General features: G+C 59.8%; 92 protein-coding genes and 1 tRNA gene (2 of these 93 only partly in view). 35 read left to right on the top strand and 58 right to left on the bottom strand.

Annotated elements, in window-relative coordinates:
• Positions 1-96: the 5' end (the start) of a homocitrate synthase gene (locus tag MWL89_RS02925; RefSeq protein ID WP_244411694.1), read on the bottom strand. 183 nt of this gene lie to the left of the window's left edge; the window shows 96 of its 279 coding nt (coding positions 1-96); the start codon lies at positions 94-96; the stop codon falls past the left edge of the window.
• 142 nt (positions 97-238) lie between these two features.
• On the opposite strand from MWL89_RS02925, the gene MWL89_RS02920 reads away from it, so the two are divergent.
• Together MWL89_RS02920 and MWL89_RS02915 are read left to right on the top strand one after the other, a co-directional pair.
• Complete coding sequence (locus MWL89_RS02920; RefSeq protein WP_244411693.1) at positions 239-1240, top strand: hypothetical protein; 1002 nt, start codon at positions 239-241, stop codon at positions 1238-1240.
• A 113-nt stretch (positions 1241-1353) separates the two neighbouring features.
• Positions 1354-2211, top strand: a complete 858-nt coding sequence (locus MWL89_RS02915; protein ID WP_244411692.1) for a ZIP family metal transporter — start codon at positions 1354-1356, stop codon at positions 2209-2211.
• 54 nt (positions 2212-2265) lie between these two features.
• Here MWL89_RS02915 and MWL89_RS02910 read toward each other — a convergent pair whose 3' ends face one another.
• The 7 genes from MWL89_RS02910 to MWL89_RS02880 form a co-directional block, all read right to left on the bottom strand.
• A complete protein-coding gene (locus tag MWL89_RS02910; RefSeq protein WP_244411691.1) occupies positions 2266-2991 on the bottom strand; it encodes a B3/B4 domain-containing protein in 726 nt (241 codons plus the stop codon).
• 271 nt (positions 2992-3262) lie between these two features.
• The gene (locus MWL89_RS02905) at positions 3263-3949 is read right to left on the bottom strand and encodes a 5'-methylthioadenosine/adenosylhomocysteine nucleosidase (protein WP_244411690.1); all 687 of its coding nucleotides are present in this window, start codon (positions 3947-3949) and stop codon (positions 3263-3265) included.
• A gap of 149 nt (positions 3950-4098) precedes the next feature.
• A complete protein-coding gene (locus tag MWL89_RS02900) occupies positions 4099-5379 on the bottom strand; it encodes an O-acetylhomoserine aminocarboxypropyltransferase/cysteine synthase family protein (protein WP_102379107.1) in 1281 nt (426 codons plus the stop codon).
• Between the two features lie 161 nt (positions 5380-5540).
• Positions 5541-6923, bottom strand: a complete 1383-nt coding sequence (locus MWL89_RS02895) for an FAD-dependent oxidoreductase (RefSeq protein WP_244411689.1) — start codon at positions 6921-6923, stop codon at positions 5541-5543.
• Between the two features lie 120 nt (positions 6924-7043).
• Complete coding sequence (locus tag MWL89_RS02890; RefSeq protein ID WP_244411688.1) at positions 7044-7457, bottom strand: RrF2 family transcriptional regulator; 414 nt, start codon at positions 7455-7457, stop codon at positions 7044-7046.
• A complete protein-coding gene (locus tag MWL89_RS02885) occupies positions 7450-7923 on the bottom strand; it encodes a rhodanese-like domain-containing protein (RefSeq protein ID WP_102379109.1) in 474 nt (157 codons plus the stop codon). Before MWL89_RS02885 ends, MWL89_RS02890 begins: the two co-directional genes overlap by 8 nt.
• A 142-nt stretch (positions 7924-8065) precedes the next feature.
• A complete protein-coding gene (locus MWL89_RS02880; protein ID WP_244411687.1) occupies positions 8066-9529 on the bottom strand; it encodes a helix-turn-helix transcriptional regulator in 1464 nt (487 codons plus the stop codon).
• 236 nt (positions 9530-9765) lie between these two features.
• Here MWL89_RS02880 and MWL89_RS02875 point away from each other — a divergent pair, with 236 nt between their 5' ends.
• On the top strand, positions 9766-11418 hold the full coding sequence (locus MWL89_RS02875) for an FAD-dependent oxidoreductase (RefSeq protein ID WP_244411686.1): 1653 nt from the start codon (positions 9766-9768) through the stop codon (positions 11416-11418).
• A gap of 108 nt (positions 11419-11526) precedes the next feature.
• On the opposite strand, the gene MWL89_RS02870 is transcribed toward MWL89_RS02875, so the two are convergent.
• On the bottom strand, positions 11527-13155 hold the full coding sequence (locus MWL89_RS02870; protein ID WP_244411685.1) for an FAD-dependent oxidoreductase: 1629 nt from the start codon (positions 13153-13155) through the stop codon (positions 11527-11529).
• Between the two features lie 186 nt (positions 13156-13341).
• Between MWL89_RS02870 and MWL89_RS02865 the strand changes: the two genes are divergently transcribed.
• From MWL89_RS02865 to MWL89_RS02855, 3 genes are all read left to right on the top strand, one after another.
• Positions 13342-14877 carry a helix-turn-helix transcriptional regulator gene (locus MWL89_RS02865; protein ID WP_244411684.1) on the top strand — a complete coding sequence of 512 codons (1536 nt, stop codon included), beginning with the start codon at positions 13342-13344 and terminating at the stop codon, positions 14875-14877.
• Between the two features lie 598 nt (positions 14878-15475).
• Positions 15476-16402 (top strand): homoserine O-acetyltransferase MetA, encoded by a 927-nt coding sequence (metA, locus tag MWL89_RS02860; RefSeq protein ID WP_244411683.1) that lies wholly within the window; start codon positions 15476-15478, stop codon positions 16400-16402.
• Between the two features lie 3 nt (positions 16403-16405).
• Positions 16406-16633, top strand: a complete 228-nt coding sequence (locus MWL89_RS02855) for a hypothetical protein (protein WP_244411682.1) — start codon at positions 16406-16408, stop codon at positions 16631-16633.
• An 85-nt stretch (positions 16634-16718) separates the two neighbouring features.
• On the opposite strand, the gene MWL89_RS02850 is transcribed toward MWL89_RS02855, so the two are convergent.
• Both MWL89_RS02850 and MWL89_RS02845 read right to left on the bottom strand, forming a co-directional pair.
• Positions 16719-17936 carry a hypothetical protein gene (locus tag MWL89_RS02850; protein ID WP_244411681.1) on the bottom strand — a complete coding sequence of 406 codons (1218 nt, stop codon included), beginning with the start codon at positions 17934-17936 and terminating at the stop codon, positions 16719-16721.
• Between the two features lie 182 nt (positions 17937-18118).
• Positions 18119-18772 (bottom strand): HAD family hydrolase, encoded by a 654-nt coding sequence (locus MWL89_RS02845; RefSeq protein WP_244411680.1) that lies wholly within the window; start codon positions 18770-18772, stop codon positions 18119-18121.
• A 233-nt stretch (positions 18773-19005) separates the two neighbouring features.
• Between MWL89_RS02845 and MWL89_RS02840 the strand changes: the two genes are divergently transcribed.
• Positions 19006-19818 carry a transglycosylase domain-containing protein gene (locus MWL89_RS02840; RefSeq protein WP_244411679.1) on the top strand — a complete coding sequence of 271 codons (813 nt, stop codon included), beginning with the start codon at positions 19006-19008 and terminating at the stop codon, positions 19816-19818.
• Positions 19819-19885: 67 nt separating this feature from the next.
• Here the strand turns inward: MWL89_RS02840 and MWL89_RS02835 are convergent, their stop codons facing one another.
• Positions 19886-20590: a helix-turn-helix domain-containing protein gene (locus MWL89_RS02835; protein WP_244411678.1), complete on the bottom strand. Its 705-nt coding sequence runs from the start codon at positions 20588-20590 to the stop codon at positions 19886-19888.
• A 12-nt stretch (positions 20591-20602) separates the two neighbouring features.
• Between MWL89_RS02835 and MWL89_RS02830 the strand changes: the two genes are divergently transcribed.
• Together MWL89_RS02830 and MWL89_RS02825 are read left to right on the top strand one after the other, a co-directional pair.
• Positions 20603-20962: a hypothetical protein gene (locus MWL89_RS02830; protein ID WP_244411677.1), complete on the top strand. Its 360-nt coding sequence runs from the start codon at positions 20603-20605 to the stop codon at positions 20960-20962.
• A gap of 663 nt (positions 20963-21625) precedes the next feature.
• The gene (locus tag MWL89_RS02825; protein ID WP_244411676.1) at positions 21626-23563 is read left to right on the top strand and encodes an FAD-binding protein; all 1938 of its coding nucleotides are present in this window, start codon (positions 21626-21628) and stop codon (positions 23561-23563) included.
• 96 nt (positions 23564-23659) lie between these two features.
• Here the strand turns inward: MWL89_RS02825 and MWL89_RS02820 are convergent, their stop codons facing one another.
• The 4 genes from MWL89_RS02820 to MWL89_RS02805 form a co-directional block, all read right to left on the bottom strand.
• The gene (locus MWL89_RS02820) at positions 23660-24943 is read right to left on the bottom strand and encodes a homoserine dehydrogenase (protein WP_102379114.1); all 1284 of its coding nucleotides are present in this window, start codon (positions 24941-24943) and stop codon (positions 23660-23662) included.
• Positions 24944-24956: 13 nt separating this feature from the next.
• Positions 24957-26315 (bottom strand): diaminopimelate decarboxylase, encoded by a 1359-nt coding sequence (gene lysA / locus MWL89_RS02815; RefSeq protein WP_244411675.1) that lies wholly within the window; start codon positions 26313-26315, stop codon positions 24957-24959.
• Between the two features lie 68 nt (positions 26316-26383).
• Positions 26384-28144: a hypothetical protein gene (locus tag MWL89_RS02810; protein ID WP_244411674.1), complete on the bottom strand. Its 1761-nt coding sequence runs from the start codon at positions 28142-28144 to the stop codon at positions 26384-26386.
• Positions 28141-30225 carry an efflux RND transporter permease subunit gene (locus MWL89_RS02805; protein ID WP_244411673.1) on the bottom strand — a complete coding sequence of 695 codons (2085 nt, stop codon included), beginning with the start codon at positions 30223-30225 and terminating at the stop codon, positions 28141-28143. Before MWL89_RS02805 ends, MWL89_RS02810 begins: the two co-directional genes overlap by 4 nt.
• Positions 30226-30469: 244 nt before the next feature.
• Here MWL89_RS02805 and MWL89_RS02800 point away from each other — a divergent pair, with 244 nt between their 5' ends.
• Positions 30470-31024: a TetR/AcrR family transcriptional regulator gene (locus MWL89_RS02800; RefSeq protein ID WP_180995131.1), complete on the top strand. Its 555-nt coding sequence runs from the start codon at positions 30470-30472 to the stop codon at positions 31022-31024.
• Between the two features lie 854 nt (positions 31025-31878).
• Positions 31879-32274, top strand: coding sequence for a molybdenum cofactor biosynthesis protein MoaE (locus MWL89_RS02795; RefSeq protein WP_102379118.1), 396 nt, complete (start codon positions 31879-31881; stop codon positions 32272-32274).
• Positions 32275-32459: 185 nt separating this feature from the next.
• Here the strand turns inward: MWL89_RS02795 and MWL89_RS02790 are convergent, their stop codons facing one another.
• A complete protein-coding gene (locus tag MWL89_RS02790; RefSeq protein WP_244411672.1) occupies positions 32460-33344 on the bottom strand; it encodes a LysR family transcriptional regulator in 885 nt (294 codons plus the stop codon).
• Between the two features lie 159 nt (positions 33345-33503).
• On the opposite strand from MWL89_RS02790, the gene MWL89_RS02785 reads away from it, so the two are divergent.
• From MWL89_RS02785 to MWL89_RS02770, 5 genes are all read left to right on the top strand, one after another.
• Complete coding sequence (locus MWL89_RS02785; protein WP_146040648.1) at positions 33504-34859, top strand: GntP family permease; 1356 nt, start codon at positions 33504-33506, stop codon at positions 34857-34859.
• Between the two features lie 328 nt (positions 34860-35187).
• Positions 35188-37458: a molybdopterin-dependent oxidoreductase gene (locus MWL89_RS02780; RefSeq protein ID WP_102379125.1), complete on the top strand. Its 2271-nt coding sequence runs from the start codon at positions 35188-35190 to the stop codon at positions 37456-37458.
• Between the two features lie 3 nt (positions 37459-37461).
• Positions 37462-37806 carry an oxidoreductase gene (locus MWL89_RS02775; RefSeq protein WP_102379126.1) on the top strand — a complete coding sequence of 115 codons (345 nt, stop codon included), beginning with the start codon at positions 37462-37464 and terminating at the stop codon, positions 37804-37806.
• Positions 37807-37872: 66 nt separating this feature from the next.
• The gene (locus MWL89_RS16440) at positions 37873-38121 is read left to right on the top strand and encodes a zinc-ribbon domain-containing protein (protein WP_482124268.1); all 249 of its coding nucleotides are present in this window, start codon (positions 37873-37875) and stop codon (positions 38119-38121) included.
• A 103-nt stretch (positions 38122-38224) separates the two neighbouring features.
• On the top strand, positions 38225-39637 hold the full coding sequence (locus MWL89_RS02770) for an SLC13 family permease (RefSeq protein ID WP_102379128.1): 1413 nt from the start codon (positions 38225-38227) through the stop codon (positions 39635-39637).
• A 68-nt stretch (positions 39638-39705) separates the two neighbouring features.
• Here MWL89_RS02770 and MWL89_RS02765 read toward each other — a convergent pair whose 3' ends face one another.
• A complete protein-coding gene (locus tag MWL89_RS02765) occupies positions 39706-41154 on the bottom strand; it encodes a helix-turn-helix transcriptional regulator (RefSeq protein WP_244411671.1) in 1449 nt (482 codons plus the stop codon).
• A gap of 350 nt (positions 41155-41504) precedes the next feature.
• Between MWL89_RS02765 and MWL89_RS02760 the strand changes: the two genes are divergently transcribed.
• The gene (locus MWL89_RS02760; protein WP_180995134.1) at positions 41505-42947 is read left to right on the top strand and encodes a LuxR C-terminal-related transcriptional regulator; all 1443 of its coding nucleotides are present in this window, start codon (positions 41505-41507) and stop codon (positions 42945-42947) included.
• Between the two features lie 160 nt (positions 42948-43107).
• Positions 43108-44763 (top strand): FAD-dependent oxidoreductase, encoded by a 1656-nt coding sequence (locus tag MWL89_RS02755; RefSeq protein ID WP_244411670.1) that lies wholly within the window; start codon positions 43108-43110, stop codon positions 44761-44763.
• A gap of 100 nt (positions 44764-44863) precedes the next feature.
• Here MWL89_RS02755 and MWL89_RS02750 read toward each other — a convergent pair whose 3' ends face one another.
• The 4 genes from MWL89_RS02750 to MWL89_RS02735 all read right to left on the bottom strand — a co-directional run bounded on the left by MWL89_RS02750 (position 44864) and on the right by MWL89_RS02735 (position 48398).
• Positions 44864-45394, bottom strand: coding sequence for a TetR family transcriptional regulator (locus tag MWL89_RS02750; protein WP_244452963.1), 531 nt, complete (start codon positions 45392-45394; stop codon positions 44864-44866).
• A 90-nt stretch (positions 45395-45484) separates the two neighbouring features.
• Positions 45485-46060 (bottom strand): TetR/AcrR family transcriptional regulator, encoded by a 576-nt coding sequence (locus tag MWL89_RS02745; RefSeq protein ID WP_244411668.1) that lies wholly within the window; start codon positions 46058-46060, stop codon positions 45485-45487.
• Positions 46061-46160: 100 nt separating this feature from the next.
• Positions 46161-47828 carry an FAD-dependent oxidoreductase gene (locus tag MWL89_RS02740; protein ID WP_244411667.1) on the bottom strand — a complete coding sequence of 556 codons (1668 nt, stop codon included), beginning with the start codon at positions 47826-47828 and terminating at the stop codon, positions 46161-46163.
• 33 nt (positions 47829-47861) lie between these two features.
• Complete coding sequence (locus MWL89_RS02735) at positions 47862-48398, bottom strand: PhzA/PhzB family protein (RefSeq protein WP_244411666.1); 537 nt, start codon at positions 48396-48398, stop codon at positions 47862-47864.
• Between the two features lie 781 nt (positions 48399-49179).
• Between MWL89_RS02735 and MWL89_RS02730 the strand changes: the two genes are divergently transcribed.
• A complete protein-coding gene (locus MWL89_RS02730; protein WP_244411665.1) occupies positions 49180-51183 on the top strand; it encodes an FAD-dependent oxidoreductase in 2004 nt (667 codons plus the stop codon).
• Positions 51184-51338: 155 nt separating this feature from the next.
• Complete coding sequence (locus MWL89_RS02725) at positions 51339-52274, top strand: LysR family transcriptional regulator (RefSeq protein ID WP_244411664.1); 936 nt, start codon at positions 51339-51341, stop codon at positions 52272-52274.
• Between the two features lie 88 nt (positions 52275-52362).
• On the opposite strand, the gene MWL89_RS02720 is transcribed toward MWL89_RS02725, so the two are convergent.
• The 3 genes from MWL89_RS02720 to MWL89_RS02710 form a co-directional block, all read right to left on the bottom strand.
• The gene (locus MWL89_RS02720) at positions 52363-54189 is read right to left on the bottom strand and encodes an FAD-dependent oxidoreductase (RefSeq protein ID WP_244411663.1); all 1827 of its coding nucleotides are present in this window, start codon (positions 54187-54189) and stop codon (positions 52363-52365) included.
• Between the two features lie 230 nt (positions 54190-54419).
• Positions 54420-54890 carry a 23S rRNA (pseudouridine(1915)-N(3))-methyltransferase RlmH gene (rlmH, locus tag MWL89_RS02715; protein ID WP_244412574.1) on the bottom strand — a complete coding sequence of 157 codons (471 nt, stop codon included), beginning with the start codon at positions 54888-54890 and terminating at the stop codon, positions 54420-54422.
• A complete protein-coding gene (locus tag MWL89_RS02710; protein WP_244411662.1) occupies positions 54890-56329 on the bottom strand; it encodes a helix-turn-helix transcriptional regulator in 1440 nt (479 codons plus the stop codon). Before MWL89_RS02710 ends, rlmH begins: the two co-directional genes overlap by 1 nt.
• Before the next feature lie 288 nt (positions 56330-56617).
• Here MWL89_RS02710 and MWL89_RS02705 point away from each other — a divergent pair, with 288 nt between their 5' ends.
• Positions 56618-58399 (top strand): FAD-dependent oxidoreductase, encoded by a 1782-nt coding sequence (locus MWL89_RS02705; protein WP_244411661.1) that lies wholly within the window; start codon positions 56618-56620, stop codon positions 58397-58399.
• A gap of 168 nt (positions 58400-58567) precedes the next feature.
• Here the strand turns inward: MWL89_RS02705 and MWL89_RS02700 are convergent, their stop codons facing one another.
• The 7 genes from MWL89_RS02700 to MWL89_RS02670 all read right to left on the bottom strand — a co-directional run bounded on the left by MWL89_RS02700 (position 58568) and on the right by MWL89_RS02670 (position 67541).
• On the bottom strand, positions 58568-59209 hold the full coding sequence (locus MWL89_RS02700) for a Type 1 glutamine amidotransferase-like domain-containing protein (protein WP_102379624.1): 642 nt from the start codon (positions 59207-59209) through the stop codon (positions 58568-58570).
• A gap of 208 nt (positions 59210-59417) precedes the next feature.
• Positions 59418-60767: an FtsX-like permease family protein gene (locus MWL89_RS02695; RefSeq protein WP_244411660.1), complete on the bottom strand. Its 1350-nt coding sequence runs from the start codon at positions 60765-60767 to the stop codon at positions 59418-59420.
• A complete protein-coding gene (locus MWL89_RS02690) occupies positions 60764-61498 on the bottom strand; it encodes an ABC transporter ATP-binding protein (RefSeq protein ID WP_102379141.1) in 735 nt (244 codons plus the stop codon). Before MWL89_RS02690 ends, MWL89_RS02695 begins: the two co-directional genes overlap by 4 nt.
• A gap of 258 nt (positions 61499-61756) precedes the next feature.
• Positions 61757-62725 carry a helix-turn-helix transcriptional regulator gene (locus tag MWL89_RS02685; RefSeq protein ID WP_244411659.1) on the bottom strand — a complete coding sequence of 323 codons (969 nt, stop codon included), beginning with the start codon at positions 62723-62725 and terminating at the stop codon, positions 61757-61759.
• A gap of 874 nt (positions 62726-63599) precedes the next feature.
• Positions 63600-64904, bottom strand: a complete 1305-nt coding sequence (locus tag MWL89_RS02680) for an LCP family protein (protein ID WP_244411658.1) — start codon at positions 64902-64904, stop codon at positions 63600-63602.
• 514 nt (positions 64905-65418) lie between these two features.
• Complete coding sequence (locus MWL89_RS02675) at positions 65419-66174, bottom strand: type 1 glutamine amidotransferase (protein ID WP_102379143.1); 756 nt, start codon at positions 66172-66174, stop codon at positions 65419-65421.
• 5 nt (positions 66175-66179) lie between these two features.
• A complete protein-coding gene (locus tag MWL89_RS02670) occupies positions 66180-67541 on the bottom strand; it encodes a MurT ligase domain-containing protein (RefSeq protein ID WP_244411657.1) in 1362 nt (453 codons plus the stop codon).
• 178 nt (positions 67542-67719) lie between these two features.
• Here MWL89_RS02670 and MWL89_RS02665 point away from each other — a divergent pair, with 178 nt between their 5' ends.
• Positions 67720-69243, top strand: coding sequence for a polysaccharide deacetylase family protein (locus MWL89_RS02665; RefSeq protein ID WP_244411656.1), 1524 nt, complete (start codon positions 67720-67722; stop codon positions 69241-69243).
• Positions 69244-69562: 319 nt separating this feature from the next.
• On the opposite strand, the gene MWL89_RS02660 is transcribed toward MWL89_RS02665, so the two are convergent.
• From MWL89_RS02660 to rarD, 9 genes are all read right to left on the bottom strand, one after another.
• Positions 69563-70264, bottom strand: coding sequence for a pirin family protein (locus MWL89_RS02660; RefSeq protein WP_244411655.1), 702 nt, complete (start codon positions 70262-70264; stop codon positions 69563-69565).
• Position 70265: 1 nt separating this feature from the next.
• Entirely contained in the window at positions 70266-70784 is a 519-nt protein-coding gene (locus MWL89_RS02655) for a MarR family winged helix-turn-helix transcriptional regulator (protein WP_244411654.1), read from the bottom strand.
• A gap of 176 nt (positions 70785-70960) precedes the next feature.
• Entirely contained in the window at positions 70961-71839 is an 879-nt protein-coding gene (locus tag MWL89_RS02650) for a DUF2797 domain-containing protein (RefSeq protein WP_180995142.1), read from the bottom strand.
• Positions 71840-72302: 463 nt separating this feature from the next.
• Complete coding sequence (gene larC / locus MWL89_RS02645; protein ID WP_102379149.1) at positions 72303-72854, bottom strand: nickel pincer cofactor biosynthesis protein LarC; 552 nt, start codon at positions 72852-72854, stop codon at positions 72303-72305.
• Positions 72855-73619 carry a nickel pincer cofactor biosynthesis protein LarB gene (gene larB, locus MWL89_RS02640; protein WP_244411653.1) on the bottom strand — a complete coding sequence of 255 codons (765 nt, stop codon included), beginning with the start codon at positions 73617-73619 and terminating at the stop codon, positions 72855-72857.
• 142 nt (positions 73620-73761) lie between these two features.
• Positions 73762-74577, bottom strand: a complete 816-nt coding sequence (larE, locus tag MWL89_RS02635) for an ATP-dependent sacrificial sulfur transferase LarE (protein ID WP_244411652.1) — start codon at positions 74575-74577, stop codon at positions 73762-73764.
• Between the two features lie 22 nt (positions 74578-74599).
• Positions 74600-75331, bottom strand: coding sequence for a carboxymuconolactone decarboxylase family protein (locus MWL89_RS02630; protein ID WP_244411651.1), 732 nt, complete (start codon positions 75329-75331; stop codon positions 74600-74602).
• Positions 75332-75362: 31 nt separating this feature from the next.
• Positions 75363-76550 carry an aldo/keto reductase gene (locus MWL89_RS02625; protein ID WP_244411650.1) on the bottom strand — a complete coding sequence of 396 codons (1188 nt, stop codon included), beginning with the start codon at positions 76548-76550 and terminating at the stop codon, positions 75363-75365.
• A gap of 83 nt (positions 76551-76633) precedes the next feature.
• A complete protein-coding gene (gene rarD, locus MWL89_RS02620; protein WP_244411649.1) occupies positions 76634-77575 on the bottom strand; it encodes an EamA family transporter RarD in 942 nt (313 codons plus the stop codon).
• Positions 77576-77857: 282 nt separating this feature from the next.
• Here rarD and MWL89_RS02615 point away from each other — a divergent pair, with 282 nt between their 5' ends.
• Positions 77858-78550: a putative ABC transporter permease gene (locus tag MWL89_RS02615; RefSeq protein WP_102379154.1), complete on the top strand. Its 693-nt coding sequence runs from the start codon at positions 77858-77860 to the stop codon at positions 78548-78550.
• A gap of 634 nt (positions 78551-79184) precedes the next feature.
• On the opposite strand, the gene MWL89_RS02610 is transcribed toward MWL89_RS02615, so the two are convergent.
• From MWL89_RS02610 to MWL89_RS02565, 10 genes are all read right to left on the bottom strand, one after another.
• The gene (locus MWL89_RS02610) at positions 79185-80243 is read right to left on the bottom strand and encodes a lactonase family protein (protein WP_244411648.1); all 1059 of its coding nucleotides are present in this window, start codon (positions 80241-80243) and stop codon (positions 79185-79187) included.
• 676 nt (positions 80244-80919) lie between these two features.
• The gene (locus tag MWL89_RS02605) at positions 80920-81777 is read right to left on the bottom strand and encodes a hypothetical protein (protein WP_244411647.1); all 858 of its coding nucleotides are present in this window, start codon (positions 81775-81777) and stop codon (positions 80920-80922) included.
• A 55-nt stretch (positions 81778-81832) separates the two neighbouring features.
• Positions 81833-83101, bottom strand: a complete 1269-nt coding sequence (locus MWL89_RS02600) for a 4Fe-4S binding protein (RefSeq protein ID WP_244411646.1) — start codon at positions 83099-83101, stop codon at positions 81833-81835.
• A gap of 4 nt (positions 83102-83105) precedes the next feature.
• Positions 83106-84284: a 4Fe-4S binding protein gene (locus MWL89_RS02595; protein WP_244411645.1), complete on the bottom strand. Its 1179-nt coding sequence runs from the start codon at positions 84282-84284 to the stop codon at positions 83106-83108.
• Positions 84277-84921, bottom strand: coding sequence for a 4Fe-4S dicluster domain-containing protein (locus MWL89_RS02590; protein WP_244411644.1), 645 nt, complete (start codon positions 84919-84921; stop codon positions 84277-84279). Before MWL89_RS02590 ends, MWL89_RS02595 begins: the two co-directional genes overlap by 8 nt.
• A complete protein-coding gene (locus MWL89_RS02585) occupies positions 84921-85808 on the bottom strand; it encodes a TorD/DmsD family molecular chaperone (protein ID WP_244411643.1) in 888 nt (295 codons plus the stop codon). Before MWL89_RS02585 ends, MWL89_RS02590 begins: the two co-directional genes overlap by 1 nt.
• 3 nt (positions 85809-85811) lie before the next feature.
• Positions 85812-86627, bottom strand: coding sequence for a hypothetical protein (locus MWL89_RS02580; RefSeq protein WP_244411642.1), 816 nt, complete (start codon positions 86625-86627; stop codon positions 85812-85814).
• A 14-nt stretch (positions 86628-86641) separates the two neighbouring features.
• Positions 86642-88495, bottom strand: a complete 1854-nt coding sequence (locus MWL89_RS02575; protein ID WP_244411641.1) for a DEAD/DEAH box helicase — start codon at positions 88493-88495, stop codon at positions 86642-86644.
• 114 nt (positions 88496-88609) lie between these two features.
• Positions 88610-89185, bottom strand: a complete 576-nt coding sequence (locus MWL89_RS02570; RefSeq protein ID WP_244411640.1) for a LysR family transcriptional regulator — start codon at positions 89183-89185, stop codon at positions 88610-88612.
• A 7-nt stretch (positions 89186-89192) separates the two neighbouring features.
• Positions 89193-90701: a helix-turn-helix transcriptional regulator gene (locus MWL89_RS02565; protein ID WP_244411639.1), complete on the bottom strand. Its 1509-nt coding sequence runs from the start codon at positions 90699-90701 to the stop codon at positions 89193-89195.
• A gap of 338 nt (positions 90702-91039) precedes the next feature.
• Here MWL89_RS02565 and MWL89_RS02560 point away from each other — a divergent pair, with 338 nt between their 5' ends.
• From MWL89_RS02560 to MWL89_RS02535, 6 genes are all read left to right on the top strand, one after another.
• Positions 91040-94093: a molybdopterin-containing oxidoreductase family protein gene (locus MWL89_RS02560; protein WP_244411638.1), complete on the top strand. Its 3054-nt coding sequence runs from the start codon at positions 91040-91042 to the stop codon at positions 94091-94093.
• A gap of 3 nt (positions 94094-94096) precedes the next feature.
• A complete protein-coding gene (locus MWL89_RS02555) occupies positions 94097-94732 on the top strand; it encodes a 4Fe-4S dicluster domain-containing protein (RefSeq protein WP_244411637.1) in 636 nt (211 codons plus the stop codon).
• The gene (locus MWL89_RS02550) at positions 94732-95601 is read left to right on the top strand and encodes a dimethyl sulfoxide reductase anchor subunit family protein (protein WP_244411636.1); all 870 of its coding nucleotides are present in this window, start codon (positions 94732-94734) and stop codon (positions 95599-95601) included. The genes MWL89_RS02555 and MWL89_RS02550 overlap by 1 nt, the downstream gene beginning before the upstream one ends.
• Positions 95602-95901: 300 nt before the next feature.
• Positions 95902-95977: transfer RNA gene (locus tag MWL89_RS02545), tRNA-Thr, on the top strand.
• A gap of 847 nt (positions 95978-96824) precedes the next feature.
• Positions 96825-98000 (top strand): helix-turn-helix domain-containing protein, encoded by a 1176-nt coding sequence (locus MWL89_RS02540; RefSeq protein ID WP_244411635.1) that lies wholly within the window; start codon positions 96825-96827, stop codon positions 97998-98000.
• 193 nt (positions 98001-98193) lie between these two features.
• Positions 98194-98379 carry a hypothetical protein gene (locus MWL89_RS02535; protein ID WP_244411634.1) on the top strand — a complete coding sequence of 62 codons (186 nt, stop codon included), beginning with the start codon at positions 98194-98196 and terminating at the stop codon, positions 98377-98379.
• Positions 98380-98580: 201 nt separating this feature from the next.
• Here MWL89_RS02535 and MWL89_RS02530 read toward each other — a convergent pair whose 3' ends face one another.
• Positions 98581-99342, bottom strand: coding sequence for a class I SAM-dependent methyltransferase (locus MWL89_RS02530; protein WP_244411633.1), 762 nt, complete (start codon positions 99340-99342; stop codon positions 98581-98583).
• Between the two features lie 167 nt (positions 99343-99509).
• Positions 99510-101231, bottom strand: coding sequence for an FAD-binding protein (locus MWL89_RS02525; protein WP_244411632.1), 1722 nt, complete (start codon positions 101229-101231; stop codon positions 99510-99512).
• 245 nt (positions 101232-101476) lie between these two features.
• On the opposite strand from MWL89_RS02525, the gene MWL89_RS02520 reads away from it, so the two are divergent.
• The gene (locus tag MWL89_RS02520; protein ID WP_244411631.1) at positions 101477-102388 is read left to right on the top strand and encodes a LysR family transcriptional regulator; all 912 of its coding nucleotides are present in this window, start codon (positions 101477-101479) and stop codon (positions 102386-102388) included.
• A 230-nt stretch (positions 102389-102618) separates the two neighbouring features.
• Positions 102619-103533, top strand: a complete 915-nt coding sequence (locus MWL89_RS02515; RefSeq protein WP_102379169.1) for a DNA/RNA non-specific endonuclease — start codon at positions 102619-102621, stop codon at positions 103531-103533.
• A gap of 243 nt (positions 103534-103776) precedes the next feature.
• On the opposite strand, the gene MWL89_RS02510 is transcribed toward MWL89_RS02515, so the two are convergent.
• Together MWL89_RS02510 and MWL89_RS02505 are read right to left on the bottom strand one after the other, a co-directional pair.
• The gene (locus MWL89_RS02510; RefSeq protein ID WP_244411630.1) at positions 103777-105228 is read right to left on the bottom strand and encodes an APC family permease; all 1452 of its coding nucleotides are present in this window, start codon (positions 105226-105228) and stop codon (positions 103777-103779) included.
• Between the two features lie 380 nt (positions 105229-105608).
• Positions 105609-106247, bottom strand: a complete 639-nt coding sequence (locus MWL89_RS02505; protein WP_244411629.1) for a DUF6652 family protein — start codon at positions 106245-106247, stop codon at positions 105609-105611.
• Positions 106248-106470: 223 nt separating this feature from the next.
• Between MWL89_RS02505 and MWL89_RS02500 the strand changes: the two genes are divergently transcribed.
• The 4 genes from MWL89_RS02500 to MWL89_RS02485 all read left to right on the top strand — a co-directional run bounded on the left by MWL89_RS02500 (position 106471) and on the right by MWL89_RS02485 (position 111745).
• On the top strand, positions 106471-107955 hold the full coding sequence (locus MWL89_RS02500; protein WP_244411628.1) for a helix-turn-helix transcriptional regulator: 1485 nt from the start codon (positions 106471-106473) through the stop codon (positions 107953-107955).
• 163 nt (positions 107956-108118) lie between these two features.
• A complete protein-coding gene (locus MWL89_RS02495; protein ID WP_244411627.1) occupies positions 108119-110674 on the top strand; it encodes a molybdopterin-dependent oxidoreductase in 2556 nt (851 codons plus the stop codon).
• A gap of 2 nt (positions 110675-110676) precedes the next feature.
• Positions 110677-111498 (top strand): 4Fe-4S dicluster domain-containing protein, encoded by an 822-nt coding sequence (locus tag MWL89_RS02490; RefSeq protein ID WP_244411626.1) that lies wholly within the window; start codon positions 110677-110679, stop codon positions 111496-111498.
• A gap of 46 nt (positions 111499-111544) precedes the next feature.
• A complete protein-coding gene (locus tag MWL89_RS02485) occupies positions 111545-111745 on the top strand; it encodes a hypothetical protein (protein WP_244411625.1) in 201 nt (66 codons plus the stop codon).
• A gap of 67 nt (positions 111746-111812) precedes the next feature.
• Here the strand turns inward: MWL89_RS02485 and MWL89_RS02480 are convergent, their stop codons facing one another.
• The 3 genes from MWL89_RS02480 to MWL89_RS02470 form a co-directional block, all read right to left on the bottom strand.
• Positions 111813-114389: an InlB B-repeat-containing protein gene (locus MWL89_RS02480; RefSeq protein ID WP_244411624.1), complete on the bottom strand. Its 2577-nt coding sequence runs from the start codon at positions 114387-114389 to the stop codon at positions 111813-111815.
• 181 nt (positions 114390-114570) lie between these two features.
• A complete protein-coding gene (locus tag MWL89_RS02475; protein WP_244411623.1) occupies positions 114571-114936 on the bottom strand; it encodes a VOC family protein in 366 nt (121 codons plus the stop codon).
• A 196-nt stretch (positions 114937-115132) separates the two neighbouring features.
• Positions 115133-115343 carry the 3' end of a cell wall-binding repeat-containing protein gene (locus MWL89_RS02470; RefSeq protein ID WP_244411622.1) on the bottom strand. 3440 nt of this gene lie beyond the right edge of the window, so only the last 211 of its 3651 coding nucleotides appear in the window; its start codon lies beyond the right edge, outside the window; its stop codon occupies positions 115133-115135.

Raw genomic sequence — 115343 nt, 5'->3', positions numbered from 1 at the left:
AATCGCCTCGGCGGGATCGACGCCGAACTGTTTCAGACTCTCGGGGTCTTTTGCGACCGATTCCAACACGGCTCCCACTATCTGCTGTACATCCACGGGTGTTCTCCTTCAACGATTAGTTGCATCATCAGGGGTTTCGATTACCCAACGCCATACGGAATTATAATTGCTTCGCCAAAGTTCACGAGATAAATCGCGGTGACACCACCGCTGGTTGAAGCTGAGAGCAAGGGGATCCATGACAACGAAGAAGCACGAAGACAAGCAGCCCGAAAAACAGCCCGAAGCCGCAGGGGACGCTGCCGCGCAAGAGACCGAGGCCGACGAGGCGAAACCTGCCGAGAAGAAGCCGAAAGAGCGCACGTTCGTCGACGCGAAAACCGGTAAGAAGATCGCGAAGCCGCACCAGGGAGGCTCGGGGACAGCGGCCACGCAAGCCGTCCGCGAGGAGATGCACGCCGAGCGCAAGGGCAACGCCTTGCCGTTTCGCATCGGAGCGGTCGTGCTGTGGGTGCTCGGCATCGCCTGCGAGGTCATGGCGATACTCGTTGCGAACGGGACGCTGTTTTTGCCCGCCTTCAGCCAGATGGCCTGGATCATCGTCTGGATCGTAGCCGATCTCGTGCTCGTAGTCGCAGGATCGCAGCTATGGAAGCACGCCAACCACCTTTTCCCCGCCTCAAAAGAAAACAAGCTCGCCTACTGGGTGCAGACCGATCTCGGCATCATCATCGCCGCCATCGCGTTCGCCCCCATCGTCATCGTCCTGCTTTCGAATAAGAACCTCGACAAGCAGACGAAGCAGATCGGATCGATCGTCGCCGTCGTCGCCCTCATCGCCGCACTTGCGAGCGGCGTCGACTATCATCCCACGACGCAGGAAGACCTCGACCAGGCCGAGGCAGGAGCCGCCGCGCTCGCCGACGACGGGCTCGCCTATTGGACGCCGTTCGGCGAGGTGTACCACTTCAACCCCGATTGCCAGTACATCAAGAATTCGGGCACCATATATTCGGGCACCGTGCAGGATGCGCTCGACGCGAACCGCGACCGCGGCTGCTCGGGCTGCACCGTCGATGACGGAACCGACGTGCTGTCGAAGGCCGATCCCGAGGCGGTCGCCGAAGCCGCCGCAAACGCCATCGCGGTAGGCGCCGCCGAGGCAAAAGGCAATGCCGACGCAGAAGGCAGCAACGAAGACGAGGGCGCCGAAGATGAGAATTTGCCCAAAGCCGCATAAACTCCCACTCGTTTAACCTCGGCTAACAAGAGTTTGCTATCATACGTAGCAGACGAGAAACTCGGCGCCCGGTATCCACGGGCGCCTTTTTGACGCGAGGAAACCAGGGGGCCATGGATCCGTTTCTGTTCATCACCATCGTGACGCTCATCGCCGGCATGGGCGGAACGGGGATCGGCGGCATCATCGGCGCGTTGTTTCGCACCGATTCGAGCCGCACCGTCAGCCTGCTCTTGAGCTTTGCGGGCGGCGTGATGCTTTCCATCGTATGCTTCGACCTCTTGAGCGAATCGATCGAATCGGCGCAAACTTTTTCCGAGCACGCGGTATTCATCGTGTGCGCAGCGGTGATCACAGGCATCGCGGTCGTTTATCTGCTCAACCTCGCTATCGACCGCAGAACGCGTCGCGAAGTCCCCCACGTATCGAGAGGGGACCATCCGAAAACGCATGACGATCTCGACGAGCTGATTCACGCCGACCACCTTGCCGAGCACCGCAAGCACAACGACCCGAAATCGTCGCTCTTCGTCGCAGGTATCGTCATGGCTTGTGCGATCGCGCTGCACAACGTACCCGAAGGCATGACCATCGGCGCGGGTTTCGCCACCCAAGCCGAGCTGGCCGCAGGTGCCGGCATCGTGCTTGCCGTGCTCATCGGCCTGCACAACATCCCCGAGGGCATGGCGGTAGCGGTACCGCTTATCAACGGCGGCATGGGGCGCGTCCGAGCAGTGCTGGTCACCGCCGCAAGCGGCGTCCCCACCGTGCTCGGCGCATGGCTCGGCTACTGGCTCGGCGACATCGGTCCGCTCGGCCTCACGCTCAGCCTCGGCTTTGCGAGCGGCGCCATGCTCTACGTGGTGTTCGGCGAGATCGTCCCGCAGGCCATTCTCATGTACCGCTCAAAGATGCCCGCGTTCTTCGTCATCATCGGCATGATGCTGGGGCTGCTGATCATCTTCGGGTAGCAACCGCAAGACAGGCAAGCGCACCAACACACCCAAGCGCAATAACCAGGCGCCCTACTCGACGATCGTAAACGCGGGGTTGTCGCGCGTCACGATCGTGCGGGAGACGATGGTTGCGCCGAGGTAGCGGCCCATGAGCTCGGCGAATTCGTCAAGCGCCTCGTTCAGCACCCCGATGCGCTCGGGGTCGACGCATTCGATGACGAGGATCGCGTTCTTCGAATCGTCGGAAAGAGCCGACCTTTGGCCGTCTCTCCAGTTCCAGCAGCGGCAGATCGCGCCGGTATCGTCGCGATAGCAGAGCTCGCCCGCAAGCGTGGGATCCTCTTCGTCTTCGCCGATCGGCAGAAACGCATCGCCGCCCTCGGTGACGCCCAGGCGGAAATCGCCTTCGACCGTATCGATATCCTCGCCGCCGACCGGCAGCGCGTATTTGAGTGAGATGGCGTTGTAGATATCGACCGACGGCGTGATCGAGCCGACGGGATTGCCCTTGAGAACGCGTTTGAGCAGGTTCTCGATCGAGCAGCGCGCACCTTTCTTCGTCTTGAACTTGCTATACGCTTCGCGCCACACCTTCACCATCTCGTTTTCCGAGATGACATTGCTCGTAAGGTATTGGTTCGCCTGCTCGTTCGCCTCGGACAAGAGCCTGCGGATGGATTCCGTATCCGATGGATCGACATCGGATGCGCCTTTCATGTCGTGCGCGACGATGATCCCGATGGCCGCATCGGGAAAAAGCTCCCAAAACGAATCTTCGGCGATGAATTTCTGCATGATTGCTCCTTCATGTGTGTGTTCCTGTTGTGCTCGGCGTCGCGCACGATGCTCCTATCGCGCGCGTACCTACGTTGTTCTCTGGTTATTATGCCACCTCGCGACGCATGGCGCGATTGCGAATCGGTTGCGCTACGGCATCGCAAGGCAACCGATTCACGCGCAGGACTATCGGTTAGAACGGCAGTTTTACGGGAAGCGGCGTCCGCAGGCGAGACGCCATGCCCTCTTCCTCGTGCGCGATCGGCGGCCGATTTCGCAAACGGACGCCTTACCGCTCAAGTTCGGCGAGCATTCCGATAACCACTTCGGCAGAAATGCGAGAAGCGGTTTCGCAGTTCTTGTCGTAGTTCTCCATTCCGTTATGCGTCGCCGTATCGGTTATGGTTCTCACCGCGATGAACGGAACCCGGTTCACATGGCACACATGCGCCACGCTGGCGGTTTCCATGTCGGCCGCCAGCGGAGCGAATTCGGCGTTTATATCGTTTCTCTTTTCGCCCTCGATGAACTGCTCGCCGGTCACGATCGAGCCGAACAGCACTGGGTATTTTGACGCACGGCCATAGCCTTTAGCGGCATCGAGCAGCCGCTCGTCAGCCTGAAAGTACACCGACGGCATCCATGGATGGAATTCCGTCAGCACGTCATCGGCAACGTCGTGGTAGGCGGTCCGTTCCGCAACGATCGTGTCGAACAGCCTCACGTCCTCGCGCATGCCGCCCGCCGTCCCCGCATTGACCACCGCATCTACCTGGAACACGTCAACGAGCAGCTGCGTTGCGATGGTGGCGTTTACCTTGCATACGCCGCTGTACACCGCAACCACCCTCGTCTTGCCGATCGCACCCTCGTGGAACTCCAGCATCGCCCTTTCCACGGTTTCGCCCTTTTCCATGCGCTCCAAAAAGGGAGCCAATTCTGTATCGCTCGCGCAGACGATACCCACTCTTTCCATCGATTGCATTCAAATCCGTTCGTCGAAGAAACCGTTTCGTTTTTACGGAAACGCGTGCTTTGCAGGCATGCAAGCCGTATCGCGGCCGACCTGCACCTTTAAAAAGGGCCTCGTCCGATCGGACGAGGCCCTGCATGAAAAAAGATAGCCTACACGCAGGCCAGCGCCTGTTCGACGTCGGCGATGAGATCCTCGGTGCCCTCGATGCCGCACGACAGGCGAATAAGGTCGGGCGAGATGCCCGCCGCAGCCAGCTCGGCATCGTTCATCTGACGGTGCGTCGCATTCGCCGGATGGAGTACGCACGTGCGCGCATCGGCAACATGCGTGGCAATCTGGGCAAGCTTGAGGTTCTTCATGAACGTTTCAGCCGCAGCACGCCCGCCGACCACGCCGAAGCTCACCACGCCGCACGATCCGTTGGGCAGATACTTCTTCGCCTGCTCGGAATACTCGTCGCCTTCGAGCGAGGGGTAGCGCACCCAGGCGATCTTGGGGTGCGCCTTGAGGTACTCGGCCATCGCGAGACCGTTCTTGCAGTGCTGCGCCATACGCAGATGCAGGCTCTCGAGGCCAAGGTTCAAATAAAACGCGTTCTGCGGCGCCTGTATCGCCCCGAAATCGCGCATGAGCTGGGCAGTTGCTTTTGTGATAAAAGCGCCCTCGAGTCCGAAGCGCTCGGTGTAGGTAACGCCGTGATAGCTGTCGTCGGGAGTGGTGAGGCCGGGGAACTTATCGGCATGCGCGCACCAGTCGAACGTGCCCGAATCGACGATGCAGCCGCCCACGCCAACGCCGTGCCCGTCCATGTACTTGGTCGTAGAATGCGTGACGATGTCGGCGCCCCACTCGAAGGGGCGGCAGTTGATCGGCGTGGGAAACGTGTTGTCCACGATGAGCGGCACGCCGTGCTCATGCGCGGCGCTCGCGAAGCGCTCGATATCGAGCACCGAGAGCGCGGGGTTGGCGATCGTTTCGCCGAACACCGCCTTGGTGTTGGGCTGGAACGCCGCCGCAAGCTCATCGTCCGTGCAATCAGGCGAAACGAACGTAAACTCGATGCCCATGCGCTTCATGGTTACGGCGAACAGATTGTACGTGCCGCCGTAGATCGACGAGGAGGACACCACGTGATCGCCGGCAGAAGCGATATTGAACACGGCGAAAAAGTTCGCTGCCTGGCCCGACGAGGTGAGCATTGCCGCCGTACCGCCCTCGAGCTCGCAGATCTTCGCAGCAACGTGATCGTTGGTGGGGTTCTGCAAGCGCGTGTAGAAGTAGCCCGACTCCTCCAGATCGAACAGCTTGCCCATATGCTCGCTCGTATCGTACTTGAACGTCGTAGACTGGATGATGGGGATCTGGCGCGGCTCTCCGTTGCCCGGCGTGTACCCACCCTGAACGCAGACGGTGCTGATCGATTCACTCACGTGTTGCTCCTTGCTGTTCGGTGCTCTTTTTGGTGGCTGCATTATATACCGCCGCGCATTGCAGATGGGTTTCGCGGTTGGCAAACCCCGAGATTCACAGGTTATGCCCGCATCGGCCGCATCGGCTCCACGAAAGAGCCGATGCGGCTGAAGGCAAACCGCTACCGCACCGCCGCAAACAGGTCGTTGAAGGCTTCGGTCATCGTCGGATGCGTGTAGACGGCATCGCGCAGCGTCGTATAGGAAACCCCGGCATCCATCGCAAGCTTAACGGTGTTGATCATCTCGTGCGACTCTTCGCAGAACAGATGAGCCCCCAGTATGCGCTCGGTCGCTGCGTCGACGATGACCTTGAGCAGCCCCGTCGGCTTGCGCAGCAGCTGCGCTTTCGGGATCGCGGCAGCGGGAAGCGTTCCCACCTTGACAGCATAGCCTCGCTCGCGCGCTTCCTGCTCGGTCATGCCAACGCGAGAAAACGGCGGATCCACGAACACGCTATAAGGCACCTCGCCGCGGTTTTCCGTCGTACGCGAACCGTCGCCGAGCACATCGGAAGCGACGATGCGGTAATCATCGAGCGAGATGTAGGTAAACTGCAAGCCGCCGACAACATCGCCCATCGCCCAGATATGCTGGGCGGTCGTACGCAGATGCCCGTCGGTGTCGATGGCGCCGCGCGCGGTCAGCCCGATCCCCGCCGCTTCAAGATTCAGGCCGTCGACGTTGGGCCTGCGCCCGGTTGCCACCAAAACAGCGGATGCCGCAAGCTCTTCTCGGTTTTCGCCGACCGAAACCGTCACCACGGTCGATTCCTCGGCATCGCACACCGATTCGACCACGGCCGACCGAATCACACGTATGCCGCGCGCCTCAAGGCTCGCAAGCACCGCCGCAGCTATTTCGGCGTCTTCGCGGGGGATGAACGCGCTGCCATCTTGCACGACGGTAACCTTCGATCCGAAATTTGCGTACAGGGAAGCGAACTCGAGGCCGATGTAACCCCCGCCGACGATCACGAGCGTTTCGGGAAGCTCTGCGAGGTCAAGCATGGTTTCGCTCACAAACACGCGCGAGCTCTCGGATAAGCCGGCGATATTCGGCACGAACGGTCGTGCACCGGTGTTGACGAACACGGAATCGGCCTCGATCACCTGGGATGCGCCGTCGCGCTCGATGCGAATGCGATGGGCATCGACAAACGACGCCTTGCCGTCGACCACCCGCACAGCTGGATTATCCGCGAGTTTGCGATAGTTCTTTTCGCGCAGCATCGATACAACCCGATCCTTTTCGGCGACCGCCTCGGCGTAGCGCTGCGCCCGTTCCTCGAACGAGCCGCCCAGCTCGGCCGAGAGCGCTGCGCTTTTGACGAGCGACTTGGTGGGAATGCACGCCACGTTGATGCACGTACCGCCGTACATACCGCTCGACTGCTCGACGAGCGCCACGGTTTTTCCCGCTGCGGCAAGCGCCCCCGCAAGCGTCTTTCCTCCTTTGCCAAAACCGATGATGGCCGCATCCACCTTATCCATAGCTGCATCCATGGCTGTAGCTCCTTTCGCCCGTAGGCTTGCATTGTTGAACCCTATCGATTTCGCACCGATCGTCTCAAGAAGCCGCCCGTACCTCGACCCCTTGGTTTCGCTCTATGCGCAAGCGCATCCTTACTCGGGGAAAATGATCCGATCGATATCCGCAACGGTCGTGCGGGCAAGACGCTCTTTGCATACCGCATCCAAATCGGCGCAGATGCCGTCCATGATGCCCGCCATGCCCGATGCGATCAGGCACTCCATATCGGCATCGCCGCTTTTCCATCCCACCTCGACGAACCGCGTGCCGAGGGCGTCCGCAACGTCTTGCAGCGTTATCGTTTCAGCCTCAGCCGCAAGCGCATACCCGCCCTTGGCACCCTCTTTCGCAACAAGCATACCCGCCCGCTTGAGCGGAGCCAGCGCCTTGCGTACGCGTGCGGAGTTCGTGCAGATGTTCTCCGCCAGCTCGTCGCTCGTAAGGGCCGTTTGCTTGTGGTTGAGGAAGACGAGCGCGTGAACCGCAATGGAAAAATCGCTATTCATTGCCGTCCCCGGAAACCGTATCGTAGGGCCAATCGACGATGCCGCCCATGTCGTAGACGCTCTGGTAGCCCAGCTCGACAAGCTTATCGGCAGCCTGCTTGCTGCGCACCCCCGTACGGCAGTACACGATCAGCGTCGCGTCGAGATCCTCGAGACCGTCAGGTTGTTGCGAGCCGATATCCTCGTTGGGAACGTTGACGGCTCCGGGGATGTGCCCCTCTGCATATTCCGACGGGGTACGCACATCGACAACGATCACGCCGCCCGCATCCATCATCCGCTTGCCCTCCTCGGCGTCTATCTTGTGATAGGCACCCTCTTGCAAAGAGTCGGCGGAAGGCGTTTTCGGCGAATCGCCACCCGCCGCTTTGGCGGATGAACCGTTGTCGGCCTGGCAAGACGCGAGAACGAGAACGGCAACCGCGCAAGCGGCGATCACCGCTACCACACCTTTTTTCGATACCATGCGAACCCCTATCTGTATATTTCAAATGTACAGTTATTAATTGCTACTGTACAGCTTATATATAAGGGTGTCAAGCAGCTCTCCCGTCCCACCTTTCGGTGCAGGCATTCCGCAGCGCAAGACAGCGCCGCGGTTTCAGCGATCAAACAGTAGTCACCGATCCTTCATTTCGATCCTCCGCTTCGATCTCCTGAAACTCCACCACCATGTCGAGAAGGTCGTCGCGCTTATGGATACCCAATTTCTTGTAGAGGTTGTTGATATGACTTTTCACCGTCGATTCCGCAATAAACAACTCCTGGGCAATCTTTTGCCGCGAATAGCCCGACAACAGATACAGAATCATATCTTCCTCGCGTGGAGTCAATCCGTACCGTGTTCTTATTTGAGCAAGGACACCATCATATTGACGTACGTTCGCCTGCGGAGAAACGGGTGTTTCAAGCGGCAGCCCCGAAACGTTAACCACCTTGCTGTGCCGATCCGCCTGAATCTTCATGAGCAGAACAAGCAAGGCGGCAAGCAGTACAAGCAAACCAGCAAAAGCAATACTCGTATATACACCGCTCTCCACAACATCAATGCCGAATCCTTTTATAATTGCGTTCGTCAGTACAGACCCCATGAACAACCCAACAAAAACGAGTGTCTGCCCCACGAAGGGAAGCCCCGCATCAACCACATCATGCTTGTTTCGGTTTCTGTAAATATTCAAGACCTCAAAATCGCCCCCAAGCTGAGTAGTGAGGATGAACAGAGGTTTCGGAGAAAAGGCCTTGGCGGTTCCAAGAGGCAAAATCATGCACACCGTCAGCAGTACCGGGATAACCGCAAGCATGCTGTCCGCCACCCTCTTTACATTAAGAGCGCCCACCAGAAGAACGAGTAGCATAGCCCCCGATATGAGCGAAGCAACTTGCTGCCACGGATCCAACGAAAAGGGGACATACATCTCAATGGTTCCAATACCGCCAGAAATAAACGTCGGGAAAACCTGAAGAGCACAAAACAGTACCGCGGCGCGCAATCCCATACCGCCGAAAAACGACTTCCTTGAATTACCGCATTCCTTCAGCTTTCCTTTCATTCCATACATAATTAATGCAGCGCCCGCCACGGAAACGGCAAGATAACTCACAAGGTGCATTTCACCTGAAGGAAGAGATGCCGTGAGCAAAACCGTGCAAGAAGCCAAGACCGCAACCGAAAGCGTCAACCGAGGTGCTCGATCGCTTGAAGCCAGGTAGAACGTCCAAATCTGCAACACAGGAGCCCGCGCTACCGCGAAAGAAATCGTCGCAGCATCAATAAAGACGGGTTCTCCCCCGCCAAGACCCCAATACGGAAGCAAAAGCATAAAACAACCGAACACGCTAAGAGCAATCCCGGCAGCCGCGAGGATGGGAATCGTCCTTCTGGCGCCGAAAAAACAGATTGCCACCGAACCTACGACAGCGGAGCCGACGATGCATGCCCATATTATTTCCTGAGGAATTGACGAAGTCGCACCACCATAAGGAATGATGCCCGATCGATCAAGGAGGGTTTGAGCCCATGCGCACGCGGCACCAAATACGAGAACGAGATCCTTGGTTGGCAGCTTCATCTCAGTAACTTCCTTCGTCTGCTTCCGAGCGCATATTATACAAAAAACCAGTCCTCACGTAGAGAACCCCGCACCGACCAGTCTCCACCCACCAAAAAGGTTGAGATGCTTCAATCTGGCCCTTTTCGATGGACGACTCAAAGACGGGAACGCCGATACTGGCTCGATGCCGAGAGGCGTTAGCCCAAGGGGACAGCCCAAGGCGCGAGATAGAACAAAACAACAAAGGAGGGTTCATGTTTAACGCAGAGAAAAATGGCATAAGCGTTTCGAGACGCAGCTTCATTGCAGCCGCAGGAATCGGTGCGCTGGGAATTGCAGGCTTAGGGGTACTCGGTTGCGCACCAAACGGAGCGAAAGCGGAAGCAGGCGGGACATCGGCAACCGAACCAGGTCCCGACGAAACAGTGAACGTTGAAGTGTGCGTGCTCGGTGCGGGGCCCGCTGGCGTTACCGCAGCAATCGAGGCTGCCGAAGCAGGAGCCGATGTACTCGTAATTGATCTTAACAGCTCCGTTACAGGCAACGGCCATTCGATGACGGCATGCGACACGGAATATCAACATGCCCTCGGAAACAACGAAACCGCTGAGGAGTTTGCCGAATACCTCATGCATTACGAAGACAACCCCAATACAGACAAAGACCTAACGCTCTTCTTGGCCCGGGAGTCGACGGGAATAGTCGACTGGCTTTCCGACCACGGCGTTGAGTGGGCGGGAGTCACAGCTGCCGATCCCGAGCCGTTTGAGATCCCCCGAGTTTTTGTTACGGTTCACGGAAGGGACGCGCAAAAGGCATTTGTCGAGCCTTTAGAGAAGGCTGCTCAAGATGCGGGCGTCCGATTCATGTTCGACACCGAAGCAACGGGGCTCATCCAAGATGAAGTGGGCGCCATCACAGGCGTCGAAGCAGCGGGAGCAGACGGCCACAAAGTGACCGTCAATGCGCGCTCCATAGTGTTGGCGACAGGCGGCTACGGAAGAGACGACGAACTGCTGAGGAGATACGCACCGAAGATTCCGAACTGCGGCGCGCTGGAAGGCGCAGGCGTGTGGTCCCGCGGCACGGGCTTTGCCATCCGTGAAGGCCTTAAGGCCGGAGCCGAGATTATCGGCGGAGGCGGTCATCTTATGTACAAAAACCTCGAAGGAGCAAATGCCGACCATTGCGGACAGGCTTTGCACGTCGGCGTCGACGGACGCCGGTTTTGCGACGAGAGCATGAACCGCCTCGACCGAGCGGCAAAAGCGGCAGATTTGGGTCTAACCGATGTATTTATCATCTACGACAACGAGCTTCCATCAACCCTCTACACAGGAACGTCCTCGAGCGGCGGGACGGCAACTACGTCTGGCGACGGATCGGTCGATGACGCCCTGCAAGCGGCAATCGATGCGGGGACGGTTTTCAAGGCAGACACCATTGAGGGTCTTGCGCGAAAGATCGGAATCAACGAGTCGGTGCTCGCAAACACAGTCGATTCCTATAATGCATGGTGCCAATCCGGCGTCGACGAAGAGTTCGGGAAACCTGCAGAGAAAGTTGCGCTCGTCCTCGATCCCGATCGCAAAGACCCCAACGGAACGGAGCAGATAGAAAGAACAGTACAACTCCTGAACGAGATCAAGACACCGCCGTTCTACGCCACAAAATGCTTCATCAACAGCTACCAGCTCCCTTCGACCTTTGGGGGGCTCAAGATCAACGACCGCGCCGAGGTGCTCGACACAGGAGGAAACCCAATCCCGAACCTCTACTCCGGAGGAGAGGCGTCGAACGGCGCAGCGCTCGGACGCGTCTACGTCACATCGGGAATGCAGATGATGAACGCTTTCTGCTTCGGCCGCGTCGCCGGGGAAAGCGCTGCATCGAACTCCGCAAGCTAGTGCCCTAGCTCTGAGTGGGTTTCACCACGGCCAGACGGCGAAACCCACTCAGAGCATCTACGACGGTCATTGAAAAAGCGTCTTACTCAATGCTGGCGATCAGTCGGTCTACTCAACCGCCGACACGATCTCTTTAGCAACGTACACGCCAGTACCGAGAGCAAGGCCCACCGAAGCACCCTCGTTGGTGTAATACGGCATGCTGTACACGCTACCCTGGTCAACGCCCGCAACATAGAGGCCGGCAATGGGATTGTTCTGCTTGTCCATGGCGCGCAGATGGCTATCGACCTTCACGCCGCCGTTCGTGCCCCATGCACTCGGTACGTACTCGAACGCGTAGAACGGAGCGGTCTTCACCGGTTTGAGGAATGCGGCACTCTTGCCGAAATCCGCATCGACGCCCGATTCGCAGTATGCGTTATACCTCTCAACTGCTTCCTCTAGCGCACCGAGCGAGAACTTCTCAGCCAACTCTGCAACCGAATCGGCTTTAAGGGCCCAGCCTTCGTCGATCGCCTGCTGCAAATGCGCATCGGCGTTCTCGGGCGTTGTCTTGTAGTAATCGGCCTCGGGGCCCGCAATCCAACTTTCGGGCTCACCAAGATACGCATAGATGCCGTCGCCCTTCACGGCCTCGTAATAGTCGGAATCCATGATCACGTACGCCTTTCCGGCACGAATGATCGCCTCGCCGCCTATGGCAAGCGGGTATTGAGCGATCTTCTCTTCGTTGATGAAGCGTTCGCCCGCCGTATCGGTGTAGAGGCCACCGAAAAGCCAGTAGCCGTAGTGTTCGTTCACGTTGGTCCAGTCGGGGTTGAAGGGGCTTCCCTCGGTCGCAGCCGAAACGGCACCGCATTCGTTTCCGAGCACCGAGAAATTACGATCCCATGCGCCACCGGCATCGAGCACCATGTTGATACCCGTACCATCGGAAAGCGTGTTGCCAAGCGGGAACACCTTCGTGTTGAATCGATCGAGCTGCATCTCCTCACCGCCGAGGAACCCACCCGTGCAGACAACAACGCTCGGAGCCATCACGTCGATGCCTTTGTCGGTCTGCACGCCTTTAACGACCCCGTCTTCCATGATGATCTTCTCGGCTGCCGTACTGAATACGAACTCGCCCCCCGCCGTCTGGATGGCTTCAACGAGCGGGGCCACACGCTCCTCGCCTTCCGGAAGAATATAGTGACGACCGCGGAACCCGACGCCGTAGGTATCCTCCATAAGCTCCATCTCGATACCGAGATCGAGCATGGTATTAACCGCTTCACCTGTGTTGGCAAGCGCATTGCGCAGCAGCGCGCCGTTTACACCCGAACGGGAGAAGTCGTACATGTAGCTGAACATAGTGTCGAGCGTAACAGTTGCATCTTCCTGCTCCTGCAGCTTGGTCTCGCATGCGGTAGGGCCTCCGCACATGGAAAAGTTCGACATCGCAGCAGAGGGGGCCTTCTCGATTACGACAACGCTCTTGCCCGCTTCGGATAGTTTAAGCGCCGCCAGCAATCCTGCAGCACCTGCGCCGACAATCGCAACGTCGCATTCCTTGGTCGACGTTCCCTCTTTTCGCGCAATACCCGCCCGAGCTGAAGCCTCCGATTCGGGTGCGCCGTTCGCAACCGCCGTGGTTTGCTGCTGCGGCGAGCAGCCCGCAAGCCCCGCGCCCACAGCAAGTGCTCCAACAGCCGTCAAACCGAGAAACGAGCGCCGATCCATGGTATTCTTCATTGTTGTCTCCTCCCAACGTGGATTGATGTCGCCATTGTAGGCAGACCAAAGCAGCCGCACATCACCGCAAAGGGAGGCGGCACGCTTGATCAGGAGATTCGCGGAAAAGATCACTGCAGCAAGGTGATGATTTCATAGGGTCGATTAGACCACCGCACCAGCAAGTCAAAGGAGAAAGGGATTGTCGTGGCTCAGAAAAAGGCGCAGCGAACCGACAGCAACCGCTCATCGCGGCGCTCAGAGACCGCGTTTCCATTCCGCATGCTCGGGTTTGGCCTCATATACGCCTGGAGCTATTGCGTTTGGGATGTGCCATCTCTCGACGTGGCCGCGCACGCCTCCGCCCTTCAGGGAAGCGACGTTTGGCTCGCTTCGGCCACAATCACACCGATCGCCTGCATCGCCGCCACCCTGTTCGGCAAGAAGGGGGAGCTTTCGGACATAAAGCCCGCCTACGCGCTCGGGCCAGCCCTCGCAGCCATCGGAACCATAGCAGCCGCCATACTTCCCTACCTTACCGGTTTCGGCTACTCGGCGGCGATGGCCATCGCCGCCCTCGCAACGGGAATCGGACCGGTTATTCTCATTGTACTGTGGGCCTGCCTGTTCGCACGCATCGACTCGGGCATAACGGAGATTATCGTGCCCGCCTCGTTTGTAGCTACGCTTGTATGTGCTTTCCTCATCCCAAACATCCACGGCATTGCAGCAACTGTTACCGTAACCGCCCTGCCCTTGCTATCGGGAACGCTCCTGATAGCTTCGAAACGGTCGATCGACGCGGGAGACATTGCCGAAAGCGACCTTCTCGACCGCAGCGTTCCGCAGACGAGAAACCGTAGCAGCGTCATTCGAGCATTCGTCATTATTCTCGCTGTATATGGACTGGGCTGTCTTATCCCCTATGTCACAACGGCCAAGCTCTCGATTGACATTGAAGCGCAAGCAACCATGGCGGGTATGCTGTTCGCCATCGCCCTCTCGGTTGCCATCGTGTTGTTTTCTCGGCATATCGACCTCAGCGCCCTGTTCAAATGGATAACCGCCCCATTCGTGTTCGCCGCCATCTGCGCCGCGTTCGACAGCACCGCGCTCGCTGCGCTTTCCAACGTACTCATGAACATCGTGTTCACCGGCATCGAAATCATCATGATCCTCTACTTCGTCAGACTCTCCCAAAAAACAGAGCAGACCACCACGCTCTATATCGGCATCGGTGAATGCGCTGCTTATTCGGGCGTTCTCGTCGGCTACGCATTCGGCCCGGCCATCCAATCGGCCGTAGAATCTGGAACGTTCGACGCGAAATCGGCGTGCCTGCTGATCATCGGAGCATTCGTCCTCTCGGCGCTCATCGTGCCGAACCGTGACGATTCATGGGCGTCGATGCCTTCCGTACACGAATCGCTGCCGTCTAACGGATCCTCCCCCGCACATACGATTTCGGTGGCTCCCGCAAAACCCGACACCGAAGCAGACTCGCTCGAATCCCGATCGCTCGCGCTTGCTGCACGGTTCGGGCTCTCAAAACGCGAGACCGAAATATTCCTGCTGCTCGCCCGGGGGCGAAGCCGACCCTATATCCGCGACGTTCTCGTACTGTCGAAAAACACCGTAGCAACCCACATACGGCACATCTACGGGAAAGCAGGCATTCATTCGCAGCAAGAGCTACTCGACTTGGTGGAATACGGCAGATCAGGATTTGACAAACGCCAGTAGATCGCGTGGTGAAAGAACCGCACAGGCGAGCGCAAAAGAAAAGCCTCGTCGCTCGTTACCAGGAAATCTGCTTTCGAGCGATTGGCGGTAGTCAACGCAAGACCGCCTTCAAAGTCAGCATGAGCGGGTTTACGCTTCGGTGTCAGCCGGAAACCCGATTGATCCGACTGATGCAACCGTAGCGATTTCCTCCATTGTCAAAAGGCAACCCCGGGAGCACCCGTTGATAGCGTTCGCAAGAGCAGATGAGGATCCGATCCCTGCGGCGCGCAGCCTTCCCTTCTCTCGCTCGCAGAGAATACAGTAGATATCCTTCGCCGAAGACGCAGCGTAAAGCGACATCGCATCATGCTTTGTTGCCCAGCCAACGAGCTCCGTCGCCTCTTTGCAAGTACCTCGGCAGGTATCGCGCTCGATGTCGCCCGAAAACGACAACCCCAATATGGCGAAACCTTGATTGCCTTAGCGCTTGGTTTCACTCGCTGGTATCATAGGGCGTGTTTGTTTCGCGGGGCGATACCTCCCCGATCCGGATGGGCGCAAGCCGCATACCCATCTGGACAAATGTTGATAATGCGGCAAGCAGAAAGGACGCGTTATGCCGATCAGGATTCCCGATTCGCTTCCAGCAACCGAGATTCTCGAAAGCGAAAACATCTTCGTAATGACCGAATACCGCGCCATGCATCAGGACATCCGTCCCCTGAAGCTGCTGCTTTTGAACCTCATGCCCACAAAAATCGTCACCGAAACGCAGATCATGCGAAAGCTCTCCAACACGCCGCTGCAGATCGATGTGGAGCTGCTGCAAACCATCAGCCACGAATCGAAGAACGTTTCCGAAGAGCACCTCGAAACGTTCTACACCTCGTTCGACGATATCAAGAACGAGCACTTCGACGGCATGATCATCACCGGCGCGCCCGTCGAGCGGCTCGACTTCGAAGACGTCGACTACTGGGACGAGCTTTCGAACATCATGGAATGGTCGCGCACCAACGTGCACAGCGTACTGCACATCTGCTGGGGCGCCCAAGCGGGCATCTACTACCACTACGGGGTGCCGAAGTACGAGCTGCCCGAAAAGCTGTTCGGCGTGTTCGAGCACAAGCTCGTGAAACCTTCTTCCCCGCTCGTGCGCGGATTCGACGATGTGTTCATGGCTCCGCATTCGCGCTACACCGAAGTGCATGCCGAAGACATCGAGGCGAACCCCGCACTCGAGCTGATAGCCGTGTCCGACGTTGCGGGCGTCTACATCGCCAAGAGCACGGACAGCCATCACTTCTTCGTATTCGGCCACCCCGAGTACGACACCGAAACGCTTGGCCGTGAATACGAGCGCGATCTGGGTAAAGAACCCGATGTTGCCCTGCCGGTGAACTACTATCCCGACAACGATCCCACGCGCGCCCCGCTCGCGACCTGGCGGGCGCAAGCGCAGCTGCTGTACACGAACTGGCTCAACTACTACGTCTATCAGACAACACCATACGATATCGGTTCGATCGGGGAAGAGGAGTAGGCCGTGTCGCAAGAGGAAGATCGCGCAGAAGCTGCGCATGTGCCCCTCGAAGCGAACGAGCGCGCCGAAGCCCAAAGACGCGCGGAAGCCGCCTTGCAGGAGAAGCAGAAGCGCGCGAACGTCAAACACGATCCGTTTCTGCGCGCCGCCAACGAAGATGACGACGGCTACGACCCGTATTCCGACCGCATCGTGCGCGAAAGCCCCTACGAAGAGGATCCCTGGCGCTAAAAATGATCCCGATTGCAAAGAAGCGACCCCAAGGGGTCGCTTCTTTCTGCTCTGCGCCCCACCGCCATGCGGATGGGGTCAAGCCTTAGTAATAGATGCCGAAGATGCTCTGGGCGAGCTCCTCGAGCGACTCATCGTCGACAACCCAGGTTCCGCCGACCTTCTTCACTTCGATAGAAGCGTAATTCACCGTGGTCGGAGTCTTGGCCATGGCATCCCTCAGCAACTCGCCGATCTTGGCGTTGGCGGCAGCATCGTCGGTGATGGTGGCCGCCTCATCGCTTGCAACGAACGTATCGATGTTGTCGGAGAAGATGTACATGAACTCGTAGTAGTCTTTCGTCGTCACATCGGCGTACACGGTGCCGGTACCATCGCTGTACACGAATGCATCGTCGATCTCGTAGGTCAGATCGGAGAGCAACCACTCAGCGAACTCGCGGGATTCGATGCCGAGATCGCTCAGGCTCTCAAGACCCGATTCCTGCGCGAAGCCCTCGTCGAGGCCCGATGCCAAAGCGCTGATGTCGGCATCGGTGGGGTTCTTCAGCTCGTCGAGGATGGCGCTTGCGGCATCGATGGCAGCCTGCTCGTCGGCGTCGGTCGGCAGCGTAGAGCTGGAATCGCTATCGCTCGACGAAGATCCGCTATCGTACGAATAGGAGTACGACGAACTGGGCGAGCTGCTGTACTCGTTGAACACGGCAGCAAGGAAGATGCCCGAGAAGATGTAGATGATCAGCATGAGGATCGAGAAGACGATGCCGATGACGCCGCACACCTTACCACCCGTCGCCTTGCCGTCTTTGCCGAACGATTTGACGTACTGCGAAGCGAGCACGATGGCGATGACGCCCAGAATAATGCTGATGATCACGGTTCCGGAGAACACGATGGCGCAGATGCCGCAGATGAGCGAACCGAGCGCTTTACCGCTTCCGGGGCCCGTCGGGGCCGCAGTCGGAGGCTGGGGCGCACCGTAGCCTCCCTGGTAACCGTACCCCATCGGAGGCTGCTGACCGGGCTGCGTCTGATAGCCGTTCGGCATGGCTTGGGTGGGCTGCTGCGGTGCGGCATAGCCGGGCGTCGGCGGCTCGGAGGTAGCGCCCGGTTGCTGGGCGGCCGAGTATTGGGCGGTTTCACCGGGAGCGGGAGGCTCGGGGGCCACATACGGCTCTGCCGCAAAAGGCTGCGTTTCCGATTGCTGCGATGCCGCAGGGGCTTGATCGGGAGCGGAAGCGCCGGATGCAGCTGGCTGCTGATCGGACACACCGTTCGGGTTAGCGTTGTTCTCTTCGGTCATCGTTCCTCCTCGGCAAGTATGCGACCGTTGGTCATGTATTTGCAGATCCATCGTCGTTAATAATATCCACCAGCTAGGATTTGTTCAGTATAGCAAACACAAAACTGAACAGGTTGAACATTATTAAACTATGTCGGAAAATTGAGGCAGCGCTCAAAGGGGGCGGTCTGCACCGTCGCAGGTTACTCGACGAACATTCGGGGATCCAGCTCGTCGAATGCCCTCACCGCCACGTCGGCGACCTCGGCAAGCTGATCGAACGTGCCGGCCAAATCGGAATCGTAGATCCCAACCGTTTTGTACCCCGCGCGCTTAAGCGTAAGAAGGGCGTACAGGGAGTCTTCGAATCCCCAGGTTTCGTCGATACGCGTACCCATGAGCTTGCATGCCTGGTTGAACACCGCCGGATCGCGCTTCGATGCGCCCACATCGTCAACCGATACGATGGCGTCGAGGTACGGGGTGAACCCAGCGCGAGCAAGCCCGGCTTGCAGATACGATTGAGGGCTCGACGACGCCACACTGCAGCTCACGCCGAGTTCGTTGAGGGCTTCGACGAACTCGAGCGCACCCGGGCGCGGCTTTGCGTGGTTTCGATAGTACTCGAGCATTCCCTCGTCGATCATGGAAACCACGTCGTCCGCATCGATGCCAACGCCGTATTTCGCATGAAGGTGGGCTCCCGCCTCGGGAATCGTCATGGGACCGAGCTCAACCGTCAACTCGTCGGTCGATACGATTCCCGCACGTTTCGCGAGATCGCTCTGCACGATATGCCATGCCTCCATCGAATCGAGGAGCGTTCCGTCACAGTCGAATACCGCACCGATCGCCATAGAGAACCCCTTCCCAAGTTGCTGTCGCAACCTAGGATACCAAACCGACAGCACCGCGCCCCGATTATCCGCAAGAGAAACGAAATACGTCCCGCAAACCGCTTGCCCAGCCCGAACAGCGAAGCTCCTTACAAAAGTGTAAGACGCCCATAAGCGCCCTGTAAGGTAGGCGCAAGGAAGGCGCGCTATGCTGGTAGCAACGAAAACAGGTTTCGACAAGGCAGGTGAACATCATGAACGGCGCGCACAGCAGAACCCAGCCAACCGTATACCGCTCCCCCGTTTCCCATCCTGGCAATACGTACTATCGCCGCGTAGCCGTAGCACCTCGGCATGAGGATAGATCCATCAGCTCGGTTCTCGGAAAGCTTTTCGCCATCATCGCCGCGCTCGCCCTCTGCGCCGTAGCGTTCTACGTCTCTCGCGGATACTCGATGTACAGCGAGGCGCTTGCCGCAACGAGCCTCGATACCATGGTCGAGCAAATAGAAGCCGCACCGGGCTACACCTCGGTCGACGAGCTCCCCCAACGCTACCTCGACGCTGTTATCGCAGTGGAGGACCACCGCTTCTACCTGCATCCGGGCTTCGATGTCATCGCAACCGGACGCGCCCTCATCAACGACCTGAAAGCAGGGGCGTTCGTCGAGGGCGGAAGCACCATCACCCAGCAGCTTGCGAAAAACCAGTACTTCACGCAAGACCGCGAGCTCGATCGCAAGGTCGCCGAGGTGTTCATGGCGTTCAACTTCGAGAGGAGCCTTTCGAAGGATAAGATACTCGAGCTCTATGTGAACTCGATCTACTTCGGAAACGGCTACTACGGCATCCACGATGCGAGCATCGGCTACTTCGGCAAAGAGCCCTCGGAGCTCACCGATTACGAAGCGACGCTGCTCGCAGGCGTGCCCAACGCCCCCTCCGCCTACGCACCCACCGCAAGCCCCGAGCTGGCGGCGGAGCGACAGCAGCAGGTGCTTCGCCAGATGGTCGAATACAAGATGATCACAGTGGAAGAATCACAGGAAATCGCCCAAGCGGCGTAGAGCGGGGAGCCGACTTGCCGTCCTGAAGCTTGCTGCAAAAAGCCACCGAATCCGAATGGCCGTGTGCTTATTCGGATTCGAGACGAATCGAAGCAGCTAATTCTTGCAGCTGTTGCCGAGATTTGACTCCCATCTTTTCGTAGATATGCCGCACATGGGTTTTCACCGTATTGTCGGACACGACGAGCTCCTTTGCAATACGGGCGTTGCTGTAGTTTTGAAGCAAAAGCACGAGTACCTCCCGCTCGCGCATCGACAAGTTGGGATATGCTCCGAATAGGATCTCGCAGCGAATGCGGGCAATCTCCCCCTCGGTTGCATAGGGGCCCTTGATAACGTACTCAACCCGCTTTTTACCACGCGTTAGCACCAAGATGATAAAAAACGCAAGGTACAAAGCAAGCATCGCAGTAAGGGCGAGAGCCGTCAGATTGAGCCCGAATATACTACGTACAGCCCCTCCTCCTAAGATGCCGAGCAACTGGCAAACACCAACAACCGAGATCGCAAAGGAACACCGGCGAACGAACCCTTCCGATCCGAAACGCTCGAAAGAGTCGCGCAGCGAGAGAACCAGGTAGGCATAGGAGCACAGAAGCGATGCCTGGGCGAGAACAACAGCAGCGCTCGATACCACCATTGTCGCCGAAAGAGGGAGCAGGAGCAATGCGGTCGCAATGAGCAGCAGCGTAGCGATGGGCAGCACGTCAACTCCACCCCATCGCCGAACAATAGCAAGTATCATTGCGGCAAGCGCAGATCCTCCCACCATAAGCGCTGCTTGATGAGAAAGAAGGTCCTCAGGGGCAAGCGGGTCGGTGTTGAATCCCACTATGCCCATAAAAAACGCGAACCCCGTAAACGAGAAAAGCAGCGTAACAATTCGCATCCTATCCGCGAACAACGATCCATCAATCAATCCCGACTCGCCAGCATCATCCGACGATTTTTGAACACGATCGATTTCAGCCGCGCTTGTCCGCCCCATACGATACAGAACGATAGCAAGCAAAGCGAGCGGCAAAACGGCAAGGATCGAAAGCGATACGAGCGGAACGGTTACAAGGAGAACAAAATCGATCAAGCCCGAAACAGCAAAGCCTCCGACGAAACAGCGCATGAGCCCATCAGCCCCTACTCCTGAAATCATAGAAAGCCACGGAGCCAGAAAGATGCCGATTCCGGCTCCTGCCGCAATACCGCCGCCAACCAGAACCTCAAATGATTGCGAGCAGAACAAGACCAGCGATCCTCCCCCAGCCATCAACACGACTCCGCTCGCACAGACAGCCGTCCTATGGAGAGAGACTATCCCCCTTGCAGAAGGGAGTAAAGAAAACACGAGCGAACAGACCGCGAGGGACGACACGGCGGCTAGCCAAGCCTCATCAATACGGGGATATGAAAGAAACGAAACCGGAAAAGAATACTCAGGTGCGCCCGCCGCACGAAACGACAAGCTGAGCCACGACAGGAACATGCCCACAGAACATGATGACGCAAACGATTTCACCGCGAATCGCGCCGACCTCTCGCGCTTTTTCTCTCCCAAACCCACAATGCTCCCGCCCACAAATGAGTCTCACATGGTTGCGCATGATACCACACAACTCATCCCAACAGCCCACCCCACACGCGGACCGAGCCACCAGACATCATCATTTACGGGTGATTTACCCGCAACAACGAACTATCACTCCCGATTAAGGATGCTGCAATCCCATCCGAATCGTATCGTCACCCCGCCAGCGCTTTTCAAGCGCGCAATAACGGAGTGGAATGAAACCAAATGGGAAGAGAGGAACACATGAACAAAGAGACCTTTAGCCAAGGGGATGCCATGCATTGCGCCAAACTAGACCGACGGGGCTTTCTCAAAGCAGCAGCCGGTGTTGGCATGGCGACTATGGCTGCAACTGCTCTGCCCGGGTGCGCACCGCAAGCTAGCGGAAAAGCAGGTAAAGCAGAAGCGGATACGGCAGCTGGGAGCAACGATGGTCGGTATTCTTGGCTCGGCGAAGCGCCTGTTGTCGACGATTCCGAGATCTCCCAAACCATCGAAGCAGACATCGTAATCGTAGGCGGCGGCAATGCTGGTGTCATGTGCGCCTGCTCAGCCGTCGAGGAGGGCGCAAGCGTCGCCGTCATCGAAGCGCAATCCAAAGACGGCATATCGTATTACGGCTTGCACGACATTGCATCCATCAACTCCCGATATGTCCTCGATAACGGTCTCGAAGAGATTAAAAAAAGCGAATTCCTGTCAGAGTACCAACGGCGCACACACAACAAAACCAATCCTCGACTTGTTAAAAAATTCATTGACAACAGCGGTGAGATGATCGACTGGCTTCTCGGGAAGGCACCGCAAGAAGTGCTCGACAAGGTGCATGTTGCCCACTTTACCACCAATAGCGCCTATTTCGACATGGGAAGCAACGTCAATGGGTTCACCTGTTGGCCCGGCTACGTCCAGGTAGACTTTCAAACTACCGCTCCCGTGCTCATCGCGGAAGCCGAATCGAAAGGCGCCACGTGGTACTGGGAGCACACGGGCATAGTGCTCACGACCGAAACAGAAGATGTATCCATCCAAAAAGAAACCGTAAGTGCAGATGGGACAGTGAGTTTCGTTGAAGCCACCGAGCCTCATGTTACGGTAACGGGAGTTATTGCCAAAGACCCCGACGGCAACTATATTAAGTTTATCGGTACAAAAGGCATCGTACTCACCTGTGGCGACTACGGCGGAAACACCGAGATGTTCAAAGCTCTTCAAGACGAGCAACGCTGGCTGTTCGAAAGCCACGGACTCGATGAAGAAGGTTTGCACTGCATGGGATTCGGACGCGATGGCAGCGGTATTAAAATGGGCATGTGGGCTGGTGCAACGCTTGATCCTGGCCCGCGTTGTCTCGTATCCCCTCAAGTAATGTATCAAAGCACCGATTTCGCCACCAACGTATTGCGCTGGGGCTCGGGGTTCAATGCGGCGGCATCAGAGCTCGCTGCAGGATCGGGCGGCGCAAGCCAAAATCCATGGGGCGCTCCTTTCATGTGCGTCGACGGTTCCGGTCGCCGCTTCACCGACGAAACATTCCTTGGCGTTTTCGGCATGCTTTCGCAGGTTGAACGCCGCAAGCCCGGACGGTATTATTTCTTCTTCGACAATAAGTGGAAAGAAATGATGTCCCGCATGTCGCCCGAGCACTTCTCCCAACCAGTCGGTGTCCCCGACAGCATTGATTACGACATGCTATTCAATTCATGGGTTGAGCGTGGTGCCGAAGGCGCGCCCACAGAAGACAACGGTACAGTATGCGCCTGGGCGGCAAACTCACTCGAAGAGTTGTTTGATTACATGAAGCTCGACGACGATATGAAAAGCTCTGTGGAAAAAGAGATCGAACGATACAACCAGTTTTGCGACAACGGCGAAGACGAAGACTTCGGACGTGATCCGAAAATGCTCCTGTCAATCAGCGAGCCTCCGTTCTTCGGCATGTACAGCGTTGAAGAAAAACCCATGACAGGGACTGTCGCGCTCAACGGCTTGGTCATCGATGACGACCAACGCGTACTCGACAGTAACTACAATCCCATAGAGGGACTCTACGCAAGCGGCAACAACAGTGGCGGACGGTTTGCCGTTCAGTACTCCACTCCCATGTCGGGCCTTACCCTCGGCATGGCGATGACGCTGGGGCGCCAGCTTGGTCGAGACCTTGCCTCAGGAGCCATTTAGTCCGCTCCAGTCATACGATTCGCCACCCTGAAACGATGGCCCCTATGCGAAAGGCCGCAAATATGCGGCCTTTCGATTACGATGCAACCGTCGAGCTTAATCCTCCACGCGAATGACCGAGGGTTCCTCGCGCAGCACGTCATCGAGACTCGCGATGTCGGCAAGCACGGCGCGGACGCTCTTCTCACGAGCGGTATGGGTAACGTAAGTCAAATCGACGCTGTTCGCATCTTTCTTGCCGCGCTGGATAACCGAGTGGACGCTCACGTTGTGATCGGCGAACACGCCCGCCATAGCGGCCAGCACGCCCGAACGGTCGGCGACGGCGAAACGGATGTAGTACTTGGTCTTGAGGTTCTCCATCGGCACGATGGGAAGCGTATCGGTGCAGGTGCAACCCACGATCGGGGGAATGCCCGCCTGAATGTGACGCGCAACCTCCAGCACATCGCCCATGACGGCGCTCGCCGCAGGACCCGAACCCGCACCTTCGCCGAAGAACATGGTCTCGCCCACCGCATCGCCCACCACGTAGATCGCGTTGAACACACCGTTCACCGTTGAAAGCTGGTGGTCGAGGGGCAACATAGTGGGATGCACGCGCACGTCGATGCCCTCGTCGGTGCGATGCGCATGGGCCAGGAGTTTCACGCTGTAACCCATGTCCTTCGCGATTTCGAGATCGAGCGGCGTGATGTTACGAATTCCCTCGGTATGCACGTCGTTGATGGTCACACGCGAGTTGAAGGCAATCGATGCGAGGATGGCGATCTTGGCCGCGGCGTCGAGCCCATCGACATCGGCCGTCGGATCGGCTTCGGCAAAGCCCTTGGCCTGCGCCTCGGCAAGCACCTCGTCATAAGGCATATCGTCTTCGGCCATACGGGTGAGCATGTAGTTGGTCGTGCCGTTCACGATGCCCATCACGGTATCGATGCGGTTCGCGATAAGCGAGTGCTTCATCGGATCGATGATCGGGATGCCGCCGCCCACGCTCGCCTCGAACGCGATCTCCCTGTTCGCCTCTGCGGCAGCAGCCATAACCTCTTCGCCGTAGGTGGCCATGAGCGCCTTGTTGGCCGTAACCACGTTCTTGCCGGCGCGCAGCGATTCCAGCACCACGTTCTTGGCAACGGTCGTGCCGCCGATGAGCTCGATGACGATGTCGATCGAGGGATCGTTCACGATGTCGGTGTAATCCTGCGTGAAGATGTCCTCCACGCCATGCTCGATGGCCTGCTCGGGATTGCGCGAGCACACGCGGACGAGTTCCACGTCGATGCCGTAGTGGCGCAAAAACGCCTGCTTGTGATTCTTGAGTATCTCGATGCAGCCGCCGCCGACGGTGCCGGTGCCAACCAATCCGAGTTTTACAGCCATGTCGTTGTCTCCCTTAATCCAGATCGCACGCCATCAGATCTTCGTAGGTCTCGCGCCGCGTGGTCACGCGAGCCTCGCCGTCTTTCACGAATACGATCGCGGGGCGCGGCTGCCCGTTGTAGTTGTTCGACATAGTGTAGCAGTAAGCGCCCGTTCCGAACACGCACACGATGTCGCCGAGGTCGGGATGCTGGATGGGCATGTCGATGACCACCGCATCGCCGCTCTCGCAATGCTTGCCGGCAAGCGTGACGATCTCGGTGCGGGGCTGGCCCGCTTTGTTGGCGATAATCGGCTCGTACTCGGCATGGTAGAGCGCCGTGCGGATGTTGTCCGACATGCCGCCGTCGACGGCAACGTACTTGCGGATGCCCGGGAGCGTTTTCAGGATGCCTACGGTGTAGAGCGTTATGCCCGCATTCGCCACGAGGCTGCGGCCCGGCTCGGTGAGCAGGCGCGGGAGCTTCACGTCGAACTCGGCACAGTACTCTTTCACGGCGGAGGTTACGCACTCGGCGAAGTCTTCTATGGTGGAGGGCTTGTCGTCAGCCGTGTACGCCACGCCCAAGCCGCCGCCCACGTCGAGTTCGTCGATCTCGTAACCGTATTCGGCCTTGATGCGCGCGATGAGGTCGACCATCACCTTGATGGCCTCCTTGAACGAATGCAGGGCGAAAATCTGCGACCCGATGTGCATATGCAGGCCCGCAAGGCGGACGTTGGGGGCGGCCAGCACGTCTTTCACGCAGTTGAACGCCCAATCGTCACGCATGGTAAAGCCGAACTTCGAATCTTCGCAGCCCGTGCGGATATATTCGTGGGTGTCGGCCTCAACGCCCGGCGTGATGCGCATGTAGATATTCTGCACGCGCCCCTGCTCCCCTGCGATCTTCGACACGCGGTCGAGCTCGATGCGCGAGTCGATCACGATGCAGCCGACGCCGGCTTCGATGGCCTCGGTCAGTTCGACGGGCGTCTTGTTGTTGCCGTGCACGAAAACCCGATCCATCGGAAATCCCGCGGCGCGGGCCACCGCAAGCTCTCCGCCGCCCGACACGTCGAGGCACAGGCCCTCTTCTGCAACGATCTTCGCCGCCGCCTTGTTGAGAAACGCCTTGCTCGCAAACACCACATCGGAGTTCTCGTAGCGGCCGCGAAATGCGCCGAGGTAGGTTTCCATGCGATGGCGCATATCGACCTCGTCCATCACGTACAGGGCCGTACCCTGATCGCGGGCGAGTTCGACCATGTCGACGCCGCCGACGAAGAGGTGGTCGTCTTTGACCTCGGCGGTCAGGGGCAGCACGTGCCCGAGCTCCATAGTCGTCAGGTTGTCGGCCTTTTTGTTCAGGTCGGCTGCGGGTAGAGCCATGGGGTTCCTCTTTCCATTCGGTCGGTGAAACGCATACTGCACTGCAAGCGACGCCGACCGCTACCTGTCTAGCTCCCGATGCCGAACAGCGCCAGAAGGCGGTCCCAGAACGAACCCTGCTCCTGCTCGGGCTCGGGTTCGGCCTTCTCCGGTGCGACGATAGGCTCGGTGGCCATCACGAACTGCACCAGTGTAACATCGGTGTTTTTCGAACTGGTAAAACTTATCGGCTTAAAATCGCTCTTACTGTATTCGGCGATCATCTTATCAATTTCTTCGCTCACCGTATCGGGCATCGCCTGAATCTCCGTATAAAGGCTACCGGTTCCGTCGGCAAGTTCGCCTGCACCGCTGGCCAAGTCGCCCGCACCCGACGAGAGCGAGTTTGCACCCGAGGCCGCGCTGGTAGCGCCGCCCGCAAGCTCGTTTGCCCCCGATGCGAGCGACGAAGCGCCCGACGCGAGGGCTTCGATACCACCGACGAGACTGTTCCCATCGCCCGCCGAGCCGAGGCCCGAAGCGGCGGCCGTGAGCGTTTGCGCAACGGCGCCGTAGGCGGCATTGGCCGCCTCGACGGTCACGAGCGTTTGGAACGCCTGCTGCAAATCGGCTGCCTGCGCAGCCGTGGCCTGTTGCGCAGCCGCCATGGCGGCGCCCTGGTCGGCGTCGGGATCGGACGCATGATACGCCATCGCGAACGCGGCGACGTAGGTTTGCAGTGCCGTCTGGTAGGCTTGCTGCTGGGCGCTCGAATCGATCACCGACCCCTGCGCTTGCTGCGCCTGACCGTTCAAGGCGCCCTGATAGGCTTCGAGCCCCTCGGCAAGCGACGATGCGCCCGACGCGAGCCCATCGGCGCCCGAAGCGATACCCGCGGTGCCATCCGCAATGCCCGCTATGCCCGAGGCCATCTCGTCTGCACCCGACGATAGGCTCTGGGCGCCGCTCGCCAACTGCGAAGCGCCATCGGATAGCTGTCCGACGCCGTCGGACAGCTGCACGAAACCCGAAAGCAATCCGTCTTTGTCGGGCGAGTCGATCACCATGGAAAACGGCACGGCGGCAAAGCTCGCACCGTCCATCTCGAAATCGGTTACGTCGGCACTCACCGAAAAGGTTCCGTCCTTGCCGGGCATGCCCGTGAAGGTCACCTGCGTGTTCGATCCCGAAAGCGCTATCTGCCCGTCGGGCGTAGCCACATTGCTCGATTTGTCGGAAGCGAACACGAGCGAGATCTGCAGCAGGTAGTTATCGAAGAACGTCGCATCCACGGCATCGTTGCGCTTGGTGGCGATCTCCATCTCGAGTAAGCCGCTCTTGCCGCCAAGCTCCGACGCATCGATCGCTTTTCCGTCGATCTTGTACGTTACCGCCACATCCCAAGGAAGGTTCTTCGAAGCGAGATCGCCCTGGTAGCGAAAGCTCTCCCCCGCGCCCACATCGACCGTCACGGCATCGCCTTCCTGCTCGATCTGCGCGGTGTCGGTAAGGTTCGTCACCGAAGAGTAGTCGCCGTAGTCGGTCACCGCTCCCGGCTTTTCGGGGTTGAGCACGTTGACCACGTAGATGCTGTTCACCGCGCCAGATCCGTCAAGTGTTGCATATACGACCTCGTCTTTGGGCGTTGCGTTCTCGGCATGTCGCTCGGTCGACGAGGCGGACCCGCCGTCCGAAGAAGACCCTTGGGCGGCGCTCGCCGTTCCGTCCCGCTCTTCGGCGTTCGCGCTCTGCAGCGACGATGCGCCGAGCGCTCCGAGGGAGAGGGTTCCCGCAAGCGTTGCCGCAAGCGCGATCCGCAGCATACGATTCGATGGCGTTACGTCGTTCATGACGATTCCTCCTTATGCGAGGCGCGCGGATCGAAGAAGTTCGCACGCCAGGTAGTCTTTTTGATGATCCTGTCGAAGATGAGCAGCGCTCCGGGCAAAAACGTGACCACGAGCAAGAACGAAAGCAGCGTTCCCCGGCACAGAAGCAGGCCGAGAACCGATACGATGTTGTTGCTCGACGTGAGCCAGAGCACGGCACCGGTCATCGAGAGGATGCTCGCCGAAACGAGGATGCTGAAAAACGTATCGCCGAGCGTGCGCGAAAGCGCGGGACGTACGGCCATGGCCTGGCGATTCTTGCGGTAATTGTCGGTAAACAGGATGGCGTAGTCGACCGTCGCGCCGAGCTGCACGGTATTGATGACAAGAAATCCCAGGTAGTTGAGCGAATCGCCCGTCAGGTACGGCACGGCGAGGTTGATGAAGATGGCCGATTCGATGGTGGCGAGCAAGATTACGGGCAGCGTCGCCGATTTGAACGTCAGCAGCAGCACGAGAATGATCGCGCAGATGGCGATGAGGTTCGTCGTCTGGTTATCCACCGTCACCACAGCGCGCATGTCATAGAGGCTCGTCGCGTACCCCGCCGACATGCTCTCGTCGCCGTAGAGGGCGCCCGCCTTTTCTCGGATCTGCTCCACCACGCCGAACGCCACATCGCCCTCGTTCTCCGTATCGGCGTACACGATGACGCGCGCGTAGTTATCCGAATAGAACTGGCTCGTTATGCTCTCGTCGAGAAATTCGACGGGAATCGCCATGCCGACGGCGTTCGTGTACGAGATAACCGAAGTGACGTGGGGTATCTGCTCCAACTCGGCCACCAGCTCAGCCTCGCGCGCCCTGTCGTCGTTGGGGATGAGGATCACGGTCGCCTCCGATTGCCCGAAGGTATCCTCGATCGCCTCGGCATCGAGCGAAGCACGCGTCTGGCTTCCCTCAACCGAACCCATACCGTAAGTGAACTGGGTGTTCGACTGAGCGAGGAAGCACGGAACGATGAGCGCGATCACGATGAGGAACACGGGTATGCGCAGCGGGGCCAGGTACTTGCCCGCACCGCGAAACGTCGGGAGCAAACGGCGATGGCGCGTCTTGTCGATGAGCTTGTAAGCCATGAGCGTGAACGCAGGCAGAAAGATCACGACGCAGAGAAACGACAGCACGATGCCTTTCACGAGCGCGAGACCGAGATCCATGCCGATTTGGAACTGCATGAAGCACAGAGCCGCAAATCCGAAAAACGTTGTCGCAGCCGAAGCAGCGATCGAGGAGAAGCTCTTTTTCATGGCAGCGCGCATGGCCGATTCCACATCGGGTTCGGTTTTCCTGAACCGCTGGAACGCATGGAGCAGGAATATAGCGTAGTCGAGCGATACCGCAAGCTGCAGCACAGGAGCGACCATGAACGCGATGAAGGATACCTCGCCCATAAAGAGGTTCGATCCCATGTTCATGAGCACCGATACGCCGATGGCAAGCAAAAAGAGGATTGGCTCCACCCACGAAGTGGTCGACAGAACGAGAACGAGGAGGATGAGCGGCACGAGGATGAGGATGCCGTTGATCACCTCGGTGATGGTCATCGATTTCATCTCGGCGGTACTGACCGACTGGCCCGACGCGTGACCGCCCTCGCCGATGATGCCGTAGATGGCGTCCATCGCCTCCGATTCCGCGCCCGACGCGATGGTCACGTCGAAAAGCGCGTGACCATCCTTGTAGTACGCCGACACCGTATCGGCATCGAGCATTTCGAGGGGAATGCTCAGGTCGGCGACATCGTCGAGCCACATGACGTCATCGACGCCCGCCGCCGCCTCAAGCCGCTCCTTATATTCGAGCGCCTCGGTCACACCCACATCGTCGACCATGACGCGCGCGTTGGGAACCGCCATGCCGAACTCTTCTTCCATCGTATCCACCGCACGCATCGACTCGGTGGTTTCGGGAAGGTATTCGGAGAGATTGTAGTTGATCGGCACGAGGAACGTCATCACCGTACCGATGACGGCAAGCGCGAGCGTCAGCCAAACGATCGGCTTTTTATGGTCGATGACGAACGTAGCGAATCGGTCCACAGCAACTGCATCCTTTACCGCCGCCAACGAGGCAAACGCCCGCCGCTCGAAATTCGGCCCGGAAGATCTGCGACTTGTTGACAACACAGTGTTGATTATCTTTCTCACTTACTGTTATATTGCATCATGGTTATTCTTCAACCGATAAATGCTGCGAAAGTGTCAGCAAACCGACATCCGGCCCCGATCTGTTGCCTTTCAAACGAAAAACGCACAACCCGAAAACGCGAAGGCGAGGAGCTCCATGAAACAAGATCACCGCGTGCGCCTTACGAAAATGATGCTGCGCGACAGCTTTTTCGATCTCATGCAGGAAAAGCCCGTCGGCAAGATCACCGTCAAAGAGCTGTGCGACAAAGCGGGCGTCAACCGGGCGACCTTCTACTCCCACTACACCGACATCTACGCACTGTACGAGGAGATAGAGCGCGACCTTGCGCAGACCATCATGCACTCGCTGAGCACGACGATCAACGGCGGCTCGCTCGAAGCGTTCAGCAAAGACATCTGCACCATCATCGCGCAGAACGAAAAACTCTGCATGGCGTTCTTCGGCGAATACAGCGATCCCGACATGCTCCTGCGCATCGTCGACAGATTCAGGGAAAGAAGCATCGCCATGTGGAACCGAACAAGGCCCGACCTCGCAAGCTCGGAGCTCGATCGCTTCTACACGTTCATGGCGAACGGCTGCCTCGCGATTATCCGCTCATGGGTACAATCGGGCATGAAAGAAAGCGCTGAAGACGTTGCGCGCTTCATCGAAAAGATGGCTGACAGCGGCTTGGCGGCGCTGTAGGGCGAGATGAGCTGGAAGGCTTGCAGTGCAGACCCCAGGGAATGGAGCTGTGCGAGCGTGCTGTGCGGGTGAGCTGCGCAGGTTGGGTGGCAGCGTACGGGACGAGAGGCGCTTTCGAACTTTTCGCCGCTTGGCACCGAAGATCGACGTAACACGAGCTCGGCAGTCCGAAGGCGCACTCGCGACAGAAATACGAAGTTTTTCGTCTCCATCAGAGTCCTTTTTTTACAGTCGACTCCTAACCCCTTCCTGATCAGGCGCGATGGAGTTACTCGATACAGTAGTCGTACATTTTGCCGCACGGAAGGGGTCCAGACGACGAATATCTTCGTTTTTCTGCCGCAAACCCGGGAATCCGCTGTGAATCCGGAATCAGCATGTGCCTATCCGGACCTCAAAACGCCAAACCGCTCTCAGAAGCTGCACGCAGACGGGGCCCTTCGGCTCCAAGAACCTCTCGCCTTTTTTGCATGTTTTTGCTCGTTGTGTTGCATTCGGAATACGGCCGCGACAATGCTCGAAAGTTCGACCTGCGCTTATGCGAAAGGGCATCAATCGGTCTCGGCCGATCGAGCGAAAAACCGCCCGAAACGGCCCCCAAACGTAACACAACGAGCAAAATCCAGCAGTTCGGGCGGTTTTACTCGTTGACCCAAGCTAGCACGAAGCCATCGTGCGCCGGCATGAACCCGAAGACCCCGAGCGCACATGCGGCACGCCCCTGAACAAAGGGGCTTTTCCTTCGCCAAAAGTCATTCTCATCCGAGAATGACCGTGACGATGCGGTATACTTAACCCCATTGATACACTAGGATTTCCGAGCAATCGGATGGGAAAACGAAACGAGGGGCACCATGGCAAAACCGGAACCGTCAATCGATCAGTGGCTCAAAGAGGCGAAAGCCGATCCGAAGGCCGCGCAGTGCGGCATGTTCCTCACCCATAACGGCACCGTCCGCGTAACGCCCAAAGCGCAGGTGCGCGAGGGCGTCGAAGGTCTCGGCGACGTTGCGCAGGTTGAGTTCTCCTACGACGCAGCGGGCGTCGACGCCGCCGTCGCCGACGCGCTCACCTGGCCGGGCGTATACTACGTGCGCGTATGGCTCAACGAGGGTGCTCTCGACGTGGGCGATTCGATCATGTACGTGCTGATCGGCGCCGATATCCGCCCCAACGCCATCGACGCTTTGCAAAAGCTCGTCGGCAAAATCAAGAACGATCTCGTAGTCGAAAAGGAGATCTACGCATAAGCAAGAGTTCTCCGATTCATGCAAGCAGACGAAAGGCCTCCGACCGCATGACGGAGGCCTTTCGTTTTGAGTTGGCATATCCGCGCAGTACCAGATCGGCGTTTCCGCATGATCCCCGCAAGATCAGCTTTCCGCAATCGCATGCGCCGGACCCCCCGGCAAAAACGTGCCGAACAGCGCGCTCGCTACTTCTCCAAAGCCCTCAGCTCTTGTACCCACGAACCTTGAACGACGTTCTCGATGCGCTTATCCCACATGATGCAGACCCGGCACGACTGAGCTAGATCGGCGATGGGAACGAACGCGATGCGATCGCCGTAGCGTTCCTGATGATGCCTGAAAACAAGCGCCAGCCCCATGCCGCATTCCACCTGATACGCCAACGAAGGAATATCCTTGTAGTAGGCCGCCGGTTCAATGCCGTATTCGCTCGCCTTGAGAGCGCGCCGATAGTACGCGTTGATGGCACCCATCGCTTTGGGATCGGGGAATATGATCGGCTGTTTCGACAGGTCTTCGAGGGTGACGGATTCCCTGCCAGCCAGTTCGTGGTCCTTCGGCATGGTCGCGTAGTAGGTGTCCCTGCCGATGTAGACGCGGCAGAACGAATCGCCGAGATCGGGGTCGATATCGAGCGTTACGCACAGATCGATCTGACGCTGCCGGAGCCGCTGCATCAGATCGCCGTACTCGAGCGCCTGATACTCGGGAACGATATTGCTGTTCGATCTCAGAATAGCTTCGCTGATCAGGGGCAAAAGCCCGCGTGCTGCATCGTAGAGATACCCGATGCGCAGTATCTCGCCCCGCTTCTTCAGGCTTTCGACATGCCGCATCGAGCGATCGAAATCCTCGACGGTGATCTGCGAGTCTTCGTAAAACGCCTTCCCTATCTCCGTCAGGCGAACATGATGGGTGTCTCGAATAAAGAGCTTGGCCCCGATCTCTTCTTCGATGGCAGCTATGTGACGGCTGAGCGTCGATTGGGTCTGATAGGTTTCAGCGGATGTCTTCGTGAAACTCATGTTGCTCGCAAGGAGAAGGAACTCTTTCAGATGCTCGATTTGCATTGCTCCCCCGATCGCCTTGTGCAAAAACTGCATAAGCCATGCAGACCATACAATACCACTCCGCCCTTAGGCGCTCTATATTTTTCCCCGAAGGATTCTGTAGAGCTCGCAGGATCGTCGCAATTGTATCTGAAACGTTTCCAGTTAGGGGTGATGCTTGTGTTGGGTGTTTTAGGTATTCTTCTGGCAATTGCCGCGCTTGTCGTTTTAGCATGGCGGCGATGGAATGCCATCGTGTGTGCGCTGATCGCCACACTGATCATCGGCGTTTTCAACGGATTTGGCATTTGGGGGACCCTTACCGACTACTTTTTGCCCGCTGCGGGCAACTGGGTTACCACCTTCATTCTCATGTTCCTTACCTCGGCCATGTATGCGAAGGTGATAGGAGACAGCGGTGCGGCAGACCGCATCGCTCAATGGGTTCTGGACAAAGCAGGAGAGAAGTTCATCTACCCGGTTCTTATCCTGATCTGCATGATTCTCACATACGGCGGTATTAACGCCCTGGTCATCGTCTTCGTGTTCTGGCCGCTCGCCATCCCCATCGCTCGCGCGATGAACAAACCCCGCTACATTTTCCTGACCATCATGTACATGGGTCTTCTGGGCGGGGCGAACATGGCCATGCCGGGATCTCCGCAAACCGGCAACGTCGCCGCTGCGCAAATCCTGGGGACGTCCGTCACGGCAGCGCCGGGCTGGGGCATCATCGCCACCGTTCTGTGGTTCGCATTCGACGTGTGGTTCATCTACCGCCTTGATCGCTGGGCGGCAAAGCGCAACCACACCTTCGAGGAAGGCGTCGGCCTTCCCATCAAATCGCGCTCGATCGAGACCTGCCCGAGCATGGTGCGCTCGATCATCCCGATCGTCGTCCTGCTCGCCCTCTTCGTTATCTTGGGCAACGGTTTCGGCCCGATCCCGAAGATGAGCGCGACAACCGCCGTCGTTACGGCGAACGTCATCGCCACGATCATCTGCCTAGCCCTGAACTTCAAGTTTTACGAGAATAAGGAGAACGGCCTTTCGGTCGGCGAAGGCATGAAGAAGAGCGTATTCGACGGCCTCATGAGCGGACTGAGCCCGGCATCCGCGATGTTCTGCATGGTTGCATTCGCTTCGGTGCTCTCCGCAACGCCCGCATTCCAATCGCTTGTGGACATTGCAATGGGGTCCGCCGGCAACCCGTACTTCCAAGGCTTCATCGCAACCCAGCTGCTCGGCGTAATCTGCGGATCGGCCGGTGCGACATCGACGGCGGTCTGCAACACGTTCGGCGCACAATGGCTCGCCATCCCCGGCGTAAACGCCGATGCCCTAACCCGAATCGTCTCGATCGGCGCCGCAGGCTGCTCTACGGTTCCCTATTCGGGCGGCCTTTTCGTAAACCTCGATGTGACCGGCTGCAAGATGAAGCACGTCTGGCCGCAGCAGTTCATAGCATGCGCCATTCCGGCCATCGTGCTCTGCGCCATCTGCGCAGGCTTGGCCTCGGTGGGATTGGTTTTCTAGCCAGCCCCGGCCACCGCTGCGTTTGCCGGATCCCATGAAACACGGATCCGGCAAACAGTCGGCGTCCGAGCAAACGGAGGTGAACCGATGTGCTACTGCTGCTGTAACTGCGGAAAATGCACCGGGAGCGTACGCGATCCGATACCCGAGGGCCTCTGCCCCAAGTGTCTGCATTCCAATCCTCCCCGTGCGCGCACCTGCGAAGTCTGCGGCATGCCTCTTCCCAAGCCACCAGGGCGTTCCCCGTCGGCATCTTTGGCAGGAATGCCGCCCGACGCGCCCGATGAAACTGTTTCTGCAAGACAAAGGACAAAGCGAGAGGGAAACAATGGAAAAGAAGTTTCAAACCATAGAGCATGAAAAACCATGGAGGTACGTTACGGAAGACGGCCTCACTGTCACCCGCGGAAGCGCCTGGTCGGGTCCGGGATGCCACCTCGGTTGCGGCATTCTGCTCTACACCGACAAAGACGGAAAGCTCGTCAAGATCGAGGGAGATCCCGAAAATCCGTTCAACAAGGGCCGCCTGTGCGTGCGCTGCCTCGATGCCATGGAGGCCGTCTACCACGAAGACCGCTTGACCACCCCCATGAAAAGGGATCCGAAGGATCGCGGCAAAGATGCTTGGACGCCTATCACCTGGGATGAAGCGTACGACCTCATCTACGAGAAGTTCAATGGCTTCCGCGAGGAATACGGCCCCGAGAGCGTTGCTTTCTTCCAGGGGACCGGACGAGACATCGCACCGTGGATCACCCGTTTTGCCTGGTCGTTCGGCAGCCCGAACAACGTGTTCGGCATGTCCGGCAATTCCTGCTACGGCCCGCGCGTTGCCGGCGCCATGTGCGTTACGGGATCGTTCTGGGTGGGCGACTACTCCCAGCAGTTCGTCGACCGCTACGACGACCCCAACTGGAAGGTACCCGAAGTCATCGTAGTATGGGGCAACAATCCGCTGAAATCGAATTCCGACGGCCTGTACGGCCATTGGGTCGTCGATTGCATGAAACGCGGTTCGAAGATTATCACGATCGATCCGCAGCGCATCTGGCTGGCAAACAAGGCGGAAGTACATCTGCCGATCAGGCCGGGCACCGATGCAGCCATGGCCATGGCCATGCTCAACGTTATCATCAACGAAGATCTGTACGATCACGAGTTCGTCGATTCTTGGACTTACGGCTTCGACGAGCTTGCCGCCCATGTTCAGGAATGGACGCCTGAAAAGGCCGAAGAGGTAACCTGGGTACCGGCCGACAAGATCAGGCAAGCCGCTCGCATCATCGCCGCAGCTGATGGCTGCATATTCCAATGGGGCGTAGCCGTCGACATGCAGAAGAACGCCGTAGCCGCAGGCCACGCCATTACCTGCATCCAAGCGATCACCGGCAACGTAGACAACCCGGGCGGTATGATATGCCCCGATTACATCCTCATGTACTTCAGCGGCTGGGGTCGCGAGCTGCTCGACCCAGAAAAAAGGAAGAACCGCATCGGCGATTCCAAATTCCCCATGGTGGCAGACGCCTATTCCAAAGCCGATGCCGACGAGGTGTACAACACCATCATGACGGGCAAAAACGAAAAGGGCGAAGATCACCCCATGAAAGGCGCCTGGATCCAAACCACGAACTTCCTCGTGAATACCGCACCCGACCCCGAGTACCTCATCGAAGCGTTCCACAAACTCGAGTTCGTAGCGGCCATCGACCTGTTCATGACACCCACCATCATGGAGCTGGCCGACGTGGTGCTCCCCGCGGCATCGTTCCCCGAGCGCCAGGGCATCCGTATCGGTGACGGCGTACAGCGCGCCGAAACCATCAACCGCGCAGTCGATCGGCGTAGCGAGGGAATAGACGTGCGTAGCGACATGCAGGTGAATCGGGAACTGGGCAAACGATTCAACCCCGACGCCTATCCGTGGGACAACGAGGAAGATATGTTCTCGAGCATCTTTGCGGAAACGGGCATGCGGTTCGAGGAAGTGCGCGAGCAAGCGCCCGTGTACCTGCCGTTTGAATACCACAAATACAAAACCGGGAAGCTGCGCCCCGACGGACAGGTCGGGTTCAACACCCGCACCGGCCGCATAGAGCTGTGGTGCACGCTCTACAACGGCTACGGACTCGACCCGCTGCCGGTGTACGAAGAGCCCACCCACAGCCCCTATCGGACCCCCGAAGAGTACGAGCAATTCCCCGTCGTGCTAACCACGGGATCGCGCAACTGGAGCCTCTTCCACAGCGAGCATCGTCAGATTCCGCGCATGCGCGCGCTGCATCCCGATCCGACGGTACTCGTGCCCGCCGATATCGCCGAGAAATTCAATCTCGCAGACGGCGAATGGGTCGTGCTGCGCAACCAGTTCGGATCATGCAAGCGCAAGGTGGTCATCGACCAGACCATGGCCCCCGGGATCGCCAGCACCGACCACGGCTGGTGGTTCCCCGAAAGCGAAGGCCGCTCGGAAGAAGACGGCTTGTTCGGTGCGCTGGAGTACAACTGCAACACCCTGTTCAAATTCGACCAAGGCAAAGCAGGCTTCGGCTGCGACTACAAGAACATGCTGGTGACGATCGATAAGATTGAGGAGTAAGCGATGGTACGAGGAATTTTGGTCGACTACGAGTTCTGCACGGGATGCCACACCTGCGAGATCGCTTGCGCCGTATCCCACGACCTGCCCAACAACCGCGCAGGCGTCGTGGTCCACCACGAAGGCGCATGGGAAATAGCAAAAGACGCATGGCAAGACACGTACCTTCCCGTATTTACCGACGTATGCGACCTTTGCGAATGCGGCACGAAAGCGCACGACGGCGTACCTATGTGCGTGCACCATTGCCAGGCAAACGTTCTGAAAATCGGCGATGTCGAAGACCTGACAAAAGACCTCGCAGCGAAACCGAAGCAGACGCTGTACGCCCTCAAGGAAGAGGGATAGCGCAGGGCAGCTGTCGGAAAACGCCGCGCGCCGTAGTTCAATGCTAACAACGAAAGGATATATCCCATGTGTTTCAGACCCGCATCCCTGAGCGCAGATAAGACCTGTCCCCAATGCGGAGCGACCGCATCCGTAACCGACACCGCCTGCCCGCAGTGCGGCGCCGAATTGCCTGCGGAGCCCGCAATGCCGGGAATGCCCGGTGCACCAGGCGCCCCCGGTGCACCCAAAGCGCCGGGTGCTCCCGGAGCGCCCAAAGTGCCCGGTGCACCTGGTGCGCCCAAGGCTCCCGGCGCACAGGAACTCACCGTATAGGCAAAGCGCAATCAACAACTCTTTCTGAAGCGTATTGGAGGCTTCCAAGAGAACGGAAGCCTCCAAGAGCGAAGAAACACCGAAGCAGGTAAGGGGGTAGTGCATGAACGGGGTAACGATGCACGCAAAGCAAGTATTCGGTTTCGTCGCTATGTTCGTCTGCGTCGCCGCGGGAATGCTGATTCCCGGCAGCGACATGCTCGGCCACGAGGGCATCTTGGCCCTTGCCATCCTGGCTGGCGCAATATTCATGTGGTTCTGCGGCAGCATGTCTACCGGCATGACGGGGGTTCTCGCCTGTTTTCTGCTGCTGGTCTTAGGGGTTGTGCCCACGTTTGGCGATGCCTTTTCAGGGTTTATCACCACGACAACATGGTTCGTCCTCGGCGTTTTCTGCATGACGCTCCTCATGCAGAAAAGCACCTTGGGCCTGAGGCTAACCAAACGATTCATCGTCTTGGCGAAAGGCGATTCGAAAAGGCTCGTCTTAATGCTCATGGCAGCCGCTGCGGTCATATCGTCGTTCATGACCGACACCGGCGCCGTCGCCCTGATGATGAGCTTCGCCCTACCTCTGCTCGACACCCTGGGAGCGAAGAAGGGCTCTTCAAACCTGGGGCGATGCCTCTTGCTGGGCGTTTCGTTCGGCGCGCTCTTCGGCGGGTTCACCACGCCTATCGGGCACAGCCTGAACGTGCTGGCTGCAGGTCTCTACACCCAGGCAACGGGTTTGCAGATCAACTTCCTATCCTGGATGAGCTACGGCATCCCGATCTGCGTGGCGATTCTGCCCATTGCATGGTTCGCCCTTATCAAGGCGTTCCCTCCCGAGCATATTACCGAAGACGCCGTACAAGAGGTACTCGGCTCCAAGTTCGAGACGGGACCGATGAACGCACTCGATAAGAAATGCCTTGCGTTGCTCATCATCCTCCCAACCTTATGGATTCTCGGCAATTGGATTCCGCTGTTCAACGCGACAACCGTTGCGTTGGCAGGCATGCTGCTTCTATTCTTCCCAGGAATCAGCATCGTTACGTGGTCGGAATTCGAGCGGGCAACCTCGTGGAACCTGTTCATGTTCTTCGGAGGCGTTCTGAGCATCGGCGCCGCCATCGCATCCACAGGTGCAGCTGATTTCATCGCAACGCTGTTCTTGCAATCGGGAATCACCGAGATGCCCGTGTTCGCCGCACTGCTCGCCATCGCAGCGTTTCTCTATCTGCTGCATACCTTCTGCCCGATCTCGCCGTCGTGGGTGGCCATCTTCTTGCCCCCGATGATGACGTATGCGACCGTCGTGGGCATACCGCCGTTTCTTCCCGCGTTCTTGATCGTATGCCTGATTGCCGGAAGCTACCTCGTGCCGCTCTGCCCAGCCCTCAACATGACCTTCGATACCGGCTGGTACAAGTTCTCGGATACCGCCAAAGCGGGCTGGTTCACCTCGATCGCATTCGTTGTTATCGCCGTAGCCTGGTCGTATGCAATGGGGGGAATTCTCGGCATCCATTGACGTCGGGACGCTGGCTCCAAACAGCGCTCGGCCGCGCGGACGGCGAAACCGAAGTCGTCCGCGCGGTCTTATTCTCCAGCGGAAAGCAGATCGCGCAGCTCTTCGCGGCTGTGCACGCCGAGCTTCTGGTATATCCTCCGCGTATGGGATTTGAGCGTCCCGTTCGCAATGCACAGCTCGCGTTCGATAACCGCCGAATTCTTGCCGAGCGCTATCATCTCGAGTACTTCCGCCTCGCGTGGGCTCAGCCCGAACGATGCGCTGGTCTCCGCACAGCGGACGACAAGCTTCGCCTTCGCATCTTCCTCGGCGATTCCTCCCGCACCGAAAAACGCCACGCCCCACGTGCGCAATCCGCCCTTTTCAGAGAACAGCGCGACGGTTGCCATCACCACGAGAATCGTGAGCACGGCGGTGACAAGGGCAGAATCCGCAGCCACGAGCGCATGCTCCCCCATGAAGGCGCGCGACATCATGTGACCTGCGGGAATCGCGATCAACGTCACCTCTTGTATGCCGCATAAAACGAGCACCGACACCCCGTAGGTATGAGAGATGTCGCACAGGAGGATGGTGAGCACCAGAAACATGAGCGAGTATCCCGCCGCGATGAAGAAGCCCGCGACGAGACTCGTTCCCGAAAACGACAGGAACGTCATCACCAGCCCGCACATCATCAGAACGAAGGGCGTGCGGTACAAGAGCGTGAAATCGAAGCGCTTCGCTGCGAAGAGCGCGATGGCGAGCACGGCGGCCGACGCGGCGATCGTACCGAGCAGAAACGGCTCGCTCGAGGGGATGCTCGCCTCGCCTTTCGCGCCGTACACGAACTGGTAGATGCCGAGCACCACAAGAAGCCGCCAGGGGAAATGCAATTTTCCCCACGTCTTTTTCGGCAGATCGGCTTTCGGAACAAGGCGAAACGCCGCCCGCAGCGTTACCTGCGAGAGCACGGGCAACAGCACGAGGACGATCGTGAGCCGCACGATGTCGAGATCGAGCAGCACCCACGCCATGAACGACCCGAGCAGAAACGCGCCCGCGATGTAGAGCACGACCCGCAACGGCTCGAAGCAGCTGTGCAGCTCGGCCCACAAAAGGATCGACAACGCCGACCCGAGCCCTCCCCCGACGATGGCCACGATGCCCATGGGCAGCGCAAGGAAGGGAACCATGCTCGCCGCCATGAAGGCAAGCCCCGAAACGATCATCGAAACGGTGCAGAGCGTCGCCATGTACCGTTTAGGGTAGAGCGGTGCAAGCTTGCGTGCGAACAGCGCAAAGGGGATGAACGAGAGCGCCATCGCCACCGTGAACAGATCTTCTCCGACCCAAGCATCGTAGGCGAACAGGGTGGTCGTTCGGTAGGTGACGATTTCGAGCCAGGCGCGCGCGAACGCGAACCCGAAGAAGCAGAACGACCACGCCCCGAGGCCTAGCGGCGAGGAAGTCTCCCTGCCTGCTTTGTCGTACGCGACGCCCCGAACCGCGTTTTCGTATGTTGTCCTGCCGGTCATCGGCTCATTATAGCAAGAGCAAACAAACCGAATATATGTTCTTTCGCGAGGCTGTAATCCGTGAAAGAACGCCCCGCTTCGGAAACGGATCCCCGAAAGCCCGGCATTGCGCGCTCGGAGCCGATTCGTGTTACGTCCTTCTGCGCCTTTACCTTAAGGTCTTAAGCTTTATGGTATTCTACATAGGCTGGTGCTGTTGCAACAAGGGTGGGTTGTACGGTGCCTCGGACGGCAACAAACACGGTGCTTGCCGCCCTGGTAATCGAAATCGCGTTCCCGGCATTGCGGGAACGGGTGCGCGTGGATCATTTCCCGAACTCCTATCCATACATGGAAGTAGATTATCGCAAATGGCAAAGACACGAGAAAAAATGCTTCCCTTACCTAAGAAACTGGCAACTGGCCAGCTTCGGGCGATCTGCATTATCGGGTTTACCTCCCATATGATCCTCCAGCCGTTTCTTTTCTGGCAATTCTCCCTGCTAACCCTCGTCGGCGCAGATGACATAAGCCTGCGCTCGCTTCCAACCATCGCAAGCAACATCGTGTTCCCCCTTGCCATCATCCTCCTGGGCGTCGCATATCGATTTCTTGGACACAAAAACGCATTCTCCACAAGAAACTTCGTGCGATTGATGCTCGCATGCTTTGTCGTCGGCATAGTGCTTGCCGTATCCACATCGTTGCTTTCGTTTGCAAGCGAGTCCGTGTTAGTGAGCCTGTTTGGCGTATGTATCGGCATGGGCTGCGCAATAGGCATTTTTCTCTGGCAGCAAGCGCTTTATCGCCTCGGTTCCCGAAACGCGATGATAGTACAGGTGAGCGGGACGGTTATTGCCGGTGTTCTGTACTTCGCAGTCAGGTGGCTACCCGACGTTGCGGTGCTCCTGTCGAGCATCTTTGTCTTTCTCCCCTTGTCGGCGAGCATCCTGCTCTATTTGAATACCGAGGACGATAGGCATCCCCCGAAAACGTTTCTGCAGCAAAGCGGGAAACGGTTCGTGCTATTCCTCAGGGAAAGCTGGTCGGCAATACTCATCATAGCCTCCATGGGCTTCGCTTGGGGGCTCTTTTACGCACTGACGCTGGTGGTTTCAGACAATTCGTTTCTCGGCAACCTGTTTTCTTTCGGACGCATAATCTCGGGACTGCTGGCAGCCGCGTATATAGTTCGGTTTCGTTCGTATCCGAGTATGGATATCCTTGCGAAAATCGCGTTGCCCGTCTGCGTCACAGCCGTCCTTTTGATGCCGCTTATCGAACATGATTACTTCTTCATACTCGCGGAGATGTTCTACGTGGTGTTCGGTCTCTCGTCAATCGTCCTCATGCTCTCCTGCAATGATGCTGCGCGCGCTCGCTCCATCCATCCCGCGATCATCTACTGCGGAGTCCTCGGGCCGTTTTACCTCATGCAGATGCTCGGTTACTTGGCAGGCCCCGTTATATGCCCCGACACGGCGAGCCTTCTGGGAACCACGCAGAAGCTTGTTGTTGCCTTGCTGATCATATACGGGCTCTCCGTCCTCGGCTTCATCCACGCCTTCCGAAAAAGGAAGAGCGGCCGCGCTCATCCCGCCTTGGACCTGGATAGCACCTTCATCGAACGCTTTTCTTTCACCGAACGCGAATCGGACATCGTCCGCCTGATCCTGAAAGGCAGGAGCGTATCGTTCATAAGCGACGAGCTGACCATCTCCGAAAACACCGTCCGGTTCCATATGAAGAATATCTACCTCAAAGCCGGTGTTCACAGCAAGCAAGAGCTCATCGACCTGTTCGAAGCGGAGTAGACCCATACGGCGGTTTCGCGCTCCCATACGGAACCTATCGCATTTTTCATACCTACATAAAACATGTTGGATCGCATATCTACCGCATTCGTGTGTTTGAAGACACGTCGAAACCGCATACGGTCATCCTGCTGTAAACGAACGCATAAGGAGGATGTTCATGGAACTCGATCGTAGGAACTTTTTAAAAGGCGCAGCGGCAGCGGGAGCTCTTGCCGGATTGGCTTCTGCTGGCCTTATGAGCGGCTGTTCGCCAGCTGAGGGGAACGGCGATAAAACCGCGCAGGCTACCGAGCCCTCTTCGCCGGCTGCTAAAAACGAAAGAGCGCTCGCAGCATCCATCGTCGAATCGGAATCCGAGGTTTCCTCGAAAGTCACGGAAACCCGCGAATGCGACATCGTAATCCTCGGCTCCGGCGGAAGCGGGCTCAGCGCAGCCGTACGGGCGTCCGAACTGGGAGCGCGCGTGATCGTACTCGAGAAAGGATCTTCCCTCGGCGGCAGCACGATTGGAACCGAGGGAATGTTCGGCTGGGGAAGCAAGCTCCAAAGCGAAAACGGCATCGAGCTTTCGTCAGTGGCCGAACTCGTAGACGAAGAGAACGTGTACACCAATTATCGCTGCGACGCGGTTCTCTGGAACAAGTTCATATCATCGTCCGGGCGATCTGCCGATTGGCTCATGGACGAAGGCTACCAGTTCGATCGCGTCGACATCTACAAGAAAGCGGTAAGCTCGTTCAAGTGCTTCCATTGGTGGGCAGACGAATCCGGGCAAACCCTCATCGACTTTCTGGCCGAACGTGCCAAAGAGCAGGGAGCGGAAATTCTCACGCAAACACCTGCCGTTTGCCTCAAAACCGATCAGGGAGCCGTTGCGGGAGTGTACGCACACGACACCGCGAACAACACGTATCTCGAGATATCCGCAAAGGCGGTCATCGCCGGGTGCGGCGGCTACGCGGCTAACCCAGCCCTTATCGAGCAACTGACCGATTGGGATATGACGTACGCAAACTCAACGGCCACCGGCACAGGCGATGCCGTCATCATGGCTGAGAACGTAGGAGCGGGAACGTACATGACCGCGATCCTGCCCGCCATACATGTCTACGGATACGCGACAGCCGACCCCATTGTCATCGGATGCTGCAATCAGCCCCTGCTGTTCCTGAATCAAGATGGAAACCGCTGCATGGACGAAAGCCTTTTTATTCGCGCCCATAAAGCACTCTTCGTAAACGCGATCATGAGCCAGAAGCAGTGTTACTGCGTTTTCGATCAGGCAATCGTTGATCGGTTCGAAAGCGGCGACGGAATTTTCAGCGCATGGAGGGCATTTACCGTCGGATCGAATATCGAGGACTTCCAGGCTCAAATCGACGAGTGCATCAACCGGGATATGGGCAACGCATTCGTCGCCGATACAGTAGAGGATCTTGCGAAAGCCGTCGGCATCGATGCCAAAACCATGAGCGAAAGCATCAAGCGATACAACGAGTTCTGTGCTGCCGGCACGGATGAAGACTACCTCAAGGACGCTGCGTACCTTACGCCCGTCGAAGCAGGCCCGTTCTACGCAGTGCGGCTTGATCCCAGTGTCACCAACACGATCGGCGGGCTGGACGTGGACTACAACAACCAGGTTATCAATACCGACGGAGATCCAGTTCCCGGTTTGTATTGCGTGGGAGTCGACGGCAACAAGCTCTACAAGGAGACCTACAATTACGCGATGTCCGGGGGCTTGGTAAGCTACGCGATCTACTCAGGGCTCACAGCCGCTGAGCATGCGTGCGAAACGCACCTCTCGTAGAATACGGGGCATGCCTTCGAAAAGCCCCTCCCGCAATGCGGCACTCGGCAGGTTACCCGAGTGCCGCATACGTTTCTCTTCAAAGCCGAGGCGTCGCTCTTCATTCGGCTTCCGCTAACTTCTCGGGAAGGTATTCAAGACCGCTTTCAGGTCGGGGGGGAACGATCTCGTCGAGTCCGTCGGCCATTTCGTCAACCGAGAGGGGCATGCCTTCCTTGAACCATCGCAAAACATAGGTGACCTCCATTGCGACAAGCGCCCTGATCTGAAAGCTTATCCTGTCCGAAATCGCAATCCCCCGATGGTATACGAGCGTTTCAGTCAAATCGCGTTCCCGCCTCCCTTGCGCAAAAAGCGCCAGCGACTGGCTGCTCGAAAGCTTCGCCGCAGCAACATAGAGATGCTTCAAACGCTTGACTTCGGATAGCATTCTGCAGTTCGCTTCGCGAAACGTGCATGTCCTCCCCGCCTGGGAAAGAATATCCTCATAGAGGTGATCGAGGTGCCACTGATAGCACGCGTATTTATCGCAGAAATGGTTGTAGAACGTCGTTCTGCTGATGTCGGCCGCTTCGCAAATAGCCTTGACCGAAAGACTCTCGATGCTCTCGTTCTCCAGAAGGTCGTTCATGCATGTCGTGATATGCATGCACATTTCACGACCGCTTGCTACTCCCTCGTCCCTCTCCCCTATTCGCATCGCAGCCCCTCGTTTCTTCGCTTATCCCGACTCACAGCCCTCGAGCGCCTCTCGTATCTTTGGGGGAATGATCACATCGAGCAACTCGGCCATCCGGGCATGCGGCATGCGCATATCCTGCTGAATCCAGGTGACAACCGCCTGCACGGCAGCGGCGTTGAACGCAGCGATCTGATAGGAAAAGGCGACGCTGTAGGCAACTCCCTTATCCTCGAAAATAATCTGCTCGAGCTTCTTCTCGCGCTCGTAGAGCGCATACTGGAAAAGCGACTGTTCGCCTTGCTCGACAAACGCATTGCTGTAATAGGAGCGATAGCGAGAAAACCCCTCGAGCATGGCCAGGTTCGCTTGGCGGTACCCCATCGATCCCACGTTGTCGAGATGCTGGGCGCACAGCAATCCGTAGTGCCATTTACCCACCTCGCGCTTATCGGAAAAATGCTGATAGAACGCTGCGCGTGAGATATGGGCCTCTTCGCATATGGCAGTAACCGATATCTCCGAGAGCGACGATGTGCAGAGGAGCCGCTCCAAAGCCCCGAGGATAGCAAAAGGGATCTCGGCTTTTTCCGACGCACCTTCATTGTGTGAATGCATGGCCCGCTCCCATGGTATCGATGAAAGTCGCTCCGACAATCTCATGATAACAGGGAGAAGCTGCCAACGACAGCTTCTCCCGGGAGTGATAATCCGTCAATCAGGCGTTTTTATCCAAGATGGCGCGAGCGCACTGCCGTCCCGTGAACAGGGCGACTCCTTGATTGGAGCCGGGAAGGACGATTCCGTACGTCTCGCCGGCGAAGCCCGAACAATCGACACCCGAAGCCCAAAGACCCTCGATCACCTCGTAGTTCTTATTGATGACATGGCAGTCTTGATCGATTCGAATACCGCCCATCGTGTTGATGTGGAGAGCCGCGAGCCTGAATCCGTAGAACGGCGGGGTCTCGCACGGAATCAGATAGGCAGGATCTTTGCGATAGTCCTCATCGCTTCCCGCGTCGCAGTAGCCGTTGTAGGTGTCGATCGTTTGCTTGAGCATCGCAGGATCGACCTCCATCTGCTCAGCAAGATCTTCGATGGTGTCGGCTTTGAAGCAGTTGCCCTCCGGCTCAAGGGCATCCCATTGTTCCTGCATTTTTGTTGCCGGCTCGCCAGCCGTCAAGTAGGCACCGAGGCCGAAGGTGACACCTTCCGTCTCAAGCGAAGTCCATAGTGCCTGGTCCATAATTGCAAACGCATCCGATTGGGTAAGCAGCGCGTTGTTGACGGCCGTCAGCTGCAAGGCCGACATGGTCTCGTCGATAAAGCGCTCGGCATTGTGGTTAACCCAGAGCACCTTCGGCTCGCAGCCGGCGGCGAGACCCAAATGGGAGCTGATGCGCGCGCCGGCAATGGTCGATCCGATGAGCGCCATCATGACGTCCTTCGGCGTTTCGTCAAGCGCTTGAGCGACCATACCCAGGCCATCGCCGTCATGCCCAGTACCGCCCTGATAGCTCGTCCTATCGATGTTGCGGTTAGTCGTCTGCATCAGCCCATCGTGATTCTCCGAGGTTCCGCCCGTCGCAACGATGGTCTCCTTCGCTTTGAAGTCGATGATGCTGCCCCTCTTATCCTGAGCTTGGACGCCGACGCAGACCCCGTCTTCCATCAGAAGGCCCAGAGCCTTCACCTCTTGGCGCAAATCGACACCTGCGGCTTCCGCAGCGGGAATCATTGCCGCAACGGCCGAATCGCCGTGATGCCCCTCGAACAGGTGCCACGTTTCAGCTCCACCGCCCGGTCCGAAAACTCCCTCGAATTTGACCCCGTGATCGGTGAACCATTTGAAGTCTTCAGCCGAGTGCTTGATATAGAGTTCCCATATCTTCGGATTGGAGTTGAAGTTCTGGAAGTTCAGCTCCTGCAGCAGAAGCTCGTGCCAATCGAATTCGATGCCCTGCTCTTTCTGCATCTCCGTTCCAACGCCAAAGCATCCTTCGGCGAAATTGGTATTGCCGCCCCACATGCTCATCTTTTCAAGGAGCACAACAGAATAGCCTTCCTCGGCCAAGTTGATAGCAGGAACCAGTCCCCCGGTGCCGCTGCCTATGACGACGACGTCGGCTTCGACGGTTTCATCCGCCGTTACGAACTCGTAAAGCTCGAACCCATCGTAGGGGCTTGTTTTCGCCGCAGCATCGGAAGCGGCTGGCTCCGCCGAGCCGTCGCCCGTTTTCTCGGGTGCTTCACCATTTCCCCCGGGAGCGCAGGATGCCAGCATCCCGGCGCCCGCAACCCCAAGCGCCGCCGCCCCAACACCGGTAATAAACGATCGACGCGAAAGGGCATTCTCGATTGCTTCCCTCTTTGCATTATCCATGGTACTCCTCCTTGGTATACGTAAGACAAACGACTAGTACATCTCGGGCAACGTGATCCCCGACTGGACGTAGATCGAGAGCGGATTGAAGTACTCCTCCCATACTTGGATCTTGCCGTCCTTCATTTCAAAGAAGAGGATCATGGGATCGAGCGTGATGGGCGTGTCGTCGTCGCCTGCACTCAGGATTCCCTCCCCTTTGACTTTGAACCAATACTGGTTCGGATCAACGCACTCAAAGGATTCGACAATGTTGAACGCCCACGTGCTGTAGTGCTCGACGTTGAGCCTTTCCTGCTCGTAGATGGCGTCGTAGCCTTCGACGATCAGGGACTCTCCTCCGAAGTACAGCGGTACGGAAAACAGCGTATCGTCCGTCTGGTTCCAGCAAGCCATGCGGGGCTCAAGCCTATCTTCCCCCGTGTGGGCAAACCATTCGTCCAAGCATGCTCGGTTCTTTTCTCTCTGACTGTCGCCGTCCGAGCAACCGACAAGACCGCCGGTCGCAACAAGGGAAGCGCCCAGAACACCACCCCCCGCCAGTACGGTCGCAAAAGACCTTCGCGACATGTTTTGACTCGCTTTGCTTTCATGCGTCACGTTATCCAGCCCCTTCCCTCAGTAGGTCTCGGGCAATCTCCCTTTTGCCCTGAGCTTTAGTATAGGAAGGCACATGATGCAGTTTGCTTTACACTTGCGACGGTTTGTCAATGATTGGGTAAGGGGTTTCACAGTAGCTGGTCTGCCGGCTCAGGTGCCATACCCGCTTCCCGCACAAACCTCGAGATCCGCAGCTACATACCGCCATCGACATGCGTCTGCCCAGCGCATCGAGCGCAGGATCGCCACCCAGTCTTTGCTCATGCCCTTCTCGTTCAGTTCGGTAAGACGCTCGAACGTTTTCTCGAGATTCTCTGCATCGATAAGCGCAACTCGACAATGCCTCCCGCACCTGACGCACGAGAAGCCGCTTGTCGGGCACCCGCACGGGCATGCTGAGTTTGGCCGTGCGTCAGATTCCGAGTTCGTGGCAGAAAAACGGAGTTATTCGTCGCCAAAAGAGACCTCTGGCACAGCCGGTTTTTCGGTCGCCTTTCTGAACTGGTGAAACAAAGCGGCCCGTTACAAAAGCTGAGCGTTTTGCCGTGCGGAGGGGATTCTGGAGACGAATAACTCCGCTTTTCTGCCACGAACAGGCGCCAGCTCGCAATCATAGTGAGCGACGGGCTCCAAGGTTACACGACGGGTTACAAAGTTACCCCGCAACTTCGCTGGGGGGAGATTCGCACAAAGCACCGTCGCGGCATACTCGATCGCATCCGAAACCACGAGGGAAAGGTTCGATATGAGGATGAATGAGAAGCTGGACACTGCAAAAGCGAACGCGTCGGGTGCGTCGGGCATCGCACGGTCGGGCGCGTCGGGTGCAGCAAGCGCGCAGGGGATCACGCGCCGCGGGTTTATCGCAGGCGCCGCCATCGCGGGCGTGAACATCGCGCTGTTCGGCCTGTCGGGCTGCGCGCCAAGCGCATCGGCCGGCGGCGAGAACGGCCAATTCAAAGCGGGAACGTACACCGGGATCGGCCAAGGCAAATTCGCACCCATCACCGTAGAGGTCACGTTCGGGGAGTCGAGCATCGAGAGCGTAAACGTGATCGATCACGAGGAGACCAAGTACATCTCCGATACCGCGCTCGAAACGATTCCCGCCGCAATCGTCGAGCACCAATCGCTCGGCGTCGACACGATCGCCGGCGCTACGCTCACGAGCACGGCCATCATCGCAGCGTGCGAAGACTGCGTCAAGCAAGCGGGCGGCAGCGCGAGCAAGCTCAAGGGCAACTACGAGAAGCCGGCTCCTTCGACCGAGGTCGTCGAGCTCGAAGCCGACATCGTCATCGTCGGCGCAGGCGCAAGCGGAACCGTTGCCGCTGTAAACGCAGCGCGCCTCGGTGCGAAGAAAGTCGTCGTGCTCGAGAAGAGCTGCAACGTGGGAGGCAACGCGCTCGTCAGCGGCGGCTACCTCGAATACGTGCATGCACCCGAGGATCTGCGCGAGGAGGTGACCGACAATTACACCGTCGAGCTCGAGGCTAATGTTGCCGCAGCGGCCGATATCATGCCCGCCGCCGATCTCGAAAAGCTCAAGGCCGACATCGAGGCCTGGAAGGCGTCGGGCTCGACCAAGGTGTTCGACTCGGTGGAGCTCCATGCGCTCCAGTATGCGATTCAGGGCGAAGGAGCCTACGCCGACATGCTGATCTCCGGCCAGCACATCGCCGAACTCGACGATTGGCTCGCGACGAGCGGGTTCGAGTTCAAGCCGCTCGTCGGCATCGTCGGATACTCGTGGCCTCGCTGGACCTCATCGGTCAACGGCACCTGCGGCCAGGGGTACTTCGAGTTCTACACTTCCATGATCGACGAGAACGACTACCCGGTGGAAATCCACCTCAACACCCCGGCGCGCGAACTCATCTCCGACGACGGCACCGTCACGGGCGTCGTCGCCCAAGGCGCCGACGGCACGACCTACCGCGTCTCCGCTGAGAAGGGCGTCATCCTCGCAACCGGCGGCTTCTCGGGTAATCCCGATATGCTGCGCGAGTACAATACGCGCTGGGACTGGGATCCCAAGCAGATCATCCCCACCACCAACGCCTTCGGCCACACGGGCGACGGCATCGAGATGGCGCTCGCCCTCGGCGGCGCAACGGCGGCCATGGATACGCAGATGCCCTTCCCGTTCGCGGACTGCAAGAACTCCACCGACGAAACGACCGTCGGCGACGACATCGACTGCCCCATCGTCAACAAGGAAGGCAAGCGCTTCATGAACGAAGTGCTCGACCGCTTCACCATGACCGAGCACATCATGGCGCAGCCCGACCAGATGATGTTCATGATCTCCGACAAGGACACCTGCTGGATCGACGGCGAAGTCAACCGCTACGGCCGCAACGTCGAGAATCTCATCAACCAAGGGCAGCTTTTCCGCGCCGACACACTCGAAGAGCTCGCCGCGCTCATGGGCGTCGACGCCGGCACGTTCGTCGAAACGATCGAGCAGTACAACGAGTACGCCCGCCAAGGCGAGGATCCCGATTTCGGCCGCACGAACTTCACCGAGCACAGCCCCATCGAGAACCCCCCGTTCTACGCATCGCCGCGCACGTGGGCCATGCACATCACCGTCGGCGGCCTCGTCGTGGATTCCGCAACCGACTACACCGTCATCGGCGAAGACGGCAACCGCATCGAAGGCCTGCACGCCATCGGCGAAACCACGCTCGGCAGCTGCGGCATCGGCGTTCAGGGCGAGGGTTACGCGATCGCCCAGGCGCTGTTCGGGTAGGAACAGATTGGGGCTGGAATCGACCCTGTCAAAGACTCGCTTTGCTGCAAGGCCGCCAAACCAAGGCAGCCTTGCTCGCGAGTACACCCGCAGATAACCGGAAGAATCCTGTATCATATCCCCAGGGAGTCAATACGGGATACGGGGTGAACGTCGTGGAAACCGAGCATCTGCGGGAATACATCGTCTTTTCTCAAACGCTCAACTATGCGAAAGCGGCAGAGACGCTTTTCCTGTCCCAGCCGACTCTTCGAGCCCACATCAGAGCGCTCGAAGAGGAATGCGGCGCCTCGTTCACAGTCAAGCGCAGCAACGAGCTGATCTTGTCGCCTGCCGGAAAGTTCTTTCTCAAACGAGCTCGCGAGATCTTCAAGCTCGCCGATGAAACCGCAGAATCCTGTCGCGAGATCGCCGAGGAATCAGCTTCGATCCTCATCGGTTTTCCTGAATACCCGTATCTTGAGGATATGTTCATCAAGGCAAGAGAAGAGCTCAACGAAGCGCAGCAGACAGGTTTGGAGCTACTATTCTCCCCAAGAATGCATGCCAATGTCGAAGCCATCACCCAGCAGGAAGCAGATGTCACCATCTATCCCTACACAAGGGACTATGTGAAAAGAGACCGCGTCAACGTGCCTCTTCTGCCCTCTTCTGTTTCGAGTATATACCTCGGAGAGAAAGAGTGCAGGTTCTGGATGACCAAGAGCAACCCGCTTTTCGAGCAAGAGCGAATCAGCGCCGCCGATCTTGCAGGCTCGACGCTTCTTTTGGGCAATACGCAGAATATGCTCTCAGCGGGCCCGAAGTTTCAGGAGTACTTCGCAGCATCGGGCGCAGAGATCGATGTCGACAACCAACCGTTCTCAAGCTATGCCGACTACTTTCTCACAGACTCCAGGAGCTGTTTCGGCATCATCCTTGAGGGCCACCGGTTCGAAAGCCAGGCGCGCAAAGACTTCCGCATATTTACCGTCGACGATGTTTCAGTTTATTCCGACCTGTTTCTCCTGTACGACGAATCCCATCTCAATCACGTAGGGCTCGAGCTTCTCCAGAAGATCAAGGAGCAGCACGGCGTCGCCACAGCCTAGCCCACGCAAAAGTCCCGCCGGCACCGAAGCGGCGGGACTTTTGCGAGCGGGGCAGATCCCGCATCACGCAATCAGGTCACAATCCGACCTATGCTCCTTCGATGATCGAGCCTGCGGCCATGTATCCGCCGACAAACGACTGCCCGACATCGCCGAACATGCCGCCAAACGGACGCCCGCCGATATTCGTCTCGCCGTTTGCGCCGCCCGCTGTATGCCAGCCGGCATACAGCCCGGGAATGACCGCACCCTCGGTATTGACAACCTGCATACGGGGGTTAACCTTCAAACCGCATTTGGTGGTGAAGATGTTGCCGCCGAGCTTTGCTCCGTAATAGGGCGGCGTATCGATGGAGATAAGCCACGAGGGATCGTACGGATAGTTGACTGCATAGTCCTCCCCCGCCTCGCATGCGGCATTCCACTCCTTTACCGCCTCAACAAGCACGCCCTCACGCAGCCCCAAAGCTTCTTCGAGCTCTTCGATGGTGTCGCACTTCTTGACTGCGCCCGCATCGAGCATCTGACCAAATCCCGTCCGCCAATCGCGTTGCCACTCGGGAACGCGCTCGATGAGAGGATCGTCATCGGGAATGATCTTCCCGACGCGGCATACGCCCTGCTTGAAATGATTCTGCGTAACAAGATCCTCGTACTTCGAATCGAAGCACACGAACGTCTTGCCGCCAGGCTGCATGATCTCGACCGCCGATTGATCGGTCAAACCGTTGACCATCTCGTTTCCGAAGGGCGCATAGGGATAAGCGACATACGTGGTGCCCAGATAGGGTACGCGTTCACCCATGCGGTTAATGCGCAGCCACGGCTGCCGCAATGCCTGGTTTCCGTCCTTGTTCACATGGGCGGTCATGCGAGTCGCATACTGATCGTAGTCGTCCCACCATACGCCGCCATCGTAGCTTCCGGTGGAATCGTACCCGGCGAGATCGGCTCCTGCACCGACGCCCATGCGGATGCACTCCCCGGTGTTGCACGGCGGACAGGGCACGTTCGCGAGACCGTCGAAGCACGTGGGAAGGTACTTCTGAAGCATTGCGCGGTTCATCTCGAACCCGCCTGCCGTGAGCAGAACGCCCTTGGATCCCTTGATGTACTGCTCTGCACCATCGGAACTTACCTTCACGCCAACAACCGTATCCCCATCCATCACGAGAGCGGTGGCAGTCGTGTTCGTCCGAACGTCAATTCCCTTCTCTTGAGCCATGTCGGTGAGGTAATTGAACGTGTGGTCGTTGATCATGATGGAGTTCTTTGCGGTGATCTGCCCCTCCCAGTATACGGACTGGGCACCCGAAGGCACCTCTGTGCTGAACGGAGCCCAGGGAACGCCGAGCTCGTCTTCCATCCAGTCGATGCATCGGGGGCCCTCGACGGCCATTGCGCGCAACAGCTCGGGATCGGCGGTCTGCTGCCACATATCGTTGAGGAACTGGACGATCTTGTCAGGATCATACGGATAGCTCGGACATGCCCACTGAACCTCTTCGGCAAGCCGGTGTCCACCGAAGTTGACGAAGAAGCCCGAATACCGCGATGCTCCGCCGGTTTTTCCGTCCTTCTCAAGCACGATAACCTTGTTGCCCTCGTTTGCCAGACGCAATGCGCCGACCATGCCGCCGCCGCCCGATCCGACGACCACGACATCCGCTTCGGCGTCCCAGGATGCAGGAGGCTCGACAGGCGCAATCGGAGCAGCTTCGGCCTCGAATGCTGCTTTCGCCTCATCCTCTTTCGGCGCCTTCGCATCGCTGCCCGACTCGGCCGCTGGTGCGCATCCCGCAAAAGCCGCCCCCGCTGCTGCTACCAGGCCCGCCGAAGCTGCGCCTTTGAGAAAGCCCCTTCGGCTCAGAGCGTGCCGAGGTTCTTCCTGTGCGTTTTTCTCGTCGTATTCCATGAGTTCTCCCTTCCTTGCTCCCTTTGCGATTCCCGATCAGGGAATACCCGCATTGTACGTGGAGCCTCGGAAGATCTGGGAAAGGGTAAACGGCGCCCTCGATTGAAAACAAATCGACTGTTGATGATTTACGGAGTACCGTGAGGTAATTCAAACAGCATGGTTGAAAAATCATCGCTAACGGCAAAGCAGCTCCCAAACGCGAAAGCCGCGCCCATCCGACGCATTGCCTACTTGTGATACGGCTCGCCCCGCGAGATCTTGAACGCGCGGTACACCTGCTCGAGCAATACAACGCGCGCGAGGTTGTGCGGCAGCGTGATCGGGCCGAACGAAAGCTGCTCGTTGGCACGTGTCCGCACGGCGTCGCTCACGCCGTCCGAGCCCCCGACGATGAACGTCAGATCGCTTGTGCCGGCAAGCGCCAGGCTGTCAAGCCGACGAGCCAAACCTTCACTTGATCGCTCTTTGCCCTCGATGGCGAGCAGGATCGCATGGCTCTGCTCGGGAATCGCCGCCAGAACGGCCGAGCCCTCCCTATCGCGGGCGGCATCGACTCCCCCGGCTTTGGCCGGGTCGATATCGGCGATTTCCTTCACCTCGACCTTCGCGTAGGCCTTGAGGCGCTTGAGGTACTCGGCGCAGGCATCGGCCCAAAAGCGCTCTTTGAGCTTGCCAACCGCAACCACCGTGATCCTGATCATGGGCGGTTCACCAAATCGATGAGCTCCGAGCGCACGTGGATGCCGAGCTTCTGATAGATGCTCTTCACATGGGATTTAACCGTGTTCTCCGAAACGAACAGCTTTTCCGATATGACGGGCATGGTGTAGCCCTGGGCGAGCAGCTTGAATATCTCCGTCTCGCGCGGGGTGAACTGATGATCGGCCGCAATCTCATCGCAGCGCGACGCGAGCGCCTCCTCGGGCGTCAGCTGCGCCGCCGGCTCGTCATCGTCGCTTGCCAGGCGCTTGTCTTTGAACAGCAACAACGCCGCCATCAGCAGCAGATACACCGAAACCAGCGCCACGGTGGTGAGTACAAGATCGCCCTGCTTCAGGGTCTCCGCATTGAGAAACCCGATAGCCGTCCCCGCAAGCTGCGCCGCATTCGTGCAGGCGAGCGCCAAGCCGAACAGCAACGTCGAGGGAAGCTTGGTGTCGTTTGCCGAATCGGCGATCATGCACCAGAGAATGATGCCCGCAACCATAGCACCCAACTGGGCGAACGCGTTGACGATACCGCCAGCTGCGTTCCAGATGATCGGCAGAAGCAGAAAACCAGCTGCCGAAAGCGGCAGCGCAACCGAGTAGATCCTTCCCACATTGAAGGGCTTCTTGATGAGAAGCGCCGGCAAAATCAGGCAGACCACCGCGATGGCGCTCGTGAACAACGAGGTTTGCTGAAACGATTCGAGGGGGATCTCGTGCTGCCCGGAAATCTGGAGCATAAGACCGCTCATGAAGCAGAGGATCACGGTGCCGAGCACCGGATGCCAGAGCCCCTTGACCGCCCCGCTGAATACCGGCCCCGAATACTCCGGCTCGACTGTCGGACGCGCATCAAGGGCCTTCTTGGCGAACAAAGCCGAGAAGGCGAACAGCAGCGCTGCCACAGGAAGAGCCGCTGACGAGGGAATGAGCGTCACCACAAAATAGAACACCAGGCTTACCGCGTTGCAGAGCACCACGAACAGATAGACCGCGCGCAACGTGAGCGTCGAAGAGAACCGCGCCCACAAAAGCGTGATCAGCGCATCACCTGCGCCGAGCAGAACGCCTGCGAGCAAAAGCCACGGCGCAAACATATCGACAGACACGGCCGACGAGAACTGAAACACCATCCCGGCAACCAAAAACCCGACCATGGCGACGCCGATGGTCATGAGGGCGGTAATGGAATTCGAAGTCTTCGGAAGACGGCGCACCACCAGCGCGCAGATAAGGTATACGACGATGCGCGCGCCCATGGCGCCAATGGAGAACATGACCTCGATGCCGTACCCTAGCGGCCCGGCCGACGTAAGCACGGTCGCAGAATGGAACGTCATGTAGCTGAATGCGAGATACAGGGCGTATCCGCCGAAGAACACCGTATCGCGCGCACGCAGGCTCTTGGCAATATCGGCCACATACCCCATCGGATTCCTTTCTCCCATGGGGATAGTATATAGGTTCGCAAGCCTCCCGCACATTGCAACCTGGAAACGGGTTTCCGGGCGAACTTCCTACTACATTCTGTATTATACCTGTTCAATGCTTATAAAAGGACTGCCTCACCAGAATCAGGTGGGAAGCATTTTCCCTGTTCGAGAAAAAATCACCAGCGAACTGGTGATGAAACGGGAGCGCTTCTTCCGTACTGTACACGATACCCGGAAGCCGAAAAGAGGACTTCCACGACCCATACTGTATCTGGAGGGAGACATATGGACAACGCAAGATTAAGCCGACGTGCATTTATCGGACTGGGTGCCACCGCGGCGGTTGCCGCCGGCGCTGCAGGCCTCGTAGGATGCGCTCCAGCATCCGATGCCGCCGACTCGGGCAAGGCGGACGCCGCAGGCGACGCCGCCGCACAGGGCGGTTCCGCCTCGGGCAAACCGGCTGACTTCACCCCGAACTTCATGACGGCACCGGCCGTTCCGACCGACATCAAAGAGACAAAGGACTGCGACGTGCTCGTCATCGGCCTCGGCCTCTCGGGCGTCGCAGCTGCAAAAGCCGCCGCCGAAGAAGGCGCGAAGGTCATCGGCGTCGAAAAGGCTGCTCAGCTTACCGCCGTTTCGATGGCAGGCGATTTCGGCGTCGTCGGCTCGCAGATCCAGAAGGATCTCGGCATCGAATGGGCTGGCAAAGACGTCATCGTCAACCAGCTCATGAAAGACATGTGCTACCGCCCGACCCCCGACTTCCTCGGCTATTGGTACGATCATTCGGGCGAGGACTTCGACTGGCTCGTCGAGGGCGCTGATTTCGAGGTGCTCACGAGCACCGCTGCCGACCAGCAGACCGACAAGCCCAACTACATCCGCCCGAAGTGCTTCCCCGCGCTTGAGGGCTACGACTACAAAACCGAGTACTACCCGTACTTCCACGGCACCATCACCACGAACCCGAACATGCAGTGGACGCTCGACGCAGGCGCGGCGAAAGCCGAGGAAATGGGTGCCGAGCTCATCTACTCCACGTGGGGCGAGCAGCTCATCGTAGAGGACGGCAAGGTCACCGGAGCCTACGTGCATGACGCCGACGGCAACTACACGCAGATCAACGCGAAGTCCGTCGTGCTCGCCACCGGCGACTGGGGCAACAACCAAGACATGCGCGACTACTTCATCCCGTGGGCTAACGAGTTCGTGAGCTTCTACACCACGATGGACGCGGCAGGCACCATCGGCAACACCGGCGACGGCCACCTCATGGGGCTTTGGGCCGGCAGCCACATGGAGCTCGGTCCCCATGCCCCGATGACCCATCACATGGGCGGCCCTCTCGGCGTCGACGGGTACCTGCAGCTCGACATCAACGGCAACCGCTTCATGAATGAAGACATCCCCGGCCAGAACATCGCCGACCAGCTCTCGCGTGTTCCCGAGGGTCCCGAGGGCCTGCGCTCCTGGCAGATCTTCGACAGCAAGTGGCCCGACGAGATCGCGCATATGCCCGACGGTCACGGCTACGTGAACCACTTCGTCCCCGAGGATCAGATCGACCAGTACCAAACCGTGCTCGCAGGCTTCGGCTTGGGCTACACCACCAAGGAAATGGTCGAGGGAACCCAAGGACTCATCAAAGCCGACACGATCGAGGATCTCGCAAGCCAGATGGGACTCGACGCCGCAACGGTGAAGGCCTCCATCGATCGCTACAACGAGATGTGCGCCGCCGGCCACGACAGCGATTTCGGCAAGGATTCGCGTCGCCTGTTCCCCGTGTCCGAACCGCCGTTCTACGCGTACCCGTTCGGCAGCGCCGGCATGCTCGTCCTCATGGGCGGCCTCGAGGTCAACAAGAAGCTCCAGCCGCTTAACGAAGCGGGCGAGCCGATCGAGGGTCTCTACGCCACCGGCAACGTGCAGGGCGGCCGCTACCTCGTCGAGTACCCGGTTACCGTCGCGGGCATCTCGCTCGGCACCGCGCTCTCCTTCGGACGCCTTGCGGGCATGAACGCCGCCGGCAAGGAGATCGAGGCGACAACCCAGGCGTAACACTGCCTTACCCGAAGCCGTCTGTAAGCGACTCTTTTCCCTCACATGCTTGAGGACGGCATGCTCAAAGCCCCGAAGCCACCCTTTCTCCCAGGCTTCGGGGCTTGTTTTTGCCCAACTTCCTTCGTTAGCACGCCCGAAAACGCCCGTAACTAAAGCTGGCTTTACTTAGCGGGGTTTCTCGAGCGGCATTCCGTCTTTCCCGAGGATCTCGACCGCCTCGCCTCGCACGAGAATCGCCTGGTTGTCATCGATAGCCCGCAAAGGAAGGCCGTCCGCATGCGCGGCGAGTATCTCCTCGGCAGCTTTGCCCATCTCCCAGTTTCCGCAATGCGGCACCACGAAGAAGTCGACAAGGCCCAAACCGGTATAGTCGTCCAAGCCGGGCGCCTTCTCGACGCTGTCCATTGCGGCAGAGTACCCGATGTCGGGCGCGACGACGATGGCACCCGCCGATTCGCCAACGTAGAGCTTTCCCTTGTCGATCTCGCGGACCAGCAGTTCGTCAGTGCCGGTTCTGCGCAGCTCCTGCAGCAGGTAGAACGTGTTGCCACCCGAAACGTATATGATGTCGGCCGCTTCCAACTGAGTCTTTGCGGTCTCGTACGAAACCGTCGCGACATCCAGCTCCCCAACGGCAAGCCCCATACTCCTCAGCACCCACTTGCTTATCTTGGCGAAAAAGCCCAAGCGCTCCGCCTTGCTTGCCGTGGGAACGAACGCAACGGTTTTGCCCTCGAGGTCGGGTTCGGCCGTCCTCAGCGTTTTTGACACGTTCTGAAACATGGAAACCAAGAGCATTCTTTTCATAGCAACCTCCGGGCACCAGTATACGCGCCCGAAAGAAAGGCGGCGCAGCAATCGAGAAGTCCGTCCGACCTCGCAAAGCAGCTGCAACAGCCAGACAGCCGCCAGCCGCTCGGCGCCCGACCACCCGGCGGCGGCAGCCGGGCCATACGGGCCACCGGTTGGCGGCAGTCCGGTTGTCGAGCTGCCCAGATGCCAAGGTGCTGCGCCGTCACTGCCCCATCGCGAGAGCGGTTGCGGTTTCACGCTTGAGGGCCGTGCAGGTGGGAACAAACGTGGCGGCGAACACCAGAGCGAAGCCCACGAGGGAGACGGCAAGGCCTTCGCCGAAAACCAAACCGTCGAAAATCGGCAAGCCCGCCGCAACGGCAACGAGGGCGCTGGAGGAAACCACGCACGCCATGCCCACGAGGGTAGCCGTAACCGCATGGATAAACGCCTCGCATGCGGCGGCGGCCATAAGCGTTTTCGGCTGGGCACCGCTCGCTATGAGGAGGGCGACGTCGCGCGTGCGGGACCGCGACGTCATCACCACGCTCACCGCCGCCCCGACCGCGCACAAAAGCACGGGGCCGCCCAGCATGAGTAGGGCTGCCTCGAGGCTGAGCCCGTTGATGTCGGCTATGCCCTGGCTTTGCAGATACCCCGTGAACAGCCCTAAAACGGAGAAGATGCCCGCAACCAGCCCGAATCCCACCATGATGGGCGTCTCGACCGACGTCGAAGCCGCAAGGCCGTGCCGGGCGGTGTGCCGGGCCAGATACCAGGCGTTCCAGCGCTTCTGCGGAACAAGCCGCGTCCATGCTTCGAGCAGCGCCGAAAAGAGCGCGGGCGCAAGGGGAGCAAGCGTAGCCACTACGAAAAGGGGCATGAAAAGCGACCAGTTCATGGCCTCGTCCGGACCCGATTCGATCATGAAGGAAACGAACCAGCAGGTGCAGGCCGCGAGCCCCGCGAACAGGATGACGCGCATCCACGTCATCCCTGCGCGCTTCGGCTCCGGGTCGCGCAGGGCGACAAGCGGAGGCGTTTTCCCTGCGCTCCGTGCGCCGCGCAGGCCCCCGAGCAGAAACACACCCGCCACCACAAGCCACACCACGGGCATCAGAGATGCATCGACCTGGGGCGCCACACCGAAGAAGACCTCCTGCGAACCGGTTAGAACAGCGAAGATCGGTCCGAACGTGGCAGCCGCAAGCACCGTGCCGCACGCGGCACCGAGCACCGCCACCACGGCCATCTGGATGAGCACTGCTGCGCTCACCAGGCGCGGCCTCACGTTCGCCAGCTGCCACAGCGCGTAGCTCTGCCGTTGCGCGGAAACCGTCAGGTTCGCCGCCGACGCGAGCACGGCTACCGCCGCAACCGACGAAAACGAGACGACGACGGGAACGGTTTGCTGCAGGCCCTTGAACAGAAGCTCATCGCCTGCATAGAAGTTCGCAGTCGCCTGAAACGACGCAGCCCAGCCGCCGATCAAGCCGCAGGCAACCGCCACCAAAAAGGCACCGACCCACGTCGTTGCATGGTCGCGCAGATCCGAGAACACGAGCCTGATCATTGAGAGCCTCCCATCGCCTCGAGTATCTGAGCCGCAGTAGAGCGGCCCATAACCCTGACGACCTGCCCGTCCTTCAGTACGAGAATACGATCCGCCAACGATGCCGCCTCAAGATCGTGGGTTACCACAACCACCGATCGCCGGGGGTCGTCGGCTATTTTGCGCAGCATACCGAGCACCTCGCGGCCGTTCTTGGAATCGAGTGCGCCGGTCGGCTCGTCGGCAAACACCACGTCGGGGCGCGCTGCGAGAACGCGGGCAATGGCCACGCGCTGCTGCTCGCCGCCCGACAGATCGCCGGGGCGGCTCTTCTCCCGGCCCCTTAGCCCTACGCTTTCCAGCACCGATTCAACCTGCTTCTTCGCAAGCGGCCGACCCGCTAGGCGCGCAGGTAGCGAAACGTTCTCGCCAGCGCTCAGCGACGGAATGAGGTTGTACGATTGGAAGATGAAGCCCACATGATCTCTGCGCATCTTGAACAGGGAGTTTCGACTCGCACGGACAACCTGCGTGCCCATCACCTCGATCGACCCCGAATCCGCGGCCTCCAGCCCCGACAGGCAGTACAAAAGCGTCGATTTGCCCGAACCGCTCGGCCCTACGATGCTCACCATCTCGCCCGCCTCAAGGGAAAGGCTGACACCTCGCAAAACCTCGGTCACCCGCCGTTTTCTCCCTCCCCCCGTGCTGAACGACTTCTTCACGTTTTGTGCAACGATGGTGCTGCTCATGTTTTCTCCTTTGAACCACATCGGGCGGCGGCGGTCGGCATGGCGATGCCCGAGCGCCGCTGCGCAGCCGAAACGCGGGGGTGCGCTCGGGACGGCAAACCAGACATGGCTGCGCCCGCACGAATGCCATGCGACTGCGACGAAGCTATACTCGCGTCGAAACGCCGCCGAACCCCTATGCATACTGATAGATTTTTCTTACCGAATCCGCTCAAGCGGACTAACCGCGCACGCAAGTTCCCGTGCGCAACCGAACGCCTATTTGGCGCTTCGCACCGAGCGATAGGCTTTGACAACGCCGCAGAGGATGCCGCCGATCGGCCACGCCAGCCAGAACCACCACCGTGCGTTCAGGGCCGGCACGAACAACAGAACGAGGCCGACAACCGTAGACAAGCCCATGATGAGGGCATACATGCCGTACGTGCGCTTCGCCTGGCGAGCGCGCGATGCGAGGTCATCGTCCAGGGCGCCGATCTGCGCCTCGTTCATGCCGCGCAGCGATTTCTCGTTGTACCGCTCGACGTCGCAGCACGATTTCACGAGATAGCCGTGCACGATGAAGAACGCCCCGAGCGCTGCAAAGAACAGGGGAACCGACCCCGCAAGCCACGGGAACGGCTGCAACACGATGGTTGAAGCCAGTCCTGCCATAACGAGGGCGATACCGGCCACAAGCCCCGTCGAGAAGGCCTTGCGTGCCTGGCTCTTCTGTTCAGCCGTGTAGAAATCTTCCACAAAGGGATGCGACCGGCGAAACTCCCTGCGCGCGAACAGTGCCGGCACGATGAGGGCGATCCCGACGGCGGCGCCCACCAGCATGAGCGCGCTCGAGTAGCTCTGATACGCCGATCCGGGCACCAGCGTAAGGCCTGCAAACAGCACCGACAGCGCCGCACCCGCAACGATCACCGCGATCCCCAGCGGGAGCTTCCAAGCGAAGGTGCGCATCGCCTGATCGTATCCCGTCACGTCCTGCGGCGCGGCGCGAGGCGGCATGCTCGCAGCGGGATTTGCCGGACGGGCGGTCATGTCACCGAGCACCAGTTCGTCGAGCGTGCACTCGAACAGCTCGCATAGCCTGATCAGCTTGTCCATCTCGGGATACGCGCGCTCGGCCTCCCATTTGGAAACGGATTGCCGACTCACGCCAAGCAGCATGGCAAGCTGCTCTTGGGTCATGTTGCGCGTTGCACGCAGATGTTGTAGGTTGTCGCGAAAGCTCATAGGTCCATCCTTTTGCGGCGCTCGATTATCCGAACGGCAAGCCTTGCACTCGCCCGCATCTGCATTCTGCGATGTAATGATACGCCATCGAACGAGGATTTCGGGATCGTCATCCCGAAAGGCGGTGTGTTTGCCGAACCCCATCATGGCGATAGGACGACCCCGGCTCAACCAACTTGCGGCTGCTTTTTTACAAAACCTCTGCTACCCTGCGGTTGCAAACCGCAGGTCGGAGCGTAGCATACCGCATCTGGTCAAAACTTTTTCCAGGGAGGGCATTCTCCGTGCGCGGGCGGCATCCCATAAGCGGAAGGCAGCCCAAGAGGAAAGCAGCCCTGCGCAGCCGGCGGAGTCGCCCGGAGCCCTGCGCAGCCGGCCTCGAGTTTCACGAACCCGACTCCGAATGCCGGCGATGCGCCGCAGCTGCGGCTGTTTATCATCGCGCGCGAATCGCACTCGTCCCGCTAGACCAAAATCGGCGGGCTCCGGCTTGCTTGAGGGCAAGGTCGCTCGAAGCTGGCAGAAAAACGAAGTTATTCGTCGATCGAAGGGCCGAACGCCGTGAAGCTGGGGGCTCCGCTTTCGGGTCGAAGAGTCCTCCCAGCTCAGCGAATCGGATCCAAAACCGGTCGCGAAACGGGTGTCGAACGATGACGAATAGGGTCGTTTTTCTGCCACGTTCAGCCGATTCCAGCAAGCCCGCATCGCATTTCGGCGCGTACAACGCCGACGCAAGGCGCGTGTATCGAATCTGAAAGCACGCGGGCGCCGATGGGCGCAGATGCCGATGGGCGCAGGAGCCGATGCATGTAGATGCCGATTTCCTGCTTCATGCCGAAAATCGGAAGGCGCGCTCTGACGCCCGAGAGAGCCTCTAGCCCCAGTCGGCCCCTAATACAACGAGGAAGTCGCCCTCAAACGCATAGGTTCCATCATTGAGCTGGGCTTTGCCGACACCGATCGTCGTAGCTATATCCTTGGCCTCGTTGGCCTGGTTCGCATAGTTGTAGATAACGATGGTCTGCGAGTAGTCGAACCCGTCGGCGTTGCCCGTATCCACCGTGTAGCCGACGTCCTCGAGCTTGGCAGCCGCCTCCGAAGCAGCGCCAGCGATGCCGTTGCCGTTCCTGATGGCGATGTTGCCGGTCTTCGGGTCGGTGATCGTCTGACCGCCCGACGAATCGGTGCCGCCCCCGGTTTCTCCGCTACCCGTCGATGCGAGCACGGTACCCGACAGCTCGTCGACCACATCCTCGGTCGTGGGCGGCAAGCCCTGGTCGACGCGGCTCATCATCTCTTTCCAGGCTGTCATGTTCGTGTATTCGTACCATCCGCCGTCAACGTAGGCCGAGGTAGTCGGCTCCATCGCCGAATACAGGTCCGTCGAAGGATCGAGCCCCTGCATCGCCTGGGCAAGACCGATGATGTCGAATACGCTCAAATCGGTGGTGACGTACTCCGACAAGGCTTCCACGGTGCTTGCCATCGTACCGATGTCCGACGCGAGGATCTTCTTCGCGATCGCACCGAGCACGAGGCGCTGATTCGCCGCGCGATAGGAGTCGCCGTCGCCGTAATCGTCGTACGCATGGCGCGCGCGGCACAGGATAAGCGCCTGGTAGCCGTCGAGCGTCTGCAGACCCGCGTCGAGATGGCCGCCCGCGTCTTCGTCGTTGATCTCCATGGGAACGTCGACCTCGACGCCGCCCAAAGCGTTCACGATGTCTTTGAAGCCGTCGAAGTTGATTTCGGCGTAGTGGGAAATAGGCACACCGGCCAGCTTGGATACGGTTTCAACCGCCATGGCCGGACCGCCGATCGCATAGGCGGCGTTGAGCTTGTTCTGCCCGTACTCGCCCATGTCGATGAGCGTATCGCGATGGAGCGACACGAGCGTGACCTTATGGTTGCGCGCGTCGATGCGCGCAAGGATGATGCTGTCGGAACGAGTCGGATCGCCCGCGTATTCGGCCGACTCGGCTCGCTCCGCAGAGCCGTCAGTGCCCATGAGCAGCATGTAGAACGGCTCGTTCGCAAGATCGGTTTCCACAAGCTGAGCGCGAAGATCGCCGTCGATGCCATCGGAAAAATTCGACGTGATGTTGTTCAGATAGGCAAACGCCACCCCGGCTCCCCCGAGGCACACGACGAGAATCGCCGCCGCAACGATGGCGACCACCTTCCGTCGCTTGCGTTTCTTGCGCTGGCGGGTGTACTCGGCCTGGGATACACGGCGGCTGTAACCGCCGCCTGAACCCCGTGCATCATCCCCATCGGATTCGGACGTGCGGGAATACTGGCTATAGGAAGGCTGCCTTCCATAAGCGGAGGGATCAAAACTATCGTAACGGGACGATCCGCCACGTGTGCTGCGGCGTGCAGTCCCCCGCTGATCGGGATCGGCGGAAGCGGCTCTGCGCCGTGCGTTGCTTTTCCTATCCATCATGCCAATCATTGTGCCTGAGACCCGTTGGTGCATGCAAGGCGAATCGGCTGTTTTTAGGAAAACGCCACAGGTTCGAGCGGTCGAACAATCCGTTGCCTTTCAAGCTGATCAGCCGATTGAGCAGGTGATTTTCAAAACCGAAGCCATCGTTTGCCGCCGCTAATGCTCCTTACGCAGCAGCACTTCCGATACATGAAATGCGCACAACATCGGGGGGGGGTGGGCAGCCCTGTTGGGAAGCCGTTATCTAGCGTACGCCCAACCGCTTGACCATGTAGTCGTTGGCAGCGATTTCAACCGCGTCGTCGAGCGGGCGGAGCGGTTCGGCCTCGATGCCCATCCGAGCCGCCCGAACCTCAAGCGCCCGGGCGATGAGGTGATCGGCGATCTCGGGGTTCTTACCCAGCAGAGGCCCGTGCAGGTACGTTCCCACCACGTTGCGGTATAGCACGCCGTCGCTCTTGTCGGTATCGTTGTTGCCATGGCCGCCAGACGATACCACTGCGCCGAGGGGCGTGAGCCCCTGCCCGAGAAACGTTCTTCCCGCATGGTTTTCGTACCCGACAACCGGCCGCTCGGCGATCGGAGAGCGCAGCACGACATTGTCGATGAGGCGGTCACGCGATCCGTCGGCGCGCTTCGTAACCATATCGACGATGCCCAGACCCTCGACGCTCTCGTCGCCCAAGAGCCATTCGCTTCCGAGTATCTGATAGCCGCCACAGATGGCGAGCAATACCCCGTCGGCCTCGACGTAAGCCGACAGATCATCGCGCATGCGGAGCAGCTGCTCGGAGGCAAGCCGCTGCTCGCGATCTGGGCCCCCACCGAGAAACACGATGTCGACCGCAGAAAGGTCAATCGTTTCGCCGTGATTGACGGAGACGATTTCAACAGGCATCCCCCGCCACTCGATGCGCTTCGCCAAGCATTTCACATTGCCGCCGTCGCCGTACAGGTTGAGCAGATCCGGGAACAGATGCGCTATCCTCAAAGACTCCATGGCTCCTACGCCCCTTTCCCGTCGCTGCCGCCATCCTGCGCAATCAGCCTCACAAGCTCGCCGCGCACAACGGGCAACGCCGTGTAGTTGGCTATCAGATAGAACCGGTAGTCGGGCGAAAGCCCCGCGGTCTTTTCGAGCATGTCGGCGGGCCCGTCGATGAGTTCGGCGGCAATCCCCGCGTACTTCAGACGTACCTGCAGATCGTTTCTCCTGATGCCCCCGACGAACACGACCAGATCGTCCGCTTCGGCAAGCTCTTCGAAATCGATGTCCCATATCCACGAGACATCGCGCCCATCGCCCTCCTTGTCGTTGACGAAGAACGCCACCGCGCGCGGCCCGGCATCCTGCGCGATGATCTTGAGGTTCTGGTTGAAGCCCGTCGGATTCTTTGCGAGGTTGAGCAGGATCGGGCGGCCTGCTGCCTCAAGGTTCTCAAGCCTGCCGTTCTGCGGATCGAACGCATCGAGCGCGCGTTGGAACGCATCGGGCGGGCACCCGAGCAGATTGGCCGCCGTAAACGTCGCAAGCAGGTTGTACACCATGTAGGCACCGGTTGCCGAGGTTCGTACGTCGATCGACGTCCTGTCGTCGGTTCCGGCAGAAAAAACGATGCCGTCACGCCCGAAGCGCACGTTTCGAGCCGCGTAATCGAGCACAGGGCGGGCGAAGCCGCACTGCGGGCACCGGTATTCGCCGAGCTGCCCGTATTGCCGATACGCGTATTCGAGCATGGTCGAGCACATCTGGCACATCTGGGCGTCGGCAACGGTATTCTGAGCCAGTCCCATGTCTTCCGCCACGCCGAAGGCGATTGCCTTGTTCTTCGCCTTTCGGACTATGGCCTCGCAGAGCGGATCGTCGGCGTTGTACACGATCACCGTATTCGGGGAGGCGGCGAGCGCACCTGCGATGCTCTCTTGGATGCGATCGATCTCTCCCACGCGGTCGAGCTGATCGCGAAACAGATTCAACAGCACGAGGTAGTCGGATTTCAGTTGAGGCAGAACCTTTGCAAGCCAAAGCTCGTCGCTCTCGAACACCGCCCAATCGGATTGGTCGCCGTGGAGCAGCGCCGTGGCGACACCGCTGTCGAGGTTTGCGCCCGTGCGATTGCAGATGACCCGCATGCCCGCGGTTTCGAGCGCATCGGCGAGCAGGTTCGTTACCGTGGTCTTGCCGTTCGTGCCGCACACGACGACCGACCCGCGATCGAGTTTGTGCGAAAGGTCGGCGATGAGATGGGGGTCGACGTACAGCGCGATCTTGCCGGGAAAGTTAGCCGCTGGGCGCTTGAACACGTTTTTGAGCCCCCAAGTGCTCAATGCGCTGATCCCGCGCGCGACCGTAAGCTGCAACCCCATACCGGTTCCTTTCTCGTTCGGAGCATCAAGTATAAACGGTTCGTTGAAGTGCTCGCGACCTTCATACAATTTTCAGGTAGAATGGGAAAGAGGCAGGTACAGCCCTGCGCCAATCAGTTATCCGTACTTGAACAATGCACATGCTCGCCGAGCTGTTCGTCAGGAACGAGCCGAAACGATGCCGGAAACGCCACACAACCGCTCAAACGACCGTCCCCAGCAGGGGCGTGGTCGGAATCCCCGTTCCTCTGAAACGGCGCGCTTCACCGTCGACGGGCGTCCCGAACGCCGAGCGGGCAGTGCAGCCGACCGTTCGGCAAACGCGACACGGCAATCGCGATCGGCGCATTCCCCCCGCGAGGCCGCTCCCTACGGTCGCGACGCCGACGCCTACCGCAGACGCGTGCAGGCCGACCGCACCTCTCGCCCCGACCCACGCGGCAATACGGGACGCTCCGAAAGACAACCCGCTCCGGCAATCGCCCAGCGCGCAGCGCGATTGCACGCCTCCTATCGAGACGATGATCGCTACCGCGCGAAGGCACCGCGCGCAGGATCGGGGTTTCCCTGGAAGCCCGCCCTCATTGCAGCCATCGCCTTCGCATGCATCGTCGGCGGCGTTTTCTTCTTCATCCAAACGAGACCCATCGCGATAACCGTCAACGGAGAACAGCTTGAGCTGGGCGGCAGCAAGGATATAGCCGCCATCATAGAGGCCGGCTACGCAACTCCCAAAACCGGTGATTTCGTTGCCGTCGACGGCGAGGTGCTCGAAGCGGGCAAAGGCGAAGCGTTCACCGCTTACGTGAACAGCCAGAAGGTCGACGATGCGAAAACGGGACTCAAGGCCGGCGATGCAGTGACCATCGCCGACGGCGCCAACACCGTAGAACCTTCGCAGGATACCGTCGAGCCTATTCCGTTCGAAGTGGTTCAGGAAGGGAGCGGGCCGCTCCACGTGATTGACGGCGAAGGCGCCGATGGCAGCAAGGTTACGAAGGTCGGCGACATCTCGGGCAAAACCTTCGTCGAGGAAAACGAACCGAAAAATCCCGTTTGCCGCTACTATTACCCCGATACCGGCGGCGAAAAGGTAATCGCCCTCACGTTCGATGACGGCCCCTGGCCCGACTACACCGAGCAGGTTCTCGATATCCTCGCCGAAAACGACGTGAAGGCCACGTTCTTCACCGTCGGCGATCGCATCAACGAGAACGGTAAAGCCCTCGTCAAGCGAGCGCACGACGAAGGGCATCAGATCTGCACCCATACGTTCGACCACGCAAGCGGCGACGGAAAGGGCGTCGACCTGGGCCTCATGTCCGCTGAGCAGCAGATCGAAGAGGTCACCAAAGGCTACGACGCGATACGCGATGCGCTCGGTACGGATCCGAGTACGGTCATTCGCACCCCCGGCGGAAACTTCGGCGCCGACGTCCAGAAGAACCTCAGCCCCCACATCTCCTCCGAAATCGGATGGACCATCGACAGCGGCGACTGGCGTCTGCCGGGAGCCGACGCGATAGCCGAGCAGCTCAAAAGCGCATGGCCCGGCGCCATCATCCTCTGCCATGACGGCGGCGGCGATCGCTCGCAGACCGTCGCAGCCATCCGAGAGGCCATCCCCTATCTGAAAGAACAGGGCTATACGTTCATCACGATCGACGAAATGCTGGAATACCCCGCAAAAGACGTTTCGTAGCTTCGTAGCTTTGTAGCCAAAGGCGCTTCATAACCAAGGATGTTTCGCAATCAAGGACGTTTCGTGACCAAAGCGGAAAGCCGAAGACGGAAAAGCCTCCGACCCGCATGACGGATCGGAGGCCTGCCTATCGACGCCATGCCTACTCGAACCAGAGGAGGATAGCAACAGTGACGTAAGAACCCTAAAGAGCAGAGGCGTCGATCGAGTAAGCTTTCTTTGCACGCTCAGCGTGCCATGGCGGTGCGGCATTGGGCTTGTGGCTGCCAACCCGCGCCGCCATGGCACGCTGCCGCCATACAGCGGCAGCGCGTCGGGTTTACTCCTGCTTCATATCGAACAGGATGTAATGCGAATCCCTCGAAGCCGTAAGCACGATCTGGCTTTCGCCCGTGATTTCGGCCGCATCGCGCTCTTGGAGCTCGCTGCCGTTCACCGAACCCATGCCTTCGATTTGGATGAGGTAGGCCTGACGACCGCGCGCGATCTCATAAGCCGCTTCCTTGCCCGCATCAAGACTGATCACCGAGACATTCATGTCCTGATTGATCTTGACCGGCGCGGAGCCGTTCTGCCCCGAAGCGATCTGGAGCCACGTATTCTCGCGGTCCTCCCACTTGAAGTCGTAGTCGCCGTAGTTCGGCTCGTAGCCCGCAGCATCGGGCAGAATCCATATCTGCAAAAAGCGCAGGGGCTTGTCGGTGCGGTTGAACTCGCTGTGCAGGATGCCCTTGCCCGCGCTCATGTACTGAACCTGGCCCTTGGTGAGCGTTCTGCCGTTTCCCAAACTGTCCTTATGGGTGAGCTCGCCGTCGACCACGTAGCTGATGATCTCCATATCGTTATGAGGATGGGTCGGGAACCCGCCTTGCGGATCGAACACATCGTCGTTCACGACGCGCAGTGCACCGAACTGGATGTTGTCGGGATTGTAGTACTCGGCAAACGAGAAGTGGAACAGACTGTGCAGCCAACCCCGCTCGCTTTTGCCCATCTTGTTATGATCGATAACCTTAATCATGTCATGCCTTCCTTTCAATGCCGCCCGCATGCCCGACTTTGTGCAGCAACCCGATGATGGTTTCGATGTCGTCGTCGCTCAAAGCAGCCAGGGCTTTGTCGAGCAGCCTCATATGGCGGGGAAACACCTCTTCGATAACCGTTCGCCCCTCGTCGGTAAGCTCGACGATGAACGATCTGCCGTCTTCGGGATTCGCCAAGCGCGTTGCGTAGCCTCTCTTCTCGAGGTTGCGCACCACGACCGTGATATTGCCCCCCGTCGACAACACCGCTTCGATAATTCCGTTCACCGTAAGCGGGCCTTTGTGCAGGAGCGCCTCCATCACCTCGAACTGCGTAAACGTGAGTCCGTATTCAGCGACGAGCCTCCTGCTTTCGCGGTGGGCGATCTCGTAGCTTCTGCTCAAGGCGATTACCAGCGCTCCATCGAGCCGTTCCCGCTTGGCCGATAAACCCTGCGGCGGCGCGTCGTGCCGGACTCTCGCCTCTTCCATCGATTCCGCCTTTCGTTTGCCTTCCATTGGAACTTCCTTTTTGCGCTGGAAACAATTTATCACTAATTAGTACTAATAGTCTATATTGATACTAATGCCGTTACATTTACGTCATAGAGGCAACACGCCACACACATAGAAGCAGGTCGAACAATCGCTATTCAGAGCTCCGACTATGCTTCGAAGCGAGTTTAAGAGAAGTTTTAAAAGAGGGAACCCTGCTCGGGAGGCGCCGAGTACTCGTAGAGCACTTCCCCAAAACGATAGTCGACGAGATGCGATACATAGTCCTTCAAAGAGGCAGCGTACACTCTGCCCTGTTGGCGCATGAGCGCGAAGGTTCCAACCATGCCGACGCATTCGCCCGCCACCATCGTGGACGACGGATTGTCGGGTTCGTTGATCGATCCGGCGAGTACGGACTCGTCGCGACTGTAGTACCGATCAAGATCGATGGGATCGGTCGGCTCCAAGCCAAACGTATCGCGTACCGTCTTGCGCATGATGGCCGAGGCTTCGGCATGATCATGGGTCTGGGTGGTGAGCAGGCGGTATTTCACGCTCGGCAGCAAGCTCTCGTAGATTCCCTGCGTCGAGCAGAGCTTCGCCTCCCACTCCCGGGCGGCATACGCGCTTTCGCATTCCTTGAGGATCATCGCAGAACGGGCACCCTGTTCGAGCAACCGGAGCTTACCGCGGGCCGCCGACGTGATACCGACCTTCAAATGCCGGGGAGAGAAATAGGCAAGGTAGACGATATGCGGGGTATCGTTGTAGGCGCGTTGCTGAGCGGATATGCCGCCGCCGTTGTAGAACGACGGATTAAAGCCGGTTTTGTCGGCGCAGGCCGGGCAAGACGTTTCTTTGTAACCGTCGGGAAGCTCCTGGCGACGCTCGCACATCTCGCGTTCCTGCGTCATGAGGTTGTAGGCGCCTACGCAAAACCGTTCAGGGTGCTTGACGATCGTGAACGTTTCCCCCTCGATAGAGTGCATCGTACGCGTTCCCTCATCGAGATCGTCAAGCGCGATGCGGGGTCCGTCGAACCCGACGCCGAGCCACGAGAGCATGTGCCTTCCCAAAGCATATCCTTTCCGAACGGGTAACCTAAAGCGGCGCCGCAGCTGCAGCAGTGTCGGCAACCGAAACAGCATCGATCCGCAAGCCGATTCGGCAAACGACCGGCAAACCGAGCCGTCGGTTCGTCCGATGACCAGGCAGCGCCCACTTAGTAATCCAAAGTTTACTTTTAGCTATATGATAGCTAATTCATCGCCTTTACGCTCGCCAATCATGAAACCATCATGAGAACCGCGTGCCTGCTGCCGCCATTTCTCGAGACTGCGCCCGCAAGGAAACTCAGCCGACGCCCGTGCATTGAAATGATTGGCCTTTCCCGCTGCGAGGCTGCGGTCAACCAGCAGCGAGCACCCCGCAAACGGCAGATAGCGGTAGGCGAAACGGTAGGCAAACCGCACCCGGCGAAGCTGCGCCGCGCAGCGAGAACCGATGACTAAACGACTCCGTCTTACGCCCGAATCCAGCCTACTCGAACCGATCCACGAAATGCCAGATGACCGCTGCGGATGTGGGTGTGCAGAGCTCGCCCTCGAGCAGCTCGCCGCATACGGGGATGCCGCGAGCGATGATCGCCGCCGTTGCGGGTGCGGGGATGTCGAGCTCACCGTGAGCGCACCGCACCTTCCCGCTGCCGGTCTGTACGGGCGTTGCCGTGATTGTATCGGGATCGAGCGCCTCGATGGCAAGCGCTATGGCGAGCACGTTTTTGACTGCTTCGCCGTTACCCACCTCGTGGAAATGGGTTTGCTCGACCGCGCAGCCATGCGCGGTCGCCTCCGCCTCGGCGAGGATTCGGTAGACCGCGCGCATATCCTGCTTGACGTGCTCGCTCACCGCAAGGCCGTCGATCGTCGCAAGCACTTCGGCAAGATCGTGATGGTGCTTATCGGGAACGCCCGCCCGATCGGCACGCTCGGTGATCACGGTGCGGCTTTCAAGCGGCAGACGTCCGAGCAGGTCGCTGAGAATATCCCGTCTGCGCGCCGTCTTGGTAAAATCGAAATGAAGTTCGCCCATCTATGCTCTCGCTTTCACGTGATTGATCATATGCGCCTGGTATCCAGCGCCGAAGCCGTTGTCGATGTTGACGACCGAGATTCCGCTCGCGCACGAGTTGAGCATGGCGAGCAATGCAGCGACACCGCCGAAGCTCGCGCCGTATCCGACGCTCGTGGGCACAGCGATGACCGGGCACGATGCCATGCCGCCAATCACGCTTGCGAGCGCTCCCTCCATGCCCGCCACCGCCACAATCACGTTCGCATCGGCAATTTCTTCAGCATGGGAAAGCAGGCGGTGAATCCCCGCCACCCCAACGTCGTAGAGGCGCACGACGGCGTTTCCGAGCATCTCGGCGGTGATGGCAGCTTCTTCGGCGACGAAAAGATCGCTTGTACCTGCCGCCGCCACGACTACCGAGCCGTTGCCGTCGGGATCGGGCGCCGTACCCACGATGCCGATGCGCGCGATGGCGCGATAATCCAGCGTCGGCACGAGCGCGGCGTCAACCGCGTTCGCCTTTTCCTCATCGAGCCTGGTGATGAGAATGCGGCTCTGCCCCGCCTCGATCATCGCTTCGCAGATGCCGATAATCTGCTCGGCGGTTTTACCCTCGCCGTATATCACCTCAGAAACGCCCTGGCGAATACCCCGCTGGTTGTCGACCGAGGCGTACCCGAGCTCCGTCACCGGCGCAACCTTGAGCACGCGAGCGGCGTCGCCCGGGGTAACGCTGCCTTCGGCAACCCGCTCCAAGAGTCGCACCATATCCTTTTGTTCCATATGCAACCGCCTTCTTCCAGGATTGCGAAACGCGCCGTGCGCCCCCGCAACCCGCTGTTTTCCTATCGTGCGGGGCGATTATCCCCGGTGGCGGGCACCGTTCCCGTGCGCTCTATACCGCTGCACTCGTTTTCGCCGCACCTCATCCCGCTTCGATCCGCCCCGCTGCTTCCATCCCGTCACGCTCCGTTTCGCCGCGCCTCGCCTCGATGCGCACCGCTCCGCCGCGTTCCGCCTCGCCGCACCTCGCCTCGTCGTACCCCGACGCGATATGGCCCAGACCGTGCGCCACTCGATCGAGCTCTTCTTGCGTAATGAGCACGCCTTCAGGCACCTTCGTGGCGTAGCACGAGAAATTCGGTTTATCGGCTGTCGAAAGCCCGATCGCACGCGAGCGCACCCGCACCTCTTCTTTCGCGAGCCCCGCTTCGCGCAATGGCGACACCACGCCGAGCTCATCGAGCGCCCTGAACCCAGGCCTGCGCGAGGGGTCGTCGCTCGCATTCGTGCCGTCGACGAGCACCGCTCTGCCGTCGCGGGCCATGTGGTCGAGCACCGTCCCGAAGATGAACCGCTTGCAGAGATAGCAGCGATCCCACGGATTCGCACAGATTTCGCCATGCGAGAACACATCTGCTTCGATCAGCTCGAACTCGGCCCCCGTCTCGGCAACGATGCGGCGCGCATCATCGACCTCGAACGCCGCCTGAAACGCCGTCTTGACCATGTAGGCTTTTACATCGACGCCCGCAGCCACCATCTCGGCAAGCAGATACGACGAATCGCAGCCACCAGAAAACGCGAGGCCGTAGCGAGCCCCAAGGTCGAAAGACAACGCGCCCGCTTTGCCAGCAACGTTAGCCGCTGCCGGCGAAACGCCTGGAACTGCATCCGCCGAGTCGGATGCGCGCCCCGCCGCGGGCACCATGCCCACCTTGCCAATTGCTCCGTTTGTCATACGAGAATTCTCCATACCATCATTATTCCGAAGTCGCCTCTGTGATGCAACGCAGCGCATTGAGCGAGCGGGGATATCCGACGAAAGGAACGAGTTCCGTCACCGCTCCCACGAGCACCGAGCGGCCGTTCCCCACGGCGAGGTTGCCCCTCGCGTGCCCCGTAAGCTGCGGTTCGCAACCGCCGAGCGCAAGGATGAGCGCAAAGGTAACCAGTTCGCGTTCGGCCACATCGAGCCCGCCGCGGGTGTAGTAATCGCCGAAGCAGTTCGCCGAGAGGAACCGCTGGATGTGGAGCTGGTCGGCGGGAGCGCTTTCGTAGGCCGCATCGATCGCCGGGCCGAAGATGCCCCTCTGTACGGCCAACCCCTCGTCGAAACGCGTTTCGGCATCGGTCGTCGCCTGGCCGGCAAGCGGCAGCTCGATACCCCGTTCGGCGAACACCTCGTTTGCGGCGACGATGTAGTCGTAGGCCTTCGCCATCCCGACGTACGCGATCGCGTGATACGAGATCTCCTTGGCTTCAACAGGCGTCATGCCCGCATCGAGCGCATCGGAGAGCATCGCCTTGTACACCGTGACCGACTGGCAGGCTATGAGCGCCGGGAGCAGCACGAGGTAGCGCGTCTTTTCGTCGAGACCGCTTTCCGCGCGCGCATCCCCGAACGCGAACCTCTCGAACAACTGCACGAGTTCGGGATCGGTTCGAGCAAGATCGCCGCTCGTTTCAGAGAACAGATTCGAAATGCAGCCCATGGGCCTATCTCCTTCCCTCGCTTGCACGGCTTTACTCGAACAGCTCTTCGGCCGCATGCATTTTTCCGATGATGTCCACCCCGAACGGGCAGTTGGGCTCGCATGCGCCGCATTCGACGCACTCGCTCGCCCTGTGTTCGAGCAACTGGTAATGGTCGCGCAGCGTATCGGGCACGGTTTCCTGCGGAAGAGCTAGATCGACGAACTTGTTCACCTGGGCGATGTCGATGCCGCTCGTACAGGGCGCACAGTGCCCGCAGTACATGCAGCTTCCCTGGATCGAGCTGCGCGGACCGCCCGCGACGATCTCGCTGTAGTCTTTCTCCCCATCGGTTGCCTGAGCGTACGCGAGCACCGCATCGACCTGCTCGATCGAGGCGAGCCCCACCGGCACCGTTGCAACCGCAGGACGCGTCAAGCAGTAGTGGATGCACTGCACGGGCGTCATGGCCCGGCCGAACGGCGAACGCGCGCCGTCGAGCAGCATGCCCGCTCCGAGCGCCTTCATGACGGTAACCGCCACGCCGCTCGTCTCGCAAAGCCGGTAGAACTCCTCGCGCTTCGGGTCGATGCCCGTGAAATCACGGTCGTAGGCCTCTTCGGTGAAGAAGGTGTTCACATCGTCGGTTGCGGGCAGCATGTCGTAGGCGGGGTTCACACTGAACAGGATCACGTCGACGATTCCGGTCTTCGCCACCTCGATTGCGATATCGGTGTTGTGCGTGGACAGGCCGATCGACCGGACGGTACCCTGGTCCTTGAGCTTTTTCGCGTACGCGATGAGCGGGCCGTCGAACACCGCGTCGAAGTCAGCCTGATCGTCAACGTAATGGATCATGCCGACATCGACGTACTCGAGCTGCATGCGCTCGAGGAAATCGGCAAACGACGCACGGCACACATCCATGTCGCGTGTGCGGTAGTATTGGCCGTCCTTCCACGCCGAGCCGATGTGGCCCTCGACCACGAAGCTCTCGCGCGGGTAGCGCGCGAGAGCCCGTCCCACGTTGCTGCGCACGTCGGGGTTCGAATTGTAGATGTCCACGAAGTTGATGCCGCCCTCAAGTGCGCGGTCGATGATCGCCTCGCATGCCTCGTAGGGCTTGTTCTCGAAGCCCTCGCCGCCGATCCCAACAACGCTTACCTCGATGCCCGTTCTTCCCAGTACTCGCTTTTCCATATCCTCGTCTTTCGTCTTCGCTGAATCGTCTGCACCCATTGAAACCCTTGGAGCGCACTCCAAGTCAAGAGGATTCGAGAAGAAACTTCGGGAAAGCACGGCAGGCCACGGAGGCAGTCGAGCTATTTGGCGCTCCCGCTTGCCGCACGTTTCGCCTTGCGCACGAACGGCTCGAGACTCACAATGGCGATGCCGAGCCAGACCAAGCCGAAACACACCGCGTGCGCAAGCGTGAACTCCTCCCCGAACAGAAACACGGCCGCAACGAGCGCGAGCGTGGGACCGATGTACTGCATGAATCCGAGAATCGTCATCGACACGCGGTTTGCCGCCGCCGAGAAAAGCAACAACGGCACGGCGGTGAGCACGCCCGCACCTGCGAGCAGCGCCGCCACAACCGCGGGGTCGGTTGCCGCCATCGCGGAGGGCATGGCCGGCGTCAGCTGCCAGATGGCGGGAAACGCGAAGCCCAGCGCGAGAATGCCGATGCCGATGATGCCCGTGATCAGCGATTCGAGCGCCATGCCGGGCAGAGCCGGATAACCGCCCCGCTTCTTGACGGTTCCGTATATGCTGAACGTGATCGCGAGGGCGAACGAAATCCAGATCGCGCCTCCATGGGTCACGATGGAGAACACGACCCCTGCCGCAGCAAGGGCGGTTGCCACCTTCTGCCCCGGCGTCAGACGCTCCTTGAACACCACGATGCCGCAGAAGATGTTTGCCAAGGGGCACAGGTAGTAGCCGATGCTCGTTTCGAGCACGTGGCCGCTATTGACCGCCCACACGTATATACCCCAGTTCAGCGAGACGATAAGCCCTGATGCGAAAAACGTTCGCAACGCGCGGCCCTCATGGGCGAGGTACAGGAACTTGACGCGCTTCACCAGCACGCAAAGCGCCAAGATGAACACCGCCGCCCACACCATGCGCCAAGCAAGCACCTGAAATGCGGGCACACCCGAGACGAGCTTCCAGTAAATCGGCATGAGGCCCCAGATGACATGGCAGAACAAGGCTTCGAGAAAACCTGTTCTATCGGTATGCTGTTCTTCTTGCACCACCGCTGCCGCACCCCTGGTTCATCGACGATCGAAGCAGACAGCATACCCGTTTTCGCAATCCTTAACAAACCTCGAAACCTCAATGCACGCCGATCGAGCATATTAATCGATCGGCTGCAGAACAGACGGACCAAACCCGCATCGATCGGGCATGGCCGCCCATTCGATCGCGCGCGAAAGGCAATCTTTACGATTTCCTAATACTGCCTTGACGTTTTCCGAATACCGATTTTGGATCATAGTTGCATGCCGTTAATCGAACCATCATGCAAGGAGTGCACCATGGAAGCCACCGCGACAATCAGACAAGCCGAGGCAGCCCCCGCATCGTCTCTCAACCTGCCGCTTCTCTTCTGGCTGTTCGTCGTCGGCTCGATCGCGGGACTCGCGATCGAAACCGTCTACCATGCGGTCGTCTTCGGCGGATACGAAAGCCGGGCGGGCCTCGTCTGGGGGCCGTTCTCCCCCATCTACGGCACGGGAGCCGTTGCGCTCACCATCATGGCCAACCGTTTTACCCGCGTGAACGCCGTAGCCGTATTCCTCGTTTCGGCATTGGTCGGCTCGGGCGTCGAGTTCGCCACGAGTTGGCTCATGGAGGTTTTGTTCGGCGCCGTCGCATGGGACTACAGCGATACGTTCGGCAACATCGACGGACGGGTGAACCTCATGTTCGCCGTTATGTGGGGAACGCTCGGACTCGTTTGGACCCGCCTCGTCATGCCCCTCATCGATCGCGTTGCGGGCAAAATCGATTGGGAGGGTTCGGCGGTTCGCGTACTGAGCATAGCGAGCGCCATCTTCATGGTGCTCAACGTGGCCCTGACCATCCAGGCCTTCGCGCGCGAAGGCGCCCGGGCCGACGACCTGCCCCCCGCAACCCCGATCGATCACTTTCTCGACGAGCAGTTTCCCTCGACGTGGATGCAGGAGCGCTTCGAGAACATGAGCATATACGGCTCCAACCTGCGCTGATGCTGATAGACGCCCGCAGGAAGAGAACGCCGGCCCGATGCGAAGCCCCTTTTCTCCGAGCCTCTCCGGTTAAGTAGACGCAGGTCGAACACCTGGTACTCGAAGTTCGATGCGCCGCGGGCCGATGCCAGGCACCCGACGCCCGACGCCTGGCTCCCGATGCTTGACAACCGATGGCTGACAGCTGACGGCTAATGTCCGATGTCCGAGGGTTGACGTCCGATGTCCGAGGGTTGACGTCCGATGTCCGAGGGTTGACGTCCGATGTCCGAGGGTTGACGTCCGATGTCCGCCAACCGCCTCCGTGCGAGGAAAAAGCGGAGGGTAGAATAGATGCTAGCTTCCCTTTGCCTGATCGCAAGAATCGGGTAGCCCGAATACGCTCCCAAAACGTCGCACGAAGGCGGTTGGCGGACATCGAAGCGCAAAAAAGAAGACCGCGCTGAGCGCAAAGCCGCAAGGGCCGAAGCGCCCGCCAGCACAGAGCGGAAGCGAAGCCGCCCCGCGTATCCGCTGCAACAAACCCGACTCGGGGCAGCGTTGACGATTCGCCAATAAAGTCTCTGGAGTTTCGCGCCCGATCAGATCGTTGCCGCAGTGGATGAAAGGCCCGCAAGGGCACTCTCATTCTGCGTTACCTCTGCCATACAACGCAGGTCGGGCTGGACACGCCGCACCGCGCCACCTCGGATGAGAGCGCTCCGCTATCTCGATCGATCCCGAACACCACCACCTCGTCGCTGCGCTCGTTCGCAACGGCGAGCATGGTGCCATCGGGCGAGAGTTCCATATGGCGGGGCCACGAACCACCGGATGGAAATGCACCGCGCAATTCAAGTGCGCCCGATTCGGCGACAGAAAAAACGCAGACCTCGTTAGGGCCGCGAACCGAAGCGTAGAGATAGCGCCCATCGGGAGAAAACTGAACGTGCGCAGCAAGCGCTTCGCCCGCATATCCGCTTGCCGCAAGCGGATATGCAGCCAACGGCTCCCAAGACGCCAAGCCCGTCTCGCCGAGCCGGTACACGATCACGTGGTTGCCGAGTTCGGTGATGAGCGCAGCCAGCGGAAGCGCGGGATGGTATGCCACCATGCGTGGTCCTTCGCCTGCAAAAACGGGCAACACGCGTTCAGGATTCTCGCGAAGCTCCCCGTCCTCCTCGACCGTGTAGGCCACAAGCTCATCGATGCCGAGATCGACGGCGATGAGCAAACTTGACTCGGGCGCAAAGCCCACCATATGAACATGCGGGTTTTCCTGGCGCTCGGGATCGGCACTCGAACCTTCATGCGCAATAGGAGAAATGCCCGCCCCGAGAGATCCGTCGGGCAGAACGCGGCATCCAGCGATCGACCCGCTCTCGTAATTGGCTCCGTACACAAACGCTCCCGTCGGATCAAGTGTCACCTGGCAGGTGCCGGCGCCCTCAGCGCAATACGTGCCGGCAAGCTTCACGGACCCGTCTTCTTCTACGGCGAACGCGGACAGGCAAGCACAATCGGATCGCTCGTTGGCAGCAAACAGGCGCCGGCCGTCCAAGAGCAGGTACGACGGGTTCTCCGTTTCTGCATTGGCTTGAACGGCCGAGCACAAACCGCATCCGGGATCGAGCGCGAGCAGATAGATTCCCTCGGGTTTATCGGCCGATGTGTATGAGCCGACGTACAGCCGACAATCGCTGTGCTTTTGCATTCCTCGCCCTCGTTTCGCTCACCGATGATCGGACAAGCATACGCTCGTCGCCGACCCCGGCGAAAAACCGAAACGAGGGCTTTACCGTTTGGTCATTGGCACGTTATGGGAGCTAGGCAGCCCAGCGAGCCGCAGAGCCAACGCAGAGCACGCGGGACGAGGGGCGGAACACGCGGGCACGTGGGGGCACGCCGGGCACAGAGTCCGGGTGGGCGCGAAGGCGCGCGGGGGCGAGGGGGGACATGCGGGGACATGCGCAGGGCAAGGAGGTCGAATGCGGAATGCAAACGCGGGAGACGTGGAGTATCCACTGCCCGACTCCCGGGCAGTGCTGCACACATGAGCCCGGAGACCTGTTTTTACGTGTTTTTGCTCGTTGTGTTGTACCTGAAGCTTAGGCGTTCAAACGCTCGACGCGCTGAGCTGGGCTTACGTGAAAGCCGCCTAGACGACCTCAGCCGTCCGGTCGAAATCGAGCGTGAAATGGGCTCCAAACGCAACACAAAGGACAAAAACACGTAAATGAGCTGTCGCAAGACTGCCATCGGCACTCCCCCATGTCACCTGATGGGGATTCGGCGTTTCGGATTCGGTGTTTCGGGTTCAGCAGAAATCGGCGTTTCGAATGCTGCAGAGTTCAGCAGAGTCCGGCGGCACCCGCCGAGGCTGAGCGGCTTCAACCCGCTGCGCGCATGACCATGCGCTTAACCTCGTCACGATATTGAGGCCGAATCAGATAGTACGCATACGCCTCGAGCACGGTTTGGAATGCCACGCCGCGACCGACGATCTTGAAGTACCCGATGCCCGTCTCCTCGTGGAGCATTCGCACTTCGTCGTCGGTGAAGATAACGGGGTGCCCGGACTCATGGTCGAAGAAATCGGCTTTGCTCGCCACGCACTCGAACGGGCGCATCCGGCCGCTTTTCTGATCTTCGCTGTTGTGTAGATAGTGTTCCTGGCGATGTGGGCACCGATACGAGCAGAACTCATTGACCATAATCTCGACCTTATCCTTGTCCTCGATGGTATCGATGAACGCACGGTCTTTGTTGCGGTTATAGTTGAGCACCACGTAGTCGTAGCGCTTGGTCATGCAATTGATCTCATCGATGTCGTCGATCGCACGGGTCGTAGAAAGCACGCACCGCATCCCGTAACGGTTGCGCACATAGTCGCCAACATCATCGGAATACACGATCGCCTCGCCGCCGTAGCGACTCGCTGCCTGCAGCATGACATTGAGGTACCCATCGGCAAGATCGTCCTCGCTCGCGAGCATATTCGTGAGCGTCAGCCGCGCTTTTACGCCGTGTTCGGCGAGCAGTGAGAACGTCTCCTCCATTTGCGACGGTGTGAAGCGCTCGCGGATGAAGGCGCGCCCGCCGTTCAAGGCGCACCCGGGAAAGCAGCCGTACACGCTGTCGATGGCAACACCGTCCTGAAAACAGGCGGGCTGCTGTTCGATCAACCGAATGAAGAACAGGTTCAGCCCCAAACCCACCGTGAAATCCGGTAGCGTGTATTTCATCATGCTCAGCACTCCTCGTCGCATCCGTCTCAGGCGGCCGGCTGACCGACTCCCGAGGTTAGAACATGCACATTTCCAGATCGTCGCCCAGCATCGCATGCACCTTGTCGAATGCCGATGCGGGCCGACTCGGTTCCCAATCGGGCTTCTTCATCGCGTAGCACACCGCTTGCCTTCCCATGAACTGTGCAATGGGAACGCGGCCGCTCACCTCGATGGCATTCACCGGGCAAATGCTCTCGCACAAACGGCACTGCACGCAAACACTCGGGCGGTGTACGATGCCGAACGCATCATCCTCGTCGAGTTTGGCGATGGCGCCCGTCGGGCAGAACACCGCGCACATCCTGCACGAACTGCACCGTTCGGCATCGATCGTCATCGCGCCGATGACCCGCGAATCCACCGTGTCGGCAACCGGCTCGCCCACATGCTTGAGGTAATTGTACAGGCGAACGCGCCGCGAGGGGATGAAGTGCGAGAGCGCGCCGTCGGCGCCGACCTTGCGATACGCCACGGGAGCCGCAGCATCGACCTCGCCCAACCGAGATGCGATCTCGTGCGAGACCGCATCCGTTGCCGCCTCTTTCGACCCGTCCTTGGCCGCGCGGAGAAAATCACGCCGCGAAACACCGCCTTCCGTCGCACCGCACGATGCATCCGTCCGCCTGGCACCTTCAACCATCACGCGCTCGGGCAGTTCGTCGACCAGCGAAATCGGCATCGCGCTGCCGAAAGCCGCCAGCAGGTTGTGCGCGCTTTCGACCACGGAGCGAGCCATCTCGCCTCCCGGCCCATGCGGGCAGCTTTCGCAGGTGCCGCACACGAGCGTCGTATCGTGGGCCCTGTACGCCGCGATGCCCGCAAGCGCCGACTCGTCGATACGACCGAGGCAGACAACCTCGACTATCTGGCCGGCATCGACAACGGCTCCACGCTGCACCCGGCGACGTTCGGAGTCCGTCCCGCCTTTCGCCGCCCGAGCCGATGCAGCGGCCAGCGCGGTTTCACAGACGATGACGGGATGTCCCTTCGAGCCCGCGATCGCCCGCTTGATCGATGCCGTGAGCTCCTCATCCGTCGGCGTGCGGATCTCGATTGCGCAGGTGGGACAAGCCGTTGCACACGTACCGCAGCCGATGCAGCGGTCGGGTTCGACCGCGAGCTCGTTGCCGCAGTACGCAAGCGCTCCCGAGGTGCAGGCGTCCACGCAACGCAGGCAGTCGGCGTTGCGGTTGCGCACCGTTATGCAGCGCTCCTCGTGAACGGCGATCTTGTCGCTCTCGATCGAGCCGAGCACGGCTACCAAGCTTTCGATAATCGACATGGCGCTACCTCGTTTCTTCCAGCGTCGGATCACGGAGCACCGCAGGCTCGACAGACTCGCCCGAACCGGAAGCCCCGCCTTGCACCAACACGACGCTGCCCGGACGCAGGTTCTTGCTCGGAATCAGCGGGAATGCAATCGAGCGCTCGGGACATGCATCGGCGCATGCGCGGCACTTGCTGCAATCGTTGAGCGTGGTTTCACCTGCGGCGATGTCGTGCAGGTTGATGCCTTCGGGACATGCCTTCTCGCACAGGCTGCACGCTTTGCCCTGCGACTCCTTCAAACACGTGCTCGCATCCACCTGCGGACGAAACATCTTGTTCGGGCCGCTGAACAGCGAAAGCAGCGCGCCGAGCGGGCAGAAGCGCTGGCACCACTTCGGCAGAAACACGATCTCCGCTACGATGATGGCAGCGAAGACCACGATCGTCCACGTGGTTTCGCCGAAGGCGAACAGGCGCATCCCGAGCAGCACCGTCGCAAACGTCAGGCCCACGGGGCACACGAGGCAGAACACCGGGAAGCCGAAGACGAGCGTGGAGCCGAGCGCCGCGGCGAGGATGCCGTGGCGGCTGTCGATCTTGATGCCCTTGGCCTTGCCGCACGGCGTCTTGCACGTGGCGCATCCCGTGCGCCCGATGGGCTTTTCGGCTTCGCCGCCTGCGCCCCGCGACTCGGCAGTACCGACGTCCACCGCTGCCTGCGGTCCTTCGGCAGGCGCGAGCGTCGAATCCTGCAAGCTTTCGGTACCCGCAAGCCTTGCATCACGCTGGCTTTTGCTCGTAGCGCATACGCCATCCCGCTCGGGGGCATCGCCCACTGCGCCGTCGTGCTTCGCCGCACCTTCGCCGACGTTTTGCTTCGCACGCTTTTCCTTGCGCTTGAGCCCCGCCATGAAGTGCACGGGGCACACCCACGAGCAGAACACCTTGCCGAGCACGATGCACACGACGAGCACGACGACGACGCTGATTACGGCGAGCGGGATGAGCGTCTTCTCGGACAGCATGACCAGCAGCGCCCCGAGCGGGCACAGCAGCGTGATGGACCCGAATCCGATGCCGCTCAGGTTGCCGATGCCCGCAGAGGTGAAGTAGCCCACTGCCACAACGGCGAGCACTCCGAGCATCACGACCAGCCGAATCCTCAAACTCGTTTTTCTCTTCACGGCTCTATTCACCCGCTTCCTCGGTCGGCACGACGATGATGGCGCGATCGGTCGCACCCGCCGTGATCGATCCTGCCGACAGCGATATGCACACGAACTCGCACGCGCCGCAGCCGTTGCACGCCTCCGTATCGACGATGGGCACGTGATCGGCACCGAGATCGAGCGCCTCGTACTGACACGCATCGACGCACTCGTGGCACCCCATGCCCTTGGCCGCCAAGCACCAATCGCGGTTGAGCACCGCTTTCCCGATGATCACCTGTGCCGAATCGACCTCTTCGAGCGCATGCGTGGGACATGCGGCGATGCACTTCGGGCCGCCCGGTTCCATCTCGCAGAAATCGCACCAGCCGCCCTTGAAGTTCATGCGCGGCGTGCGGGCGTTGAGTACCCCATGCTCGATATGCCCGGGGGCGATCGCGTTTTTCGGGCACACCTCGCGGCATTTCTCGCAGTGCAAGCAACCGCTCACCAGGTGCGCTTCGTCCTGGCCTCCGGGCGGGCGAAGCAACGTCTTGCTCGGCAGGTACTTCGCGCCGCCGAGACCCACGAGCGCACACGCGCCTACGGCGCCGATCGCGAACGTGCGGCGCGACATACCCGTCGCCTTGCCCGTGCGCTTTTCTTTCTCCACGCGCTCGCTCATCACGCGATCCCTTCTACCAGGCTCTTCTCTTCAGGGAAGCCGGAAGCATCCGAGCGATAGGCATCTGCCGCGTCCGGGACATCCACCTGAGCGACGCTGGCGGCTTCCGGGGCATCCGCCTGAACGACGCTGGCAGCGTCCGGGGCATCCGCCTGAGCGACGTCTGCGGCATCGAGGTCTGCGGCGTCCGCGCCAACCGCTTTCTCGCTCTCGTCCCTACCGGACAGCACATCGTCCAAGAACTCCAGATCGTTTTGCAGAAAGCCGCTTGTCAGCTTACCGAGGCCCCGATAGAAATCGGTCCGAGGGAACTTCTGCATGTCGTCGGCCATCATGGGATACCATGCGAGCAGATGATCTTCGAGGAAGTTCTTCTGTTGCAGAAGATGCTGCGCGCATGCATCCTCGTCGCCCGCTTCGTACGCCTTGAGCGCACGTTCGGCGAGGATCTGCTCGAACTCGAGCTCGAGGGCGATGTGATCCTCCCCTTCCTTCCAGTCTTCCTGCTTGTCGAGACCGGCGGCGTGGTACAGCACGAGCACCTCGTCGCGCGCATCCTGCATCATGAGGCGCTTGGGGCTCGTGTACACCGATTCGAAGGGATAGGCCGCTGAGTAGCCGTCGTTGCCCGATCCGATGAACGCGCGCACGAAGTCGACCGCGAGCTCGGTGAGCACCGTGCCATCGGCCTGGCTCAGATACGTGCAGATCATCCGATAGCCTTCGTCGACGAGATCGTTGCTGGTGTTCGCCGGAAAGCGCATAGCTACGAGCGTGTCGTAGAGCTCCTGGTCGACCTCCGAGCAGAATAACCGCGAGAGGAACTGGTAGGTGGCCATGCGGCCCTGCAGTACAGGGGAAAGATCGATGTCTTGAACATGTGTCATGAGTTAGCTCCTTTTTGCTTCGAAAACGCCCGATTCAAGTACGGCGCGGCCCAGGTCGGTGACGACCCAGGCATCCCGCCAGCGCACAGCGCCTGTCTCCTCGAGCCTGCCGAGGAAGTAGCCGCAGAACCGGCGCGGCTCCTCGCAGAGCGGATCGTGGTCGATCGCCTGGTCGAGCTCCTTGGTAGGGCAGCCGCCCTCGCGCCCCGCAAGCTCGAAGATGCGTTCGTAAAGCGGCAAGTAGCGTTCCTCCTCGGTGATCGTCTGCACGATGAGTTTCTCGCTCTTGCGTGCAGCAACGACATCGAGGCCCTCGCGCGTTGCCCGGTAGAGCGAAGGCGGCGCGGGCTTCACCACGATATAGTCGTCCGCAGCCGTGGCGGATTCAAAAGCGGCTCCCTGTACCCCGGTGTCTACCGAAACAGGTTCTCCCTCGACCGAAGCGTCCGCTTCCGCTCCCAAGCGCTCGAGCGCTCCCGCGCGCACGAGCAGCTGTACGATCTGGGGGACGTCGTATACGCTCGTCTTGGTGGGGTACGCCGCCTCGACATCGGCGACGACCGTATCCATGTCCTTCGGTTCGTCGGCGCAGCATTCGACGGCACGAAGGATACGGAACTGCTGCCCGGGAATGCCCTTGAGCAGCTTGTCGATGCGCACCGCCGCCGGCAGCTCTACACGCTCGGGCACGCGGGAAAGCTCGGCATCGGGGATGGGCGGCAGGTAGTCGGTTTCGGGTTGCTCATCTTCGCCCGCCAGCTCGAGATCAGCCAGCGGATCGAAGTCGTCGTCGATTACAAACACGTCAAGATCGCTCATGGTAACCAGTCCTTTCACAGGGTCGTCGAAGCGTAGAGAACACGGGTTTCGAGTTCGCGCGGAGCATCTTCGGGCACGACGAGCGCCTCATCGGACACATCGGCGAACTCCGAAGGGGTCACGGCGGCGCAACGAACGCCGTCCTTGACGTAAACGCGAGAGGTTTGCATGGAAAGCACGCTCGCATTTTCAAGGCGATCACGGGTGAAGCGCGAACAGACCGTCTCGTCGCGAGCTGTCTGGAGCAGATCGACGAACAGCAGCCGTTCGCGAGCCAACGCCACCCGGCGGTGGTCGACCGTATGCTTGTCGTCAACCGCATCGAGCGCAGGAAGAAACCCGTTCACGAGCCCCGTAACGAACGTGACGGCAGCGCTGCGGCCATGGCAGTACCGGTATGGGGCAATCGTCACGGAGCCGCACGGGCGGATGTCGTCCGAAACGCCGAATGCGCAGCGGGCAAGACGCTCGATATCGGCATGCGCGGCATCGCTGCCGAGCAGCTCGACCGCGGATGGCCCAAGCGGCATGTTGTGCGTCGCGAACAGTTCAACCGCTTCGTCCCGCCCGATCGAGGAGCAGGCGGCGCGGAGCTCTTCGAGCTCGTCGAGCGGCGCATCGAACTTGCCGAACACCGTGGTCGCCCGTTCGTCATCGGACACGGCGCGCAACGAGGCAAGAGCCTCAGCCACCGTGCAGTTGCGATCGCGCGCATACGCCATCAGCTCGAGGAACGCATCGGAGCGCAGCAGCCAATCGCCCAATCCGAGCCACGAGCGCAGCGCGGTGATATCGTGCGGATCGAGGTAGAGCTTGAGAAACGTCGCCAGCTTGATTTCACCGTTGCGGCCCTCGGCACGCGGATCGCCCTTGATCTTCACCGAGCCGCGCTCGAAGTTCGACGGCACACCGATCTCGGCCAAAGCGGCTTTGATCTGGCTTCCCCACGTAGGGTTCGGCACGGCGACGAGCACATCGCCCGGAGGGGTGCCGGCAGCGAGGCGCTTCCGTACCGCCCGGGCAACGAAAGCGAATTCCGCTTCGGGGCTATCGAGCACGACGCTCTTTCGCGGCGCAACCCGTCTCTCGGTTTCGAGCACAAACGCCGCATCGCACGATGCCGCGAGCTCGTCGAAACCATCGAAATGAGGATACGGCTCCTCGGCGTTCGCGACGGGCAACGCGCTTCGCACGGCGACGAGGCCCGACGTGGCAAGGTAGCGGATAAGGCGCTGCGTTGCCTTGCTCAGAGAACCGTAATCGTCGACGATGAGCGCAACGGGTTCGGGCTCGATACCCGCACCGACAAGCCCGCGATACGCCATCGACGGTACCTCGCAGGGAAGAAGCGCTTGGCGCACATCGAGGTTTTCGAGGAGGATCGCGTGCACGGTCTGCTCCTCGGAAGTAACGAGCCAGCCCTCGTCCTCATCGGCCGTATCGCTTATGCTTTTGTAGAAGAATTTGAGCATCTCGCGCAGCCGGCCCGGCTTGAGCCCGCTCACTTTCACGTCTTCCATGAGCACGTCGTGCTCGTTTTCGTCGAGCACCCGCGCACTGCGTCCGACGGCACTCTGCACGCGCGGGTCGGCCATGGCTTCGAGGGCGAATTCGCGAGCGGTCGCCACCGCATCGCCGCCGAGCCCATGATGCGAGGCAAGCGCCGCGCGGTAACGAGCAGCAGATACGTCATCGGGGCACACGATGCGAGCGGGCGTACCGTTGTGAACGAGGTGGGATGCCTTTGCGATGAGGGCGCTGATTACGTCGTCGGACGCACCGCGTTCGACGCACAGGCATGCGCCGTCTTCCTGCTCAAGCAAGGCTTGCGTCAGCTCTTCGACTGACGTGATTGGATAAGCACTCATTTGCGGTCTCCATCCTAAACAATCGGATGAAGCCCTCTGCTCCGAAGCTCCCCAGCTTCATGTTCGTGCTTTCAATGCTGCCAGTATGCCCGACCCGTCGAGGGGCGTCTACGATCATTCCGAAACGGAATAGACCAAATCGAGCGCTTCCTGCTTGCCGCCTACCCCGATCTTACGGTACACGCGGCCGAGCAGCTCGGCCACCTCGTCGCGCGATAGGCCGAGTTCGGCTTGAATCGCCTCGAAGCCGCTTTCCTCGAGGTAGAGAACCAATGCGCCGACCTCGCGCTCATCGAGCGCGTACTTGCTCGCCATCCTCCGGCACGCGCACCGCAGGGCCGTATCGCGCCGAACGGGCATGCCCTGGGCGTGCTCCGTGAAACCCGATCCTGCACGGGACGCGCGCGACGCCGACGCGGGCTCGGCCCCCTCGTGGGCGCTGCGCACGAGCGCCTCGGTTTCCGCAAGCAGGTTTGCGAATCGCAGGGCTTGGGCGTAGAGAAGCTTTCCCGCCGCGGTCATCGAGATGCCCGACCGGTCGCGCACGAACAGCTCGGCACCGAACTCGCGCTCGAGCACCGCCACATGCTTGCTCAGCGTCGACTGGGTCAGATGCAGCTCGCGTGCAGCCGCCGTGAAGCTGCCCCTGTCGGCAACCCGCACATATTCCTGCAGGTACGTCGTCTCCATCGCCCGCTCAGTCCCTCGTCCGCTCCGGCGCATCGAACAGCTCTTCCACAAGATCGATCAATCCCTGGCGGTTCTCCACGCCCACTTTATGGTAGATATGGCGAATATGAGTGCTCACCGTACCGGCCGAAATAAACAAACTTTCCTGAATGCGCGATATGGTCCTGCCCTGCAAGAGCAGCTGCAGCACTTCGGTCTCGCGCGGCGAGAGCCCGTAGCGTTCGGCAATGAGCGCGCCCGGATCGATCGGATCGGGTCCGCCTTCCGCCTCGCCCGCTCCTTCGCCCGTCGCAGACACACGCTCGAGGCCGTCGGCAACCACCACGGCATCGAGTTCCCCGATGCCGACGCGGATCAGATCGATCTCGGTGAACAGAAACAGATGGGATACGAGCAGCACGAGCACCGCCACGACTGTGAGCACCGCGAGGTTGAATTCAGAAACGCCGACCGCTTCGATCGTATGAGCGCACAGAGCTCCGAGCACTTCGCCGCCGTACAGGGCCACGAACCCGAGCCCGATAGCGCGGGTCGGACCCACGTTGAAGCTGCGCGACACGTTGATGCACACGACGCACAGCGCCGCGGTGAAGCATCCGTAGCCTCCGAATATGAATGCAGTCGAATACGTGCTGTTATCGCCCATGAACGGCGTGAACAGACACCCCGCGCACAAGAGGAGCATGGCGAGACGATACGTATACGAAACGCTGTCTCGGAACAGAAACACCGCGATGAGCGCCGTTGCAAGAGCGGCCAAAAAGCCCGCCAAGAACAAATACGTTCCGTATATGTCCTGCACCGCGTAGGTCTGATAGCCCGAGAGAACGTCGAAGAACCCCTCGATCGCCCCGAACAGGGCGGCTCCGAGCAGAGCCTTCACGAACAGGCCGATCGTCTGGCGGGAGATGACGCCGCGCGGCGCGGAAGGAGCCTGATGCTCGTTTCGCTTGAGCCTGAGCAACAGCAGCGCCGATGCGGGCGGCAGCAGCACGATGGCGACATCGGCCGCGAGCGGCGGCACGATCGTCAACGCGAACGCGATCACGAACGCCGCGCACATGGCGCATGATATCTCGATGAGGGCGAGGCGGCCTCCTCCCCCGGAAAACACCTCGATCCAGGCGAGGAAGAGCACCGCGGAGCTCGTGCCGGTCATGATGCTGCTGATGCCGAGCATGAGCATGCCCGTCGTGGTGGTCAGATCGGAGAACATGGTGAGCACACTGCCCGCGCACATGATGAGCGCCGCTCCAACGACCACGTAGCGGTTCGACCCCACGCGTTCGTCCCGGGGCACGAGGATGGCGATGAACAGCATCGTGACTACCATGGCGCACAGCGATACGAACAGGTTGATATAGAGCGATCCTCGCACATCGGAAGAAGAAAGATAGGGAACGATACTGTAGAAGACCATGAGCACCCAAACCCAGTTGAGCGAGAACCCGGCCACGCGTTTCAGCGAGACGCCCCGGCCCCAAGTCTCGCCCCATGTCGTTTGCAGACCGCCCATGCCCTCATTCTCCCCTGAGTCATGCGAAAACAAGCCTTTCCGACCCCTTATCGGATAGGTCGATTATAGGGAATAGCGCACCGACCATGATACGGCCTGTACTATTCTAATTTAAGAATAATTGAAGTAGTTATCTATTGTTTTTCCTGTTCAAAGGCGGGTCAAGAATTCTCATGATACGAAAATCATAAGAATTTATGATGCGGTCCATCCCCGTCTCCCAGGCTTTGCCCGATGTACGAAGCCCCATCGGATCCGTATGGTTGCTTCGTCGGCCGAGCCTGTGCGCTCGAAGTCGGCACAAGACGAAAACGAGACGAGAAGCAAGGAGGAGGAGTATGGGTAACCTGACCATGTCACGACGCTCGTTCGTCAAGACAGCGGCTATCACCGGTGCTGCGGTTGCCGCGTTCGGCGCTTCAACGCACACCGCGCTCGCCGAAGATACGTACAGCGTGGTATCGGGCAACGACACCGTCGAAGTGAAGTCGTGCTGCCGCGGTTGCGGCAAGATGGAATGCGGCGTCAAGGTCATCGTGCAGAACGGCCGCGCGATCCGCATCGAGGGCGATGAGGGCGCGTTCCAGTCCATGGGCAACTGCTGCACGAAGTCGCAGTCGTCGGTTCAAGCGGCGTATCATCCCGACCGTCTGCACTACCCCATGAAACGCACGAACCCCAAGGGCGAGGAGCCCGGTTGGCAGCGCATCAGCTGGGACGAGGCGATGCAGACCATCGTCGACAACTTCCTGGAGATCAAGGCCAAGCACGGCGGCGAAGCGATCGCCTGCCAGGTAGGCACCTCGCGCATCTGGTGCATGCATTCGGAATCCATCCTGAAGAACATGCTCGAGACCCCGAACAACGTCGAAGCATGGCAGATCTGCAAGGGTCCGCGCCACTTCGCCACCACGATGGTATCGCAGTTCGCCATGTCGTGGATGGAAACCATCACGCGTCCGCGCGTGTACGTGCAATGGGGCGGCGCTTCGGAGCTTTCGAACTACGACGATTCGTGCCGCACCACCGTCGACGTCGCTTCGCGCGCCGACATCCATATCAGCTGCGATCCGCGTATGGCCAACATGGGCAAAGAAGCCGATTACTGGCAGCATCTGCGCCCCGGCACCGACGGCGCGCTCGCACTCGCGTGGACGAACGTCATCATCGAGAAGAAGCTCTACGACGATCTGTACGTGAAGAAATGGACCAACGCGCCGTTCCTCGTCTGCGAGGATATCGAGCCTTCGGGCTTCCCGACGGTTCGCACCGACGGCTCCTACTGGGACGTGCAGACGATCCTGCTCAAGGAAAGCGATATCGTCGAAGGCGGCAGCCCCTACAAGTTCCTCGTGTACGACAACAACTGGGAGAAGCTCAAAGACGAGGGCGTCGAGCATCAGTACGGCGCATTCACCTGGTTCAACGCTGATCAAGAGGGCAACATCGACGATACGGGCGGCTTCTGGGAAGGCGAGAACTACGATTCCGAGAAGGCGCGCGAAGGCCGCGAGGCGAGCCAGGATCACCTGCTGCCCGGCCAGACGCAGGGATGGCTTCCCGATCCGATGCCGTTCGATCCGGCCATCGATCCGGCGCTCGAAGGTGAGTTTGAAATCGAGCTCAAAGACGGCAAGACCGTGAAGGTCAAGCCCGTATGGGAGTACTACAAGGCGCGCGCAGCCGAGTACGATCTGGCTACCGCCGAGGAGATCACGGGCATCCCCGCATCCGAAATCGAGGCCGCAGCCACCGCCTACGGCGACCGCCTCGATCCGTCGAGCGGCTACGGCAACGGCGGCATCCAGTACATGCTGGCCGTCGAGCACGGCTGCAACGCCATTCAGAACTGCCGCGCGTTCGACAACCTCGTGGGCATCACCGGCAACATGGACACCCCGGGCGGCAACCGCGGCCCGACAATCGTGCCGATCGACGGCGACCTGCAGGGCTTCAGCGCCTGGGCGCCCGGCGCCTCCACGCCCCCGGCCGAGGTGAACGAGAAGCAGATCGGTGCCAAGAAGTTCCCGCTTTTGAGCTGGTGGCAGTACTGGTGCGACAGCCATTCGCTGTGGACCGCCGTGCTCACCAACGACCCCTACCCGGTACGCGCCCTGTGGAACGAGTCGGGCAACTTCATGAGCCAGTCGAACTCCACGACCGCATGGGAAGCGCTCCTTTCGCTCGACTTCTTCGTCGACCTCAACCTGTGGCACACGCCGCAGAACGACACCGCCGACATCATCCTGCCCGTCGCGCACTGGATCGAGCTCAACTCGCCGCGCGCGAGCCAAGGATCCGCAGGCGCCATGGGCGCTACCGTCAAGTGCGTGCAGCCTCCCGCCGAAGCGAAATACGATCCCGAGATCGTCATGGACCTCGCCAAGCGCATGAACTGGCAGTGGACGAGCGAGCCCGGCAACGAGTGGCCCGACATCAACTGGCAACTCGACGATTCGATCAAGCTTTTGACCGACGACGAGCTCACCTACACCACGTGGCACGTCGAGAACGGCGTTCCGACCTTCGAGCGCCATGGCGTTCCCATGGACGAGGTAACCCCCAAGTACAAGACCTGGGACGAGTACGTTGCCGCCTTCCAGGAGCACGGCTGGTGGCAGGCCAAGGATATCGAGCCGCGCAACTGGGGTACGTACCGCCGTTACCAGACCGGCGCGATGCGCGCACGCGACCGCGTGTGGGCCCGCCTCGACTATACGGCCGGCAAGGGCATCGGCGACTGGAAGCCCGGCTGGTTCACTCCCACCATGAAGCAGGAGATCTGGTCGACCGTCATGGAAACGCACCACCCCGAGAACCGCGACTGGTGGCTGCCCAGTTGGGTCGAACCCCCGCACGGCCCGAAAGACGGCGACCGCATCAAGGAGTACCCGCTGACCGCTACCACCGGCCGCCGCATTCCGGTGTACTTCCACTCCGAGCACCGCCAGCTTCCCTGGTGCCGCGAGCTCTGGCCCGTGCCGCGCGTCGAGATCAACCCGAAAACCGCAGCCGAGTACGGCATCGAACAGGGCGACTGGGTGTGGATCGAGACCGAGTGGGGCAAGATCCGCGAAGTGGCCGATCTGTACTACGGCGTCAAGGAAGACGTGATCAACCTCGAGCACACCTGGTGGTACCCCGAGGTGAAGGACGCCGGTCACGGTTGGCAGTTCTCTCAGGTCAACCAGCTTATCGACCACGATGCGCAAGACCCGCACTCGGGAACCTCGAACCTACGCGCCTACCAGGTGAAGATCTACAAGGCGACGCCCGATAACTCGCCGTACGGAAACCCCGTGCCCTGCGACAGCAACGGCACGCCCATCATCCATACCTCCGACGACCCCCGTCTGAAGGAATGGCTGCCGACCTACGAGGGGAGGGAGTAAACCATGACCCAGATGTCCATCATCACCGATGTGAACCGCTGCGTGGGCTGCCTCGCCTGCTCGGTTGCCTGCAAGGCCGTCAACAACGTGCCGATCGGCAATTACTGGAACAAGGTCGTCCGCGTGGGACCGAACCCGATCCCCGGCGGCTCGGGGGATTTCCCCGACGTGTACATGTACTTTCTGCCCATCAGCTGCCAGCACTGCGAGAACCCCGAGTGCGTGAAGGTATGCCCGACCGAGGCATCCCACATCGCCGAAGACGGCACCGTCCAAGTGGATAAAGAGAAGTGCATCGGCTGCCAGTTCTGCGCCATGAGCTGCCCCTACGGCGTTCGCTACCTCAACGAGGAAGAGAAGGTCGTCGAGAAGTGCACGCTGTGCGAGCAGAAGCTCAACCAAGGGGAACTGCCCCAGTGCGTCAGCCAATGCGGCGGCAACGCCCGCTGGGTGGGCGATATGGAGCAGGGGCTCGACAGCTTCGTCGGATCGTTCGATTCCGCCGGCGAACAGCGCAAGATGGTCGAGTTCATCGAGCCATTCTCCGATTCGGATATGCACAAGCTGCCCGATGTGGGGAACAAGCCCTCGTTTTCCTACATCCTTCGAGATCATCACTGGGAAGGAGGCGATGAATAATGGAAGCGCAGTGGCCTCTTATTATCTTCACCCTGTTCGTTTGCTTGACCTGCGGAATTTTCGGAGCCATGTCGATCCTGACCCTGAAAGGCCAGGGAAGGCAGCTGCAGTTCACCTCGCTTATCTCCGCGACGGTATCGCTTGCGATCGGCGGGTTCGGAGCCTTTTTGCACCTTGAGCATTGGGAACGCATCTTCAACGGCTTCGGCCACATCACCTCGGGCATCACCCAAGAGCTGATCGGATGCGTGGCGCTCGCCGTCATCATCGTCGCCTGGTTCGTCGTACTGCGCGGCGGCAAGGAGATCCCGAAGGCGCTTGCCTGGATCACCCTCGCGGTGGCCGTGCTCATGCTGGTTGCCACCGGGCATTCCTACCTGATGCCCGCACGCCCGGCATGGGGTATCGCGCTCATCGTGTTCTACGTGGCGAACGCCTGCCTGCTCGGCGCGGTTGCGATGTGGCTCATCTCGATCATGAAGAAGGACGAGGCGTCCGAAGGATCGAGCATCCAGTTCGCGCTCGTCGGCTCCGTCGTGCAGCTCGCGGCCATGGCCGTCTACACGATCGCCTGCTCCATGACCAAGTTCGCCGACTTCGGCTTCTACGCGGACCCGACGTCGATGACCACCGCCCCCACGCACGTGGACAGCCTGCTTGCGATCATGGTATCCGGCGACGGCGCGCTCATGTTCTGGTGCTCCATCGCCTGCGCCGTCGTGGCCCTCGTGTGCGCCATCGCGGCGAAGAAGAAGGTCGGGGCGTCCAAGCCCTACATGATCATCGCGGTGATCGTGGCGATCGCCTCCTCGATCCTGTTCCGCGTACTGTTCTACCAGCTCGGCTTTGCAATGGTGCTTCTGTACTGACGCACGAGCGGCACTTCGGTGCCGAGGTCGCAGGGCTTGCCGCCCAGCGCGACCGCCGAGGCCAACCCCGCAGGCAGCTGCCGCCTGCGGGGGCCGGCCTTCGCCGCACAGCGTGCAGCTCGACGGTAGCGGGACCCTCCCCACTACCCTGCTCGTCCCGCTACCGTCGAACTCGCATACTGCGATACGAGTAGGCACCGCGCAGGAAGCCTTCCGCGCCGAATACGCTGCAATAACCGCTTGCAGACGAAAGCCTGTTTCGCTATACTTCTTGTTCGCGCTTCACTTGTGAAGCGGTGCGCCAACGTGGCTCAGCTGGTAGAGCAACGCACTCGTAATGCGTAGGTCAGCGGTTCGAATCCGCTCGTTGGCTCCAGAAAAAGTGCAGGTCATCGGGGTAAAACCTGGTGGCCTGTTTCTGTTCTAGGTGCCCGAATTTGCTACTCACCCGCAAATCTTCCGCAAATGCAAACAATACCCTGCAAAATCATGCCGTTCTCACTTCGATGATGCGCGGCTCGTCCGGCTCGCTCGCGAACAGATCGCCGATCAGCTTCGCCGCCTTCTCGTCGTTCTCGGGCACCGCATGAGCGTACCAGTTGAGCGTTATCGACGCGTCGGAATTCGCATCATCAAGTGACGCGTGTTAAAGCATGAACTAGTAAAGCGCCCGCATGGTGAGCATTTCACTTCCTCCGACGCTTTCTTTATTTAATATGAGCAGAACATTGTCAAGAGGCAATGAAAGGTCGGACCGAGGATTATCCCAGTCTGCCTGGTCTATCTCTACTAGGCTTACCTTCCTGATGACTGCATCCACATCGACGCCCGCTTTTGCAGTTTAATACTCGCGGCGGCAGGCTAGCAGGATGTCCCATACGACAACAACGCATCGTCGTCTGCTATGTTCGCCGCTGGCTTCGCATTTCGTTGCTACGGTTGAGGATCTTGCCTTCGAACAAGAAGAGTCTCCGACTAAGCCATCATGGTGCCGATCACCGTTTCAAAACCTTTGACCTCAAAGCCTCGGAAGGGTTTTACGCGCAGGTTTCTACCTTTCGGGAAAAGCGCCCCGACCTCGGATTCGCTTCTTGGAATGCTTTGCAGCGCCGTCCCGCATGGCGGTGTTCTCGGCACATCGGCACAGCAACGGCGCACAACAGCCGGATTTTCGCTATGATGGATAGCTATCGTTGACTCCCGATAGCCCGGAAGGAACCCGCATGATCACGGTTGCGGACATACTCGCTCTTCCCGCCTTCGAATGGGTGCAGCCCATCGTGCGGTGCCCTGGCGCCGAAGCGCGCGAGGTTCGCAACGTGGGGATTCTCGATTGCTCGCCCGACAAAGACGACGGGTACCTGTCGTACATCCCCGGGGAGTTCATCGTGACGAACCTGGGGTTTGCGCGAGACGACGCCGAGCTGTCCGAACGGTCGTTGCTGGTGCTGATCGAACGCGGCGTGTCAGCCATCGCTTTGAAGAAGGTGTACACCCCCATCGTAAACGAACGCGTCCGCGCGGCGAGCGAAGATGCGGGCGTGCCCCTGTACTTCTACGATGGCGCTTATCACGAAGTGGTGGCGTACCAGGCGCTCGACCTCATTCACCGCGATAGCGAGCAGTCCAACAAGGGCCGGATCCTGGACAATCTGCTTTCGGGTCACGACCCGCTGGCCACGCGCGCCGCGCTCTTCGAGCTTGCAGGAGCCACAGGATCGACCGTGCAGTGCATCGCCGTCGCCCCACGCGCGCTCGACGAATGCTCGCTGTACGCGACGCTCGATGCGCTCACCGCCGTACTCGCGGACTTCAAACGCGATTGGGATGTGGTGGATGCCGTGTTCGCCTTCCGCTACCATGGCACGCTGCTTTCGCTCGTATCGTATACGCAGCCGCCTGCGGGCGTGCGTTCGCGATCAGAGGGCGATCTCGTTGCCCGAGTGCTCGCCACCGGCCCGGTCTCATTGGGAGTGGGCGAAGAAACACCTCTCTCCGACGGCGACATGAGCATACGCGAGGCGCTTGCCGCGCTCAAAACCGCACAGATCGAAGGGGCCAGCATCGTTCGCTGGGCCGATCTGCACCACGACGCCTTCCGCGCTGCCGCATCCGAAGGGCGCCTGTTCTGGCGCACGGCAGCTTTGCATCGCGCCCTGCTCGAAGAGCACGATGACGCACAAGGCACGGAGCTGTCGGCAACCTGCGAGGCTGTGGCGCGCGCATACGGCGACCTGCGCCTTGCCGCCGAGGCCCTCCATCAGCATCCGAACACCGTTCGCTACCGCCTGCGCAAGGCCAAAAGCGTTTTGGGCATGACCGATTCCCCCGATCGGGAGTTCGCGTTCTTGCTGGGGCTCGTCTTCCTCGACCACACGAACCCCCTGGTTCAACCCTAGAACGGTACGGAAACGGCATTTCCGGAAGGTGCGGCACGCCGTTTTCCTGCCGCGCATCGACCCGGCATCTCCGACACCTCTCATCCCGTTTTGTCCGATCGGCCAAAACGGACGGCCGAACTTTTCCAATCGTCTCAAAGCTCCTGCCCTTTCGACGCGTAAGCTGGTTGCACCGAATAGAAAGGAGAACGTCATGTTTGGGAATTTGAACGAACAGGCCACAAGCACCTTGCTGTCGTTGGAGTCGGGCGATCTGTCGTACTGCCTCAAGCTTGCGAAGCGCTTCGAGCACATGGGCATCGAGGAGGAGCAGGCCAGCAATGCACTGTGCACCCTCGTCGCCAGCGACGCCCTCGAAACCATCTACCAGGCGGGATAGCTCCGTACCTCGACCGCCCCTAAGAACGCCGCCTGATCCGTTTATGCAGCGGCAATGCGCAGTTCAGCGATTCGAATCCGTTCGTTGCCTTCTGAAGAAAGAAGCAGGCCAGTCTGAGAAACCAGATTGACCTGCTTCTTTCTTCAGAGCCGCAAAGGCCCCCTGCGCCAGCCGCGTGCGCCAAAAGCCCGAATCGGCCTGCTACCGCTTCTGGCCGATATAGAAAACGTATCCGTAGTGCCGTTTGTATTCCGAGTACAGCTTTACCTCGTGCCGATTCTCCGCAACGAACGCTTCCACGGTTTCGCTGTCGGGGTACTTCTTCAAAAGCCCTTGGAGCGCCGCCTCGCGCGGAGCGAAGTACTTCTCCGTCCAGCAGTATTCAGGCAGCGCGAAGGATGCGACGAACCGATACCCGCATGCCTGCAAAGCGGCAACGTTGTGCTCGACCGAATCCAACCCGCTTCCAGCATCCGACCAGAACCTCTCGATGACCTCGGGGTGCTCGGCTGTCAGCCACGAGGGGCAGGTTACGGCAAGGTAGCCGCCCTTTTTGAGGAAGCCGCGCCAATGAGCGATCCCCTCTTCGAAGCCGATGTTGTCGATCGCGCCCTCCGACCAGATCAGGTCGAGCGACTCCCCGTCGAAGGGAAGGTCGTCCATCGAACCGACGATTCCCTTCACCCTGCCCCCGAGGCCCTGCTTGCCGGCGTTCTCGTTGAGGACGTCGATGAAATCGGGGGACATGTCCAGACCGACGATGCTACCGGGCACATGGCGGGCGAGCTCCAGCGTTTGCGGTCCGCTTCCGCATCCCAAATCTGCCGCATGCGAGATTTGCGCGAGGTCGCCGAGGAATCCGAGCGCCTTGCACGTCGTCTCGGCGCTGCCAGGACCCTGCCTCTCTAATCCCACATGGGCTTCGATCAGCAGATCCAGTATCGACGGTTGCTTGTTTTCCATAGAACGCATCCTCCTTTTCGCCAAGCATACCATAGCGCCAGCCGCTCGCACCCGAACAACCAGCCAAAACGGTGTCGCCCCGATCGTCGGCACTACGGCGATCAGGGCGATATTCGGCTGCGGCGGGCACGGGAGGAGGTTCGTGCTCGCCGCGATCGGATTCTGGGCTACTTGCCGAGGTACTCCTTGGCATCCTTCATGGCCAACCGCCCCGAATTGACAGCCCACGCAGCTTGCGATCCGGGAGCGAACTTCACGTCGTAGGAATCACCGTACAACCCGCCCGCGTCGGAGCCGCCCGCGTACAGGCCGCCGATAACCTGCCCCTCGGCATCCAGCACCTGGGTCTTCTCGTTGACGCGGATTCCACCGCACGTTGTATAGAAGCCGTCGGCGGTCTCGCAGAGCCAGTACGGGCCCTCGTCCATCTTGTGCAGATACTTCGCCCGCTTGCCGAATTCCTCGTCGGCACTCGTATCGTCGCCGTCAAGACCCGCAGCAGCATCGCAGTAACCGTTGTACTGTTCGACCGTCGCCTTGACGGCATCGGCGTCCAATCCCGCTTCCTTGCATACGGCTTCCAACGTATCGCCCACATGGCAGCCCTCGGCCTTTTCGAGCACCGCGCGCGCCTCGGAAAGCGGCGTGCCCGGAGTTCCGAACGAGAACACCTGGCCGTCGGGGCCCCGCTCTTCCCAGCGCTTCATATCGGCTTCCGTGAACAGCGCGAACGTCTTCTCTTGGTTGCGTACACAAATGCCGGCGCCCGCAAAGTCATCGATCCAGAGATCCTCTTTGCAGAAGCGCTCCCCTTTTTCGTTGAGCCACAGCGTAGGCTGGACGCCCGCCGAGTACGCGTCTGTTGTCCATGTCGCCGAAACCGCTCCGATGGTAACGGGACCGCACCACATAACCGTGCCCAGACCCTCGGCGAAATCGGCACCGGCGTCTTTCGCCATCTTCAAGCCATCTCCGTCTCGGCAATCCATGCCGAGCGCCTGGATATTGGCGTTTTTGGTCTCCGATACGCTGTAGAGCATGTCGGAGTTGTTCGCGTAACCGCCCGTTCCCACAACGACAACCGGGGCCTTCACCTCAATAACGTCGCCTTTCTCCGTTTGAGCCAAAAGACCTGCCACCTTGCCGTCCTCGATGATGATCTTGCGGCCGAACGTCTTGAAACGAGCTTCGACTCCGAGCTTCTCGGCCTCCGCGCCGAAGCACTGCATGAAGTAGCCGCCGGGGCTCGCGTTATCGCCCTTATCGTACACGTGCCACACCTTGGGGCCCGAACCGATGGAGATGTTACCCTCGAACACGATGCCGTGACCCTCAAGCCAATCGATGGTTTCGGCGGTCTGGCTGAAGAAGTTCTCGTAGAGCTTGTGCTGGGGAATCCAGTGATGGTAGTTCAGGCAGGTGTTCATGGCGTTCTTTACGCCGTAGGGAGCGTTGGGGTTGTAGGCTCCTGCGAAGGAAACGCCGCCGTCCGCTTCGGTGAAATGAGTTTCAAGGCCCGTCATGCCCTCGGTACCGATGAAGGAACCACCGTATCCGTCTAGCCGCTCGATGACGACAGGCTTGAGGCCGAGGTCGATGGCCTGGATGGCAGCGGCCGTTCCCGTACCGCCCGCGCCCACGATGCACACGTCGGCTTCGATGGTTTCCGACGGCTCGCCGAGCTCGGGGATCGACCAGATGGGATCGGCCGCATCGGCGCCCTGCGTCGCTGCAGCTGTATTTTCAGCAGAAGGCTCGGCTGCCCCCGCCGCCGGTTCGGTCTCTTTCGGCGAGCATCCAACAAGCGCACTGCCTGCGATACCTGCCGTGAGCGCTCCCGCTCCTACCAAAAACGAACGCCTGCTCAGATTCTGTGTGCTTTCGAACATGAGAAACCTCCTTGACGAAAAACCCGCGTCCCTTACGAGTGCCGCATCCCTTGTCGGCATGTACCGCGGATGGCCGCCCTTGCGGCTTGAGCGTAGTATGGGCCGCGAAACAGGCTGACCGCAATGCTTTAAGATTGAGCTAAAAGCTGCACGCTGAACCGTTTAGATACAAGGAAAGAACAAGCGGAGCGCGTATAATGGTAGGGATGCACGGATGCGCAGGAATGGACAGAGGGAGGTCCAGAATGTACAGCGACAAGTGCGACTACTTCATTCTCGCCTACGACTCGCCGAGCTTCAGCGCAGCTGCGGCGAGGGTTCCCATGTCCCCCCAAGGGTTCACCAAGGCCATCCACAACCTGGAACGCGAACTCGGGGTTCCGCTGTTCGCTTCCGATAGCGATGGCACGAGGCGGCCGACGCCCTACGCGACCGAGTTCTACGAATACGCCAAACACGTCCAGACGGAGCGCAACCTTCTAGAAAGCGCCTTCGAGCGCATATCGTCGAGCGGCTACGCGGAGATTCGCGTAGCTTCGGCGCTCGGCATACCGGGGCTTCTCGGCCCGGAATTCCCCCACGGGTTTGCCGTCGACTGCCCCGACGCTTCGGTCGCCCTCAACGAACTGCCTGACTCGCTCTGCGAAGCGGTTGTTCGCGACGGACTCTACGATCTCGCGCTCACCATCTCGCCTGCCGGCGAAGATTTCACCACGCAGGAGATATACTCTTCGCCGGTACTGTACTGGGTGAGACGGGACGACCCGCTCGCCGAGCAGGACTCCATCAGCATCCGAGATCTCGCCGGTCGGCGCATCGCCACGCCGGGGCGAGAATTCAAGTGCTTTCAGCAGCTGCGCCTGCGATTCGAAGAGGAGGGACTCGGCCAGCCGAACGTCGTTGAGCATTCCGAGATATTCTGGATATACGAGTTCGTCTTGCACGGCGGCGGCGTGGGGTTCACGTTGCCGCACTTGGCGAAACTCGAAGTGTTCAGCGCGAACAGCGATATCGTCGCCCTGCCTGTCGAGGGGCTTACCTGGGGGTTCGGCGTATCGCATCTCAGCTCAAGGAGCCTTTGCCAGCGCGAAAAGGACTTCATCGCCTACGTTGCCAATTGCGCTGCGGGGTTTTCCAAGAAGCACCGATCCCGCTGATATCCGCGTTTCCGTTTCGGGAATGGATGAGCCTTGAGCATGCGTACCGACTAACGTCGTCCCCATCGACAGATTGTCGGCCGAAAAACACGTTTTTCCCGTCAAAACCGTGTTTTTCGGCCGACAATTGGTTCGACCATCGGCGCGTCCCCGACCGCTCGCCTCAGCACCGACGGCACATCGGCTCGGCCACGAGCACGCCCGTTGCGCAGATGTGAGATAATCCTCCCATGCCGAATCTCGCACGACAATTTCTTGCATCCGCGCTCGCACTCGCCCTTGCCGCGGCGCTCGCCCTTACAGGTTGCTCCCAGACCCCCGTCTCCCCCGACCAAGCGCAAGGCCTTGAGCGCGCCGAATCCTTCGCACTCTCGGAAATCCCCGAGTATGCAGGCGAGCCTTCCGTCGCAATCGACGGCGGTCAACCCGGCTTCACCGACGAGGACATCGATGCCGCCAAAGCGGGCGGCATCGAATCGTACAGCGACCTCGATGCAATCGGCCGCTGCGGAGCCGCCTTCGTACTCGTAGGCCCCGAAACCATGCCGACCGAAAAGCGCGAAGGCATCGGCATGGTAAAACCTTCCGGCTGGCAGATATCCACCTACGACTTCATCGACGGCAGATATCTCTACAACCGCTGCCACCTTGTCGGATTCCAGCTGACGGGAGAAAACGCCAACGAACGAAACCTCATCACCGGCACGCGCTACCTGAACACCCAGGGCATGCTCCCCCTCGAAAACGACGTCGCCGACTACGTCGAAGAGACGGGCAACCACGTGCTCTTCCGCGCAACGCCGATCTTCAACAACGACGAGCTGATCGCCCGCGGCGTACAGCTCGAAGCCCTGTCGGTCGAAGACGGCGGAGCGGGCGTGCGTTTCAACGAATACTGCTACAACGTGCAGCCGAACGTCGAAATCGACTACCTCACCGGGAACAACCGCGAAATCGGCGCCGGAGAAACCGACGCCGATGCGGAAGAATCAACCTACGTACTCAATACCCGGTCCATGAAGTTCCACGAGCCCGACTGCAAATCGGTTGCCGACATGGCCGAGCACAACAAACAGGAGTTCACCGGCACGCGCACCGAACTGCTCGAAGAGGGATACGAACCCTGCGGCCGCTGCGACCCGTAGCAGGAAACCGGGCGGGCGGCTTCAGCATGTGCCGCACGCCCCGCCCTTCGTATGCTTGCACGCCCCGCATACCCGGGCCGCGCACCTACCTATCCGTTGAGCGCCGAATCGAGACAATCGCCCGGGGAACCGGGAGCGAGCCGGAAACGCAAGCGGGACAGCCGGCGCTCGCCGTGCTGCCCCGCAACACATCGACGGGGCCGGGCCGCGCAGCAACGCGCTCCCGACCCCGATCGGATACGCTTACTCGTCCACCTCGATGGTGGTGGGATCGGCGAGCGTTCCGCGCTTGTCCTTCACAACCGAGGCGATGAACCCGCAAATGCCGATGATCCACATCAGGCACGCGAAGACGATGTTGAGCACCATGTTGTCCAGGCCCGTGAGCAGCGCGAAGTTGCTGATGACGAGGAACGCGATGTAGCACAGGCCCACGAGGGCGAGCAAAGGCGCTATCGTGGTGGTGAATACGTTGTAGTGGTAACCCTCTTCGCTGTTGTGCTTGCGCATGTAGCCGATAACCGATGCGCACACCAGAAGTTCGAGCGTCATGATGCCGACAACGGCGATGGCCGAGGCGATCGCGCCGATCTGGGTGTAGGGATCGAACCCGAGCACGAGGCAGATGAGCACGACGGCCAAGCCGAACACCAGCTGCACGATCGAGGCGATGTAGGGCGATTTGTGCTTGGGATGGGTGCGCCCGAGCGCCTTGGGCAGCATGCCCGCGCGGCCGAAGGCGTACAGGTAGCGGGAAGCCATGTTGTGCGTGGCCAGCCAGCAGGCGAAGGCGCTCATGATGAAGAAGAAGTTGAAGATGTGGCCGGCTACGGGGCCGAGGTAGGTGGTCACCACCGTGTAGAAGATGTTGCCCGCCTGGTCGGACTGGGCCATGGCGACGATCTCGTCGCCGCCCATCGCCGCGATGACCGACCATGCGGTCAGGGCGTACACGACGCCGACGAAGATGACCGCGAAGAAGGTCGCGCGCGGAACCGTTTTACGCGGGTCCTTCGCCTCCTCGCCGAAGATGGCCGTGGCCTCGAAGCCGATGAAGCACAGAAACGCGAAAGCGATGCCCAGCCCCGGAGCGCCGCTGAAGAACACGCCCGGATCGAACGATTCGAGCGTGTAGGCGGCAGGGCCCGCCTGGATGAGCACGGAAACATCGGTGACGACGAGGATCGAGGCCTCGCACACCAGGCACACCATCAAAAACTTCGTACCGCCCTCGATGCCGAAGTACCCGAGCAGGAACACGGCCAGGTACAGCACGATGGTGATGATCCACCAAGGAACCTGGATTCCCAGTTCGAGGTTCAAGATGTCCGAGCCGAAATACCCGCCCACCGCAGCGGTGTACAGCGTGAGGAAGTTGTACGCCGCAACGGCGAGGTACCCCGCCGCGCCTCCGAGACGCTTGCCCAGACCCATCGAGATGTAGGTGTAGAACGCCCCCGCATTGGTAACGTGCGAGCTCATCGCGGTGTAGCCGACCGCGAAGAGGATGAGCAGCACTCCGATGAACAAGAAGTCCATCGGCGCGGCAATGCCGTTGCCGAGCCCGATGATGAGCGGGATGTTTGCAGCGCATGCCCCCAAAGGCGCTGCTGCTGCGATCACGAGGAACGCCAGAGGCACGGTGCCGATAACGCCATGCCGAAGCTCTGTTGAGTGATCGGTTTCTTGAGCCATATCCAATCCTTTCCTATCTGCTCCGTTTGGGCGCTTGAGCACATCATCCGACCGACCTGGAATCTGTCGAGCGAGTTATGGTCAAAGGAATCCATCCCCATGGCAGACAGTACTGTTCGGATACCGTTGCCCAGGCGTTGCCAAAGTGGAATCAATGATACTCCCACTTATATAAAATTTGCGCTCGCAGTGTCTATTTTTCCCTATCCTGCGGCGAGTGGATCAAAAGGGAGAAACGGGCGCAACCCAAACGAGAAAAAGCCGGGGCAGGCAACGTTCCGCTCCCGAACCGTGCGGACATGCAGAAGAGTTCGGATAAACCGAAAGACCGCCGCAGCCCAACAGCCGGGCGAACGCAGGCTTTGCGCAGATACGCAGAATCAGAGAGAACCGGGGTTCGCCCGAGATTGCGCTTGAGACTCCAGCGTGCGGAAATGCCGAACGATGAATCCGTAACTCGCTACATCGGCGATCGGGAAAAGCTGCAGAATAACGAATACGACCGCCGTCGAAAAGACAATGAGGCCCTTGCGATACGCGAGGACGATGTTCGATATCGCAAACGAGCTCGTCGCCATGAGGAACAGGTAGTTCACCAAGCTCATGACCGGAACGAGGACGACCATCATGGTTCCGAATATAATGCCCATCGATGCAAGATGAATGCTGAGCGTCAGAAGCGAACTGGCGAACGCAAGCAGAAGCGCATAGGCGAACGTAACCACGAAATATGGGATCATCAGAAGTTTGCACACGAAAACCTGCAGGCCCAACCCCCGTTGCTGATCGGGGCGCGATGTGAGGGATCCGAGCGACGCAAAGGCCACCACGATGCAGGCGATGGATACGAGAAAGGCCAACGCAAGCGCACCGAGCCCCGCTGTCATAACGAAATTAAGAAAGTCGGTATCGTTGAACAGGTCGGAGTCTATCAGGATAAACGGCAGGACCATCGAGGCCGTGAACGCGTTCACCAACACCACGAACGCGATCAGAAGGATTCTTCTCGCCGTTTTCATCGCGCTCCTATCGTTTTAGACGCATTCGGCCGCACGTCGGGCGAACGGCATTGCAGCATCGCCGCATTGAAAGCATTATCTCATAACGTCCCGCTCGCCTTACGCTCTTTCGCCGTACCGCCTCAATCGAACGGATTCGACGGCCGCTTACCCTTGCATGCTCTTGTTTGCTACAATAGGTAAGGGGGTACAATTCTAACGGCCATCCTCGACAGGAGGCCCCATGAACGACATCGTAACAGATGAGACGAGCGATATCTTCGGTGAAACGCTCGCTGACGAGCCTTGGGGGGCTTCCGATGCAGTCGGCGCCGCGGGGCTCGCCCTAACCACCGCTTTTCTCTTGGCTTCGTTCTTTTCGGATGCGCTTCTCGCGGGCTCACCCGTCGATGCGATCTGCAGACCGGTCGGAATGGTCTCGTTCTGCGCAAGCTATTATCTGATACGAAGGTTCTCCGATGCACTTTCGTCAAGAAAACTCAGGCTCGGATTTCTCTGCCTCGCAGCCGCTACGGGTTCGCTTGCTCCTGCCATCGGCTTTGCCGGCTACTGGCTCGGGTCGGTGCCCGCAGCTCTCATCATCGTCAGCTGGGCGGGAATCGGCCTTGCGGGAACGCTTCTGACGAGTTTCTGGGCCGAATACTCGGCGATGCTCACGGTGAAGCGAGCGATGCCGACAACGGCGGTATCCTTTGTGCTCGGCGCCGGAATCTATCTCGGGATAGCGAACATCGATCAGCCGCTCAGCCCTTTCATGCAGGAGGCGACGCTGCTCGTCTCGATCGCGTGCTGCTACCTCTTCTCGCGCGACAGAACCCTTCCCGAAATCGTACCCCTCGAGGAATCCCGCCTACGACTCGAACTGTTTCGCAGAACCGAGACGGTTCTCGTGCTGTACGGAGTCGTTTTCGGCCTCGTGCTGCAAGAATCGCTTACCGACCGCACGCTTACCGATCCCAACCTGTTCGTGCCATTCGGCATTTTTGCGGGAACGGCACTGCTCGCAATCGCCCTCGCTCTCAGAAAAGGGAAGCCCGTCAGCGCGCAGCTTGCGCAAAGGGTGCTCTATCCTGCGCTTATCTGCGAACTCGTGGCGTCTCTTGTCGATTGCGATCCCCTCGTTCTCGCTCTACGGTTTTCGATCCTCGCGCTGTTCGGGTTCTACCTTGCAGTCGAATGGGGCACGCTCGCATCGCTCGCCTCGCTGTTCCGCGCTCAGCCGATATACCATTTCTCAAGGGGACGCGGCCCGCTTCTGCTCGGCGTTTCGATCGGGTGGCTTGTCGGCTTCGCCTCTTTAGAACCGGGTCTCGCCGCAGCCCTTCCGGCCGCCTCCCACCTTATCGCTTTTGCCCTCATCGTCCTGCTCTCCCTCGCCGTTGCCATCACTCCTTTCGGATTCGATCAGCTGACGAGGCCCGGCGCGCTCGACGAGAAGGATCGCGCCGACAACGACCGGCGACGCATCGGCGCATGGCGGCAAACCTGCCTCGACATCGCGCTGCACGCCTCCCTCACTCCTCGCGAGCGGGAAGTGTTCTTCCTCCTCGCCAAAGGAAGGAACAGCGAATACATCGGCAAGGAACTGTTCATCTCGATCCATACCGCCCGAACCCATACGTACCGCATTTACCGCAAGCTCGATATCGCCTCGCAGCAAGAGCTGATCAACCTCGTCGAAGAGGGTGTAAAACAGCAGATGGATTGAGTACTGAAGAATTCAGTACGCGCACCGTTGCCCGCATACGCAAAATCCTCGACGCTTCTTCGGCGCGAATCATCAAGGACGCGTAACGACTTATTTTGCATGCCGTCCTATTCTCCGACCAACGGCAAAGCACCAAGGGGTGCTTGGAAGGGGGTAGCATGCTATGACGGAAAAACGAGGGACGGGCATCGAGCGAAAAACAACATGCACGACAGCCGGAGCATTGTTCGTCGACGTCGAAGACGACCGCATCGTCCGTTTGCAACCGATGCACTTCGACCCAGAGGAGGTGCAATCGTGGAACATCGAAGTCAACGGTAAGATGTACAAACCTCCGCTCACCCAACCGCTGCTCCCTTGGGGAACGGCCTCGAAGCAGATCATATACTCCGAGAACCGCGTTAAGCACCCTCTCAAGCGCGTCGACTGGGAGCCGCTGGATAACAGGATGCCCGAAAATCGCGGCATCAGCGGCTACGAGCGGATATCGTGGGACGAGATGTACGACATCCTCGAACGGGAGATGCGGCGCATCATCGACACGTACGGACCGTCCGCATTCTGCTGGTCGCATTGCGCCCACCCCGAATGGGGGCAGGTGCACTACTTCTACAGCGATCTCTACCGATTCTGGAACATGGTGGGCGGCACGTACCGCGAGTTCTCCCCCAACTCATGGGAGGGATGGGCGGCGGGCGCAACGTTTGTGTGGGGATACTGGCCGCTGAAGGGCCTCATCCCCTCAACCGACCTGTTGCAGGACGTTGCCGAAGACAGCGACCTCATCGTTTTGTGGGGTACCGAGCCGCTGTTCCACAACATCTACAGCGGCATCGACACGGCTCGCGCGCTCAAGTACTTCAAGGATCTCGGCAAATCGTTCGTCCTCATCGACCCGCTCTACAACGAGACCGGGCTCGCCGTCGATGCGAAGTGGCTGCGCATCGTGCCCGGAACCGATGCGGCGCTCGCGGCCGCAATCGCACACACGTGGATCGCCGAGGGCACGTACGACCAAGCGTATCTCGACACCCACGCCATCGGCTTCGACGAGGAGCATCTGCCCGAGGGGGCACCCGCCAATTCATCGTTTAAGAGCTACATCCTCGGGCTCGACAAGGACGGGATCGAAAAGACGCCCGCATGGGCAGCGGAAATCTGCGGGATCCCCGCCTACACCATCCAAGCGCTCGCACGCGAATGGGGGTCGAAGCCGACCTCGCTGTGGTCGCTGTTCAGCGGCACCTGCCGGCGGCAGTACGCCCACGAGCACACCCGCATGCAGGCAACGCTGCTCGCCATGCAGGGCTTGGGCAAACCGGGCGTCAACGCGGTCGGATCGGTGCTGACGCTCTGCGGACCCTACGATGCGCAGAACCAGATCGGGCCGACGGGGTACGTCGATGGCGGCATCAACGTGGTCATGGACAACTACACGCCCAACATCGTCAGGCAGTTCATCACGTTCCAGAAGTTCAACGACTGCGTGAAGAATCCCCCGCAGCAGTGGCGGGGCGGACACATGGACAGCTTCAACGCCGAAATGTTCTGGGAGGAGGCCACCTACCCCGCGAAGGGCTGCTCGCCGGTGCACTTCATCTGGCAGCGCGGATCCACGATGACCAACCCGCCCGATCACAAGCGCGATATCATCGCATACCGCGATGCCTCGATCGAAACGATCGTCATATGCGCGCCCTGGTTCGACCGCGAGTGCCGCTACGCCGATCTCGTTTTGCCCATCACAACCGCCTTCGAGCACCAGGACATCACGGAGCCGGGCAGCGTTGCCCAGATGGGCGCTTCGGGCATGGGCTTGCGCAGCGCCGTTTTCCACCAGCAGACGATCAAGCCCATCGGCGAGAGCAAAACCGACCTCGAAATCTTCGAAGAGCTGTCGCGAAGGCTCGGATACGGCGATACCTACCTGGAAGGCAATACCGAAGAGACGATCATCCGCAAGATCTACGACACCACGACCATTCCGATGGAGTACGAGGCGTTCAAGGAGAAGGGCTACTACGTTTGGCCGGCGCCGACGAACTACAAGCCCAACAAGGAGATGAAAGGGTTCTACGAAGACCCGGAGGCGAACCCCGTCGATACCCCGACCGGGAAGCTCGAGATATTCTCGACGCAGCTCTTCAAAAAGTACGGCCCCGACAACCCCGATATACCGCCCGTCCCCCATTACATCCCCGAGCGGGAGGGTCCCGCAAACGCGGCGCTTGCCGAAAGGTTCCCGCTCCAGATGTGCATGGCGCACCCCAAGTTCCGATTCCACGGCAAATACAACGACGTAGAGTGGCTCTCGGAGAATTACAAGGTGTACGGCCCCGATGGGTATCCGTACGAACCGGTTTGCCTCAACCCCGCAGATGCGGCTGACCGAGGGCTGAGCGATGGCGACATCGTCCGCGTGTTCAACGATCGGGGAAGCGTGCTCGCGGGAGTCAAGGTGACCGACCGATTGACGCCCGGCGTGGCATGGCTCACCTACGGCGCATGGAACGATCCCGTCGATCCGGAAGCAGGAGCGCTCGACCGCGGCGGCGACGGTAACGTACTCACCCAGGCGGAACCGATGTCGGACCACTACGTAAGCGGCGCTTACAACTCGTGCATGATCGAGATCGAAGCCGCCGACCTCGACGCTCTGAGCAACCGATACCCCGAAGGCTTCGCCGGCGCGTGGAGCACTTGGAACAGGGAGGGATAACCATGAAAACCATCCTGGTGGACCCCAGCTTGTGCATCCAATGCACCAACTGCCAGATCTCGTGCAAAGACGAGCACACCGACAACGACTGGACGCCCATCGCCGCGCCTCAGGCTAAGGGACAGTTCTGGATCAGAATCGACGAGCGGGAAACGGGAAGCGGCTCGCGTATGCGCCTCGAGCGCACCCCCGTGCTCTGCCAACACTGCGAGAACGCCCCTTGCATAGCAGTCTGCCCGAACAACGCCATCTACACGCGGCCCGACGGCATCGTGATCATCGATCCCGTCGCCTGCAAAGGATGCGGAACCTGCCGCGCCGCCTGCCCCTACGATGCTGTTTTCGAAAACCCCCAGCTCGGCATATCGCAGAAGTGCACGATGTGCGCGCACCTCCTCGACGAGGGGTGGGACGCTCCGCGCTGCGTCCGCGGCTGCCCGACCGACGCCCTGCAGTACGTCGATGTCGAAAGCCTGAACCAGCGCGATCTCCCCGCGCCGCTCGAACGGCTCATGCCCGACGAGGAAACGAACCCGCACGTAGCCTACATCAGAACGCACAAGCCGTTCGTCGCCGGCGGCGTTATCTCGCCCAAGGAAGGCAAAGCCCTCGACGACGCATGCGTAACTGCAACCCACCAGGTCACGGGTTCGATTTATCGTACTCAGACCGACACGTACGGAGATTTCGCCGTCAATGCGGTCGAGCCGGGATTCTACACCATCGAAGTGATGATCGACGGCTACTATCCCCGGGTTTTCACCGACTACGACCTGCGCGAGGCCAAGAACATGGGCGAGGTGAGGCTGTACCCGAAGGCGTAGTCCGCCTCCCATGCATGCAAACCACGTGATTCAGATTGGAGGATCCATGTGCTTTAGACCGCCCACCATCGAAAGCGACCAGGAGAACGTCTGCCCGAAGTGCGGAGCCAACCTGTTCGTCGGAGCAGCCAAATGCCCCGCATGCGGAAGCGAGGTAGCTGCAGCCCACACCTCGGCAGTACCTCTTCCCCGCTCGCCCCAAGCGCCGCAAGCGCCCAAGCGCCCCGATCCGCCCGCCGGCGCATAAAGCCCCATCCGGCCGAAGAACGGCAGCGGCCCGGCTATAGTCGGGCCGCTGATGGTTTCCGATCAGGTTAGGCCCTTCGGCGGGCGTGGAGCTTCGCGCCCAACGCTATCACCGAACAGGCGACGGTGAACAGTGCTACCGTTAAGGCAGCATCGAGCATCGGATCGCCCGTTCGCGGAGCGAAGCCCTTGCCCGCATTCGAACCCTGCGTCGGAGTCGGGTTCGTCGGGACGCTCGCGGTGGTGTCCCATTTCGCATACAGCGTCATGTCCTGCTGTACCGCGCTCGCAAAATTCCATCGGGAGCTCAGCGAAGCGTCGGTGTACCAGCCCGCGAATCGATATCCCTCCCTGACAGGCGCTTCTGCGCCGGTCGGCTCAGTCGCACGCTGCCCCTTCTCGATCGTTTGGTCGACGGGTTTCGGAGCGCCGCCGTTCGGCTCGAAGCGCACCGTCACCGTATCGGGAGCCTGCGGCCCGATATCGGCGAGCAGCACGACGTTATGGGCGGAACCGCTACCGCCTACGACAACCGGCTCCGCCGCGTGCGCTGCCGTGCGCGTCCCGGTGACCGTCACGTTGGGAATGCCGCTTCCCGTATCGGATGCCGTATACACGCCCGCGGCGTCCGCAGCAAGCTCTACGTTCGGGGTGTCGACGCTCCACGCGTAGCGCTGCGGGTTCGTCAGGTTCCACGACATCGCATAGGGGCTGAACGACTCGCTTTCGCTCGGAGCGATCGCGCAGCCGATATGGGTCGGGTACACCTCGGTGATCGTACCGCCGTCGGCTCGAATCTCGCTTGCTCCCGGCACGGGCTGCGATACGTGTACGGCGGGGATGTTCTCGCCGCCGTTCAGCGGATTAACGGCCAGAGCGATGCCCGTTATGGTCGAGCCTCCGCTCGCTTCGATGTGGGAGTTGACTGCAATGCCCGAGCGCTCTCCTTCGAGCGTCAGCTCGGATCCGTCTTCGGCGTACACGCGGGTCGCCCGGTTCTCCATGCCTTCGTCGTCCTGGTTGCTCAACCATCCGTACTGGCCGCCCGAGGCGTCCACGGTCGAATCGGAGAACCGATACGTGCCGTTGAGCGACACGATGCCGGCGGATACATCGGTTAGCCCGGCGGGCTTCGTTGGGTGCTTCACCGCAGCGTTCACATCGCATCCGATAAACGGCATCTCGTCAACCGACAGCATCTGGATGCCCGCCGACGTGCCCGTCCCCTCGAGCGTGCTGCGCTCGAAATAGGCTTGGGCATCGGGATCGGCGGTTCCGTCGAACCCGTTGTGGGTATCGTATATCTGCATACCCGTCGTAGGCTGCGTAGCCGATGTCGCCGTTGCGCTCACGAAGGTGTTCACGAGTATCGGCCTGCAAATGATGGCCCCGAAGGAAGCATAGCCGCCTTGGCTATCGTCGGCGACCGCGATAATGGAGGGAATCGCACTGCCCGCACCGTACACCTCGGTAGTGCGAAGCACTTCGAGCGCGATGAAGGGGCTCGTAGCCGTGATGGTTGCGCTGCTCGGAGCAGATTGATCGCCGATGTAGAGATAGTGTATCTGGGCGCCTCTCTCGCCACCGTCGGCAACAACCTGCGCATCGCCTGAAAGCCGCGCCGTCTTCCAGATGATGGCAGTACCGCTCGGCGCATGGGCCTCAACATACGAGCCTTCGTCGAGGTGCATCGTTCCGTAATCAGGGCCTTCCGAGCTCGACAAGAACCCGACTCCCGTAGACCCGGGAGCCTGCTCTGCGTACATCGAGCTGTCGTTCACGTAGATATCCTGGCTGTCAACAGAAACCAGCACTGCAACACCCGCAGAATCGGAGGTGATGGCAAGCGTGCTGCCGTCAAACACCATCGAATTGCTCGGAGCGGATTCGAGCGTGTCGCGGATGAGGAGAAAATAGGCACTCTGCGCAGGGGATGTAGCTCGACCCGTAAGCGAAGCACCGCTCATGTACAGCGAACCGCACACGTCGATGATGGCTGAGTACGATTCGGGGCTCACATCCAAAACCGCAGCACTCGTAACGTCAAGCGATCCGAAGATGTTCAGGTCCATCGTTTCCACCCTGTCGGACACGCGTACGTTGGCACCCGTATCGATCGTGCATTCGAGTCCCCGTGCACCATCGGAGGAACGGAGTAGCATGCTCTGCAAAGCGCCCGAGCCCTGTATGGTAAGAGCACCGCTTACTCCCTCGTCGACAACGAGGGACGTATCGTCATCGAGTATGCCCGAACCGCTTTGCGCTCCGCTCAGGGTATAGGTTGTCTCGGAGAGCGTGAGCGTCGTTGCCCCGCCTGCCGAAATAACGATGTCGGCCGAAGAGAGCGGCGCAGCAGAAACGTTTTCATCGAAGGGCGCTGTATCGAAAGCCCCTGATCCAAGTGCGAGATCGCCTCTACCGATGTCGCGCGCTTCCTCGTCGTCGGTTTCCTCAACGCTTACCGGCAGATTCGGAACGTCGATAACGGTTTCCCGGCTTGGCTCAGCAGCCGTGCCGAGCAGTCCCTCACCGAAGCGCCACGATGAACCGGTGTCCGCGAAGGCGCCGATGGGAATAGCCATTGCCGTCACGAGGGCAACGGCTATCGCGCAGGTGAACGCCCTTCTGCGAAACGGTGCTTTCATATGGCATCCTTTCGATTTGCTCATCTATATATTCATCTTTATATATAAGATGTTACTGATTATGCCATAGATGGAGCAAAACTGATAGTAAAATAGTAGGATTCCACAAGCGAGCGGCCGCATCGCGGGGCAAACGAAAGCTCCCACCCGCGCATGCGGATGGGAGCCGAATCAAACCAGTCTAGTGCGGTACGATCTCAAGCCAGCACCCATCGGGATCGGTAATGAAATAGATCCCCATGTTCTTGTTCTCGTGAACGATGCAGCCCATCTTTGCATGAAGTTCGCGGGCGGCCTCCATATCGTCGACCGCGAAAGCGAGGTGAGTGTCGTTGCTTCCGTTGTTGTACGGTTCGACCCGCCCGCGGTTCCACGTCAGCTCCAGCCGAAAATCGGTGGCATCGTTGCCCAGGTACACGATGGCCCAGCTGCCGTCGTCGGGCTCGATGCGATCGACCTCCATCAAGCCGAGCGCCTGCTCGTAAAATTCCATCGATGCCTCGAGGTCGAGTACGTGGATACACTCGTGCACCATCTTCGCTTCCATGCTGCTCCCTTTCCGTATGCCGTTCGGTACGCATACCGCTTCGTTTTCACGGGGAAACTATAGCACGGCAAGCGCAGTCGAACAGCCGCTCGTCGGGAAAGCTGTACAAAGGGAAACGCGGCACCCGATGCTACTCGGATGCCGCGTCGGCTCGCCTGCTACGATTGCGGCGGTTTCGGCTCGGGGACATGCATCCTTAATCCAGCGGCACTGCCACCTCGTCGGAAGGTTTCCACGCCACCGAGTCGTAGGGCACCGCCTTGACGAAGGCGCGCACCACGGGGACGTCCACGGCGTTCTCGTCGCCGAAGAAGCGGATCTCGCCCACCTCGCCCGAGCGGCCGGCCACCATCGAGAGCGCCGGCGCGTAGGCAGACTTCGGGTTGGTGAGCAGGATGACCGAGGAG

Source organism: Raoultibacter timonensis, from assembly GCF_022845715.1.
Classification (GTDB): Bacteria; Actinomycetota; Coriobacteriia; order Coriobacteriales; family Eggerthellaceae; genus Raoultibacter; species Raoultibacter timonensis.
Note: the sequence above shows the minus strand (reverse complement) of the source record. Positions and strands in the feature narration are given on the sequence as shown.

Bases quoted from the DNA above. Each gene is read 5' to 3' on its own strand.
- MWL89_RS02920 (WP_244411693.1), top strand. From the start codon at position 239: ATGACAACGAAGAAGCACGAAGACAAGCAGCCCGAAAAACAGCCCGAA.
- MWL89_RS02915 (WP_244411692.1), top strand. From the start codon at position 1,354: ATGGATCCGTTTCTGTTCATCACCATCGTGACGCTCATCGCCGGCATG.
- MWL89_RS02910 (WP_244411691.1), bottom strand. From the start codon at position 2,991: ATGCAGAAATTCATCGCCGAAGATTCGTTTTGGGAGCTTTTTCCCGAT.
- MWL89_RS02905 (WP_244411690.1), bottom strand. From the start codon at position 3,949: ATGGAAAGAGTGGGTATCGTCTGCGCGAGCGATACAGAATTGGCTCCC.
- MWL89_RS02895 (WP_244411689.1), bottom strand. From the start codon at position 6,923: ATGGATGCAGCTATGGATAAGGTGGATGCGGCCATCATCGGTTTTGGC.
- MWL89_RS02890 (WP_244411688.1), bottom strand. From the start codon at position 7,457: ATGAATAGCGATTTTTCCATTGCGGTTCACGCGCTCGTCTTCCTCAAC.
- MWL89_RS02885 (WP_102379109.1), bottom strand. From the start codon at position 7,923: ATGGTATCGAAAAAAGGTGTGGTAGCGGTGATCGCCGCTTGCGCGGTT.
- MWL89_RS02880 (WP_244411687.1), bottom strand. From the start codon at position 9,529: ATGAAGCTGCCAACCAAGGATCTCGTTCTCGTATTTGGTGCCGCGTGC.
- MWL89_RS02875 (WP_244411686.1), top strand. From the start codon at position 9,766: ATGTTTAACGCAGAGAAAAATGGCATAAGCGTTTCGAGACGCAGCTTC.
- MWL89_RS02870 (WP_244411685.1), bottom strand. From the start codon at position 13,155: ATGAAGAATACCATGGATCGGCGCTCGTTTCTCGGTTTGACGGCTGTT.
- metA (WP_244411683.1), top strand. From the start codon at position 15,476: ATGCCGATCAGGATTCCCGATTCGCTTCCAGCAACCGAGATTCTCGAA.
- MWL89_RS02850 (WP_244411681.1), bottom strand. From the start codon at position 17,936: ATGACCGAAGAGAACAACGCTAACCCGAACGGTGTGTCCGATCAGCAG.
- MWL89_RS02845 (WP_244411680.1), bottom strand. From the start codon at position 18,772: ATGGCGATCGGTGCGGTATTCGACTGTGACGGAACGCTCCTCGATTCG.
- MWL89_RS02840 (WP_244411679.1), top strand. From the start codon at position 19,006: ATGAACGGCGCGCACAGCAGAACCCAGCCAACCGTATACCGCTCCCCC.
- MWL89_RS02835 (WP_244411678.1), bottom strand. From the start codon at position 20,590: ATGGTGGGAGGATCTGCGCTTGCCGCAATGATACTTGCTATTGTTCGG.
- MWL89_RS02830 (WP_244411677.1), top strand. From the start codon at position 20,603: ATGAGAAAGAAGGTCCTCAGGGGCAAGCGGGTCGGTGTTGAATCCCAC.
- MWL89_RS02825 (WP_244411676.1), top strand. From the start codon at position 21,626: ATGAACAAAGAGACCTTTAGCCAAGGGGATGCCATGCATTGCGCCAAA.
- MWL89_RS02820 (WP_102379114.1), bottom strand. From the start codon at position 24,943: ATGGCTGTAAAACTCGGATTGGTTGGCACCGGCACCGTCGGCGGCGGC.
- lysA (WP_244411675.1), bottom strand. From the start codon at position 26,315: ATGGCTCTACCCGCAGCCGACCTGAACAAAAAGGCCGACAACCTGACG.
- MWL89_RS02810 (WP_244411674.1), bottom strand. From the start codon at position 28,144: ATGAACGACGTAACGCCATCGAATCGTATGCTGCGGATCGCGCTTGCG.
- MWL89_RS02800 (WP_180995131.1), top strand. From the start codon at position 30,470: ATGAAACAAGATCACCGCGTGCGCCTTACGAAAATGATGCTGCGCGAC.
- MWL89_RS02795 (WP_102379118.1), top strand. From the start codon at position 31,879: ATGGCAAAACCGGAACCGTCAATCGATCAGTGGCTCAAAGAGGCGAAA.
- MWL89_RS02790 (WP_244411672.1), bottom strand. From the start codon at position 33,344: ATGCAAATCGAGCATCTGAAAGAGTTCCTTCTCCTTGCGAGCAACATG.
- MWL89_RS02780 (WP_102379125.1), top strand. From the start codon at position 35,188: ATGGAAAAGAAGTTTCAAACCATAGAGCATGAAAAACCATGGAGGTAC.
- MWL89_RS02775 (WP_102379126.1), top strand. From the start codon at position 37,462: ATGGTACGAGGAATTTTGGTCGACTACGAGTTCTGCACGGGATGCCAC.
- MWL89_RS16440 (WP_482124268.1), top strand. From the start codon at position 37,873: ATGTGTTTCAGACCCGCATCCCTGAGCGCAGATAAGACCTGTCCCCAA.
- MWL89_RS02770 (WP_102379128.1), top strand. From the start codon at position 38,225: ATGAACGGGGTAACGATGCACGCAAAGCAAGTATTCGGTTTCGTCGCT.
- MWL89_RS02765 (WP_244411671.1), bottom strand. From the start codon at position 41,154: ATGACCGGCAGGACAACATACGAAAACGCGGTTCGGGGCGTCGCGTAC.
- MWL89_RS02760 (WP_180995134.1), top strand. From the start codon at position 41,505: ATGGCAAAGACACGAGAAAAAATGCTTCCCTTACCTAAGAAACTGGCA.
- MWL89_RS02755 (WP_244411670.1), top strand. From the start codon at position 43,108: ATGGAACTCGATCGTAGGAACTTTTTAAAAGGCGCAGCGGCAGCGGGA.
- MWL89_RS02750 (WP_244452963.1), bottom strand. From the start codon at position 45,394: ATGAACGACCTTCTGGAGAACGAGAGCATCGAGAGTCTTTCGGTCAAG.
- MWL89_RS02745 (WP_244411668.1), bottom strand. From the start codon at position 46,060: ATGCATTCACACAATGAAGGTGCGTCGGAAAAAGCCGAGATCCCTTTT.
- MWL89_RS02740 (WP_244411667.1), bottom strand. From the start codon at position 47,828: ATGGATAATGCAAAGAGGGAAGCAATCGAGAATGCCCTTTCGCGTCGA.
- MWL89_RS02735 (WP_244411666.1), bottom strand. From the start codon at position 48,398: ATGTCGCGAAGGTCTTTTGCGACCGTACTGGCGGGGGGTGGTGTTCTG.
- MWL89_RS02730 (WP_244411665.1), top strand. From the start codon at position 49,180: ATGAATGAGAAGCTGGACACTGCAAAAGCGAACGCGTCGGGTGCGTCG.
- MWL89_RS02720 (WP_244411663.1), bottom strand. From the start codon at position 54,189: ATGGAATACGACGAGAAAAACGCACAGGAAGAACCTCGGCACGCTCTG.
- MWL89_RS02710 (WP_244411662.1), bottom strand. From the start codon at position 56,329: ATGGGGTATGTGGCCGATATTGCCAAGAGCCTGCGTGCGCGCGATACG.
- MWL89_RS02705 (WP_244411661.1), top strand. From the start codon at position 56,618: ATGGACAACGCAAGATTAAGCCGACGTGCATTTATCGGACTGGGTGCC.
- MWL89_RS02700 (WP_102379624.1), bottom strand. From the start codon at position 59,209: ATGAAAAGAATGCTCTTGGTTTCCATGTTTCAGAACGTGTCAAAAACG.
- MWL89_RS02695 (WP_244411660.1), bottom strand. From the start codon at position 60,767: ATGATCAGGCTCGTGTTCTCGGATCTGCGCGACCATGCAACGACGTGG.
- MWL89_RS02690 (WP_102379141.1), bottom strand. From the start codon at position 61,498: ATGAGCAGCACCATCGTTGCACAAAACGTGAAGAAGTCGTTCAGCACG.
- MWL89_RS02685 (WP_244411659.1), bottom strand. From the start codon at position 62,725: ATGAGCTTTCGCGACAACCTACAACATCTGCGTGCAACGCGCAACATG.
- MWL89_RS02675 (WP_102379143.1), bottom strand. From the start codon at position 66,174: ATGGAGTCTTTGAGGATAGCGCATCTGTTCCCGGATCTGCTCAACCTG.
- MWL89_RS02670 (WP_244411657.1), bottom strand. From the start codon at position 67,541: ATGGGGTTGCAGCTTACGGTCGCGCGCGGGATCAGCGCATTGAGCACT.
- MWL89_RS02665 (WP_244411656.1), top strand. From the start codon at position 67,720: ATGCCGGAAACGCCACACAACCGCTCAAACGACCGTCCCCAGCAGGGG.
- MWL89_RS02660 (WP_244411655.1), bottom strand. From the start codon at position 70,264: ATGATTAAGGTTATCGATCATAACAAGATGGGCAAAAGCGAGCGGGGT.
- MWL89_RS02655 (WP_244411654.1), bottom strand. From the start codon at position 70,784: ATGGAAGGCAAACGAAAGGCGGAATCGATGGAAGAGGCGAGAGTCCGG.
- larC (WP_102379149.1), bottom strand. From the start codon at position 72,854: ATGGGCGAACTTCATTTCGATTTTACCAAGACGGCGCGCAGACGGGAT.
- larB (WP_244411653.1), bottom strand. From the start codon at position 73,619: ATGGAACAAAAGGATATGGTGCGACTCTTGGAGCGGGTTGCCGAAGGC.
- larE (WP_244411652.1), bottom strand. From the start codon at position 74,577: ATGACAAACGGAGCAATTGGCAAGGTGGGCATGGTGCCCGCGGCGGGG.
- MWL89_RS02630 (WP_244411651.1), bottom strand. From the start codon at position 75,331: ATGGGCTGCATTTCGAATCTGTTCTCTGAAACGAGCGGCGATCTTGCT.
- MWL89_RS02625 (WP_244411650.1), bottom strand. From the start codon at position 76,550: ATGGGTGCAGACGATTCAGCGAAGACGAAAGACGAGGATATGGAAAAG.
- MWL89_RS02615 (WP_102379154.1), top strand. From the start codon at position 77,858: ATGGAAGCCACCGCGACAATCAGACAAGCCGAGGCAGCCCCCGCATCG.
- MWL89_RS02610 (WP_244411648.1), bottom strand. From the start codon at position 80,243: ATGCAAAAGCACAGCGATTGTCGGCTGTACGTCGGCTCATACACATCG.
- MWL89_RS02605 (WP_244411647.1), bottom strand. From the start codon at position 81,777: ATGATGAAATACACGCTACCGGATTTCACGGTGGGTTTGGGGCTGAAC.
- MWL89_RS02600 (WP_244411646.1), bottom strand. From the start codon at position 83,101: ATGTCGATTATCGAAAGCTTGGTAGCCGTGCTCGGCTCGATCGAGAGC.
- MWL89_RS02590 (WP_244411644.1), bottom strand. From the start codon at position 84,921: ATGAGCGAGCGCGTGGAGAAAGAAAAGCGCACGGGCAAGGCGACGGGT.
- MWL89_RS02585 (WP_244411643.1), bottom strand. From the start codon at position 85,808: ATGACACATGTTCAAGACATCGATCTTTCCCCTGTACTGCAGGGCCGC.
- MWL89_RS02580 (WP_244411642.1), bottom strand. From the start codon at position 86,627: ATGAGCGATCTTGACGTGTTTGTAATCGACGACGACTTCGATCCGCTG.
- MWL89_RS02575 (WP_244411641.1), bottom strand. From the start codon at position 88,495: ATGAGTGCTTATCCAATCACGTCAGTCGAAGAGCTGACGCAAGCCTTG.
- MWL89_RS02570 (WP_244411640.1), bottom strand. From the start codon at position 89,185: ATGGAGACGACGTACCTGCAGGAATATGTGCGGGTTGCCGACAGGGGC.
- MWL89_RS02565 (WP_244411639.1), bottom strand. From the start codon at position 90,701: ATGGGCGGTCTGCAAACGACATGGGGCGAGACTTGGGGCCGGGGCGTC.
- MWL89_RS02560 (WP_244411638.1), top strand. From the start codon at position 91,040: ATGGGTAACCTGACCATGTCACGACGCTCGTTCGTCAAGACAGCGGCT.
- MWL89_RS02555 (WP_244411637.1), top strand. From the start codon at position 94,097: ATGACCCAGATGTCCATCATCACCGATGTGAACCGCTGCGTGGGCTGC.
- MWL89_RS02550 (WP_244411636.1), top strand. From the start codon at position 94,732: ATGGAAGCGCAGTGGCCTCTTATTATCTTCACCCTGTTCGTTTGCTTG.
- MWL89_RS02540 (WP_244411635.1), top strand. From the start codon at position 96,825: ATGATCACGGTTGCGGACATACTCGCTCTTCCCGCCTTCGAATGGGTG.
- MWL89_RS02535 (WP_244411634.1), top strand. From the start codon at position 98,194: ATGTTTGGGAATTTGAACGAACAGGCCACAAGCACCTTGCTGTCGTTG.
- MWL89_RS02530 (WP_244411633.1), bottom strand. From the start codon at position 99,342: ATGGAAAACAAGCAACCGTCGATACTGGATCTGCTGATCGAAGCCCAT.
- MWL89_RS02525 (WP_244411632.1), bottom strand. From the start codon at position 101,231: ATGTTCGAAAGCACACAGAATCTGAGCAGGCGTTCGTTTTTGGTAGGA.
- MWL89_RS02520 (WP_244411631.1), top strand. From the start codon at position 101,477: ATGTACAGCGACAAGTGCGACTACTTCATTCTCGCCTACGACTCGCCG.
- MWL89_RS02515 (WP_102379169.1), top strand. From the start codon at position 102,619: ATGCCGAATCTCGCACGACAATTTCTTGCATCCGCGCTCGCACTCGCC.
- MWL89_RS02510 (WP_244411630.1), bottom strand. From the start codon at position 105,228: ATGGCTCAAGAAACCGATCACTCAACAGAGCTTCGGCATGGCGTTATC.
- MWL89_RS02505 (WP_244411629.1), bottom strand. From the start codon at position 106,247: ATGAAAACGGCGAGAAGAATCCTTCTGATCGCGTTCGTGGTGTTGGTG.
- MWL89_RS02500 (WP_244411628.1), top strand. From the start codon at position 106,471: ATGAACGACATCGTAACAGATGAGACGAGCGATATCTTCGGTGAAACG.
- MWL89_RS02495 (WP_244411627.1), top strand. From the start codon at position 108,119: ATGACGGAAAAACGAGGGACGGGCATCGAGCGAAAAACAACATGCACG.
- MWL89_RS02490 (WP_244411626.1), top strand. From the start codon at position 110,677: ATGAAAACCATCCTGGTGGACCCCAGCTTGTGCATCCAATGCACCAAC.
- MWL89_RS02485 (WP_244411625.1), top strand. From the start codon at position 111,545: ATGTGCTTTAGACCGCCCACCATCGAAAGCGACCAGGAGAACGTCTGC.
- MWL89_RS02480 (WP_244411624.1), bottom strand. From the start codon at position 114,389: ATGAAAGCACCGTTTCGCAGAAGGGCGTTCACCTGCGCGATAGCCGTT.
- MWL89_RS02475 (WP_244411623.1), bottom strand. From the start codon at position 114,936: ATGGAAGCGAAGATGGTGCACGAGTGTATCCACGTACTCGACCTCGAG.